This is a genomic window from Amycolatopsis sp. WAC 04197 (assembly GCF_003947475.1).
Lineage (GTDB): Bacteria > Actinomycetota > Actinomycetes > Mycobacteriales > Pseudonocardiaceae > Amycolatopsis > Amycolatopsis japonica.
Map to the genome: position 1 here is coordinate 1 of NZ_QHJK01000008.1, position 112,492 is coordinate 112,492.

Consider the following 112,492-nt stretch of genomic DNA (forward strand, 5'->3'; position numbering starts at 1 on the left):
CCATCGTCGCATGATCACCACGAACACCCTGGTCACCACACTGACAGGCCGATCAGTGTCCGTGAGGTCCTGAAACATCAACTGTCCGACATGTCCTGAACTCAGACAGGTCGTTCTAACCCTCTTTACCACTCACGACTCCCTGCAAAACCGGACTTACCAGCACAAAGCAGACGTACGCTGCCCGAAACCCGAAACGCCACTCACGACCACCCCGGGCTCAGCTGGAAGCGCGACGGGTGAGCGAGACCGGCAAGATCCGCTGGCGGGGCTTGAGATCCCGGTCGTCCATCACCGCGAGCAAGGTCTCCACCATCGCGTGGACCTGTTCCCGAGGGTCCTGGTGGACCGACGTCAGCGGCGGATCCATCTCCGGAGCGAGGGTGGCGTTGTCGTCGAAGCTGACGACGGCGACGTCCGAGGGAATCCGCCGTCCGGCCGAATGCAGCGTGCGGAGCGCGCCGAGCGCCATCATGTCGCTGGCCACGAAGACGGCGTCGACGTCGGGGCGCCGCGCGAGCAGGTTCGACATCGCCTTCGCCCCGCCGGTCAGGGTGAAGTCACCCTCCTCCATCAGATCCGCGGGGTCGAGCCCTGCGTCGAGAAGGGTCTTGCGCCAACCGGAAAGCCGGTCGATCGCCGCGCTCTGGTCCTGCGGGCCCGCGATCGTGGCGATCCGCCGGTGGCCGGCCTCGACCAGATGCGCGACGGCGAGCTTCGCGCCGCCCTCGTTGTCGAAGTCGACGACGTGGACACCGCGTTTGAGCCCGGCGGCCTGCCCGCCGTACACCACCGGGATCCTCAACTGCCGCAACGCCTTGGGCAACGGATCCGTGCGATGCGGCGCGAACACCAGCACGCCGTCGACGTGCCCGCCATCGAGGAACCGGACCGTGCGGTCGAGGTCTTCGCGGGTGTCACTGAAGATCAAGACCATCTGGCAGCCGATGTCGGCGAGCTCGCGATAGCCCGCGCGCATGACCGCGGTGCGGTACGGGTCGTCGAGCAGCCGCGCCTCCGGCTCCGACAGCACGACCGCGACCGCGCCGGTCCGCTTGGTGACCAGGGATCTCGCCGCCTGGTTCGGGGAGTACCCGAGTTCGCGGGCCGCGGTCTGGACCTTCTCGCGGGAGCGCGCGCTGACGTAGCCGTCGTCGTTCAGCGCACGGGACGCCGTCGACCGGCTGACCCCGGCGGACGCGGCGACGTCTTCCAGCGTCGGCCTGCCGTCTTCCCCTGGTCGAGGCCCCACCAGCGCCACCTTCACTCTTCAGCTCCATCCGGACACCGACAGCTTAGTGTCCGGCGGGCCATCGCACTGAGAGCGCTCCCCTGCCGGAAACACTCTCATTACAAGCTATTGACACGGCCATACCTTGACGACAGACTCGGCGCATCCTGGGAGCGCTCCCATTTTCTTCCCACCCACCTGCAAGGGGCATTGACGTGAGAAGCATCCGGAACGGCCTGGTGCTGGCACTGGGTATCACGATGACGACGTTCGGACTGGCGGCGTGCGGCGGTGACGACGGCGGGGCGCCCGCCGCGTCCGACCCGAACGCCAAGGTCGAGCTGTCACTGGCGACGTTCACCGAGTTCGGCTACGAGGAGCTCATCCCCGAGTACGAGCGGCTGCACCCGAACGTCAAGATCACCCACCGCAAGACCGGCCAGGGCGGCCCGTACCACCAAGACCTGATCACGAAACTGGCCGCCGGGTCCGGACTCGCCGACGTCACCGCCGTCGAGGAAGGGCATCTGTCGAACGTCCTCGACAAGGGCTCGAAGTTCAACGACCTGACCAAGATCGGCCCGGCGGAGGTGTCCCCCGACCGCTGGCTCGGCTGGAAGTACGACGCGGCGAAGACCAAGGACGGCAAGGTCATCGGCTACGGGACGGATATCGGCCCGCTGGCCATGTGCTACCGCAAGGACATGCTCGAAGCGGCGGGGATGCCGTCCGACCCCGAAGCGGTCAAACCGCTGTTCGCGACCTGGGACAGCTACTTCGCGGCGGGCGAGCAGTACGTCGCCAAGTCCGGCGGGAAGGCGTGGTTCGACTCCGCCGCGCAGAACTTCAACGCCATGGTCAACCAGCTCCCGACCGGCTACATCGGCAGTGACGACAAGCTCGCGCTGGAATCCAACCAGGGCATCAAAGACGCCTGGACCAAGGTCACCGGCGCCGTCGCGAAAGGACAGTCGGCGAAACTGACCGCGTTCAGCAACGAGTGGAACTCCGGCTTCAAGCAGGGCGCCTTCGCCACGAAGGTGTGCCCCGCCTGGATGCTCGGCGTGATCGAGGAGCACTCCGGCCCGGAGAACGCCGGCAAGTGGGCCGTCACCGCGGCCTTCCCCGGTGGCGGCGGGAACTGGGGCGGTTCGTACCTCACCGTGCCCACGCAGTCGAAGCACCCGAAGGAGGCGGCCGAACTCGCCGCCTGGCTGACCGCGCCCGAGCAGCAGATCAAGGCGTTCAAGGCGAAGGGCACCTTCCCCAGCCAGGTCAAGGCTTTGGAGGACCCGGCTCTGCTGAGCGAGACCGACGCCTACTTCGGTGGCGCAAAGATCGGGCAACTGTTCGCCGAGCAGGCCAAGAAGGTCGCGAAGCCGCAGTACAAGGGCCCCGGCGACGGCCAGATCCAGGAGAACGCGTCGAGCCCGGCGCTGCAGGCCGTCGAGCAGGGTAAGTCCGCGGCCGAGGGCTGGACGCAACTGCTCGACGCCGCGAAGAAGATCACGCGCTGACCGATGACCGTCGTCGACAAGATCGCGCCGGACGAGGCGAAGGCCGGGGCGCGCACGCCGCCCCGGCCCACCCTCCGCCATCGGCTGAGCCGGTGGGACGTCAAGGTCTCGCCGTACCTCTACATCGCCCCGTTCTTCGTGGTGTTCGGGATCGTCGGGCTGTTCCCGCTGCTCTACACGGCGTACGTGTCCCTGTTCAGCTGGGAGGCGGGCGATGACGATCCCACCTTCATCGGGCTGGACAACTTCAAGGAACTCTTCGCCGACACGCAGTTCTGGAACGCACTCGAGAACACCGTCAGCATCTTCCTGCTCTCCAGCGTTCCGCAGCTGATCATCGCGGTGCTCCTGGCCGCGCTGCTCAGCGCCAGGATCCGCGGGGCGACCGGCTGGCGCGTCGGCGTCCTGCTCCCGTACGCCGCCAGCCTGGTGGCACTCGGCATCATCTTCGCGAACCTGTTCGGGCCGAAATACGGGCTGGTCAACGGTCTGCTTCAGACGATCGGGCTCGACCCGGTCGACTGGCAGGCCGGCCGGTTCAGCAGCCATGTCGCGATCGCGATCATGGTGAACTGGCGCTGGACCGGGTACAACGCGCTCATCGTCCTGGCGGCGATGCAGGCCATCCCGAAGGAACTGCACGAGGCCGCCCTCATCGACGGTGCGGGGACCGCGCGCCGGTTCTTCAGCATCACGCTGCCCTTGCTGAAGCCGACGCTGATCTTCGTCACGATCACTTCGACGATCGGCGGCCTGCAGATCTTCACCGAGCCCAAGCTGTTCGACGCCATGCCGGGCTCGAACAACGGCGGCTCGTCCAACCAGTTCCAGACCGTGACGTTGTACCTGTACCAAACGGCCTTCGAGAACTACGAACTCGGCTATGCCTCGGCGATCGCGTGGGTGCTGTTCGTGATCATCGTGCTGATCGCGCTGGTGAACTTCTTCCTCACCGGCAGACTCACGGCGGTGAAGAAGAAGTGACCACGATCCACAATGGACTCAAGCGTGGCGTCTCGGCGCTGGGCAAACCGCGCCGGGCGACCTACGTCGTGCTCACGATCTTCGTGCTGGGCTCACTTTTCCCGTTCTACTGGTCGTTCCTGGTGGCCAGCCGGGACAGCGGGATGCTCACCGAACGGGTGCCGCCCTTCCTGCCGGGCGGGAACTTCTTCGCCAACGCGGCGAGGGTGTTCGACACGGTGCCGTTCTGGAAGGCGCTCGGAAACAGCCTGATCGTGTCCGGCACGGTCACCCTCACCACGGTGCTGTTCTCGGCGCTCGCCGGGTTCGCGTTCGCCAAACTGCGGTTCCGCGGCCGGAACGGGCTGTTCGTGTTCATCGTCATCACCCTCGCCGTGCCGACCCAGCTCGGCATCATCCCGCTGTTCATGGCCATGTCGGAGTTCGGCTGGGCGGGCGGTTTGCAGTCGGTGATCGTGCCGAACCTGGTGACCGCGTTCGGGGTCTTCTGGATGCGGCAGTACACGCTGGACGCGGTGCCGTACGAACTGATCGAGGCGGCGCGGGTCGACGGCTGCAGCATGATCCGGATCTTCTGGAACGTCTGCCTGCCCGCGGTCCGCCCGGCGGCGGCCATCCTGGCGATGTTCACGTTCATGACGTCGTGGAACGACTTCCTGTGGCCGCTCGTGGTGCTGGACGCCGGAAATCCCACCGTCCAGCTGGCGCTGGAGAAGCTGCAGAGCGGCTATTACGTCGATTATTCGCTGGTGCTGGCCGGAACCACCCTGGCCACCATCCCGATCCTCATCGTCTTCCTCCTCCTCGGCCGCCAGATCGTGGCCGGGATCATGCAAGGTGCCGTGAAAGGGTGACCATGTCCGCTCATCCCGACAGTGTCCGGGCGAAGACCGCGCTGCTGTTCCCGCCCGGATTCGTGTGGGGCGCCGCCACCGCGGCCTTCCAGGTCGAAGGGGCGACGACCGCCGACGGCCGGACGGACTCGATCTGGGACGTCTTCGCCCGACGCCCCGGGGCCGTCGTCGGCGGCGACACCGGGGAACCGGGCGCCGATCATTACCGGCGCTACGCCGAAGACGTCGACCTGATGCGGCGGCTCGAGCTCGGCGCGTACCGGTTTTCCCTGTCGTGGCCGCGGATCCGCCCCGACGGCGGCGCGCCGAATCCTCGGGGGCTGGCGTTCTACGACCGGCTCGTGGACAAGCTGCTCGAAGCCGGAGTGGAGCCCTGGGCGACGCTGTATCACTGGGATCTCCCCCAGTCCTTGGAGGACCAGGGCGGCTGGGCGGCACGCGAGACCGCCTTCCGGTTCGCCGAATACGCCGAAACGGTCGTCGCGCATCTGGGCGACCGTGTGCCGCGCTGGTCCACGCTGAACGAGCCGTGGTGCGCCGCGATGCTGGGTTACGCGCGCGGGATCCACGCGCCCGGCAGACAGGAACCCCGCGCCGCCGTCGCGGCCGCGCACCATCTGCTGCTCGGGCACGGGCTCGCGATGGACGTCCTGCGGCGGCATGCCCCGGCCGCGTCGTCGGGGGTGACGCTGAACCTGTATCCGGTGTCCGCGGTCGACCCTTCGTCCACTGTGGACGTCGAGGCCGCACGCCGGATCGACGGTTTGCAGAACCGGCTTTTCCTTGATCCGGTGCTTCGTGGCTCCTATCCGGCGGATCTGCGGGCCGACCTGGCGCCGCTCGGCATCGAGGAACTCGTGCGGGATGGTGATCTCGCGACCATCGCCGCTCCGATCGATTGGCTGGGCATCAACTACTACCGCGGTTACCAGGTCGCGGGCACTCCCCTGCCCGGCAGCGAACCGGCGGGCGCCGACTGGCTCGGCTCCCCCGACGTCCATTTCGTCCCCGACGAGGCGGCGCCACGCACCGACTCGGGCTGGGAAGTCCAGCCGTCGCGGCTCACCGAATGCCTGCTTCAGGTTCACCGCGACTATCGGCCGATCCCGTTGTACATCACCGAAAACGGCGCATCGTATCCCGACGTGCTCATCGGCGGGGACATCGCGGACACCGACCGGATCGCCTTCCTCGACTCGCATCTGCGTGCCGCGTATGACGCGATCGAGGCGGGCGTCGACCTGCGCGGCTACTTCTACTGGTCGCTGCTCGACAACTTCGAGTGGGCCGAGGGGTACGCCAAGCGGTTCGGCCTCGTGCACGTCGACTACGAGACCCAGCGGCGGACGCCGAAGCGGAGTGCGCTCTGGTACGCCAAAACGATCAGTCTGAACGGGCTGAGCTGAGTCACCCCGCCGGGATTGCGGTGGCCGCGTCCCGGCGGGTCTTGTTATCGTGGAGCGGACCTGATCGAGAAAGAGGGAGACCAGACGTGGCAGGTGAAGACGACATCTCCGGGTGAGCCGGAGTTGGCAGGCCACCGGCGTTGACGCCGACGTGGCCACTTTGTCGTCCCTTCACAGCCACGTCCATCGCGGTGCCGCCTTGCGGCGCCCGCTGTCTTTCACGAGGTCATTTCCATGTCAGACGCCTTCGTCGTCGTGTCCGCTCTGTCGTTCGCCTGGCCGGACGACACCCCGGTCTTCGACGACCTGTCCTTCACCGTGCCCGGAGGGCGGACCGGTCTGGTCGCGCCGAACGGGGCGGGCAAGAGCACGCTGCTCAAACTGATCGCCGGCGAACTGCGGCCGGTGTCCGGGTCCGTCTCCGCGCAGGGAGTCCTCGGCTACCTGCCGCAGTCGCTGCCGCTCACCGCCGACCTCAACGTGGCCGAGGTACTGGGCATCGCACCGCAGCTCGCGGCGCTGAGCGCCATCGAGTCCGGTGATGCGAGCGAAGAGCACTTCACCACCATCGGGAACGACTGGGACATCGAGGAGCGCACCCGCGCCCAGCTCGACCGGCTCGGCCTCGACGGCATCTCGCTGGACCGGAGCCTGCGGACGTTGAGCGGCGGGCAGATCATCTCCCTCGGCCTGGCCGCACAGTTGCTGAAACGGCCGGACATCCTGCTGCTGGACGAACCGACCAACAACCTCGACCTCGACGCGCGCCGCAAGCTCTACGGCGTGCTCGAGGACTGGTCCGGCTGCCTGCTGCTGGTGAGTCACGACCGCGAACTACTCGACCGGATGGACCGGATCGCCGAACTCGACCGCGGCGATCTCCGGTACCACGGCGGGAATTTCACCCAGTACGAAGCGGCGGTCAAGGCCGAACAGGAGGTCGCCGAACGCAACGTCCGCAGCGCCGAGCAAGAGGTCAAACGCGAGAAGCGGGAGATGCAGCAGGCACGCGAACGGGCGGCGCGGCGCGCGGGCAACGCGGCCCGCAACCTCGGCAACGCCGGTCTGCCGAAGATCTTCGCCGGCACCATGAAACGCAACGCCCAGGAGTCCGCCGGCAAGGCGAACGAGACGCACGCGGCCCGCGTCAGCGACGCGAAGAACCGCCTCGACGAGGCCGAACGCTCTCTCCGCGACGATCAGAAGATCGCGTTGATCCTGCCGGGCACCAACGTCCCCGCCGGCCGCACGATGTTCCACGGCGAGCACATCCAGGTCCGCTACGGCGACCGGAACGTCTTCGCGGGCGACGGCGTCGACCTGACGATCCGCGGCCCCGAACGGATCGCGCTGACCGGCGGGAACGGTACGGGGAAGTCGACGCTTCTGCGGGTGCTCAACGGCGACCTCACGCCGGACAGCGGCGTGCTGAAGCGAGCGGAGGGCCGGATCGCGTACCTGTCGCAACGGCTCGATCTCCTGGACCTCGACCGGACCATCGCCGAGAACTTCGCGACGTTCGCCCCGAGCCTGCCCGAGTCTCAGCGAATGACCCTCCTCGCCCGCTTCCTCTTCCGAGGCGCGCGAAGCCAGCTTCCCGTCGGCGTGCTCTCCGGTGGCGAGCGCCTTCGAGCCACCCTGGCCTGCGTCCTGTTCGCCGAGCCCGCGCCGCAACTGCTTCTGCTGGACGAGCCGACGAACAATCTGGACCTGGTCAGCGTCGGACAGCTGGAAAGTGCGCTTGGGGCTTATCAGGGGGCTTTCGTGGTGGTGAGTCACGATGAGCGGTTCCTGAAGGAGATCAAGGTGGATCGGCGGGTCCGATTGGCCGATGGAGCTCTCGTGGAGTCCTGATCCGGTGCTTCTGGGCGCCTGTTTCGCATTTAGAGGACTAAATGCGAAAGAAAAGGTCCCGCTTCCGCTCAGCGAAGGCTGGGGGTTCCTGCGAGCAGGAAGCGGGAGTTTGTGGCCGGTACGGGGGCCGCCTCTCGGCGAGTGGCTCGACGCGGCTCCGGCCGAACCGGTATTCCGCGAAGGCGAAGGGTGAGGCCCGGGGGCACCATCCGTACCGACACTCTCTACAACGCACCACCACCGGAAATGTTCCCCGGTGGCGAGCCCGAATCGATGTGACCCGCGTCTACACGAACAAAAAAGTGATCCATGTCAACGGACGGAATAAGAAGACCCGCTCCCGCTCAGCGAAGGCCTGGGGGTTACCTGCGAGCGGAAGCGGGAGCAAAGGCCGATACGGTGGGCCGCCTCTCGGCGAAAGGCACGACATGGCTCCGGCCGAACCGGTATTCCATGAAGGCGAAGGGTGAGGCCCGGGGGCACCATCCGTACCGACACCCTTTACAACGCCACGCCCCCGAAAACGTTCCCCAAGAAAAGAGTGACGCGCGTCAACACACGAATGCGCCAACGCTCAGCACGGCGGCGGAACCTGGGCGACGAGTTCCTCGGGAGCGGAAAGCCGCCACGCCTCGTAGACCAATTCGGTGAGCTCGTCGGCTTCGATCCCGTCGAGGTAGACCACCACCCAGCCGAATCCCCCGGCGGTGAACTGCACCTCGAAGACATCGGGTCGTTCGGCCACGAGGGCTTCCTGTTCCGAGAGGGTCTGCTTCAGTCCGACGGTCTGGGTCCGCGGCCAGTAGTAGCCGAACCGCTTCCCGCGCACGCTGAACGACTCCCACTCCTTCGCGTCGGAGCGCTCGACGTCGGCGAGCGCCTTCAGCATCCGGTGGAACTCGTCACTCGACACGCTCATCTGTACCCCAAACCCCAGGAACTCCGTCCGCCCCAGTCTAAACAGCCACTTCCGTCGAGAACGCGAGACGGCGGAACGGTAGATTCGCCTGAGGGAGATCCACTCGATCCGGGGAGCTGCGCAATGGACCGACCCGTCACCGCGGCGGAACTGTTCGACGCCATCGGGTCCGACTACGAAGACGTCTTCGGGCGTGCTCCGGTGGTCGACAAGGCGGTGCGACATCTGCTGGACACCCTGCCGCCGTCGTCGAGGGTGCTCGACATCGGCAGCGGTACCGGCAAGCCGGTCGCCGAGGAGCTGTCCGCCGCGGGCCATCGGGTGACCGGGCTCGACGTGTCGTCGGTGATGATCGACATCGCGCGCGAGCAGGTTCCGGCCGCCACCTTCGTCCACGCCGACGTGCGCGAATGGGCCTCGCCGCCCGAGACCTGGGAAGCGGTCTGCGCCTTCTTCCCGTTCCTCCAGATGCCACGCAAGGACACCGAAGCCGTGCTCGCCGACATCGCGCGCTGGCTGGTGCCGGGTGGCCTTTTCGCGCTGGTCACCGTGCCGCGGGACGCCGAAGACGTGCCGGCGGAGTTCTTCGGCCGCACCTTTCTCGAGACCAGTTTCGCGCCGGACGACCTCGTCCGGCGGGTCGAGGCGGCCGGGCTGGAGGTCACCGGCACCCACTCGGAGGTCTTCACCGCGGACGAGCCGGGGACCCCGCCGGAGGAGCATCTCCTGATCACCGCTCGGCGCCCGGGCTGATCATGCCGACCATCAGCGTGATCACGCCGGTCCACCCGCCGAGCCTGCCGTACTTGACCGAGGCCTACGAATCCCTCGTCGCGCAGGAACTCCCGCCCGGCTGGAGCTGGGAATGGCTGGTGCAGGAAGACGGCGAGACCGGCCTGCTCGACGGCGCCCTCCCCGCGGACGCGCGAGTGCTGCCCGGCTCAGGCCGCCGGGGTGGTCCCGGGGTGGCGCGGATGATGGCCCTGTCTCGCGCCTCCGGAGAGCTGATCAAAGCCCTCGACGCGGACGACCTCCTCACCCCCGGCGCGCTCTCGCGGGACATCGCCGCGCTCGCGGATCCGGCGATCGGCTGGACCACTTGCCGGGTCCTCGACCTCCTCCCGGACGGGACCACGGCAGGCTTCGACAGCGACCCCGACGAAGGGCCGATCGAACGCGGCGCGATCCTGCGGCACTGGCAGCGCAACGGCTACGTGTCTTCGGTGGTGGCCGGGACCTTGTGCATCCGCCGCGAACTGCTGCTGGATCTGGGCGGCTGGATGGCGCTGCCCGCGTCGGAGGACACCGGGCTGATCCTCGCCGCCAACGCCTGCTCGGACGGCTACTTCATCGCCACGTGCGGCATGTTCTACCGGAAGTGGCCCGGACAGGTCACCAAATCCGCGGCGCACAACGACGACGGCGAGCGGCTCGCGCGGATGAAGCTGATCGAGGAACGCGCCGAGGTCATGTTGGCAGGTCGACGATATCGAGCAACGCCTTCGCGCACAGATCCCGGATCTCCACCCGGGTCAGCCTCCGGTACTTGAGCCAGTCGAGGCAGACCGCCACGACGAAGGCCAGCCAGCCGCGCACGAGCACCCGCAAAGCCTCCGGCGGCTCGCTGTCCGGGCACAGCACTTCGAGGATCCGGCGGCCCTGTTCGGCGAAGTTGTTGTCCAGGACCTCGCGGACGCCGTCGACGGCGATGGACGTGCCCGAATGCAGTGCCCGGTACCCGTCCTCGTTGGCTTCGACATAACGGAGGTACGCGTCGAGGCCGGCTGTCAGCTGCTCCTCGACCGGCAGCGTGGGATCGGACTTGGTCATCTCGAGCAGCCGCTCGCCCTGTGCCCTGATGACCTCGGTGACGAAGTCCCGTTTCGTCGGGAAGTAGTGGTACAGCAACCCTCGGGACACCTCGGCGATGTCGGCGACCTGCTCGATCCACACGTCGTCGTACGGCCGCTCCGCGAACAGGCGGGCACCGATCCGCAGCAGCTGTTCCCGCCGCTCGGCGGTGGACAGCCTGCTGCGGGGCTTCCCGGAAGTACTCGGCGCCATCCGGGCATCGTACTTACTTGACACGGGTTCAGTAACAGGCCACGCTCGCTATTGGATGCCGGTTCAACAGCGCTCACCCTGGAGGGGCTCGATGGCCACCGCTCTCCCCCATCCCCCGCGACGGATCCCGCTGATCGGCGACGTGCTCGGCGTCTCGCCGAAGACGCCGGTCCAGGACTCGATGCGGCACGCGGCCGAGCTGGGCCCGGTCTTCGAGCGCAAGGTGTTCGGCCGGAGCATCGTGTTCGTCCACGGCGCCGGGATGGTCGCCGATCTCTCCGACGAGAAGCGGTTCGCGAAGCACGTCACCCCCGCGATCTCGAACCTCCGTCCGCTCGGCGGCGACGGGCTGTTCACCGCGCACAACGAGGAGCCGAACTGGCGGCGTGCGCACGAGATCCTCGCGCCCGCGTTCAGCCGCAACGCCATGCAGCGCTACCACCCCACGATGCTGGCGATCACCCGCGAACTGCTGGACACGTGGGACAGGGGCGGCGAAGTCGACGTCGCGGACGACATGACCAAGCTGACGCTGGAGACCATCGGCCGGACGGGTTTCGGCTACAGCTTCTCGTCGTTCGAACGCGCCGAACCGCATCCGTTCGTCGCCGCGATGGTCCGCACGCTGCGGCACGCGCAGCGGACGGCCATCCAGCCGCCGGTCATCGGCCCGCTCCTGAGCCGGAAAGCGAACCAGCGCAACGAAGCCGACCTCGCGTTCCTGCACTCCGTCGTCGCCGACGTGATCGAGGCACGCCGGAACGATCCGAGCACCGAAGACCTGCTCGGGCTCATGCTGAACACCACGCAACCGAGCACCGGCGCGGCACTGGACGAGGACAACATCCGGCACCAGATCATCACCTTCCTGGTGGCAGGCCACGAAACCACGTCGGGCGCGCTGTCGTTCGCCCTGTACTACCTCGCCCGCAACCCGGACGTCCTTGCCCGCGCGCGGTCCGAAGTGGACAAGGTCTGGGGTGAGAACCCGGATCCGTCCTACGAGGAAGTCGCCAAACTCCGCTACGTCCGGCGAGTGCTCGACGAAGCGCTCCGGCTCTGGCCGACGGCGCCCGCGTTCGCACGCCAAGCCCTGGTGGACACCGTCGTCGGCGGCGAGTACCCGATGCGGAAGGGGCAGTGGGCGCTGGTCCTCATCCCGGCGCTGCACCGCGATCCCGTCTGGGGCGACGATCCCGAGTCGTTCGATCCGGACCGCTTCTCCCCGGAACGCAACCGTGCCCGGCCGGCGCATGTCTACAAGCCCTTCGGCACCGGCGAGCGCGCCTGCATCGGGCGGCAGTTCGCCCTGCACGAGGCGACGCTGGTGCTCGGCATGCTGCTGAGCCGGTACGACCTGCGGAGCGACCCGTCCTATCGGCTGAAGGTGCAGGAATTGCTGACCCTCAAGCCGGAGGGCTTCAAGCTGGAGGTCTCGCTCCGCGATCGCGCGCCGGTGATCGTGCCCTGACAGGTCACATCTCCGCTTCGGGATCCGTCAGACCGGTATGGAAACCCGCATCCCGAATCCCGCCCTGTCGAACCCCGCCACCCTGAAAGCCTTGATCGCGTTGTCGGAATCGGCCGGCGACACCGGCGTCCCGAAGACCACGCACTACCTCATGCACGTCCGCGCGAGCCAGATCAACGGCTGCAGCGGCTGCCTGGAGATGCACACCAAGGAAATGCGCAAGGCCGGCGAGTCCGACGAGCGGATCTTCACCGTGGCGGCGTGGCGCGACACCGCCTACTACACCGACGCCGAACGCGCGGCACTCGCGCTGGCCGAGGCCCTCACCCGGATCGCGGACCGGGCCGACCCGGTCGACGACGCGGTCTGGAACGAGGCCGCTCGACACTACGACGAGAAGCAGCTCTCCAGCCTGGTCCTCTCGATCGCCGCCATCAACACCTGGAACCGGCTCAACGTCGCCACACGGCAGATCGCCGGCGCCGCCTGACCGGGCTATTCGGCCTGCCGTAGCTCCACACAGCATTCGGCCGCGCCGGGAACGAGGGCCGCTTCCACGTTCCCGGCGCGCACGCCGTCCAGGAACCCGGCCAAGAACGCCTGGTTGATCCCGCAGACCAGGTCCGGCGCCTTCGCGGCCAGCGGGTGGAACGGGCAGTTCCGCAACCGGACGCAGGTCCTGCTGTCCCGGCTCGGTTCGAAGCCATAGCGGCGAAGCATCCCTTCGGCCACAGTGAGCGCGCGTTCGGCGCCGAGCCTGCCTGGCCGCGTCCGCGCGCGTTCCTCCTCACCCGCCGCGAAGCCCCGCTCCCCCGCGACACGGCGGACGGCCTCCCTCGCCGTCTCTCCGCTCTCTTCGGCGAGCACGGCCTCGGCGAGGATCCCCGCGAGCACCTCGTGCCGCCGGGCGGGAAGCTGCACCTGGATGGTGTCGTCGACGGGTTCGTAGACCTTCGGCCTGCGTCCCACCTTCACCACCGGGCCCGCCGCGAAACCGAATCTGAGCAGCCCGGCGTCCACGAGTTTGTCGAGATGGAAGGCGGCGAGCTTGCGGGAGATCCCCACCGCGGCCGCCGCCTCGTCCCGCGTGACCGGGCGCCGCGCGCGCCGCGCGTAGGCGTACATACCCCGGCGAAGGTCGTCGTCGAGAGCCGCCACCGCGGCGATGGCGGGGACGTCGAGGCCGTCCGGATCGGGCACTGTCACGTACACCACGATATCGCCTATCTCAACCGACGGAACACTCTGGAGCAGGGATCTACCATGTACGATGAGCCCGCGGGTGGCAAAACACCCAAAAGTCTTGGTTAAATAACCACTGGGGACCGTGTCCAGCCTAGGAGGCCCAATGTCCACTCCCGCCTTGCGCGTCGTGCACGAAACCGGGCCGGGACCGGACCTGGCGGCCGCCGAGGCCGCGGCCGCCGATCTCCTCACCGCACTGGGCATCTCACTGGACTCCGAGAGCCTCCGCGGCACGCCGGGCCGGATGGCGCGCGCGTACGCCGAGCTCTTCACCCCGCGTCCGTTCGACCTCACGACCTTCCCCAACGACGAGGGCTACGACGAACTCGTCCTCGCCAGGGGAATCCCGGTACGGTCCGTCTGCGAGCACCACCTGCTGCCGTTCGTCGGTGTCGCGCACGTGGGTTACCTGCCCGGCGACCGGATCCTCGGCCTGTCCAAACTGGCGAGGATCGTCGAGCATTTCGCCTGCCGTCCGCAGGTTCAGGAGCGCCTGACGAAGCAGGTCGCCGACTGGCTTGAGGAGCAGCTCGAACCCCGTGGCGTCGGCGTGGTGATCGAGGCGGAGCACTCCTGCATGACGTTGCGCGGCGTCCAGGCCGTCGGGTCGAGCACCGTCACCTCCACCCTGCTCGGCACGCTCCGCGAAGACGCCCGCTCGCGGCAGGAATTCTTCGCTCTCACCGGTATCAACGGCTGACCGCGGGCTCTTCCGCGTAGGCCGCGGAGACGACCGCGCGGTCGAACACCCGCCAGGTGAGCGCGGAAACGAGCACCGCCACCACGAAACCGGCCCAGTACGGCGTCGTCAGCCCGAATTTCGACGCCACCGCACCGCCGAGCAACGCGCCGACGCAATTGCCGCCCGCGATGACGAACAGGCTGGTGCTGCCGACCCGGCCGAGCATGTCCGGCGGGGTGAGCCGCTGACGCAGGGAGCTGGCGACGATGCCCCACAACGCGCCGTGCACCCCGAACAGGAACAAGGTCACCCCGACGACCGGCGCGTTCGTGCTCGTCGCCAGCACCAGATGGGTCGCGGCTTCGATCAGCAGCCCGAGCCGCAACGTCCAGGTCGGCGTGCACCACGCGATCAGCCGGTCGCCGGTGACCGAGCCGAGCAGCCCGCCCACCGCCATACAGGTGAACAGCAGACCGTAGCCGACGGAACCCAGCTGGAGCCGCTCCTTCGCCAGCAACACCAGCACGGACGTGGCAGCGACGAGCGTCAGGTTCAGCATGCCGATCAGCCCGACCATGGTCCGCAGCAGACGCTGACCGGCCAGCCACCGGAATCCCTCGGCCACCTCCGCCCGCATCGAGCGACGGACGACGGGCTCGCCGGGTTCGTCGCCGGGCCGTGATCGGTAGGCACCGGCGATGAGCCCGAGCAGCAGGGCGCTGACCGCGTACGTGCCGGCGTTGACATAGAACGGGATGCTCGCCGCGACGCCGAACAAGAATCCGCTCAGCGGGCCGGAAAGCATGCCGTGGGCCAGTGTCGTCCCGGCGTACAGCCGCCCGTTCGCCCGTTCCAGCAACGACTTCGGGACGATCGCGGGCAGCATCGCCCCGCTCGCCGTCCGGAACACGACCTCGCTCGCGTTGATCACGAAGAGGACGGAGTACAGCAGGGCGATGCCGACGTTTCCCGCCGTGATCGCGACGGCCAGCAGCGCGACGGCGGGTACGCGGATCCAGTCCAGGGTGATCATCAGCTTCCGCCGGTCCACCCTGTCGGCCAGCACCCCGCCCGGCAGCGAGAAGAGCAGCCAAGGCAACCACGCCACCGCGAATCCGCCCGAGACCACGAGCGGTTCGTCGGTGCGGGAAGCGATCAGCAGCGGCGCCGCCACCGTCGCGAGACCACTGCCCAGCGCGGACGTCGTACTCGCCGCCCAGAGCTTCGCGTACCTGCCGTCGAGCCGCTCCCCCGTCATGAGAGCCAACGTAGCGAGTGGTGACCGAACGGATGCGGAGTTTCACCCACAGCTGAGTATCCGCCCTCTAGACTGCCCTTCCGTTCGGCCTTGGGAGGGGACCTCGAATGGTGCTGGTACGCAACGTCGATCCGGCGATCCTGCTGAAGAACTCGCCCATCGGCGGGGAGCTCCGCCCGTATCTGCCGCGGGATGTCGACCAGGACATCCGGGCCGCGCTGTCGGCCGCCCCGTTCACGCTGATCGTCTACGAGCACAACTCGGGGGTCCGGCGGACCGCGTACGAGGCTTTGCTGGCGTCGTACCCCGACTACGAACTGATCATCAAGCCGCAGAGCACCGACCTCGCTCTCCAGCGGGGTGCGGCGGCCGCCGTCGTCTGGCTGGACGGCGAGCTGGATGTGAAGACCGGTCTCTCGCTCACTCTGGCTACCTGGCTTCGGCACAGCACCGCCCGCCGGGCGCTCGGGGTCATCCGGGAGGACCGGTATGAGAACCCGGAGCTGCGAGAGGCCCTCGACCCTCTTCGCCCCACCATCGTGAGGCTCGCCGCAGGTCTCTCCGGCGGCGAGCGCCTCGTCGCCGACCAGATGTTCCCCGAATCCGCACCGGTCCGTCGAGCCGGGCAGCTCGCCGGCCTGCCCGCCGAAACGCAGCCGCCCAAGCCGATCGTGTCCCCCGACCCGTTCGCCGCCCACGTCGCCGACTACCGGCCCGACACCGAAGACGGCGTCGACCGCCTCGGCATCGGCACCGACGTGCGCATGCTCGCCGACCTGGTGGTCTCCCGGATGATCACCCCTCCCCTGTCGATCGGCCTGTTCGGCAGCTGGGGTTCGGGCAAGAGCTTCTTCATGCGGCAGATGCAGCTGCGCGTCCGCGAGCTCGCCGATTCCGCGCGGATGGCCGAAACCGAGGCGGGCGCGCACGGGAAGTCCGTGTCCTCCTACTGTTCGAGTGTCCGCCAGATCAGCTTCAACGCCTGGCACTACAGCGAAGCGAACCTCCTCGCCAGCCTCGCCACGCATATCTTCGACAACCTCGCCGCGAGCGGCGCCGAGAACGACCTTCAGCGCCAGGCCGATCTGCTCGCCGAACGGCGCAAGACCGAGAAGACCCTGCTCGGCAGGCTCAGCGCGGTCCGGCTCGAACGCAGAACCCTGACGGCCCAGCAGAAACAAGCGAAGCGAAGGCGACGGAAGCCGCGCGAATACGTCCTCGCGGTGTTCGACAGCCTCACCGAGGCGGACAAGGCGTGGATCGCGTCCAGGATCGGCGTCGACCAGCCGACCGCCGAGGATCTCGAACGCCTCGCGCAGGAGACCGGCGGGCTGCGTTCCGACGTCGCCGAATTCTGGCGACGCCTGCGCCAGGATCCGGTTCCGCTACTGGTCCTGATCGGCGGACTGGTGGCGGTCCTGGTGGTCACCTTGCTCGTCGGCCGGTCACAGGTCTCCGGAGTGCTCGGCGGGCTCACGCTGGTGAGTTCCGCGTTGACCGTCGTCCTGCGGATGCGCGCCAGCGCGGACCGGATCCACAAAGCGCTCGACAAACTCGGCGGTCCGTCCGAAGAGGACGAAGAAACCGAGCGGCGCCTGGCCGAACTGGACGCGGAATCCGACCGGCTCGAAAAGGCGGTCACCGAACTCGCGCCAGGGCTGGACCTCGTGTCCTTCGCCGAATCCCGGGTCTCGGACTACGTCGAGCATCTGGGCGTGGTCTCCTTGCTGCGCAAGGATCTCGAAACGTTCGCGACGATGCTCTCCGAAGTCCCGCACGGTTCCGGCAAGATCGAACGGACCGTTCTCTACATCGACGACCTCGACCGTTGCCCGCCCAAGGTCGTCGTCCAGGTCCTCGAAGCCATCCATCTCCTGCTGGCCCTGCCCGTGTTCGTCGTCGTGGTGGGCGTCGACTCCCGCTGGCTCAAGAAGGCCGTCGAGCAGCACTACGAGGAGATGCTCGGCGACGACCCGGAAACCTTCGCCGAGAGCTACCTCGAAAAGATCTTCCAGGTACCGTTCACGTTGTCCCCCATGGACGATCCAGGGTTCGCGGGGCTCGTGCGCGGGCTCGCCGACACCGAGGTCCAGGACTCCACCCCGGCGCCCGCACCCGCCGAAACGGATCCGGCCACCGGTGATCGCTCTCCGGTCGCGATCGATTCCCGTCCTCGCGCGGAAGCACCGCGACCGTCGTCCGAACAGTCCACAATAGACCTACGACCTCCTCGGCTGGTGATCTCGGCGCAGGAGCTGGACTTCCTGCCGACACTGGCCCCGCTCGTCCGGTCCCCTCGGGCCGCGAAACGGCTCTTGAACCTGTACCGCCTGCTGCGCGCACGGTTCGCCGGAGAAGACCTCGCGGACTTCCTCTCCGACGGCGACCGTGAGGCACCGTTCCGCGCGGTGCTGGTGCTGCTCGCGGTCCACGTCGGACATCCGGACGCCGTCCGGTGGTTCGCCTCCATCGAGGGGACCGACCCCGGCGACAAGGCCGTCGAGATCGTGTCCTCGATGAACGACCACGAACTGCGGCCGAAACTCGAACGTGGCCTCTCCGGCGAAGCGTGGCCAGTGCTGGCCGGGTCCTATCAGCGCTGGCTGCCGTTGGTGAACCGGTTCTCGTTCACTCGCGACCGCTCGATGTCGGGCCCGCGGTAGAGCCGCTCCGGGATCTTCGCCAACGTCGACGGATGGACCTGCGAGCCGAGGCCGTAGAGCTTCTGGAAGCTCATGATCAGCGGCCGCCACCGGTCGGGGTCGATCCGATCCTCCGTGCCCGCCATCCGGACGTCGTCGTGGACGTGGACGCGCTGGACGCGCACCTCGAACACGAGCACGCCACCGCGTTGTTTCGGATCGTCCTCAGCGAGGGGATGCACGGCCTCGACGACGGCCTCCATCGTCACCGGGCATTCCGCGACACGCGGCGGCCGGACTGTCTCCGAAGCGACCGGGGTGAGCCCGGCGCGGGCGAACTTGTCCGGTTCGTGCCGGTAGCCGCGCTCGTACTTGCGGGCCGGGACCGGATCCGATCCGGTGGTCAGCGCCAGCCGGTCGACGGCGGCCGCCAGCGCGTCGGAAGGGAGATTCAGAACACATTCACGGTTGCGCATGAGATTCTGCGCGGTCTTGGATTTCGCGCCCAGCCCGAGCATGCCCCGCCAGCCGAGCCAGAACGCCGACGACATCGGGGCCAGGTTCACGGTGCCGGCCTGGTCGACCGTCGAGAGGAGCACCACCGGGGTGCCGAAGTAGAGGATTCCGGGCTCGATACGGGTGTGCGCGGCCTCGGCCGCCGTCGTGGAAACTGTCACGTTCGTCAGCTTCGCCGCCTCACGCGCCGGAGGCTGGCGAGAATCGGACGTCGCGATCAACACCGTCGGCGGAGGGCGTCGCGCCGTCCGAACACTTACCCTCGTCCGGGACGGTTCCCTTGGGCGGACGCGAACCCGCGGTCGTTCGGAGTATTGCGTTCGGCCGATTGCTGGTAGGTTCGCCGAACTTGAACGACGAAGGAGGCGCCGGCAGCGGCCCGGTCAACACCCGAACGCGCGTGGTGAGGCGAATCGCATGCGAGACGATGTGGTCCAGGCGAGCTCGATTCTCGGGCATTCCCCCGGCCAGGTTTGGGAAGTGATCGGCGATCCCGAGTCCTACTCGAGGTTCGTCGCGGAGATCAGCTGGTGCGAGCTCCAGCGCCCCGCCGAACGCGGGCGCGGCCCGAAATGCCTTGTCCGGCTGGAACCGCGGCCGGGAACGCTCGTCGTCGGCGAGATCGAGGCGCGGGTCTGGCGGCCGGGCGAGCACGTCGTGTGGTGCGGCGTCGAGAACGACGGCATCTGGGTCTCGGTCGAGCTGCGGCAGGCCCCCGACGGTGGCACCGAACTCCTCGCGCAGTTGATGCTTCCGGCGCCGCACTCGCCTCTCGTGTCCGCCGCGTCCTTCAAACGCACTGTCCGCGCGGCGGCCCGGCGGATCGATCTGCACCTTTCGGGCCGGGCGGCGTCACCTCAGGACGAACCGGCGCACACCAAGGCGACCACGCTGCACACGGCGAGCACGTTGATCAAGGCCGGGGTGCTCGCGGCCGCGCGCCCCGACAAGATCGCGCGGCAGCTCACCTCGCTCTCGCAATGGGGCGCCACCGTCGCCGGCGGCTACTCGGCCAACGCCGCGCGCGTCCCCGATGAAGTCGCGCTGCACGACGAACGCAACGTCCGGACGTTCAAGCAGACGGCCGATCGCAGCAATCAGCTCGCGAACGCGCTGGCGGCCCGCGGCGTCCGCGCCCGTGACCGGATCGCCTTGCTGTGCCGCAATCACGCGACGATGGTCGAGTCGCTGATCGCGTGCAGCAAACTCGGCGTGGACGCGATCCTGCTCAACACCGGCCTTTCCGCCGGCGCCGTCGCGGACGTGATCGGGCTGCACAAACCGGTCGCGGTGCTCGCCGACGACGAGTTCTCACGGATCATCGCCGACATCCCCGGCGATTTCCTCCGGCTGTCCACCTGGCCGGAGACCGAGAACGGCTACCCGACGATCGACCAGTTCATCGCCGGGGTGCCCGCCACCAAACTCAAACCGGTGGACCGGATCGGCAGGCTCGTCGTCCTCACCTCGGGCACCACGGGCACCCCGAAAGGCGCACGACGGCCGACGCCGAAGGGACTGTCGACGTCGGCCGCCATGCTCGACCGGATTCCGCTCCACTCCGGAGACCGCTTCGTCGTGGCCGCACCGCTGTTCCACAGCTGGGGGCTCGCCGGAATGCAGATCGGCATGGCCGTACGGGCTTCGCTGTCGCTGATCCGCCGGTTCGACGCCGAAGAGATCCTGCGGACCATCGCCGAACATCGGTGCGGTGTGCTGTTCGCCGTCCCCATCATGTTGCAGCGCATCCTCGACCTGCCCGAACGGATCCGCAGCCGCTACGACCTGTCTTCGCTGCGGATCGTCGCCAGCAGCGGATCCGCGCTGCCGGGCACGATCGTAACCGAGTTCATGGACACCTTCGGCGACGTCCTCTACAACTTCTACGGCTCCACAGAGGTTTCGTGGGCCAGCATCGCCACCCCCGAGGACTTGCGCGCCGCGCCGACCACCGCCGGCCGCTGCCCGCCCGGCACCCGCGTCGCCATCCTCGACGACGACCACAAGCGGGTCCCGCCGGGCTGGGAGGGACAGATCTTCGTCGGCAACGACATGCTGTTCGAGGGCTACACCGACGGCGCCAGCGTGCCCCGCGCGGAGAACCTGATGGCGACCGGCGACGTCGGCTATCAGGACGCCGCCGGACGGCTCTTCGTCACCGGCCGGGCGGACGAGATGATCGTGTCCGGTGGGGAGAACGTGTCCCCGCGTCCGGTCGAGGAGGCCATCGTCGCCCTGCCCGGCGTCCACGAGGCCGCCGTGATCGGTGTGCCGGATCGCGAGTTCGGGCAACGATTCGCGGCGTACATCGTCCCGAAACGCGGCGCGCGGATGAGCGCGGACGACGTCCGCGCCTACATCCACCACCGGCTGGCCCGTTTCGCGGTCCCGCGGGACGTGTACTTCGTCGAGGAGCTGCCCCGGAACGCGACCGGGAAGGTACTCAAACGGTTGCTACGGGACGAAACCTGGCCGATCGATCAGTAACTCGAATGCTTCTGCCGCAGGAGGAATCGCTGGATCTTCCCGCTGGGCGTCTTGGGCAGCTCCGGCACGAAGCGCACCTCACGCGGATAGGCGTGCGCGGCGAACCGGGTCTTCACCAACTGCTGCAGTTCGGAAACCAGGGCGGCATCGGTGGAAACGCCGTCTCGCGCCACCACGTACGCCACGACCACCTCGCCCCGCAGTTCGTCCGGGACACCGATCACGGCGCATTCGGCCACCGCGGAGTGTTGCTGCAGAACGCTTTCCACGTCGAACGGGCCGATGCGGTAACCCGCCATCAGGATGACGTCGTCGTCCCGTGACGCGAAGGTCAGGTAACCGGAGGCGTCCTTGGCGGCCACGTCGCCGGTGTAGTACCAACGTCCGTCGGGGCTGAACCGCGCGGCGGTGCGCTCGGGCGCGTCGCGGTAGCCCCGGAACCACACCAGCGGACTCGCCGAGAGGTCCAGGGCGACGCGTCCGCGTTCTCCCGGCTCGGCGATCACGTCGGCGTCTTCTCGGAGGACCTCGACCGCAAAGCCCGGCAGGACGCGCCCCATCGAACCGGGTTTGACCTCCGAGCGGAGGTCCGGATGCCACGCGTTGCCGACCACCATGCCGAGTTCCGTCTGTCCATAGTGGTCGTAAACGCCGACGCCGAGCTTCGACGACGCCCACTCCAGGACGTCCGGCGTCAGCGGTTCACCCGCCGACGAACAGTGCTGCAGCCGGAGGCCGTCCGGCACCGGGACGGCCGAGTTCCGGAGCGCGCGGTACACCGTCGGCGCGGCGGCGAAATTGGTGACGCCGAACTTCTCCAGCACCGCCCAGGTCAGTTCGGCCGAGAAACCCGCGTGCAGCAACAGACTCCGCCTGCCGGTCGCCATCGGCGTCATGATCGCGTAGTACAGACCGTAGGCCCAGCCCGGGTCGGCGGCGTTCCAGAAGACGTCGTCGGCGCGGACGTCGAGCGCGAAGTCTTGGTACGCCTGGAAACCCGCGAGCGCGCGGAGCGGAATCGGGACAGCTTTGGGTGTACCCGTGGTCCCGGAAGTGAACAGCTCGACCAAAACCCCGGCCCCACCGGTCTCCGCGGATCCCGGCAGCGGCGCGGCGTCGGCCAGCATCTCGCGGAACGACAGGTCGCCGTCCTCGCCCTCTCCGACCACCACGATCCGCCGCGCCGGATCGACGGGCAGATCGGCGGACGGCGTCAGCTTCGAGCGCTGACCGGCGTCGGCGATGACGACCTTCGTACCGTTGCCGGTGATACGCAACGCGATGGCGGGCGGTGCGAACGCGGTGAACAACGGGACGTGCACCGCACCCAGCCGCCAGATCGCGAGCAGCGCCACCACGAGCTCCGCCGACTTGCCCATCAGCGTCGCCACCCGGTCCCCCGGTCCGACCCCGAGACCGAGCAGCGCCCCGGCGAAGCGTTCGGACTGCTCACGCAGCTCGCCGTAGGTGAGGTCCACACTGGTCAGATCCGCCTCGACCACGGTGAACGCGACCGCCTCCGCCGGATGCCGGTCGCACAACAGCGTCGCCGCACTGGCCCGCTCGTCGTCGTAGACCTCGAGCAACCGCCGGACGTGAGCTTCGGTCATCGTTTCTCCCGGGACGTGGCGAAGGCGTACAGTTCCGGAAATCGTGCGGGCGGGCCCGACCCGCCCACCACCCCCGATCGAGGGGGATCACCGAGGAGGGTGAGCCGATGCCGGTCGACGACGCCCAGCTGCTCGGCGCGGTCTCGGACCTGCGCCGGGACACCGGCCTGCCGGTCGGTTTCGCCGGGATCGCCGGCACCTCACCGCGGATGCGGCTGACCGCGTTCCTCGGCAACCGGGGCACCGCGCTGAACGGCCTGTCCGTCCGCGCGGGCTGCGGTCTCGGCGGCAAGGCGCTCGCGCTGACGAGGCCGGTGGTCGCCAACGACTACCACCGCGCCACCACGATCAGTCACGATTACGACGAGCCGGTCCGGGACGAGGGGATCCACTCGGTGGTCGCCATCCCGGTCGTCGTGCGCCGTCGCGTCCGCGCAGTGCTCTACGGCGGCCTGCGCGACGAGGCGACCCTTTCCGACCGGACGATCACCGCCGCCCTCCACGCCGCGCGCGATCTCGAACAGACGTTGGCCGTCGAGGACGAGATCGAGCAGCGGCTGGCCGAGGCACGACCGCTGGCCGAACACCACGAGGAAGCCGCCCCGCGCGAACGCCTTCGCGAGGTCTACGCGGAGTTACGGGCGCTCTCCGGCCAGCTCGACGACAGCGTTCTCCGCGACCGCCTCGACGCGGTGTGCGAGAACCTCACGGGCGCCGTTTCCCCTGCGCTACACCTGGCGCCGCGGGAGCTCGACACGGTCTCGCTCGTCGCGCTCGGGCTGACGAACGCCGAGATCGCACACCGGCTGGGCCTGACCGCGGAAACGGTCAAGAGCTACCTGCGGGACGCGATGCGCAAACTCGACGCGACCTCGCGGCTGCAGGCCGTCACGCATGCGCGCCGGGCGGGTCTGCTCCCCTGACTCAACCCGCGGGAACCGGCGAAACCGAGGAGATGCAGTACTTGTCGCCCGCCTCTCGCCGGACCTCCATCGTCCCGTTGTAGGGCTCGCTGTGATCCAGGGTGCCGGTCGTCGTCACCAGGATCAGGTCCGGGCTCACCGCACGCGGGTCTTTCGCGCGGAGCGAGGCATTGCGGTCGCCGTACTCCTTCGCCGCCTGGCGGACCTTGTCCTTGGCGTCCGCGCAGGCGGACTCGGCGGCCTTGTCGGGCTCGTCACCGAACACCGCGAGCATGAACTTGCCCGCCAGCACCGGGCCCCAGTCGAGCTGCAGCGGGGTCTGCGTCGCGGAGCTCGAAGACTTGCTGTCGCTCAGCAGGAACCCGGGCGCGACGAACGCGAGGATCACGAAGACGACCACGACGAGCGCGCCACCGCCGGCGATCAAGCCGATCAGCAGCCCGTTGCCCTTCTTCGGCGGCGGGTATCCCTGCTGCGGGTACTGCTGTTGCGGATATTGCTGCTGGGGGTACTGCTGCGGATGCCACTGCGGTCCTTGCGGTCCCTGCGGATACGACATCGACGGTTCCTTCCCCCGGTCAACCTGGTGCGCGAGGAATCTACCGTCCCCTTCGGACAGTCGAAAACCGGCTCCACCGCGGGTCCGGTCTCCCTAGAATCGCCCCATGAGACGGCTGGCCGTGGTGGTCTTCAACGGGGCGTCGCTCGGCGCGATGTCCTTCGCGTTCGGGGTGTTCGAGATGGCTTCGGCCTTCGGGGAGCTGCCCGACCTCGACCTCAGGGTCGTCGGCGGTGAACCCGGCACCGCCTTGCGAGGCGGCGGCCTGACCGTCCCGGTCCCCGAAGACCTCGACGCGGTCCGGGACGCGGACTTGGTGCTGGTCCCCAACTGGCGGTCGCCGATGGAGGATCCGCCGGAAGCGGCGCTGGCGGCTCTCCGCTCGGCGCACGACCGTGGTGCCCGGGTCGCCGGACTGTGCAGCGGAGCCTTCGTGCTGGCCGCCGCCGGGCTGCTCGACGGCCGCCCCGCGACCACGCACTGGGCGATGGCGCCGCTGCTCGCGGCCCGGTTCCCCGCCGTCCGCCTCGACGAGTCGGTGCTCTACATCGACGACGGCGACATCCTCACCGCGGGCGGTGGCGCGGCGGGGATGGACCTCGGCCTGCACCTGATCCGCTCCTGGTGCGGCGCGGAGGTGGCGAACCGGCTGGCGAAGGGCATGGTCGTCCCGCCGCATCGGCCGGGTGGGCAGGCGCAGTACATCGAATCGCCGATGCCGGAACTCGACGAGGGCGACCCGGTGTCGGAGACGATGGCCTGGGCGCTGACCAGGCTGGACACCGCGCTCCCGGTCGACGAACTCGCCAGGCGGGCGCATATGAGCAGACGCAACTACGACCGCCGGTTCCGCGAGATCACCGGCGCCGCACCCGGCACTTGGCTCACGCATCAGCGCGTCATCCGGGCACAGCAGTTGCTCGAATCCACCGATCTCCCGGTCGACGAGATCGCCAGGTACTGCGGGTTCTCCTCGTCGGCCGCGCTCCGGCCGCATTTCCGCCGCCAGGTCGGGGTCACGCCGGTGTCGTATCGGGAGACGTTCGGGACCAGGCTGGGCGTGCCGGAACCCATCCTGTCCTGAAACTGATCCTGGTTGGCGAAAACACCACTCACGGCGGGCGCCGCGACCGGGCCACGATCAGGACATGACCGAAAACAGCCGTTCCTTCCTCAACCGCCGGTCCATGCTCACCCTCGGCGCGGGGGCCGCGGCCGCGCTGGTGGCCTCGGGTGGCGTCGCCGAGGCGAGCCGGCCCACCGCGACCGACGCCGAACTCGCGCGGTCGCTGCCCGGCGGCTTCCGCAGCGAGTACGCCCAGGTCAACGGGGTCCGGCTGCATTACGTCGCCGGCGGCCGGGGCGAACCGCTGATCCTGCTGCCGGGCTGGCCGGAGACCTGGTGGCAGTACCGCAAGGTCATGCCGGAGCTGGCGAAGCGGTATCGCGTGATCGCCGTCGACCTGCGGGGAATGGGCGGCTCGGACAAGCCACAAGGCGGGTACGACAAGAAGACGATGGCCCGCGACATCTTCGAGCTCGTCCGCGCGCTGGGCCACCGGCAGGCCCATATCGCCGGACACGACATCGGCGCCATGGTCGCGTTCGCCTTCGCCGCCAACCACGCCGACGCCACGAAGACCGTCACCCTCATGGACGTCTCGCACCCCGACGAGAGCCTGTACCAGCTCCCGATGCTGGCCCCGCCCGGGCAGCCGGTGAACGTCTGGTGGTTCGCCTTCAACCAGGTCGCGACGCTGCCCGAGCAGCTGCTGGCCGGCCGGTCGCGGTTCCTCGTGGACTGGATGCTCGACCACCTGGCGGCCGACCCGGCCTCGATCGGGAGCCGGGACCGGGCGATCTACGCCGCCGCGTACGACCGCCCGGATGCCATCCGCGCCGGGAACGGCTGGTATCAGGCGTTCGGCCAGGACATCGAGGATCAGAAGGCGTACGGGAAGATCACCGCGCCGATGCTCGGGCTGGGCTCGGAGTTCAACTACGACTACCTCGCCGCGGTCCTGCCGTCGAAGGCGGCCGACGTCCGGGTGCGGAAGGTCTCCGGTTCCGGGCATTTCGTCGCCGAGGAGCAGCCGCGGACCGTCATCGACGAATTGCGGACCTTCCTCGGGTGAGGCGTATACCCCGAATGGGTCAACGCCGCGCGCCGAACGACCCGATTCACTCGGTCAGGTGAAAGACGCGGCGAGGCGTCATTCTCGCGGCGAGGGCCCCTCTTCTCTGGTGTGTCGGTACCGGCCGGGCAGCCCCCCGAACGGCCGGTACCGACATGGAAGTTCAGCTCAACCGATCCACCAGCGGGCCTTGTAGATCCACGCGCCGTGCAGCGCCAGCTCGGCGCGTGGAAAGGCCAGCCGGACGGTGTCCGTGCACCAGGTGCACAGGTGACCTTCCTGGACCGAGGCCGTCAGGATCCGGCCGGTCCGCGGGTTCGTCGAAACGCTCTTCACATGCGGCCGGTCGATCTCACGAGCGCCCGCGTAGCGCTGGGTGAACCCGCTACTCGTCTTCGAGAATTGGTACACCCCCGCTTCCGTCGTCACCCACAGCAGATCCGGCCGGTTCGGGACCGGCTGGAGGTCGTGCCCGCCCTTGGTCGGTACCGGGACGGACCGCTGCTCGGTGAGCACCGGAGCGGCGGGCGTCCCGCCGACGCTCAACGCGACGAGCGCGTCGGTGCCCAGGGCCCACAACACGTTCCGTCCGGCGTCCCACACCACGCCGTGCGCCCCCACCAGACGGTATTCGGCGTAGGTCGTCGAACGCTGCCCCTGCGAGGCGGTGTAGACCCGCACCCAGCCGCCGGTGCTGGCCGCCACCGCGACGTTCCCGTCCGGCAGCAGTTCGATGCTGTGCGGATTGGCGGGGCCGCCCACGTTCGCGGCCCAGTACGCCCGGTCGCCCGCCGGATACGGCACGACCGCGGCGAAACCACCCGACGCCGACGTCAGCAGGTACTTCTCGCCGTCTCGTTCGGCGAGCTTCGCGTCGCTCGGATTGCTCCAAGAGCCGGCCAGATCCGCCAGCCCGTTGGCGGCGTTCGGCGCCCACGCCCAGCTCACCTTCCGCTCCCGCCAGGAGGCCCGGTCGGCGGGCAGGACCAGGATGCGCTTGGACGCCTGCTCGGTGATGACGATCGAGCCGCTCTCGCGCCCGGCGGCGTCCGCGTCCGCCACGGCCGGCGCGGACGCCGCGACCGAAAGGCCGGCGATGGCCAGCGCCACCAAGGATTTCCGCATGATCTTCATATCCAGAACCGAACCCGTCCGGGATGACGGGTGGGTGGCGGCGATCGGAAACGTGGATGTCGGCGAGGTGACCCCGGGATCAGAGGCTCGCCTCGGACCGCCGGAACAGCACTTCACCGATCGGACGGCGGGCCGTCATCGCAGCCGGGCGGCCGTACCCGAAGCGCAACACCGCGTGCGGACGGCCGAGGTCGGCGAAGACCCGGTCCATCGCCGCCCGGGTCTCCGGGGTTTCGAACGGCCTGCCGACGAACGACGTCGCGAGACCGGCGGCCGTCGCGGTCAGCAGTACCCGCTGCAGCACCATTCCCGCCCGCAGATCCGCGGCGGGCCCGCCGGCGGCGGTGAGGACCGCGCCGAGCACCGGCTCACCGCCTTCGGGTTCGGCGGCGATGAAGGACTCCTGCGCGGGAATGCCGTGCGGTGACGGCGGTCTGGTCGGTGCCTGGACGCCGTCCGGCGCGTGGGCCGTCCGCCGCGTCCACAGCGCGACCTCCGCCTGGAACGCGCCGTTGCGGGCCTGCGCGGCCTCTGCCCGGTGCAGTACGCGCGCGACCGCGTTCGCCCGGTCGCCGCGGCCGAACAGTTCCAGCAGCCCGCCTTCCACCAGTGCGGCAGCGCGCAACGTCGTCCGCGCCCAGACCGGCACCGGCCGATCCGCGAACGGACGGCGGTTCGTGTGACGGCGGAAGACGACCTCGGCCAACTTCCGTTCCTCCGGCGACGAGAACCGGTCGCCGCCGATCACGAGTTCGGCGAGCAGGTCCGGCTCCTCCGGCTTCGGGACCAGCCGCAGCGAGACGGTCTTGCCGTTGGACCGCAACGAAATGATCAGGTTGAACAACGCGGCGCCGCACGAAAGCCGCGCCTCGCGGGCGTCCGGGTCGGCGATCCGGAGCACCCTGGCGCGATCGAGCCACACTTCGATCCGCCCTCGGTCGACGACGAACCGCCACGGCTGGGTGTTGAGCGGGGACGGCGCACGGACGGCCGCCGCCACCGCCTGGTCGACATGGGTCGGTAACGGGATCTTCATCGTGTGCTCCCGAGGAAAGGGGTTGATCCACCATCGGCCGGGGTACCCGGCGACCGCAGCGGCCGCCGGTCACGAGTTCCGAGGACTTTCGCCCCCGATTAGCGGAGAGCGAGGACCAAGGACCCTGTGCCACGGACGGCCCCGATGAGAGTCTCTATGACCGGAACGGAGCCCACGATGACGGACAAATGGACCATCGACGTGTCCCTGCAGCACGAGCCGTACCGGGTACGCGCGGAAGCATTGCTCCGTCTCGAGGACGGCGGCGAGTTCGTCGGCGTCGGAATCGCGGAGGCCGGGTTGAGAAACGGTGCGACCTCCCAGATCGGTTCCTATCTCGCCGTGACGCGGGCGCTTTCGGACCTCACCGCGGAACTGCTGGAGACCGTCGCCTCCGACGTCGCCCGCTCGGTCGAAGTCGACGGGCTCCTCGCCACGCAGTCGACGAACTGAACCCCGGTCAGCGCAAGGGGGCGGACCAGTCGATCCTGGTTCCGCCCCCTTCGCGCGTCTCGGCCCGGAACGTCCCACCTGCCTTCTCGGCGCGATCACGAAGATTCCGCAACCCGCCGAAACCGCCGGACTCGCCGATCCCGGTGCCGTCGTCGGTGACCACGATCCGCAAGACGTCGTCCTTCACCGCGACGCTCACCGAAACGCCGCTCGCCCGCGCGTGCCGGACCACGTTGCCGACCGTCTCCCGTACCACCGCCTCGGCGTGTTCGGCGAACGAGAGCGGGATCGAGTCGAGCGGCCCGGACAGGCTGACCGTCGGATGCAGTGGGGTGTCGTCGGTCAGTTCGGTGATCGAGTCGTAGAGGCGATGCCGCAGCCGCACCCCCTGCTGGCCCGCCTCGCCGCCGTGGAGGTCGAAGATCGCCGTGCGGATCTCGTGCACGATCTCGTGCATCTGGTCGATGCTCTCGCCGATCCGCCGCCGCAGTTCCGGCGAATCCGCGCGGCGGTGGGTGCTCTGCATGGCGAGACCGACCGCGAACAGCCGCTGGATGACGTGGTCGTGCAGATCCCTGGCGATCCGGTCCCGATCGGCGAGCACGTCGAGCTCCCTGGCGGTGCGCTGCCGCGCGGCCAGCTGGAGCGCGAGCGCCGCCTGGTCGGCGAACGAGGCCACCACGGGCAGCTGGGCGAGCTCGAACGGGACCGCGCCCGGATTCCGCACCGCCATCAGCACCCCGGACGTCCGTTCCCGCGCGCGAAGCGGCACGACGAGCGTCGGGCCGAGGCCGATCTCCCCGTCGGGACCTAGTACCAGTTCCGGCACGCTGCGCGGGGTCCGGTCTCGGTAGACCGCCCCCGGCAACGACGTGGCGACACTGATCCGCACCCCCGTCAGCTCCGCCGCCCGCGCGCCCGCGCACACGGCGATGGTGAGCTCGTCGGCCTCGTCCTCGCCGTCCGGGCTGACGTCGAGCCTGCCGGAACCGGGCAGTGCCAGCAAAGTGAGATCGGAGCCGGTGAGTTCGAGCGCCCGGCCGGCGATCAGGTTGAGCGCGTCGACGGGGTCGGTGCCGCCCAGCAGTTCCGTGGTCACCTCGCTGGTGGCCGCCTGCCACCGCTGGCGGATCCGCGTCTGCTCGTACAGGTGGGCGTTCTCGATGGCTATCCCGGCCGCGGCGGCGAGCGCCTGGACGACCACCTCGTCGTCGTCGGTGAAACTTTCCCCGCGTTTCTCGGTCAGGTAGAGATTTCCGAACACCTCGTCGCGAACCCGGATCGGCACGCCGAGGAACGAACGCATCGGCGGATGGCACGGCGGGAACCCGACCGACGCGGGATGCCGGGAGATGTCGGCCAGGCGCACCGGTTTCGCCTCGTCGATGACGAAACCCAGCAGTCCGTGACCTTTCGGGAGATGCCCGATCTGTTCCTTCGTTTCGCCGTCGATGCCGTGATAGACGAATTCGGCGAGCGAACCGTCGTCCGCGATCACCCCGAGCGCGCCATAAGTCGCTTCGCCGAGATCGATCGCCGCCTGCACGATCCGGTGCAGCGTCGTGTCCAGCTCCAGCCCCGACGCGACCGCGAGCACCGCTTCGAGCAGGCCGTCCATCTTGTCGCGGGTGCCGATGAGCCGTTCGATGCGGTCCTGGAGATCCCGCAGCACCTCACGAACCTTCAGCTGGGACAGCGCGCCGGTGATCCGGTCGTCGCTTCCGCCCAGCCGGTCATGAGCCGACATCCTGCTCCGCCTCCGAAGATCGGGACGACTCCCGGCCGTGGTGACTTTCTCCTCTTTCGGCCCCGCACCGCGGGCGGGACCGTCTCATCAGACAACCGTATTGCCCGTGGCGCAGCGGCGGGGGAAACCATGACCATACAAGTCACCAGGGTCGGACGTTTGAACTCCGAACAGGTGAATTCCGTGCTCCGGTCGGCCATGCTGGCCCCGTCGACGCACAACACCCAACCGTGGCTTTTCCGGTGCACCGGCACCGGGATCGAGGTGCACGCCGATCCGCGCCGTATTTTACCCGTCACGGATCCGGACGGACGCGAACTCGTGCTCTCGTGCGGCGCCGCCCTGTTCACCCTCCGGACGGCGATTCACGCACTGGGCTTCCATCCGGCGACGACCCTGATGCCCAGCCGCGCCGATCCCGATCTGCTGGCCGTCGTCCGCCCGCTCGCCGAACGCATGCCCGATCAGAAGGTCGTGCGGCTTGCCCGGGCGATCCCCCGTCGTCGGACCAACCGGCGGCCGTTCCTTTCCAGCGTCGTCCCGAAACCGACGCTCACCGCGCTCCGCCACGCCACCGAACTCGAACACGCGTGGATGCCGAACCTCGACGCCGAACAGTGCCGTCTCCTGCACGACCTCACCGCCCGCGCCCGCCGGGAGCAACTCGCCGACCCCGCCTTCCTCGCCGAACTCGGCCGCTGGACCGGACTGGGCGCGAACACCCGCGACGGTGTGCCGTCCTATGCGATGGAAGGCAGCCCCGCCGACGAAAGCTGGCTCCTCGACGAATTCGGCGACGCGACCGGTGATCCGCGGCCCGCCCCGCTCGTGGTGGCGATCGGATCGCTGACCGACGACCGGCTCGACCGGCTGCAGGCAGGCCAGGCCCTGCAACGGGTGCTGCTCACCGCGACCGCCACGGGTCTCGACGCCTCGTTCATCTCGCCGCCGATCATGGTCCGCGAGGCCCGTGCCGAACTGCGGCGGATCCTCGGCTGCGGGGTGTGGCCGCAGGTGCTGTTGCGGGTCGGCTACGGCTCGCCGCTGCCGTGGACGCCGCGCCGGCCGCTGGACGACGTGCTGCTCGATACGCTCATTTCCGCTTGAGCCGCGCGGCCCCGCCCTGTGTCATGAACGACCCTTTCAGGACATCCCGCACCTCGCGCATGTCAGGAAAGGATCGTTCATGACGTTTTTCGTCCTGAACGCCCCTTTCCTGACATGCGGTGCCGAGCGAGGATCGCGACTCGAAAGCGTCACTGCCGCCGCAGTTCCGTCGCCAGCACCGCCGCCTGGGTCCGCCGCTGCATCCCGAGTTTCGTCAGCAACCGCGACACGTAGTTCTTCACGGTCTTCTCGGCGAGGAACATCCGTTCGGCGATCTGCCGGTTCGTCAGCCCCTCGCCGATCAATTCCAGCAACGTGCGTTCCTGATCGGAGAGGCCCGCCAGCGGGCCCTTCTTGGCGGCGTCGTCGCGGAACTTCGCCATCAGCGTCGCGGCGGCCCTCGCGTCCAGCAGCGACCTGCCGAGGCCGACCTCCTTGACCGCCGCCACCAGGTCCATCCCGCGGATGTCCTTGATGACGTACCCGCTCGCGCCCGCCATGATCGCGTCCAGCATCGCCTGCTCGTCGGTGTACGACGTCAGCATCAGGCATTTCAGTTCCGGCATCCGGGATCTCAGTTCCCGCGCGAGTTCGACGCCGTTGCCGTCCGGCAGCCGTACGTCGAGCACCGCGACGTCCGGCCGCAGCGCCGGGATCCTCGCCAGCGCTTGGGAAAAGGTCGCGGCCTGCCCGACGACGCACAGGTCGGCCTCCTCCTCGAGCATGTCGGCGACCCCTCGACGGACCACCTCGTGGTCGTCGACCAGAAACACCCGGAGCATCACGACCTCCACGGTTTCCCCTCCTCGGCTGAGCGTACGGTGCACGGCCGGTCACTGCGACAGGCCAAAGGGCCCTGTTCGGCGCCCGTTCGAGTGGCTGCCACCGTCCGGACCAGGTTCATTTGCATCAGCCGGGTCAGGACGTTTTGTTCTTCCCGGAGCAGTCACGCCGCTGCGACGATCGCTTCATGTCCGAGACCACGCTTTCGCCTACCCCGTCGCCCGGCTCTCCCGACCCGGCCGACGACCTCGTGGCGATGCGCAACCGCATCCGCTTCTACCGTGCCCGCGCCGAGCAACTCCAGTACGCCCTGGATCACCGGCTTCCGATCGAGCAGGCGAAAGGGATCCTCGCCGAGCGCTACCAGATCGACATCGACGCCGCGTTCGAACTGCTGCGTTCGTTCTGCCGCAACAACAACATGAAGATCCACGACGTCGCGAGGACGCTCATCGAGCAGCCGAGCGAGGGCGACCGCCGGATCTCTTGCTGAGTCACGCCATGTTCGGCGGGGGGCCCGCGACCACCACCGGCGCCGCAGACCGCGCGGGCACGGACTGGGTGATGAACCGAACGCCGCCCCCCAGACTTCGGGTGCTCGTCGCGGACGACAACCCGGTCATCGGCGACGCCCTGCGTGCCCTGCTGGATTCCGAGCCGGACATCGAAGTCGTCGCGGTCGCGATGGACGCCGGCGAGGCGGTCGCACTCGCCGAGCTGCTGTCCCCCGAGGTCGCCGTGCTGGACGTCCGGATCCCCGGTGGCGGCGGCGCGTGGATGGCGCGGGAGATCCGGCGCCGGGTGCCCCATACACGGTTGATGGCGTTCTCCGCGCACAGCGACACCCGATCCATCGCCCAGATGGCGTCCGCGGGCGTCACCGAGTACCTCGTGAAGGGCAGTCCCAACACCGAGATCGTCGCGGCTATCCGCCGCATCTGCGCGAACAGCGCCAACGGGACCGAGTAGCCAGGACTTCAATCCGTGAGCCAGCGTTCCATACAAGCCAGGAGTTCCTCCGCGTTCACGGGCTTGGTCACGTAGTCGCTCGCCCCGGCGGCGAGGCTCTTCTCGCGGTCCCCCTCCATCGCCTTCGCGGTGACGGTGATGATCGGCAGGCCGGCGAACTTCGGCATCTCGCGGATCGCCGCCGTCGTCGCGTGACCGTCCATCTCCGGCATCATCACGTCCATCAGGATCAGGTCGATCCCGTCGTCGGCCAGCAGTTCCTCGATACCCTTGCGGCCGTTGGGCGCGTGCACGACCGAAAGTCCGTGCAGTTCGAGCATTCCCGAGATGGCGTAGACGTTGCGGGCGTCGTCGTCGACGAGCAGCACCTTGCGCCCCTGGAGCCTCGCCGGTCCGGCGGGCGGATCGGACGGCTGGTCCGAGGCGGGCACGGTCTCCACCAGGCTCACCTCGGGCTGGCGCATCAGCGGCAGGATGCCTTCGAGTTCGCTGGCCGAGATGTGCAGCATGATCCGCTCCCGCAGCATGTCCAGCGACGGCAGGAGTTCGACGGGATGCACCCGCGCGTGTCCGTGCAGCAAGCGGTCCTGTGCGGCGCTGAGCTTGCGGGTCGCGTACGCCAGCACCGGGACTTCGACCGGATCCGGACCGTCGACGAGCCGTTTGAGGAACGTCAAGGCGCTCGTCCCGGGGATGCTGGTGTCGAGCACGACGCAGCGGTAGCTGTCGCGTTTCAGTTCCTCGAACGCCTCCGCCGGATCCGACACGGCACGGACCTGGACCGAGCCGTGGCTGTCCGCGATGTCGGCCGCGACCCCGCGGGCGAGCAGGGTCAGCAGACTGTTCTGCTCGCTCTCCACCACCAGTACCCGTCGTTCCGCGGCGGAGTTGTCCACAGTGGACTCTTCGAGGCTCACGGGCGCGGTGAACCTGGCGACCGGCAGGTAGAGGGTGAACGTGCTGCCGGTTCCCAGGACACTGTCCGCCCGGATCTCACCGCCGAGCAGATAGGCGACCTCGCGGCTGATCGACAGGCCGAGCCCGGTGCCGCCGTACTTGCGGCTGGTGGTGCCGTCGGCCTGCTGGAAGGCGCCGAAGATCGAATCGAGGTTCTCCTCGGCGATCCCGATCCCGGTGTCGGTGACGCTGAAGGCCACCAGGGACTCGTGCGTGGGCCCTCCGGCCGGCGAAACGATGGTGTCGACCAGTTTGACCCGGAGCTCGACGCTGCCGTCTTCGGTGAACTTGACCGCGTTCGACAGCAGGTTCCGCAGCACCTGCCGCAGCCGCTGCTCGTCGGTGAACAGCAACTCCGGCACGTTGGGTTCGACGGTGACCTGGAAGTCGAGCCCCTTCTCGGCGGTCAGCGGCCGGAACGTCGTGCCGACGTAGTCGAGCAGCTGGCGCAGCGGGAACGGCTCGTGGTGGATGTCCATCTTGCCCGCCTCGACCTTCGACAGGTCGAGGATGTCGTTGATCAGCTGCAGCAGGTCGGTGCCCGCGGACTGGATGACCTTCGCGAACTCGACCTGTTTGGGCGTCAGGTTCTGGGTGGAGTTCTGCGAGAGCACCCCGGCGAGGATCAGCAGGCTGGTCAACGGCGTCCGGAGTTCGTGCGACATGTTGGCCAGGAACTCCGACTTGTACTTCGACGCCAGCGCGAGCTGCTGCGCGCGTTCCTCGATCTCCTGGCGCGCCTGCTCGATTTCGAAGTTCTTCACCTCGATGTCGCGGTTCTGCCGGGCGAGCAGTTCGGCCTTCTCCTCCAGTTCCGCGTTGGACACCTGCAGCTTCGCCTGCTGCGCTTGCAGCTCCTCGGAGCGGGCCTGCAGTTCCTCGGCGAGCCGCTGGGATTCCTCCAGCAGGGAGTCGGTCCGCGCGTTGGCGATGATCGTGTTGACGTTGACCCCGATGGTCTCCATCAGCTGTTCGAGGAAGTCCTTGCGGACGGCGGTGAACTCACCGAACGACGCCAGTTCGATGACGCCGAGCACCTGGTCCTCGAAGACGATCGGCAGCACGATCAGGGTGACCGGCGGGGCCGAGCCGAGACTCGACGAGATCTTCACGAAGCCCGGTGGCGTCCGGTCGACCACGATCGGTTTCTTGGTCTGCGCGGCCTGCCCGATCAGCGACTGCCCCATCGCGAAATCCGAGGGCGCGTCCGGGGCCTCGCTGTGCCCGTAGCTGGTGATCAGCCGCAGCCGGGTGCCGCTCTCCCCCGGTTCGGTGAGGAACAACGTGCCGTGCTGGGCGCCGACCAGCGGGGTCAGCTCGTTCATGATCAGCGTGGCCACCACCCGCAGGTCCCGGTGCCCCTGCATCAGGCCCGATATCCGGGCCAGGTTGGTGTTGAGCCAGTCCTGTTCCTCGTTCGCCCGCGTGGTCTCGCGCAGCGACTGGACCATCGCGTTGATGTTGTCCTTCAGCTCCGCGACCTCGCCCTGCGCCTCGACGGAGATCGACCGCGTCAGGTCGCCGGTCGCCACCGCGCTGGTCACCTCGGCGATCGCCCGGACCTGCCGGGTCAGGTTCCCGGCGAGCTCGTTGACGTTCTCCGTCAGCCGCTTCCAGGTACCCGAAACGCCTTCGACCTCGGCCTGACCGCCGAGCCGTCCTTCGCTGCCGACCTCACGGGCGACGCGCGTGACCTCCGCGGCGAACGCGGAAAGCTGGTCGACCATCGTGTTGATGGTGGTCTTGAGCTCCAGGATCTCGCCGCGCGCGTCGACGTCGATCTTGCGGGACAGGTCTCCCTGCGCGACCGCGGTGGTCACCTGGGCGATGTTGCGGACCTGGCCGGTGAGGTTGTTCGCCATCGAGTTGACGTTGTCGGTGAGGTCCTTCCACGTCCCGGCGACGTTCGGCACCCTGGCCTGCCCGCCGAGGATGCCCTCGGTGCCGACCTCCCGCGCCACGCGGGTGACCTCGTCCGCGAAGGCGGACAGCGTGTCGACCATCGTGTTGATCGTCTGCGCGAGCGCGGCGACCTCGCCCTTGGCCTCGACGGTGATCTTCTGGGACAGGTCACCCCTCGCGACCGCGGTCGCCACCTGGGCGATGGAGCGCACCTGATCCGTCAGGTTGTCGGCCATGACGTTGACCGACTCGGTCAGGCCCTTCCACGTGCCCGACACGCCCTTGACGTCCGCCTGACCACCCAGCCGCCCCTCCGTACCCACCTCGCGGGCGACCCGCGTGACCTCGTCGGCGAACGACGACAACTGGCCGACCATCGTGTTGATGGTGTCCTTGAGCTCCAGGATCTCGCCCCGCGCGTCGACGCGGATCTTCTGCGAGAGGTCGCCCTTCGCGACCGCGGTGGTGACCTCGGCGATGGACCGCACCTGATCCGTCAGGTTGTCGGCCATGACGTTCACGGACTCGGTCAGGCCCTTCCAGGTACCCGACACACCCTTGACGTCCGCCTGGCCACCGAGCCGCCCTTCGGTGCCGACCTCGCGGGCCACGCGGGTGACCTCGTCGGCGAACGACGACAACTGATCCACCATCGTGTTGATCGTGTTCTTCAACTCCAGGATCTCGCCCCGCGCGTCCACGGTGATCTTCTGCGAAAGATCACCCTTCGCCACCGCCGTGGCCACCTGGGCGATGGAGCGCACCTGCGCGGTGAGGTTGCCGGCCATGAAGTTCACCGACGTCGTCAGATCCCGCCACGTCCCCGCCACCCCGGGCACCTGGGCCTGCCCGCCGAGCGCGCCCTCGGTGCCGACCTCGCGCGCGACACGGGTGACCTCGTCGGCGAACGACGACAACTGATCCACCATCGTGTTGATCGTGTTCTTCAACTCCAGGATCTCGCCCCGCGCGTCGACCGTGATCTTCTGCGAAAGATCACCCTTCGCCACCGCCGTGGTGACCTCGGCGATGGACCGCACCTGATCGGTCAGGTTGCCAGCCATGAAGTTCACCGACGTCGTCAGATCCCGCCACGTGCCGGCGACCCCGGGGACTTCCGCCTGACCGCCCAGCCGTCCCTCGCTGCCGACCTCGCGAGCGACTCGCGTGACCTCGTCGGCGAACGACGACAACTGATCCACCATCGTGTTGATCGTGTTCTTCAGTTCGAGCATCTCGCCTTTGACGTCGACGGTGATCTTCTGCGAGAGATCGCCCTTCGCCACCGCGGTCGCGACCTCGGCGATGTCACGGACCTGGCCCGTGAGGTTGCCCGCCATCGCGTTCACCGAATCGGTGAGGTCCTTCCACGTTCCCGAAACCGAGGGCACCGCCGCCTGGCCGCCGAGCTTCCCGTCGGTCCCCACCTCGCGCGCGACCCGGGTGACCTCTGAGGTGAACAGCGCCAGCTGATCGACCATCCCGTTGAAGACGACCGCCATCTCGTCCATCAGGACGTCGTCCACCTGGGGCAGGCGGGTGCTGAAATCGCCGTCGCGAACGGCTTTCAGCCCCTCCAGCAGCCGCTGCAGGCCTTGGTCGTCGATCGTCCCGCCCACCCGGACCACTTCTCTCGTCCCGCGTTTGCTTCCCGGTTCCGGCATCGAAGTGCCTCCTTCGTTCATGTCCGCGAGGGTCCGGGAGGGCCCAGCGGAATCCAGAAGGTCACCGAAGTACCTTCGCCCGGCCTGCTGGAGATCCGGAACCAGCCTTGCGCCGCTTCCGCACGTTCACGCATCGACGCCATTCCGATGTGCTCGCCCGACAAGGTCCCGTGCGCGTTCTCGCCGTCCGGTTTCAGCCCGTCGCCGTCGTCGGCGATCTTCACCAGCAGACCGCCGTCCTGTTCGGTCAGCGAGACCACGACGGTGCGGGCGTTCGCGTGTTTGCGCACGTTCACCAGCGCCTCCTGAAGAATCCGGAAGGCGGTGACGACGAGGTCGGGCGGCGGTGTGACAGCGAGATCGTGCCGCAGGGTGCAGTCGAGACCCCAGCCGGCGACGACCTCGTCGAGATAGTCGCGGACGGAAGCGATCAGATCTTCGTCGTTCAGCGCGGGCGGGCGCAATTGGGCGACGAGGATCCGTAATCGTCGGATGGCCCCCTGAATCGCTTCGTCGAGTTGCATCAAAGCCGGATCACGCCGTTGTGCGGCGAGCATCTGCAACCGCATGCTCACCGCGATCATCGACTGAATGGAATCGTCGTGAACATCCCACGCGATACGGCGACGTTCGGTTTCCTGTGCGCGGACCAAATGCGCGAACGCCTGTCGCCGTTCGGTCCTTTCCTCCAGTGTTTTCCGGCGTTCGGTGAGATCACGGGTGACCTTTCCGAAACCGACGAGGCCGCCCTGTTCGTCGCGCAACGCGGTGATCACGGTGTTGGCCCAGAACCGCGACCCGTCACGGCGGACACGCCAGCCCTCGTCCTCGTGGCTCCCCATCTCCGCGGCGACCAGCAGTTCCGCCGCGGGTTTGCCGTCGGCGACGTCGCCCTCGGTGTAGAAAACGGAGAAATGGCGGCCGAGGATCTCCTCCTGGGAGTACCCCTTGATCCGTTCCGCCCCCGGGTTCCAGCTGATCACCCGCCCGTCGGCGTCCAGCAGGTAAATGGCGTAGTCGGCCACGCTGTGCATGAACAACTCGAAGAGCACAGCGCTGCGGTGATCAGGCGTCTGTTCCGATGGCAGCATGGCCATAGTGCAGCTTGGCACTCGGATACGTCTCCCCGCTACGGCCGTTCGAGGAGGCCATTCTTACGTGCGTGCACCACCGCTTCGAGTTTCGAATGGGTCCCGGTCTTCACCAGGATCCGCTGCACGTGATTCCGCACGGTATTCCGCGCCAGCCGCAGTTCTTCGGCGATCCGGTCGGTCCCGGCGCCTTCGGCGATCAATCCCAGCACCTGCCGTTCCCGCAGGGTCAGCACCGGGCCGATCCGGCCCGAACCGCCGCCCAGCATGGCCAGCGCACCACTGAGCAATTCCGGGTCGATGACCATGTCGCCCGCCGCGATGGTCCTGATCGCGGTGATCAGCTCGTCGAGGAGACCGGATTTCAACAGCAGCCCGGCCCCGCCGACCTCGAGGATCCTGGCGACGATGGCGCTGTTGGCGTCGCCGGTCAGCACCAGCACCCGGCTCGACGGCGAGACCGCGCGGAACCCGGCGATCGCCTCGATCCCGTCGCCGTCCGGGAGCCGCCGATCGAGGAGCACGATGTCGGGCCGGTGTTCCTCCGCCGCGATCATCCCGTGGGCCAGGGACTCCACGGACGCCACCAGGTCGATCTCCGGGAACTCCTCGAAGGCCGCGCCGAGTGCTTCGGCCACCATTTTGTGGTCCTCGACGAGCAGCACCCGGATCGGGGCCGCGGCCGGGGGCATGGGCTGCGGGGAGTTCGGGTTCGGCATGCACCTTCTCCGTCGATCGTGGTCTCGCCGGACCATTGTCCGGCAGATTCCCGGAAATCAATCCTGCCCACGGCCGTATTCACCCGCGTGCGGATTCGCGATCGGCGCGCCGGCGCATTGTCCCACCGCCGCCGCCCCGGCCGTCCTTTCGACGCCAACCCGTGACCCGCCGTACCCGTCCGGCGACCGAGTGGGGTCTTTGTGCCCTCGATGGCACAACCTTCGGCGCTGACCGGAACGGCCTTCGGTACCGCATCGTCGTAAGGGACGAATTCGACGGCCGTGACCACGGGAAGAGGGTGACCGGGACGTGACCACGAGAATCTGCGAGACCCGCCGCCGTCCCGGCACGCACGCCTCCGGCCGCCGGGTGCCGCTCGCCGCCGAACTCGAGCGGTTGCCGAGGGTCGTGGCGAAACCGGAGACACACGCTTCCCTGCTCGACGACGTCCTGACCGCCATCCGGCATCTCGACGGCGCGGCACTCGCCACCCGGTCGCGGCGCCGCTTCCCGCGATGGAGCCCGCGGGACCGGCGCGTCCAGCGCCTGCGCGGCTGGCTCAGCGGGGTCCCCGGCTGACCCGTCATTCGCGTGATCGAGGACGGAACTCGCGTGATTGGAGCCGGAACTCGAGAGTTCCGGCTCCAATCACGCGTGTGACGGCTCCAAGCACGCGAGTTCCGCCGGTCATACCGGGCGCCACCGGCCGATGTCGGACTCCATCGGCACGATCCGGGTCAGCGACGAGCGGATCTTCAGCTCCATCGCCCTGTCCCGGCCCCGGGTCCCACGCGGCGCGTACGGGTAGAAGGTGCCGCGTTCGCGGCGGTAGACCATCGTCAGCCTCGGGTGACGCATGTCCCGCAACTCGGCGAAGTCGACCGTCGTGTGCAGCAGCCACGCCGCGAACCCGGCCTGCGCCAGCCTCTCGTTGACGTCGACGAGGTCGTCGAGCAGCCAGCCGAGGTCCCCGTTCTCCCGCCAGCAGCGGACGATCGTCCTGCCGTGCGCGTCGTGGGTGACCACGTTGCGGCGGGCGGAATCCCCGGCGAGACCGGCGATGATCTCCGCCTCCGTCCCCGCGCCGGGACGTCCCTCCGCGACGAAGCAGACCGTCCCCGAACCGGTCGGCGCGAGCGCGTGCCCGGATCGCAGCGCCAGCACCCCCGACCTCAATTCCAGCAACGGAAGCAGGCTCGGCCGTACCGACCGGCTCTTCCCGAGAAGGCTTCCCAACAACGCCATGACTCCACCGCACCTTTCGTCTGGGTGAAGCCTTTCCGATTACGTCCTCGCGCCCTAGGGCCGCACGGTCGCGCATCGACGGGGACAAGTCATCGGTTCCGGTGACCAACGGCCCTACCAGCGATCGACCGGCATTTTCCGTCGGATTTCACCGGTTTCGCGGCCGGAGGAGTTTCCGGGTGTCCAGTGTTCCTTCGACGACGCCGCGTGCGACGTCCGCCAGCTTCTTGTTCGAACTACGGGCGAAGGAACGCATGCGATGGAAAGCGGTGCCGAGATCGATACCGGCGCGTTCGGCGAGCATACCCTTCGCCTGCTCGATGACGACCCTGCTGTCGAGCGCCTTCTGCAACTGCTCCGACAGCGTCCGGTAGTGCCGCAATTCCCGCTGCTGCAGGAGACACAGCGTCGCGACGTCGGCGAGCGCGCGGCCGAGCCGGTGGTCTTCGGCGCTCAGCACGACGGTTTCGGCACTGAGGAAGGCGATCGAACCGACGGTTTCGTCCATCGCGCGCAACGGAAGCGCGGAAACCGCGGCGAAGCCTTGCCCTGCCATCCTGGCGACGTAACCCGGCCAGCGCGAGACCTCGGCGGAAAGGTCGTGCACGGCGATGTCCTTCCCGGTTTCGAAGGATTCGAGCGCGGGCCCGTCCTCCGCGACCGCGGAATGGCGTTCGAGTTCCACGCCGGGCAGGAAGACCTCGGTGGAGTCGATCGGCAGCAGCCGTGCGCATTCGCTGGACAAGGTGTCCACGACCCGATCCGGTCCGAGGTCTTCCGTGACACTCGCGGTCAAACTCGTGAAGGCGGCACAGACCGCGGGCTCCCTGTCCGCCCTGGCGGCGATTTCCGCGTCCCAGCTACCCACTAGAGGGATTCTGGCCCGCACCGCGGCACCCGGCAACGACCAGATGGAGGATCCTGTGACCGAGGGCCACGCACAGCGACGACCGGTGATCTCGGCGGGACACCGGTCGCCGGGCTCTCAGTGGCTCCGCAGGGAAAACGGCGGCACCGTGTTCGCCCTCAGCGCGGCTTCGTCCATAGTGGACTCCCCGATCCCCGCCTTGCCGATCTTTTCCGCGACGACGGCGCCGGGGTCGGCGATCGTGTCGGCCCTGCCGGTCAGGAAGGCCCACTCGTGCTCGTCCGAACCGTAGTAGAGCACGGTCCCGAACGACTCGGTGAACCGGCGCCAGGATGTGATCAGTGTCCGGTTGCGCCACAGCGTCGGGCAGCCCGCCTGACAGCCGACCACTCCCCCGTCGGTGAGCAGCGCCGTGCACCGGGCCAGGAAGTCGGTTCCGTACAACCGGTTGTGCTGCGCCGCCGGGTCGTCGTTCTCGTCCGGCAGGTCGATCACGACCACGTCGTAGGAGTCGCCGCGTTCCCGGGCTTCGGCGAGAAACTCCCAGCCGTCGCGGTAGTGGACACGGATCTTCCCCTCCCCGCGTTCGGCGCGGGCGAGCTCGTCGAGGGTGTAGCCGTACGGAAGATGCTCGGCGCAGACACGCACCGCTTCGGCGTCGATGTCGACGTGGTCGACCACCTCCGCCCCGGCCGCGACGGCGAGCTGGGAGGCGACCCCTTCGCTGGACCCGGTGATCAGGACCCGCTCGACGCGTTCGGCGAGCAGCAGCGTCGGCACCATCAGCGCCTCGTGGTAGACGAGCTGGCTCAGCTCGGTGCTCTGCCGTTCGTCGTCGCAGAAGAGCGAGATCCCCTGCGCGGTCCGTCCGATGAGGACGTTCTGGAACGCGGTGCGGCCCTCGAACAGGACCTCCTCGACGTCCCAGTTCCGGGTGAGCCCCGCGCCCATCGGCTCGACGATCACTCGCTGCGCCATCAGTTCTCTCCTCGTTCCACAGTGGACATCCGGACGGTGCCGGCGCCCAGCATCTTCGCCAGCAACGCGACCGCGCGTTCCGGATCGGCCCGGTCCCCGCAGGTGAACACGTCGACGAACACCGAGCCGATCTCCGGATAGGTGTGCACCGACGCGTGGGATTCGGCCAGCAGCGCGAGCACCGTGACCCCTTGCGGGGCGAAGGAATGCGACACGACCTCGCACACCGTCGCCCCCGCCTCGGTCACCGCTTCGGCGAGGGTCTTCTTGAGGAGTACGGCGTCGTCGAGCAACGACGGCTCGATCCCCTCGAACTCCGCGAGTACGTGGCGGCCGGCGAACCGGCCGACGAGTGGTTCTTCACCCGGCATCGGCGAACCTCCCCACACAATAGGTGCGCAACGGCTCGATTCCGTTGAAAGCGACGGAAGAATAGCTGGCGGTGTACGCCCCGGTGCCCGGGATGTCCAGCCGGTCGCCCGCCTTCAACGACCTCGGCAGCGCGCACGGCGTCCGCTGGTACAACACGTCGTCACCATCGCAGGTCGGCCCCGCGAGGACCACCGGTCCTTGCGGTCCCTTGACGCCGACGGGCTCCAGCCGATACGCGACGGCTTCGTTCTCGCACTCGGCCATTCCGTTGTACCTGCCGACGTCGAGATAGACCCAGCGGCGTTCGTCGGCGGCGGCGCGAGTGGTCACCAGGACGACTTCGGTCCTGATCAGCCCGGCGTCGGCGACGATCACCCGGCCCGGCTCCAGCAGCAGTTCCGGCTCCGGGAGATGCTCGCGGAGGGCGGCGTGGATCGCCGTCGCGTAGTCCGTCAGCGACGGCACGGGTTCCCGGTGCTCGGTGGCGAAACCGCCCCCGATGTTCAACCGCTCCAGTACGACACCCGCCTCCGCGGCGACCTTGGCCGCGGTCGCGATCCCGATCTCCCAGGCGGCCGGATCCGGCTGCTGCGAGCCGACGTGGAACGCGATTCCCGGGCGCAGCCCGGCTTCCACGGCCTGGCGGAGCAGGTCCGCGGCCACCGCCGGTTCGCAGCCGAACTTGTGGCCGAACGGCGTGACCGAATCCGGGCCGCCGGTGAGCAGGCGGACCGAGACCAGTGAACCGGGCGCGTGCTCGGCCAGATTCGCCAGATCACCGGCGGAGTCCGTGGTGAATTCACGGACTCCGCGCGCGTAGGCGAAGGCGATGTCCGCCGGTTTCTTGATCGTGTTGCCGTACGCCAGTTCCGCCGGCCGCGCGCCCCGGGACAGGCACAGCTCGATCTCCGCCGTACCCGCCACGTCGAATCCCGCGCCGGTCGACGCCACCGCGTCGAGTACCTCGGGAGCCGGGTTCGCCTTGACCGCGTAACGGATCAGCGCACCCGGGAAAGCCGCCGAGACCGCGGCCGCACGCTCCGCGACCAGATCGGTGTCGACGACCAGGCACGGCGTCGGCGGCTCGCGATCCGCCAGGAAGGCGCGGATCCGGTTCAGGCTTTCGGTCACACGCCCCAGGGTGTCAAAGGCCGATCACCGGCCTGGAACCCGGGGTCACGCCCGGCTGTCCCCCGAGGCCTGCTCCGGCAGGTCGACCCCGTGTTCGGCGGCCAGTCGCTCCAGGTTGGCCAGATCGGCGCCGACGGCCGAGGCCCGGTCCTCGTCAGAGGCCTGCTTGGCGATCTGAACGTCCTCCCTCGCCTGCCGTACCCGGTCCCGCAGATTCACCGCGAACTCGCTCATCGTGCACCCCCGATCTCCCGCACCTTGTGTGCTTTCACCCTAGGACCCTCCGAATCGGTCACCCACGTGATCTGCGTCATCACGGGTTCGTTCGCGTCGGAGTGAAGCAGTATGACGGCTGCGCCGGGGTTTCGCAGATCAGCGGAGCCCGGCTTTTTCACCGGCCTCCCGCACGACCGGCCGCCGGGCGAGCACCGCGAGCGGGGCGAGGGCGCACAGACCACCCGCGACGCCGACCAGGACGTAGCCACCCAGGCCGAACAGCTGCCCGGCGAGCAGGCTGGCCCCGGCCGAAGTGCCCCAGACGAAGGCGTCGACCGTGCCCTGCGCCTTCGTCCGCTGAGCGGCCGGGAGATCGCGGCTGAGCATGCTGCTGCCGCCGACGAACACCAGGTTCCAGCCGTAACCCAGCAGGAAGAGTGCGACCGGGATTCCCACGTGATGCGAATCGGGGGCGCCGATCACGGTGACCGCCGCGACGGTGATCGTCCCGATCCCGCCGAAGATGGTCGCGCGGCCGCCCCAGCGGTCGGCGATCCAGCCGGACAACGGCGCCAGCGCGAACATCCCGATCAGATGGGCGCTCAGCACCCAGCCGACGACGTCGAGACCTTGGCCGTGCTCGTGCAACTGGACGGGGGTCATCGTCATCACCGCCACCATCGCCAGTTGAGCGCCGACCATCGCCACGAGCGGTCCGAGTACCACCGGGTTCCGCACGGACATCCGCTGCTGTTTCGGCACTCCTTCCTCCGGGGCGGCGAGGCCCCGCGGCAGGGTGGCGACGGCGACCACGGCGATGGCCACCACGATCGCCCCCGCCGCGATCGGACCGGACAAAGCGGGAAGATCGGCTGCTTCCGCCCTCGCCGCGGCGGGCGCGATCAGGGCGGGCCCCGCGACCGCGCCGACCGTCCCCGCCCAGACCATTGTGGACAGTGCGAAACCCTTGCGGTGCTCGGGTGACAGGTCGGCCGCGGTGTACCGGGAGAGCTGCGCCCCGCTGTTGCCGAAGCCGATCAGGGGCATCCCCGCCACCAGCGCGAGCACGGATCCGCCGAGCACACCGGCGAACGAGATCAACGCGCCCGTCACCGCCGCGCCGTACAGCAGAACCAGGACGAAACGCCTGCCGAACCGCGCGGCCAGTGTGCCGGAAGACAGCGAACCCACGGCGGAACCGAGTACCAGTACGGCGCTCGGCAATCCGCTCCACGCCGCGCCGGCGTGCTCGACCATGATCAGCGCGGCCGTGGTGGACAGGCCGACGACCGCGGTGCTGAGACAGGCGACGCCCATGAAGAGCGCGAACATCGGTTTCATGATTCAAACCTAGGGATTCCCGACGCCGCGGCGAATAGGCTGACGAAGGCCTCGCGGGGGTGCGAGGCGCATCATGGAAGGAATCCGGGCGCGATGACCTTACGATCGGAAAGGGCGCTGGACGACCTCGACTGGCGGCTCCTCGAAACCCTCCAGGCCGACGGACGGCTCTCGTTCAAGGAGCTGGGCCGCCGCGTGAACCTCTCGGCACCCGCCGTCGCCGAACGGGTCCGGCGGCTGGAGGAGGCGGGCGTCATCACCGGGTATCGCGCCCAGGTCGACGCGCACCGCGCCGGGTACGGCCTGCAGGCGTTCGTCGAGATGCGCTGCTCGCTGGGCAGCTGCCTGCTGCGCACCAGCAAGTCGGAGGACTACCCCGAGGTGGTCGAACTGCACCGGCTCAGCGGCGACCGCTGCACCATGCTGAAGGTGCGGGCCGTTTCGCTCGAACACCTCGAAGGCCTCTTCGAACGGCTGGGCAAACACGGCGAGATCAGGTCGTCGGTGGTGCTGTCGACGCAGTACGAGGGCAGGCCGGTCGGGCCACCGGTCGAGGACTACCTGAAGGCGACCAAGAGCGAGGGCTGGAGCGTCTGAATACTGGGCCCATGACTGGATCACCCGGCTGGACGAGGCGCTCGCGGAAGCGACCGATCCTCCGGTGCTGGTGGCGCACAGTCTCGGCTGCCTGACCGTGCTGCACTGGCTCGCGGCCGGGGGCGAGCGGCTCGTCGCTCCCCTGCTCCGGGAAGACGGATCAGGAATCGAGAAGCGGAAGTCCCCCGAACTCACCTAGCGTGATCGTCGTCGAGGAAGAACGGCTCGAAGCTGGTTAGATCGAGCACGGTGAGGCTGACGGAACGTCACGCGGCCCCCATCAGGATGGAGAAACGATGCGCAAGACCTCCCGGCCGCAGGCGCCCGAGGAACACCCCGCCGACAGCCACGACCTGATCCGCGTCGTGGGTGCGAACGAGAACAACCTCAAGAACGTCGCCGTCGAGCTGCCGAAGCGACGGCTGACGGTGTTCACCGGCGTCTCCGGATCGGGCAAGAGCTCCCTGGTCTTCGACACGATCGCGGCCGAGTCGCAGCGGCTGATCAACGAGACGTACAGCACCTTCGTGCAGGGCTTCATGCCGACGCTGGCCCGGCCCGAGGTCGACGTGCTCGACGGCCTGACCACCGCGATCATCGTCGACCAGCAGCGGATGGGCTCCGACCCCCGTTCCACGGTCGGCACCGCCACCGACGCGTACGCGATGCTCCGCATCCTCTTCAGCCGGATCGGGAAACCGCACATCGGTTCGCCGCAGGCGTTCTCGTTCAACGTCGCCTCGATCTCCGGCGCGGGCGCCGTGACCGTCGAGAAGAGCGGCCGGACCACCAAGGAACGCCGCGAGTTCAGCATCACCGGCGGGATGTGCGCCCGGTGCGAAGGCCGGGGCAAGGTCAACGACATCGACCTCACCGCGCTGTACGACGACACCAAATCGCTCAACGAGGGCGCGCTGACGATCCCCGGTTTCTCCATGGAGGGCTGGTACGGCCGCATCCTGCGCGGCTGCGGTTTCTTCGACCCGGACAAGCCGATCAAGAAGTACACCAAGCGGCAGCTGGACGATCTGCTCTACAAGGAGCCGGTCAAACTCAAGATCGACGGCATCAACCTCACCTATTCGGGGCTGATCCCCACGATCCAGAAGTCGTTCCTGTCCAAGGACCGCGAGGCGATGCAGCCGCATATCCGCACGTTCGTGGACCGGGCGGTCACCTTCGCGGTCTGCCCGGAATGCGACGGGAGCAGGCTGAGCGAGCTAGCGCGGTCGTCGAAGATCAAGCGGATCAACATCGCCGACGCCTGCCGGATGCAGATCAGCGACCTGGCCGACTGGGTCCGCAAGCTCAAGGAGCCGTCGGTGGCGCCGCTGCTGGAGAAGCTCCAGCACACGCTCGACTCCTTCGTCGACATCGGACTCGGCTACCTCTCCCTCGACCGGCCCTCCGGCACGCTTTCGGGTGGCGAGGCGCAGCGCACGAAGATGATCCGGCACCTCGGGTCTTCGCTCACCGACGTCACCTACGTGTTCGACGAGCCCACCATCGGGCTGCACCCGCACGACATCCAGCGGATGAACAACCTGCTCCAGCAGTTGCGGGACAAGGGCAACACGGTACTGGTCGTCGAGCACAAGCCGGAGACCATCGCCATCGCCGACCACGTCGTCGACCTCGGGCCCGGCGCGGGCACCGCGGGCGGGACGATCTGCTTCGAGGGCACCGTCGACGGCCTGCGCGCCAGCGACACCAGCACCGGCAGGCACCTCGACGACCGGGCGTCGCTCAAGGACAGCGTCCGCAAGCCCACCGGCAAACTGGAGATCCGCGGCGCGAACCGGCACAACCTCCGGAACGTGGACGTCGACGTCCCGCTCGGCGTTCTGTGCGTCGTCACCGGCGTCGCGGGCTCGGGCAAGAGCTCCCTGCTCCACGGATCGATCCCGGCCGACGAGGGCGTGGTCTCGGTCGACCAGACCCCCATCCGCGGCTCACGGCGGAGCAACCCGGCCACCTACACCGGGCTGCTCGAACCGATCCGCAAGGCGTTCGCCAAGGCCAACGGCGTGAAGCCGGCGCTGTTCAGCGCCAACTCGGAGGGCGCCTGCCCGACCTGCAACGGCGCGGGGGTCATCTACACCGACCTCGGCATCATGGCGGGCACCGCGACCACCTGCGAGGAATGCGAAGGCAAGCGGTTCCAGGCTTCGGTACTGGAGTACACCTTCGGTGGCAAGAACATCAGCGAGGCACTGGAAATGCCGGTGTCCGAGGCCGTGAAGTTCTTCGGTGAGGGCGAAGGGCGCATCCCCGCCGCGCACGCGATCCTCAGCAGGCTCGACGACGTCGGGCTCGGCTACCTCAGCCTCGGCCAGCCGCTCACCACGCTTTCCGGCGGCGAGCGGCAGCGGTTGAAGCTCGCGACGCACATGGGTGACAAGGGCGGCGTCTACATCCTCGACGAGCCGACCACCGGTCTCCACCTCGCCGACGTCGAGAACCTGCTCGGCCTGCTGGACCGGCTCGTCGACGCGGGCAAGTCGGTGATCGTGATCGAGCACCACCAGGCGGTCATGGCGCACGCCGACTGGATCATCGACCTCGGCCCCGGTGCCGGGCACGACGGCGGCAAGATCGTCTTCGAGGGCACGCCGTCCGACCTCGTCGCGAGCGCTTCGACGCTCACCGGCGAACACCTGGCGGCCTACGTCGGCAAATGACGCTCTCCCCTTTCCCGCATTTAGTCCTCTAAATGCGGGAAGGCACGGGATCGCACGCGTCGCGAAAGCCACTTTCGGGACACTAGATGTCTCGAAAGTGGCTTTCGCGACACTCCGAGTCGGCGCCGAGGTGATGGTCGCGGGTTTCGCGGAGACGGCAGCAGCTGGCGTTGCGAAAGCCACTTTCGCAACCTTCAACGTTGCGAAAGCGGCTTTCGCAACGCCACCGGGCAAGGCCCACCCCTTCCCGTATTTAGTCCTCTAAATGCGGGAAGGGGGGTCACTCGCCGTCGGTATCGAGGCCGTCGCGATCGGCCCATTCGAGCAGGGTGTCGAGCGAGTACGCCGTGTCATCGATGCCCGCGTGCAGGTCGCCGAATTCGGCGAAACGCGCGGGCACGGTGGCGATCGTGAAGTCGCGGGGTTCGACGTCGTCCACCTCGTCCCAGCGGATCGGGGTCGAGACGACGGCTTCGGGCACGCCGCGGACCGAGTACGCGCTCGCGATGGTGTGGTCGCGGGCGTTCTGGTTGTAGTCCACGAACAGCTTCGACGGATCGCGGTCCTTGCGCCACCAGGTCGTGGTGACCTCATCGGGCATCCGCCGCTCGACCTCGTGCGCGAAGGCGAGCGCCGCCCGGCGCACCTCCTGGAAACCCCACCGCGGTTCGATCCGGACGTAGACGTGCATGCCGTGTCCGCCGGAGGTCTTCGGGAAGCCGGTGATGCCGAGTTCGTCCAGGATCTCGCGGACGGTGCCGGCGACCTTCCGCACGGTGGAGAACGGGCAGTCGGGCATGGGGTCGAGGTCGATCCGCCACTCGTCGGGGCGTTCGGTGTCGGCGCGGCGGGAGTTCCACGGATGGAACTCCACGGTCGACATCTGCACCGCCCAGATCACGTCGGCGGGATGGGTGACGCACAGTTCATAGGCGTGCCTGCCGGACGGGAAGTCGACGCGGACGGTCTGCAGCCAGTCGGGGGCACCGTTCGGGACCCGTTTCTGGTGGACCTTGTCGCCCGAGACCCCGGACGGGAACCGGTGCAGCATGCACGGCCGTTCCCGCAGCGCCCGCACGATCCCGTCGCCGACCGCGAGGTAGTACTCGACGAGGTCGAGCTTCGTCTCGCCCCGTGCCGGGAAATAGACACGATCCGGGTTCGAGACGCGCACCGTCCGGTCGCCGACCTCGATCTCCACCGCCGAGCTTTTCGCCATACGGGGAAACTAGCCCGAAAGTCACCGATCCGCGCTCTGCCAGGATGAACGGCATGGCACCACGGACCCGCGCGGAGGCTTTGTCCCGCGAGCGCATCGTCGAGGCGGCCGTCGAACTGCTCGACGCGGACGGCGAACGCGGGCTCACCTTCCGGACGTTGACCGAGCGCCTCGCCACCGGCCCCGGGGCGATCTACTGGCACGTGCCGAACAAAGGCGCCCTGCTCGACGCCGCGACCGCGTCCGTCGTCGCCACCGCCCTGACCGTCGACGCCGGACCCTCGCCCCAGGACGAGATCCGGGCCATCAGCCTGAGTCTGTTCGAAGCGATCGAGCGCCATCCTTGGCTTTCCCCGCAACTCGCCCTCCAGCTTTCCCGCAGCCCTCGGGGCTCGGTGACGCCACGGATCTTCGAAGCCATCGGACAGCGGGTCAGCGCGCTGGGCATTCCCGAAGACACCTGGTTCACCGCGACGTCGGCGCTGGTGCACTACGTCTTCGGCGCCGCGGGCCAGAACGCGGCGAACTCCCGGGTGCTCGGGCCCGGGGTGGACCGCGCCGAATTCCTTCGCGCCGCGTCGAACGCGTGGGAAGACCTCGACCCCGCCGAGTTCCCCTTCCTCCGGTCCATCGCCGACGAGGTCCGCGAGCACGACGACCGGGAGCAGTTCCTCACCGGGATCGAGCTGATCCTCGCCGGGATGACCGGTGGATCGCGGCGACCATGACCGCGAACACCGCGCCGAGGAAGGTGACGTCCACCGAAGGCACCCAGCGCACGTCACCGCCCTTGACCACGTAGGCGCCGACGGGACGCGCGGCGAGGATGAACCCGCCGCCCTCCCCTTCCTTGCCCTGCTCGCTGCCGTGCCCGCCGCCGCCACCGCCGATGACACTCGCGGCCGGGATGATCACGACGCCGTCCTTCTCCACCGGTTCGCCGTAGACACGCCGGACGGTGAGGTTGTCACGCATGACACCGACGATCTTCTCGAGTCCCATCAGGTCCCCGCCCTGTCCAGTTCCAGCGCGATCGCGCCCCGCAGGAGCTCCCGCGCCCGGTCCAGCTCCATCGAACCAGAAAGCCACCGCTCGCTGAGCCCTTCGACCAGGCCGGTGAGCCGTTCGGCGGCGTCTTCGGCCCGGACACCGGCGCCGTCGACACTCCGGATCACTTCGGCGACCTCGTCCACCCAGATCCGGGTCGACTCGGCCAGCGGTTCGCGCAGCTCCGGGGTGAACACGGCACTGGCCCGCAGCTCGCCCCAGGCGGTGCTGTTCTCCCGCACCGCCTGCGTGTCCTGAAGTTCCCCGAACAGCAGGAGTTCGAGCTCGGCCCGGGGATCCGCCGCCTCGGCCGCGGCCTCTTCGGTGTACGCCGCGGCGCGGTCGCTGACGAATTCCAGCGTCTTGCGCAACAGCCCGGCGCGGTTGGTGAAGTGGTAGTAGATCAGCGACGTCGAGATCCCGGCCTCGGCTGCGATCTTCTCGACCCGCAGGCCCCGCACACCGCTGCGCGCGATCACCCGCACGGCCGCTTCCAAGATCTTCTGCTGACGTTCGACCACGGGTGATCACCCTAGCGTTTTCATCCTGACTGAATTTTCAGTCAGGATGCTATCGTATCCACACCGGTCCGACCAAGGAGTGCAGAGTGTTCGCTTCGTCCCTTCCCCGCCGCACGGTCCTGCGCGCGCTGACAGCGGTCGGCGCGGTCGCCGCCGGGAGCGCGGGATGTTCGGAGAACCCGGCCGCGCCCGCTCCGGCGGCAGGCTCGCCCGAGCCCGCCGCGGCGGCGGCTCGCAGGCTGGGCGCCGAATGGGAAAGTCACGCGCGCACCTACCTGTCGTGGCCCGCGTCGAAGTCCATCTGGGCGGAGGATCTGCCCGCCGTCCGCGAGGAGATCGCCGGTCTGGCCAAGGCGATCGCCGGCTACGAACCGGTGGTGCTCCTCGCCCGGCCCGAGCACGCCGACGCCGCTCAGCAGGCTTGCGGGGACACCGTCGAGGTCGTCCCGATCCCGGTCGACGACCTGTGGGCACGCGACACCGTCCCGGTGTTCGTCGAGGAGGGCGGCAAGGTCGCCGGGGTCGATTTCAACTTCAACGGCTGGGGCGGCAAACAGAAGCCGCACGACAAGGACAACGCCGTCGCGAGGTCCGTGCTGGGCAAATACGGGCTGGCCCGCACGGAAACCTGGATCACCGCCGAGGGCGGCTCGTTCGAGACCGACGGGGCCGGCACGTTGATGGTCACCGAAAGCTCACTCGTCAACGACAACCGCAACAAGGGAAGGACCCGCCAGGAGATCGAAGACGAACTCAAGAAACTGCTCGGCGCCCGGAAGGTCATCTGGTTCGCCGGTGTACGCGGCGAGGACATCACCGACGCGCACGTCGATTGCCTGGCCCGGTTCACCGCGCCCGGCGTCGTCCTCCTGGACAAGGCGGCGCCCGGCACCCCGCCCGATTCGTGGTCCCGCGCGGCCGATCAGGCGAGGTCGGTACTCGCGAGCGCCACCGACGCCGACGGCAGACCCTTCAAGGTGGTCGACCTCGTCCAGCCGGATCCAGCCAAGGTCGAGGACTACGGCGAAGACAGCGTGATCTCGTACGCCAACTTCTACGTCGCGAACAAGTCGGTCTTCGTGCCGAAGTTCGGCGACGCCGAGGCGGACGAGCGTGCCCAGCAGGTCTTGCGCGAGCACTTCCCCGGCCGCGAGATCGTGCCGGTGAAGATCCCGACCATCGCCTCGGGCGGCGGCGGGATCCACTGCTCGACGCACGACCAGCCGGGTCAGCCTTCCTGAGGCAGCACCGACATCACTTCGGACACCGGGCGCAGATGCTCTTCCAGCAACCGCGACGCCTCCTTGGCATCGTGGTCGTTCAGGGCGGCGACGAGCGCCCGGTGTTCCTCGTTGATCACGGTCAGCCGTTCCGGCCGGGCCTCCAGCGCGCGGACCGTGACGCGTTGTTGCCGCGAACGCAGGGTGTCGTACAGCTCGGTCAGGACGGTGTTGCCCGCGGCGTTCACGATGGCGCGGTGGAAGCGGCGGTCGAAGCCCGAGACGGCGAACCAGTCGCGTTCGGCGCCGGAGTTCGCCATCGCCTCGATGAGTTCCGGCAGTTCGGCCGGCGCCCCCGCGCGGTTCGCGCAGAGCGTCGCGATGGCGTGCCCTTCGATCAGGCGCCTGCTCTGGTAGACCTCTTCGAGCTCCCTGGCGGTGACGGTGCGCACCTGCGCGCCCTTGCGCGGCAACAGGCTGATGAACCGCTCCGCGGCCAGCCGGTGGAACGCCTCGCGCACCGGTGTCCTCGACACGCCGACGACACCGGAAACCCACATCTCGTCGAGGAAGCGGCCGCCTTCCAGCTCACCCGAGATGATTCCGTCGCGTAGCCACGTGTAGACCCGCTCACGCGCCGGGCCGCCCCCTTCGGCGGTCACAGTCATCTCGTTCCCCCTCTATGCCGTCACTTTCCGCGACTGAGCCTACACCTGGACCAGTCAAGTATCCATCATGTATACAAGAGTTCCACCTATCGGAAGGGGTCCCATGGTGCACGTCGCGGTGGCGCAGTTCGCGCCCGGCAACGACAAAGAGGCCAACCTCGCCCGCGTCGCCGCCCTCGTCGGCGAAGCGGCCGATCGCGGGGCGCGAGTGGTCGTGCTGCCCGAGTACTCGTTGTTCACCGTACCGACGATGAGCCGGGAATTCGTGACCTCGGCCGAGGAACTCGACGGCCCGTTCGTCACCGAACTGCGCGGGCTGGCGAAGGACCGGCAGATCACCGTCGTCGCGGGTATCAACGAAGCGCTCCCCGGCGGCGAGCGGATCTCGAACACCCTCGTCGCGGCCGGTCCCGACGGGGCCATCGCCGCGCTCTACCGCAAGCTGCACCTGTACGACGCCTTCGGTTTCCGCGAATCGGAGCTGGTCCGGCCCGGCGACATCGAAGCGCCGGAGACGTTCGAGGTCGACGGGATCAGCTTCGGTCTCCAGACCTGCTACGACCTCAGGTTCCCGGAAGTCACCCGCCGCCTGGTCGACGCCGGCGCGGACGCGGTGCTCCTGCCCGCCGAGTGGATGCCCGGACCGCTCAAGGAGGACCACTGGACCACGCTGGTCCGGGCCAGGGCGATCGAGAACACGATCTACCTCGTCGCGTCCGGGCAGGCCGCGCCCGCCGGTTCGGGGCACAGCATGATCGTCGACCCGATGGGCGTGGTCGTCGCCTCGCTCGGCGAACGCACGGGGACGGCGACCGGCGAGGTCTCGGCCGAGCGGATCTCCGAGGTACGCGCCAAGAACCCGGCACTGGAGCTGCGCCGGTTCGCCGTCACCCCGAAGTCCTGAGTATCTTCTGACCCGGAGGTCCGTTCGTGAAGACACGCCCTCGGGCGTGGTGACGCGGCTTCCGTACGCCTGGGTGCCGGGTGGCCGCCCGGCACCCAGGCTCATTTCACGGCACCAACAGTCCCCAGTGGACGGCCCACGGGACGAACAACGCCGCGCCCGCCAGCAGCAGGCCGACCCGGACTCCCCCGCGTTCCTTGCCGCGCCACCACGAAACCGCGGTCACCGCACCGGCGGCGACGACACCGACCGCGATCAGCTGCAACGCGAGCCAGGGCAACGTCCGTCCGAAAAGGACCGGACCCGGCGCCATCGCCGCCCCCGTCGACAGGGCGATGTAATAGGCGAGGAACCCCGCCGTGGCGAGCGTCCCGGTCGACGCGAGCCAGCGTGCGGGCCCGGCGAGCGGAACGCTTTGCGTGCGGCGGAACAACGCCGTGACCGGATAGGCCGCGAACGCGAGCAAAGCCAGCGCCCAGACCCCGATCTGCACCCACGGCGCCTCGTACCAGGCGAGCGGTGCGAGGGCGACGCTCTGGCTCGCCTGGACCGGAGGCGGGTCGGCCGACGGCCCGTCCTTCGTCCCGTTCACCCAGTTCGCCACGAGTTCGAGGTAACCGGGCGCGAAGCCGTCGAGCTTGTCGAAACCGTCGGTGGTCCGCCGGAGCCCGTGCTGGGCCTGGGGGAACACCTTCAGCGTGTACTGCCGGTTCCCCGACCGGTCCAGCGTTTCCCGGAAGATCCGGACGGCCTCGCCGGGCGGGGTGAGCCGGTCCAGTTCACCCCACAGGCCGAGCACCGGCTGCCGCACCTTCTCCAGCACCGGCACCGGGTCGTACCCGGCCTCCGGAAACGCGCCCGCACCCGCGAGGGTCCGCATGTTCGTCGAAGCCACCATGTCCACCATCGAGCCGGTGACCCCGCCCCGCCGTAGATAGGTCTCGAGCGCCCACGCCTGCTGACGATCGGGCGAGACCCCGTTGGCGCCGACGGTGACCGCGAACGCGACATCCTTCGACTTCGACGCGGCCAAGGGCGCGACCCAGCCCCCTTCGCTCAAGCCCCACACCCCGACGCGGGACGGATCCACGCCGGGACGCGAGCGCAGCGCCTGCACGGCGGCGAGCGCGTCGTCGGCCAAGACCGAGTAGTCCCGCTCGAACAGCGAATAGCCCTCGGTCCGCTTGTCGTAGATCAGGGTCGCGATCCCCGCCTTGGCGAAGGCTTCCGCCTCGGCACGGTAATCGTCCCGGTCGTGTTCGCCCGACCCGTGCACCATGACGATGCCCGGCGCCGGCCCGCCGCCCTCCGGCGCGACCACCGTTCCCCTCAGGGTGACCCCGTGGCTGGTGAACGAGACTTCACCGTCCGGAGCCGCCGCGGGCAGCGGTGACGAGACCGCCACGACGGCCGCGAGCATGGCCGCGATCATCGCCTGCTCACCCGGATCACCTCGAGCGACGGCGACGCGAGGATGTCCTTCTCGCAGTACCGTTCGGTGACCCACTGCATGCGCGAGTACAGCTCCGTCTGGTCGCTGTGATGCGCCGACTTCGGGTTCGCGGACTGCGAGTAGGTCATCAGCGTCGTCGTGTCCGGGCATCCGGTCCCGTTGAACGCCACGACGTGCAGATACGTCCCGCCGTGCGTGAACTCGGTGTACCCACGGGCCGGATCCCAAGGCCCGCCGACGGTGTTGTAGACCCCGCGCCCCGCGGTTCCGCCGCCCAGCGGGATCTTCCGGCCGTCGCGGACGACGTAGTGGTTGTCACCGTACGGCGCGTCGAGCGGGATCTTCGCCGCCCGCAGTTCCGAAACGGCGTCGGAGAGCGCCTTGCGGATCGCCGCGTTCCCCGTGTCGAGCGTGTTCGGCGTGTGGACCGGATCCTTGACGTCGAACGGGTTCTTCCAGATCTCCGGCCCCATCCGGTCCACCGCGGCCCAGAACCGGTCGAAGAGCAACGCGCCCCGGCTGCCGGCGTCCGAACGACCGTCCCAGCCCGCCAGCGCCGCGCAGGCGTCGTCCAGTCCCGGCATCGTGCGGCACATCGCGACGACGTCGGCGCGCACGAGTTCGGCGGCGTGGTCCCGGTTCGAGAACATCAGATCCCGCATCGCTTGCCCTGTGAAGCCGCCCTTCTTCAGCTGGTCGGCGATCTCGACGAGACCGGCGCGCGTCCGCATGTTCTGCTCGTAACGGACCGGGCCCACGATCCTGGGGTAACCGGTCTTCGGCTCGGCGGGGTTGACCAGCCAAGAGCTGTCGTTCGAGTTCGCCAGGTAGTCCGACCGGCTCAAGCTCGGCAGGCTGGACGGCCCGAAAGTACCCGGCCGCAGCGCGTCCCGGTCCCGGCCCCAGGCGCACGCCGTCTTGGAACCGTCGAGCACCGCGACCCCGTTGGCGTCGAACAGTTCCTTGCCCAGCGGTGTGTTGCAGCGCGCGGCCTTCTCGTCGGTGACGTGCGGAACCCCGTGGATCTGGCTGAACTCCACCCGGCCCCGGTCGTCGGTGGCGAGGATGTTCATCCACGGCAGCCCTTGGGTCTCGCGGACCGCGCCGATCATCTCCCCCGCCGTCCTGGCGCGGGCGATCGAGAACATCGCGTTCGTCATGCCGAGGTTCGTGGCGTTGGCGTCCGCGATGGCGAACGCGCTCGACGCCGTCCACGGCAGTTCGCGCTGCCCGAGTCGGGTCGTCACCGGGCCGTACCTCGTCGTCCACTGTGGACGCACGACCCTTTCCAGGCTGCCGTCCGCCTTACGCGACAGCACACTCACGTCGGAACGGCGCATCCGCTCGGGCTTCCCGTCGACCAGGTACGTCGTCGGCGAGCCGGGCACGAGCTTCAGCTCGAACAGCGTGTACGTGCGCGTGGTGTCAGTGGCGGTGCCGCTCCAGGCCGCGGTTTCGTTGTGCCCCAGCCACATCAGCGGGATGCCAGGGATGCCGGCGCCGCTGACGTCGAGCTTGCCCGGCAACGTCACCTGCGACTGCCAAAGCCTGGTCCCGCTCAGCTGCCACGGCAGATGCGGGTTGGCCAGCGAGACACCGCGTCCGTTCGCCGACGCGGAGGAGCCGATCGAGATCGCGTTGCTGCCGATTCCGGTCTCCCCGAGCATCTGTTCGGTACCGCGTCCCGCGGGCGGGGCCCCCGGCAGCGACGCGGTGATCGAGTCGGCGACGCCGCCCTGGCCGAAGATCATGCCGATCGCGTGGGCGTGCCGGTGGACGTCGAGTTCGGTGATCGGCTTCAGCCAGCCCGCGCCCCGGCAGGCCGGATCGGTGATCTCGCCGGTGCGCAGGTACTTGTTGACCCCCTCGACGTAACCGCGGATCAGTTCGCGGACCTCGCGGTACGGCCCGCGCGGCGCGGGCGCCGACAGGAGCCGCTCGACGGCGCCGCTCTCGTTGAGACCTTGGAAGTACAGGTCGCTCGCGAGGTTCGTGCTCGCCTGGCTCACCCCGCTCGTCGGCGGCGCGTCCGGCCCCAGCCAGCGGGAACGCTCGGCCCGCGTCGTGACCGCGACGTCCGCGATCGCGCAGATGTTGTCCTTGGCCGCGGCGAATCCCTGCCCGAAGCCCAGGCTCGCCCAGTCGTTCGCGACGATATGCGGGATGCCGTATTCGGTGTAGCGGATGGTGGCGTCCGACCGGGATCGCCCGTCCGGCGGTTGCGCGGCCGCCGCGGTCCCCGCCGCGAGCAGGCTCGCCGCGGCGCAGACGACCGCGATTCTCTTCCAGAGCAGCATGCTGCTCCCCCTTTGTGTGTGGAGTTGTTCGTGAAGACACGCCGTCCGGCGTGGTGACGCGATGCCGGTGGTCGAGTGGCCGCTCTCCCACCGGTTTTTCAGTTCCCTTCCTGCACCTCCCCGTCCGCGTCCGGGAACGCCGTCCAGCGCACGAGCACCTTCCGCGCGTCCGGGCCCGGCTCCGGCCGCCAATAGCGGCGTAAGAGCTCCAGGTATTCGTCGAAGAACTCCTTGAGCTCTTCGAGGTTCACGTAGACCGAGCCGCGCGAGAACACCAGCGCGTCACCCCATTCGCCCAGCTCACCGCGACGCTCGAGGAAGGTCGCCAGCTGTTCGAGGTCTTCGGTGAACGCCGCCCGCTGCGCCTCGTCGAACACGGCGCGCATCTCGTCGTTCTGCTCGCTGTGCCGCGGCCAGCGGATGTCGCGCTGGCGGGCGCGCCACCAGCGCTCCTTGCCGTGCGCGAGCTCCGGCGCCTCGTCGACGAAGTCGTATTTCGCCAGTTCCCGCAGGTGATAGCTGGTCGCGCCCGAACTCTCCCCCAGCTCCTTGGCCAGCTTCGTCGCCGTCGCGGGGCCGCGGCCCAACGCCTCCATGATGCGGCGGCGCAACGGGTGCATCACCGCCTTCAGCACGGCGGCGTCGGCGATCTCTTCGGGTGGCGGCGGACCGGTCATGACACCAAGGTAGCCGTGCAAAGGAGATTGTGCAAAGGTCTTTTTGCACGCGGTTCAGACCACTCCACGCGGCGGCCGCGGATTCTGCTGACGATTCGGTGAACTCAGCGTGAAATTGACAACTTCACTACGAAGGTCTTGTGCCGCCAGGACGAAAACTCGACAGGATCGCGGGTTTTTCGTTGCGTCGTCCCCGAAAACCGGCTCTATCGGATAGTTTTGCGCGGAGTCGACCTTGCGGGAGAGAACATGCCGAAGCACCGCCCTCGACAGACGGACAAGTTGTCCGCCCGGCACCGGACGGCCTTCGCGCTCGCCGGCGGCGCGCTCGCCGTGCTGCCCGCGGTCACCGCGTCCGCGGGCCCCGACGCCCCGATCGCCGCACCGAAGCCGCCCGTGCCACAGAACCAGGCCGCGGCCTGGCAGCCGCCGGCGGGCACGGTCCCGGAGATCGCCGTCGACGGCAGCCTCCCCGAGCCGCCCACCCCGGATCCGCTGACCGTCCCCGGGCATTCCGGCAACATCGGCGGCGCGTTCGCGCCGTCGGGCGCGCTCGGCATCCCCGCCAGCATGATGAAGGCGTACAAGAACGCCGCCGACATCCTCGCGAAGGAACTGCCCGGCTGCCACATCGACTGGGCGCTGATCGCCAGCATCGGCCGGATCGAATCGAACCACGCGCGCGGTGGTTACGTGGACGCCAAGGGCAACACGCTGGAGCCGATCCTCGGCCCGCAGCTCAACGGCGCCGGGCCGTTCGCGGCCATCCCGGACACCGACGGCGGCAAGTACGACGGTGACACGGTCTGGGACCGCGCCGTCGGCCCGACTCAGTTCATCCCGTCCACGTGGAAGGGCTACGCCTCCGACGGCAACGGCGACGGCGAGTCGAACCCGAACAACATCTACGACGCAACGCTGGGCTCTGGCCGCTACCTCTGCTCCGGCGGGGTCGACCTGACGTCCGAGCAGACCCAGCGCGTGGCCGTGTACCGCTACAACCACTCGCTGTCCTATGTGGACACCGTGATCCGCTGGGCGGTCGCCTACCGCGGTGGTGTCGCGACGATGCCGGACAGCCAGGTCCCCGTCGGCGCGCCGGACTCCCAGGACGTCGCCGCCGGTACGCCCGACGGCCAGGTCCCGGTGCCGACCCTGCCCGGCACTCCCCCGCCCGGCACGACCACACCGGGGCCGACCCCGTTGCCCGGCACGTCCGTCCCGCCGAGCAGCAGCACACCGCCGAGCAGCTCTTCGCCGTCGAAGCCCACCAGCACGCCGCCTTCGTCGACGCCTCCCTCGTCGACTCCGCCTTCCTCCACACCGCCTTCGAGCACCCCTCCGTCCTCGACGACGCCTCCGCCGTCCAGCACGTCCTCCGCGGCGCCGTCCTCGACCCCGGCGGGGAACACCGGCGAGACGTCCCCGACCAGCAGCACTTCCCCGACCCCGTGACGCGGCTTCCGACTGCGGCTTGATGCCAGGCCCGGTCCGTGAAGGCCTCCTTGAGGGACCCAGAGTCCCTCAAGGAGGCCTTCACGGACTCGGCGATCGCCCGGCTCCGTAGCCCGGAATGCCCTGAAGTCGGACCGCGTTGTCGCTTCTCGTAGCCCACCTACGAGAGAAGCGAGACACGGATGTCGTCTTTCGTTATGACCGCCGAGGAACGCGAAGCCTTTCTGAGCGAGGTCCACATCGGGGTCCTGGCCGTGGAGCGGGAAGGACGGGCCCCGCTGGCCGTGCCGGTCTGGTACGACTACGAGCCCGGCGGCGAACTGCTGATCTGGATGGACGGCGGTTCGGTCAAGGACAAGGCGATCAAGAAGGCGGGCAGGCTGAGCCTGGTCGCGCAGTCGGAGACGCTGCCGTACAAGTACGTGACGGCCGAGGGTCCGGTCATCGCGAACGACGCGCCGCCGACCAGGGAGCAGGCGCTGAAGATCGCGCAGCGCTACCTGCCGGAGGACGAGGGCACGAAGTACGTCGACGGCGCGCTCAGCGACAACTCCGTACTGGTCCGTGTCCGGCCGGAGAAGTGGCTGAGCAACGACCAGGGCAAGGCCTGACCGCACGACGGTGTCCCGGCGGACGCGCCACCGGGACACCGTCGTTCAGCCCGCGATCGGCTCGAACTCGACGACGCTGTCGAGCGCCTTGCCCATCGCGGCGTTCCCTTCGCGTTCGATCATGATCTCCACCAGCACCGGCCGCGACGTCCGCTCGGCCTCCTTGCGCGCCCACTCCAGCGAAGCCCGGATCTCGCCCGGCTCGGTGACGCGGGTGCTGGAGCAGCCGTAGGCCTCCATGACCTTCACGTTGTCCGTGCCGATCTTGTCGTAGTGGATGTCGACCTCGAAGTTCATCTCGTAGCCGGTTTCGGCCTGCCGGATGAGCCCGAGGTACTCGTTGTTCAGCATGATCAGCACGAACCCGACGTCGTACTGCGCGGCCACCGCCAGCTCCTCGACCAGGAACTGGAACGAGTAGTCCCCGACGACGCCGACGACCTCGGCCTCCGGTTTCGCCTTCTTGACACCGATCGCCGCCGGGATCTCCCAGCCGAGCGGGCCCGCCTGGCCGCACACCTGGTAGTGCCGCGGCTTGTGCGCGCGCTGGAACTGCCCTGACCAGATCTGGTAGAGCCCGATCGCGGTGACGAAGTAGGCGTCCTCGCCGTAGAACTCGTTGATCTCCTTGAACACCCGGGGCGCCTTGATCGGCGTGTCCTCGAAGTCCTCGCGCCGCGGCAGGCTCTGCCTGAGTTCGCCGATGCGCCGCGGCCACGCGCGATCCCGCGCCGGGGAACGCTTCGACGCCGCCTCGATCAGCGCGTCCAGGAAGGCACCCGTATCCGACACGATGCCGAGGTCCGGTCCGAACACCTTGCCCAGCTGGGTCGGCTCGATGTCGACGTGGATGAACTTCCGGTTCCCCCGGTAGACGTCGAGGTCACCGGTGTGCCGGTCACCGAACCGCGCACCGAGCGCCAGCACCAGATCCGCCTCGAGGAAGGCCGCGTTCGCCCAGCGCTGCGAGGTCTGGATACCCGCCATGCCGGCGAACAGTTCGTGGTCCTCGGGGAAACTCCCCTTGCCCATCAACGTCACGCCGACCGGGACGCCGAGTAGTTCCGCCGCGGTCCGCAGCCGGTCGCTCGCGTCGCCGAGCACGACGCCGCCGCCCGCGAGGATCAGCGGCCGCTCGGCGGCCAGGAGCAGGTCCAGCGCCCGCTCGACCCTGGCCGGGGACGGCGTCGCCCTGATGACAGGGAGCGGCGAGTCGATACTGGAGTCCCATTCGATCTCCTGCCGCTGGACGTCGATCGGCAGGTCGATCAGCACCGGGCCGGGACGGCCGGACCGCGCGATGCGGAACGCCTCCCGGAACACCCACGGCAGCTGGGCGGCCTCCTTGACCTGCACCGCCCATTTGGTCACCGGCTTGGCGATCTCGACGATGTCGACGGCCTGGAACGCCTCGGTGTGCAGCTTCCGCGAGTCGGCCTGCCCGGTGATGCACAGGATCGGGATCGAGTCGGCCTGCGCGGTGTAGAGGCCGGTGATCATGTTCGTCCCGGCGGGCCCGGAGGTGCCGATCGCGACGCCGACGTTGCCGGTGGTCCTCGCCCAGCCGTCGGCCATATGGGTCGCGCCCTCCTCGTGGCGCACGATCAGATGCTCGATGCCGCTGTCCTGCATCGCGTGGTACAGCGGGAGGATCGCGGCGCCCGGGCACCCGAAAGCGGTGTCGACGCCCTCACTGACCAGGACGTCGACGACGGCCTGCATGGCGGGGATTCTGCGCATTCCTCACTCCTTGTTTTCCGCGCCGGACAGCGATTCGACGACCTTCAGCAGGGCGGAGTGATCGAGCGAGCCGTGGCCCATCGCCCGTCCGGCGGCGACGAGCTGGGCGACCAGCCCGGTGAGCGGCAGCGCGACGTCGGCCTGCCTGGCGGCGGCGAGCGCGATGCCCATGTCCTTGTGGTGCAGATCGATCCGGAAGCCCGGCGCGAATTCCCGCGCCACCATGGACTTCCGCTTCAGTTCGAGGATCCGACTGCCCGCCAGGCCCCCCGCGAGGACGTCCAGGCCGACACCGGCGTCCACACCCGAGGCTTCGAGCAGCACGATGGCTTCGGCGATCAGCGCGTACGTACCGCCGACGACCAGCTGGTTCGCGGCTTTGACGACCTGGCCGGCGCCGTGCGGCCCGACGTGCACGATCGTCTTGCCGACCGCCTCCAGGATCGTGAGCCCGGCGGCGAAGTCGTCGGCCTCACCACCGACCATAATGGACAGTGACGCCTGCTCGGCCCCGGCCTGGCCGCCGGAAACGGGCGCGTCGAGCACCCGGATCTCGCGTTCCCCGGCCCGCCCGGCCACCTCGATGGAGGTCTCCGGGCGAATGGTGCTCATGTCGATCAGCAGCGTGCCCGGTTTCGCCGCTTCCAGCACCCCGCCCGCCGCCAGCACGACCGCCTCGACCTGCGGGTGGTTCGGCAGCATGGTGATGACGACTTCCGCGTCCGCCACGGCGTCGGTCACCCCGTTCGCGGCCCGGCCGCCCGCGGCCTCCAGCCTCGCGAGCGCGTCGGCGTTCGTGTCGAATCCGCTCACCTCGTGGCCGGCGGCGACGAGATGTCCCGCCATCGGCCCGCCCATGATCCCCAGGCCGATGAATCCCAGCTTGGTCATGCCAGTCCCCTTCGTTCGAAAGGCAGCCACGACAGCGAATCCGCACTCGGGCCGTCGGGTTTGTACTCCACGCCGACCTGCCCGCGGTAGCCCGCCGTCTGCAGCTTTTCCAGGTATCCCTCGATGTCCAGCGTTCCGGTCCCCGGCTGGTGGCGCCCTGGGGCATCGGCGATCTGCACATGGCCGATCCGTCCGGTGTGGACGGTCGTGACCGTGTCGAGGTCGTCACCGTTGACCGCCAGGTGGTAGAGGTCGGCCAGCAGCTTCACGTTGTCCCGCCCGAGTTCGTCGAGCACCTTCAGTACGTCGTCCGCGGTCTTGAGCGGGTACTTCTCCGCCCCCGACAACGGCTCGAGGACGATCTCCGCGCCGATCCGCGCGGCCGCGTCCGACGCGAGCGCCAGATTCGACAAGCCGAGCTTGTCCTGCGCGGCCGGATCCGCGCCGTCGATCCGGTTGCCGTAGAGCGCGTTGAACCGGCGGCAGCCGAGCCGCTCGCCGAGGTCGATCGCGGAGGCGATGCCGCGGGCGAACTCGTCCTCGCGACCGGGCCAGGTGACCAGGCCACGATCACCACCCGCCATGTCGCCGGGAAAGAAGTTCAGCCCGGTCACCGCGACACCCGCCCGCTCGACCGACGCCACGAACGCGTCGACCTCGGCGGCGTCCGGCACCGGCGTCTCGAACGGCCACCAGTACTCGACCGCGGTGAAGCCCGCCGCGCGCGCCGCCTCCGCACGGTCGAGCAGCGGCAACTCGGTGAAGACGAGCGACAGGTTCAGCACGTAGGGCAGCGCGTGACGCGAACCGGCAAGATCAGCCATCGAAACCTCTGCAATTTCGCTCTGCGGAAACTTTCTTTCGTATATCGAGAATAGCCCGCTGGCCTGTCCAGGTCAACGGGCGGTATACCGGCAGCGGGCAGGTGGTCGTCCGGGGTTACTCGTCCCGCCGGAAGTCCACGAACTGTCGGACCCCCTCGTTAGCGTCGGCCGTCATGGACACCACGCCCTTCCGAGCCCGGATCCCGGAGGCCGATCTCGAAGACCTCCGCGACCGGCTCCGTCGCGCCCGCTGGCCCGAGGACGAGACCGTCGACGACTGGTCTCAAGGCGTTCCCGCCGCGTACCTGCGCGAGCTGTGCTCGTACTGGGCCGATACGTACGACTGGCGGGCCGCGGAGGCCAGGCTCAACGCGTTCCCCCAGTTCCGAGCCGAGATCGACGGACTCGGCATCCACTGTCTGCACGTCCGCTCCCCGCATCCCGGCGCGCTGCCGCTGATCCTCACCCATGGCTGGCCGGGTTCGGTCTTCGAGTTCCTCGACGTGCTCGGTCCGCTCACCGATCCGGTCGCCTACGGCGGGGATGCGGCGGACGCCTTCCACGTCGTCGTCCCGTCGCTGCCCGGGTACGGCTTCAGCGACAAACCCGCCCGCGCCGGCTGGTCGATCCAGCGCATCGCCGACGCGTGGATCCACCTCATGGACGGCCTGGGCTACGATCGCTTCGGCGCCCAGGGCGGCGATTGGGGCACCAGCATCACCACGCTCATGGGGCGGAAGGCGCCGGAGCGGCTGACCGGAATCCACCTCACCCCGCCGCTGGCCGCGCCGGATCCGGCGACGTTCGACGACCTGACGGAGTCGGAACGGAAATCGCTCGACGACCTCGAGGGCGCCAAGGCGGACGGTTCGGGTTACGCGATCCAGCAGGCGACGAGGCCGCAGACGATCGGTTACGCCCTGGCCGACTCGCCAGTGGCGTTGTGCGCGTGGATCGTCGAGAAGTTCCAGGCGTGGACCGATTGCGACGGCCATCCGGAGAACGCGCTGAGCCGGGACGCGATGCTCGACGACATCACGCTGTACTGGCTGACCGGCACCGGCGCGTCGTCCGCCCGCCTGTACTGGGAGAGTTTCGCCGAGGTGTCGGGCTGGTTCTCCGAATCCACTGTGGACACGATCGCCGTGCCGACGGGCTGTTCGGTCTTCCCGCGCGAGATCCCGCGTCCGTCCCGCCGGTGGGCCGAACGCCGGTTCACCGACATCCGGTACTGGAACGAACTGGACCGGGGCGGCCACTTCGGGGCGTTCGAGCAGCCGGGCGTGTTCACCGAGGAGGTGCGTTCGTTCTTCCGGCTCGTGCGGTGACCGTTGACTGTGACACCGTGTCAGGCAGTCTGGTGGGAGGACCATGTTCAGTATCGGAGACTTCGCCAAGCACGGCCGGGTGTCGGTCCGGATGCTGCGTCACTACGACGCCATCGGGCTGCTGAGGCCCGCCCACGTCGACCCGTTCAGCGGCTACCGGTCCTACACCGGCGACCAGCTGGCCCGGCTCAACCGGGTGATCGCGCTCAAGGACCTCGGCTTCACGCTCAGCCAGGTGCAGGAGATCCTCGACGCGGAGATCGGCGTGGACGAGTTGCGCGGGATGCTGCGGCTGCGGCGTGCCGACCTCGAAGCGGCCATCGCGGCCGACGAGGCGCGGCTCAAGGCCGTCGAAGCGAGGCTCCGGTCGATCGAAAGCGAGGGAACCATGCCTTCCGAAGACGTCGTCGTCAAAAGCCTCCCCGCGGTGCGCGTCGCCGAGCTCACCGGGACGGCGGGCGGATACGTGAACGACGAGATCGGGCCTGTCGTGCAAGGGCTCTACAAGGACCTGTTCGGCGCGCTCGGCCCGATCACGCCGTCCGGACCGCTCATCGCCTACTACGAAGACGACGCCGACGGCGAGCGGGTGCTGATCCACGCCGCCGTCCCGATCTCGGCCGAAACCGACGGCACCGAAGGATTCTCGACCGTCCGCCTCGCCGCAGTCGAAACCGCGGCGACGATCCTGCACCGCGGCTCGATGGAGACCGTGCTTTCCAGCTACCAGGCACTGGCGAAATGGGTCGACGCGCACGGCTACCGCGCGAACGGCCCGGCGCGGGAGTTCTACCTCGAGTGCCCGGACGACGGGGACCAGTGGGTCACCGAACTGCAGCAGCCGATCACCAAGGCCTGACCAGGACGGGAATTGCCCGCGTCTCGTGAGTGGTAAGGACGGTTCTAACCGCCCTTACCACTCACGAGGCCTGCAAGGAAATCGGTCACGGCGGCCCGGAACTCGCCAGGCGCCTCAAGCCAAGGAACGTGCCCGACCCCGTCGAACCGCACCCGGGTCACCGAAGGCAGCGCCTGCTCCAGCGAGTCGACGGCCCACCGGGGCCGGTTGTCCGCCATCCCGTCCACGATCAGCGTCGGCACCCGCAGCGACCGGCAGGCCGCGACGAGTTCCGCCTCCGGCACCGTCCGCATCTCCTCGGTCAGCGCCGCGTTCGCCTCGTAGTTGACCGGGAACCATGGCGTCGCCATCGCTTCGGCGTGGCGCTCGCCGTCGGTGACGAAATCGGCGGCCCATTGCCGTACCGCGCGTTCACGGCCTTCCCCACGGAGCTCCTCCCCCAGCACCCGCTCGAAATTCCGCTGGAACTCCGCGTGCCATTCGTGCCCGAGGCCGACCCCCGAGACGTAAACGAGCGCGCTCACTCGTTCCGGGTGCGCGAGCGCGTACAGGAGAGCGAGGTGGGCGCCCCACGAATGCCCGAGCACCGGAACACGGTCGAGGCCATGCCCTTCGCGGACGGCGTCGACGTCGGCGACCATCCGTTCGAGTGTGTACGGGCCGCGTGCTTCCGAACGCCCGGCACCGCGCTGATCCCATCGGATCAACCGGAATCGCGGACCGAGGTCGAGGGTGCCGAACATGTCCCACAGGCCTGGACCGCCGTGACAGCACAGGATCGGTTCGCCCCGGCCGGTCGCCGAGGTCCACAGCTCACGTCCGTCGTCGGTGATCATCACGGGATTATCCGATAGGCGACGACGCCTTCGTTGGCTATCTTCCGCGGGATGACGACGTACACGCCACCGCAGCGGGCGGCCACCCTCGCCGACGCGCCCGCCATCTCGGCGCTGATGCGGGCCTCGGTGCTGGAGTTGTTCCCCCGGTTCTACGACGAGCGGCAGACCTTGAGCGCGGCCGAACATATCGCGAGCCTCGATGTGCGGTTGATCGAAGACGGCACCTACTTCGTCCACGAGGCCGACGGCGAGATCGTCGCCTGCGGGGGTTGGAGCAGGCGCAACCGAACGCACGCCGGCGCGGGTGACGCGGCGGACGACGACCGTCCCCTCGATCCGGCCACCGAACCGGCGCGGGTGCGCGCCATGTTCGTCCGCGCCGACTGGACCCGGCGCGGGCTCGGGCGCGCGATCCTCGAGTCCTGCCGTCTCGCGGCGAAGGCCGAGGGCTTCAGCTCGCTCACCCTCACGGCGACGCTGCCCGGTGTCCCGCTGTACCTCGCGTTCGGCTTCACCGAGGTCGAACGGGTGACGGTGACGACGCCCGACGGCGTGGACGTGCCGGGCGCCGTGATGGCCAGGGACATCGACGAGCCGGATAGCATCGAGCCATGATCTCCGGGGCCACCGCACTCTCGTTCGTCCTGATCTGCCTGCTCGGCGCGATGGCACCGGGCCCGGATTTCCTGGTGGTGACCCGCAGCGCGATCCTCGGCGGGCGCAAGGCCGGCATCTCCGCCGGACTCGGCATCGCGCTCGGCGTCTTCGTCTGGGTGGTCGCGATCGCGCTCGGGGTCGCGGCGATCCTCACCGCTTCGGCGATCGCGTTCACCGTGGTGAAGCTGATCGGCGCCGCGTACCTGATCTTCCTCGGCGTCAAGGCTTGGCTGGCGGTACGCCGTGGCGACTACAGCGAACTCAAGGACAAGGTCGCGCCGGTCATCGCGCCCAAGGAGGCGTTCCGGCAGGGGCTGCTCACCAACCTGCTCAACCCGAAGGTCGCGATGTTCTTCCTCGCGCTCATCCCCCAGTTCCTCCCGCATTCGGCCTCGACCGCGCAGACCCTGCAGCTCGCCGTCCTCGCCACCACGGTGGCCGTCGTCTGGACGTTCGTCCTCGCGACGCTGGTCGGTTCACTGCGGCGGTTCTTCAGCTCCGGCCGCGTCCGGCGCATGATGGACGCGGTGATGGGCACCTTCCTGGTCGGACTCGGCATCCGGGTCGCGGTCCAGAACTGACGAAGGCACCCATCACGCGGCGTCAGAGCGCTTCGGCGGCGAGGCGCGTCCCTTCGACGCGGGCGGCGATCTTGGCGAACGCGATGTCCCGCGACGTCGAGGTGTCGTCGGCGAACGGGGAGAACCCGCAGTCGTCACAGGTGCCCAGCCGCTCCGGCGGGAGGTATCGCGCCGCCTGCAGAACCCGGTCCCGGACCTCCTCGGCGGTTTCGACCCTCGGGTCGATCGGGTCGGTCACGCCGACGAAGACCCGCTGGTCCGGCCCCGCGTGCTCGGCGATCACGCGCAACGCCCGTTCGGGATCCGCCTCACTGGCGAGCTGGACGTAGACGTTGCCGACCTTCAGCTGGAACAGCGTCGGCAGCAATCCGGCGTAATCGACGTCGAGGCTGTGCACGGAGTCCTGGTCCCCACCGGGGCAGGTGTGCACGCCGATCTTCTTCCGCTCCTCGTCCGAGAACCGGTCCAACACCGCGTTGTTCAGGTCCACAAAGGACTGGAGCAGGCCGCCCGACGGATCGAGCTTCAGCGACAACCTGCCCTCGGTGAAGTCGATCTGCACGCTGTCCGCGCCCGCGTCGAGACTGCGGCGGATATCGGCCTCCGCTTCGTTCACCAGGTCGGCGATGAACTGTTCTTTGTCATATCCCGACAATTCCTCACCGGGATAGACGAGACTGATCGCCGAAGCCGCGATCACCGCCTGCTTCACCGGTTTGGTCGCATACTTTTTCGCCTCACGCAGATACGTGTCGGCGTAGGCCTGATAACGGAACGGCCCGGCGGTGAGCCTCGGAAGCTGCCGGGTGTGCCCGTCGGCGAACGGGATCACGACGCCGTCCGGCGCCAGCGAAGTGAGGCCCGCCAAGGGATACGTGGCGAAGCTCGGCTTGCCCTGTTCCCCGTCGGTGATGACCGGGGAACCGGTCTCCTCCAGGCGCTTGATGGTGTCCACGAGGGCTTTTTCGCGCAATTCGCCGAGTCCGTCGGCGTCGAGCCGCCCCGCCGCGTGCTCACCGAGCGCCTCGATGAGATAGCCGGGCCGGGGAATGCTGCCGATCGGTTCGGTGGGCATGGTCATCGCTCGGGTCCTCCCAGATGGCGCAACCGCGGCCACCCTGGCCACAGGCGCAGAAGCTACCGAGTTCTCCCTTCCGTGACGATCTTTTCCCGTGCCGAAACCCCTAATGGCGCAACCATTCGATCGAAATCGATCTTCCCAAGCCTTCGCGTATAGGTCGTTATACGAACGGGAGCGAAATTCGATGCTTATCCAGCTCCGCTCCTGGGTATTCCGTGGTTGTCGACGGCCGGGGCGCGCCGAAGGAGAAACCGATGCTGAGCCATCATGATCGGCAAGAGCTGGAGAAGATCGAGCGCTGGTTCGAGCTCACCGAACCGGCGCTGGCCGCCCGGCTCCGCGCCGGCAGGCCCGCCCGGCCCCCGCTCCTGCGGCTCGCCGTCCTCCTGAGCCTCGACATCACGGCGGGCCTGTTGATGCTGCTGGGCTTGATGCTGAACAGCCCGGCCCTGCTGCTGACCGGGATGATCACCGTGACCGCGGCGGTGATCGCGCACCTGTCCCGGTTCGGGCGCGACTGACCGTCTTCCCCGCCGCCGGTAGAGTCCGGGCGAAACGTCCGGTTCACTGGGAGGAAGACGCATGCGGTTCATGATCATCATCAAGGCGGACGAAGACTCCGAAGCCGGGAAGATGCCGCCGATGGAGGCTTTGACCGCCATGGCGAAGTTCAACCAGGAGATGCTCGACGCCGGGGTGCTGGTGGGCGGCGAGGGCCTGCAGGAGAGCTCGAAGGGCGCGCGGGTCACGCTCAGCGCCACCGGGGCCACCGTCACCGACGGCCCGTTCACCGAGGCCAAGGAACTCGTCGGCGGCTTCTGGATTGTCGATGTCCCGTCGCGCGCCGAAGCGATCGAGTGGGCGAAGCGCTGCCCCACTCCCCCGACCGGTGACACCGTGCTCGAAGTCCGCAAGATCCTCGAAGCCGAGGATTTCGGTGAGAACTTCACGCCCGAACTGCAGGAGAACGAGCAGCGGATGCGCGACGAGATCGCGGAACGGGCCTAAGGTCGGCTCATGGCCGGCCGGGAGTGGGTCCTTCACGTCGACCTCGACCAGTTCATCGCGGCGGTCGAGGTCTCCCGGCGGCCTGAGCTGCGCGGCAAGCCCGTGGTCGTCGGCGGCACGGGCGATCCGACCGAACGGGCCGTGGTGGCGACGGCGTCGTACGAGGCGCGGGAATTCGGCATCCGGTCCGGGATGCCGTTGCGAACCGCCGCGAAACGCTGTCCTGACGCGATCTTCCTCGCCACGGACGCGCCCGCGTACCAAGAAGTCTCCGATCGGGTGATGGCGACACTGCGGGAATTCCCTGTGGTCGTCGAGGTGCTTGGCTGGGACGAAGCGTTCCTCGGCGTCACCACCGCCGATCCCGAAGCACTCGCCGCCGACATCCGCCGGGAAGTGGCCGACGAGACCGGGCTCTCCTGCTCGGTCGGCATCGGGGACAACAAGCTGCGCGCCAAACTCGCCACCGGCTTCGCCAAACCGGCGGGGATCTTCCGTCTCGTCCAGGACAACTGGTGGGAGGTCATGGCCGAAAAGCCGACGGACGCGCTCTGGGGCATCGGCGGCAAGACCACGAAGAAGCTCGCCGAGGCCGGCTATCACACCGTGCTGGAACTGGCGGGCGCCGATCCGGCGGACCTCGCGGCCCGGTTCGGCCCGAAGCTCGGCCCGTGGTACCGGATCCTCGCCGGCGGGCTCGGCGACGCCGAAGTCACCGCGACGCCCTATGTCGCACGGTCCCGTAGCCGCGAGACGACTTTTCAGCAGAATCTCACCGATCCCGAGGTCATGGCCGCCGAGGTCGCCGCACTCTCGAAACGGGTCTCACAGGACGTCGCCGAGGAGGGCAGGCCCGCCGCACGGATCGCGGTCAAGGTCCGGTTCGCCCCGTTCCAGACCCATACGCACAGCGTGACCCTGCCCGCACCGACCTCCGACCCCGGCGAAATCGAGAAGGCGGCGCTGGCCGTGCTCGGCATGTTCGACCTCGGCAGACCGGTCCGGCTGCTCGGCGTCCGCGCCGAATTCGGCACGCCCGCGTCACCTTGACAGCGCTCGCGGCGCTTTGCCATTCTGGTTCCGGGTCGAGAGGCGCTGCGACGGAATTCTTCCGCCACGCTCGGCCCGTCGCGACAGACGTAAGGGCGCCTCCCACTGTGGAGGTGCCTTTCTTGCGTCAGAACCCTTTTCCGGCCTTCGTCGTCGAGGCCGTGCGCTGAACCCCCGTACTGACACCGTCTTTCCCGCCACCGGCGAGAAGGACCGCTCCGCCCTGCCTTCCTCGATGAATGGAGAACCAGTGAGCCCCACCCTGTCCAAGGTCAACGGGATCGAATTCGCCGTCGCCGACCTTTCCCTCGCCGAGGCCGGCCGCAAGCAGCTGCGCCTCGCCGAGGTCGAGATGCCCGGCTTGATGGCGCTGCGCCGCGAATACGCCGACTCGCAGCCGCTGAAGGGCGCCCGGGTCGCGGGTTCGCTGCACATGACCGTCCAGACCGCCGTGCTGATCGAGACGCTCGTCGCGCTGGGCGCCGAGGTGCGCTGGGTGTCCTGCAACATCTTCTCCACGCAGGACGAGGCCGCCGCGGCCGTCGTCGTCGGCCCGAACGGCACCGTCGAGAACCCCTCGGGCTCCTCGGTGTTCGCGTGGAAGGGCGAGACGCTCGCCGAATACTGGTGGTGCACCGACCAGCTCTTCGACTTCGGTGACGGCCGCGTCCCGAACATGGTCCTGGACGACGGCGGCGACGCGACCCTGCTGATCCACAAGGGCGTCGAGTTCGAGGCGGCGGGCGCCGTCCCGCAGGCGACCGAGGAGGACGGCGAGGAGTACGGCCTCGTCCTGGAGACCCTGCGCGAAAGCCTCAGCCGCGACACCGGCCGGTTCACCCGGATCGCCAAGGAGGTCCGCGGCGTCACCGAGGAGACCACCAACGGCGTCAAGCGGCTCTACAAGCTCGCCAAGGAAGGCGAACTGCTCTTCCCGGCGATGAACGTGAACGACTCGGTGACGAAGTCGAAGTTCGACAACAAGTACGGCATCCGCCACTCGCTCATCGACGGTCTCAACCGCGGCACCGACGTGATGATCGCGGGCAAGGTCGCGGTCGTCTGCGGCTACGGCGACGTCGGCAAGGGCGCGGTGGAATCGCTGCGCGGCCAGGGCGCTCGCGTGGTCGTCACCGAGATCGACCCGATCTGCGCACTGCAGGCGGCGATGGAGGGCCTCGACGTCGTGGAACTCGACGACGTCGTCGAGCGCGGCGACATCTTCATCACCACCACCGGCAACTTCGACATCATCATGGCCGACCAGATGGCCAAGATGAAGCACAACGCGATCGTCGCGAACGTCGGCCACTTCGACAACGAGATCGACATGGCGGGCCTCGCGAAGATCCCGGGCATCCAGAAGATCGAGGTCAAGCCGCAGGTGCACGAGTGGGTCTTCCCCGCGACGGCGGACCGCGAGGCGCACTCGATCATCGTGCTCTCCGAGGGCAGGCTGATGAACCTCGGCAACGCGACCGGCCACCCGAGCTTCGTGATGTCGAACTCCTTCACCAACCAGACGATCGCGCAGATCGAGCTGTTCACGAAGCCCGGCGAGTACGCCACCGACGTCCACGTGCTGCCGAAGCACCTCGACGAGAAGGTGGCCCGCCTGCACCTGGACGCGCTGGGTGTCCGGCTGACCAAGCTGACCAAGCGCCAGGCCGAGTACATCGGCGTGGACGTCGAAGGTCCGTACAAGCTGGACCACTACCGGTACTGAGCCCTTCACGCCTCGTGAGTGGCAGTACGTGAAGGCCCCCTTCCTTGCGCTAGACGCAGTGAAGGGGGCCTTCACGTACTTGGGGCGCGTGCCCGACGCGCACCGCCCGGCGTTAGGCCGAATGCGTGAAAACTTCGGCCGGATGGACCTGTTTCCCGCGATTTCGGGGCGGGAATCCCTTGCGTAGCCACACCCCGGCAGCACTCAGGCCGGGCGACTACGAAGGAGAAGGTGTTCCCGTGATCATTCTCGGCGTCATCCTGATTGTCGTCGGTGTCATCGCCAGCATTCCCGTCCTGTACTCGATCGGGATCGCGCTGGCGGTCATCGGCATCATCCTGGCCGTTCTCGGGAACACCGGGAAGGCCATCGGCGGTCGCGCCCACTGGTACTGAGCACCGGACCGAAACCGGTACCGAGCCCCCCGGTGCCGGTTCTGAAACAGCCCGGGCACCCGGCGTTCCCCTCACGCCGGGTGCCCGGGCTGTTTCCGTTCCCCGCCCGCCGGGTATCCGCCCCGGACGAGGAGAAGGAGGGAGAGCCGATGGCAGGAACAGACCCGCGCCCGTACTTGACGGAGGCGCGTTATCCGTGCGGACGCGACGAACTCCTGCGGGCCGCCGCGGCGGCCGGAGCGGGCGACGAGGTGCTCGGGCCGCTGGGCGCCCTTCCCGCGCGTGACTACGCGGACGGAGACGGGGTCTGGGACGCGGTGTGCGCCTGCGACGGCGCTTCGATCCACGACACCGCGAAGGAAGCGCCGTGACAGGAAACCCGTGACATGAAGGGGTCCCCCGGCTCCGAGGGGGAGGGAGAGCCGGAGGACCCCGTCATAGTTAACACATTCCCGGCCGCGATGTACACGAACGCCTACACCTTCGAGTGGCAATCGGTCGCGATCACCCGGATCGGGCCGGATTGGTGTATTGGCCGCCGGTCAAGAAGCCCGCAGCAGCATCTGGGCCGAAACCTCCGCGCACGAGCAGCCGCCGTCGACGTCGAAGCAGTCGATCGTCAGCGTGTGCCGCGCGAAGTCGAAGTCGACGCAGCCGTCTTCGCTGCATTCGGTGAAGCCACCGTCGAGGTGGACCACCAGGGTGCCGTGGCAGTGGTCGAGTCCGACGGCGCAGAACGCGCACTCCATGCTCATACCGCCTCCCGCGTTCAGGAAAGTTCTCCTCGATTGCCTTACTACCACCGAGGGACGACAGATCCTGGCATACGCGCGGCGTGTCGCGGCACCCGGCGGGGTGACGCCGGGCACAACAGTCCACAAAGGATGGTCAGGCGCTCTTCGGGGTTCGCTTGCCGGACGCGGGTTTCTTCGCCGCGGTGGCCTTCTTGGCCGTCGACGGCTTCCTGCTCTTCTTCGCCTCGCTCACGCTGGCCTGCAAGGCCTCCATGAGGTCGACGACGTCGGCCTTCGCGCCGACGGCCTTCGGCTTGGTCGTCTCGTTCCCGGCGGCCTTGGCCTCGATCATGGCCTCCAGCGCCTCACGGTAGGAGTCCGTGTACTTGTCCTGCTCGAACACCGGCTCCGACAGCGAGTCGATCAGCGAGCCGGCCATCGTCAGTTCCTGCGGCCGCACCTGCGGCGGATCGTCGTGCAGGAAACCGAAATCCGGGACGCGGACCTCGTCGGGCCACAGCATCGTCGTCATCGTCAGGACGTCGCTGTGCACCCGCAGGATCGCGAGCGTCTCCCGCTGCCGGATGGCGACCTTCGCGACCGCCACGTGGCTCGCCTTCTGCAGCGCGTCACGCAGGACCACGTAAGGTTTGACGGCGTTCTTCTGCGGTTCGAGGTAGTAGGTCTTGTCGAACTGGATCGGGTCGATGGACTCCAGCGGCACGAACTCGAGCACGTCGATCGCCCGTGACGACGCCAGCGGCAGTTCGGACATGTCCTCGTCGGTGAGTACGACCATCTCGCCGTCGGGCAGTTCGTATCCCTTGGCGATCTCGGCGTAGGGCACTTCCTCGCCGTCGATCGTGCAGAACCGCTTGTACTGGATGCGACCGCCGTCGGCCTCGTGCACCTGGCGCAGCGAGACGTTCTTGTTCTCGGTGGCCGCGTAGAGCTGGATCGGGATGCTCACCAGCCCGAAGGACACCGAGCCCTTCCACATCGAACGCATCGAGCCGCACCTCCGCTGCCGTCACCGACCGTACTCACGCACGGTGACAACGGTAGCCCGAAACGGCGCACCGCGACAGTCCCGCACACTCGGACGCGGGACTGTCGCACTACCGGAATCAGGCCTCGGCCAGGTACTTCTCCGCCTTCGCCGGATCGAGGAACCAGTGCTGGAAATCGGTCGGATCGGAGAACCCGTTCGCGAACCGCTTGGCCACGGCCGGGTTCTCCCCCGCCGCGCCGATGATCTGGAGCACGTGCGGGGGCGGCGGCTGCAGCATCGCGTTCGTCCAGGTCGTGACGTGCTGGGCGTACTCCCAGTACTTCTCGAACGACGCGGTCATCCACTCCTCGTCGAACGGCTTGTCCCCGCGTTCGAGGATCGAGTCCAGATAGGACGCCGCGCAGTGACTCGCGTTGTTCGAGCCCTGGCCGGTGATCGGGTCGTTGGCCACCACGACGTCGGCCATGCCGAGCACCGCGGTCCCCGAGCCCAGTTTGCCGACCGCGTTCCGCACGACCGGGGTGTACCCGCCGGCCAGCGTCGCCTTGTCGTCGGTCAGCACTGCGTTCCGTGAGCGTTCGTACTCCCACGGGAGGAACTGCTTCATCAGCGACAGGATCCGGTCGAGATGCTGCTGCGGCGTGGGCCTGTCGTCCCAGCAGTCGAGCGGGCCACCGGGAATCCCCTCGAAGAACAGGATGTCGCAGTTCCCGCTCAGCGTGTACGCGGGGATCATGAACAGTTCACCCACGCCGGGGATGATGTTGAACCGCACCGCCGCCTTGTCCGGATGCTCGGGCCGGCGCTCCAGCCCGTGCACGTACGCCAGCGAAAGCGCGCGCTGGGGTTCGGTGTACGGCGAACGCTCCGGGATCCGGTCGAACAGCTGGACCAGTTCGCCCTTGCCCGCCGCGATGACCACCAGGTCGTACAGCTTCGCCAGCGGGGCCAGATCCGAGGTGGTGACGCCGTGGATGACGACCTTGCCGCCGCGGTCCTCCACCAGCTCCAGCCAGGCCGCCATCTTCACCCGCTGGTCGACCGACTGCGCGTAGTGCTCCAGCGGCCCGAACCAGTCCAGCACCCGGCTGGAATCGGGGCCGGCGATGGAAACGCCGAGTCCCTCGACCTTGACGGTCTCGTCCTCCCACAGGTTCAGCTTGTGGTCCCGCTCGTGCTGCAAAGCCGAATGGAACATGCACTGGGTCGACATCACCTTGCCGGAGCGGATCTCGTCCGGCGTCCGCGCCGACATCACCGTGACGTCGTAGTCGTGGGACAGCAGGCTCAAGGCCAGCTGCAACCCCGACTGCCCGGCACCGACGATCAGAACCTTGCGCATCCTCTGCGTTCCTCCCAGAACCCGTTCAGCTGAGTGCGGCGAACTCGCGGCCTGGCCCGGAGACCACCGCGAGGGACAACGTGTGCGACACCAGTTCCTGCAGCGTCGCGACCGCCGACTTCGGGTCGCGGGCGTCGCAGGTGACCAGCGGGATGTCCGGGGAGAGCGCCAGCGCGTCGCGGACCTCTTCGAGGTCGTGCACCGGCATCCCCTCGAACTGGTTGACCGCGACGATGAACGGCAGCTCCGAGTCGTTCTCGAAGTAGTTGATCGCGGCGAACGACTGGTCGATCCGGCTGGTGTCGACCAGGACGACGGCACCGAGCGCGCCGCGCGAAAGGTCGTCCCAGAGGAACCAGAACCGGGCCTGGCCGGGTGTGCCGAACAGGTACAGGAGCAGGTCTTCACGCAGGGTGATCCGGCCGAAGTCCATCGCGACCGTGGTGGTGGATTTGGTTCCGGGCGGTACCAGCTCGTCGACCCCGGCCCCGGCCTCGGTCATCCAGGCTTCGTTGCTCAGGGGCGGGACCTCGGAGACGGAGCCGACGAACGTCGTCTTGCCAACGCCGAATCCACCGGCGACCACGATCTTGGCGGAGATCGCCAGCAGATCGGCGTCAGACCGGGAGGCGCTTGAGTCCATCGAGGATCCTCTCGAGCACGTTCGTATCGTGGTTGTAGGCGTGGGCCGTCGGGTGCACGAAGACGGCGCCCTGGGTGGCGAGGTCGCCGATGAGCACCCGGACCACGCCCAGTGGCAGATCCAGTCCCACCGAAAGCTCGGCGATCGACGAGCGTTCGCGGGCGCGCTCGTACAGCGAGCGCGATTCGGGCATCAGCGCCTCGGCCAGCGACGGGTCGTAACGCGGGACCGAGATCAGGGTCTCCACCAGCAGCAGCTGGCTGCTCTTGGTCCGGCCGCCGGTCAGCGCGTACGGCCGGATTCTGCGGCTGCGCATCTTGACGGGCCGGTCCGGAGATTGGTCGCTGGACACGGTCATCCCTTCCTTCTCCGGATTCTCAGGCCTGCGGCCGTCGGGCGGTCAGGACCTGCCGGAGCCCCGCTCGCACCTCGGGGGTGAGCGCGTGACCGGCGTTGGTGATGAACTGGGTCATCTCGTAGGCGACGACCTTCATGTCGCAGTCCGGTTCGGTGAGCACCGCGAGCCCCGCTTCGGCACCGATCCCCATGAAGAGGAAGTACCCGCGGGTCAGCCGGATGATGATCTGCTCGCAGTTGCCCTTGCCGAACAGCGCGGCGCTGTTGCCCGCGAGGCTGAGCAGGCCGCTCGCGATCGCGGCGAGCTGCTCGGCGTCGTCACTGGACACCGATTCCGACGCGGTCAAAGGGAAACCGTCGACGGACATGATCAGCGCGTGGCTGGCACCGTGCACCTTGCGCACGAAGTCGTCGAGCAGCCACGTGAAATCCGTGGTCGCGTCCTGGGCGGTCACTGGGTGTTTCCTCCGGTCTCACGCTCGTGCCGGTCGTCGAGAGCGGCACGCTCGCCGTCGGTGAAGGCATCGAGGTCGGCCAGCAGCGCCTCGTGCCCGTCCGCCGCGTCGGCGGGCGGGGTGGTCGGCGGGGCCGGTTCGTCGGGCAAAGTCCTGATACTGCGGGAAACCCGGCGCGGTAGACCGCTGGCCGTCGTGCCGCCGTCGGCGGGCGGCTGGAAGGCCGAGCGCGGACGCGGGCTGGGCTTCCGTTCGGGTTCCGGTGCCACCGACGGGGCCGGGCGGCGCCTCGGCAGCCCGGACGGCGTCGCGACCGGCCCGCCAACGGGCGCGCCGTTGGTGATCCTTGCCTGCGGCAGCACGACCGTCTGCGAACCGGACCACTGCTTCTCGGCCAGTTCCGAGACCACCGGGACCGGCAGCAGCACGGTGGCGACCGTGCCGTGCGGGGTGCGGCGGTCGAGTTTGACGGTGATCTCGTGGCGGTCGGCGAGCCTGCCGACGACCGCGAGTCCCATGTGCCGCACGGAATCGTCGTCGAGCACCGGGCCGGCCGCCAGCCGTTCGTTCAGCACCGCGAGCCGTTCGGGCGGCATGCCGATGCCCTCGTCCTCGATCCGGATCAGCACGCTCCCCTGTTCGGTGAGGTGCGCGCTGACGCTGACCGGAGAACTCGGTGACGACTGGTTCGCCGCGTTGTCGAACAGTTCCGCGAGGATCCGGCTGACGTCCTCGGCGGCGAAGCCGACGACGCCGAGCGAAACGACGCGGCCGATCGTGATCCGCGAGTAGTGGTCGATCGACGACATCGCCGCCCGCATCACGTCGAGCACGGAAGAGATCCCGGCCGTCGTGTCGTCGGCGTCCCGGCCGGCGAGCACGCGCAGGTTCTCCGCGTTGCGCCGCAACCGGGTGGCGAGGTGGTCGAGCCGGTAGAGCTCGGCGAGGCGGTCGGAGTTCTCCTCCCCCGCCTCCATCGTCTCCAGCTGCGCGAGCAGCTGGTCGAGCAGATTGAGGTCGCGCAACGCGACGTTGGAGCAGACACCCGCGAGCGCGCCGGCGTCCGGCGCTTCCACGGCAGGCCGCTGCTCCACTTCCGGTTCGACCGGTGGAGCCGACGGAGCGTGCCGGGGCGGTGCGGCGAGGAACTGCGCCGCGGCGACCCTGGAACGGTCCAGAAGAACCCGTGAGCGGTCAAGCAAGCCTCGAGCCCGCGTCACCATGTGCTTCCACTTCTTTCTCTTCGCATACCCGGACCCGTGTCGCACTCCCCAGCACAACGACGGCCATGCAAGCAGAAGTCACTATCCGTGTCCACAGTCGGTTTCCGTTCAACCGCTGGCAGTGACCTGGTCACGAACGCGTTACGGCTGGTGAGCGCGGCGCGCTAGGCCATTCGGCTGCATCTTGCGTGTTGCACGCCACGGGGGATGTCCGAAAAGTGCGGACTGCGCAGGAATTTGCGTGCCCCGCAACTTTTGCCTACCCTGGCGGCATGGCCCTGGACCCGAACGCGCCCTTGGGACTGCGCGAACGCAAGAAACGCGCCGCCCGGCGCGCCATGAGCGAGGCAGCGCTCAGGCTGGCCGCGGAGAAGGGCGTCGAGCAGGTCCGCGTCGAGGACATCGCCAGTGCCGTGGGCGTCTCGTCGCGCACGTTCAACAACTACTTCTCCAGCAAGGAGGAGGCGATCTGCTCGTTCATCGTCGAACGGCAGGAACGGGTCCTGGAGGCCTTGCGCGAAAGGCCTCCAGAGGAGCCCTTGTGGGAAGCGGTCAGCGCCGCGACTCTGGAGACGTACGGCCGCGAGGGCGAGCCGAACCGCGACTCGGTGAAGCTCGCGCGGTCGATGATCCTCCACCCGTCGGTGCACGGCGAGTTCCTCAAGGCCCACGCCACCGTCGAACGGGTGCTGGCGGAGGGCATCCTCGAACGGGCGGGGGCGGGCCCGGAAAACGCGTTGAACGCCAGGCTGATGGCGGCCATCGTGGAGTCCGCGGTGAAGACGGCGTTCTTCCACTGGCTGATGAACGAGGGCACCGAGCCGTTCCTGGAGACGGTCTCCGCCCTCCTGCACGAGGCCGCCGCGGGCGTCCCGTCCCTCACCGGACCCGAACCGGTGAAGAAACCGAACAAGCAGTAACACCCTACCCACCACTGGGGAGAAACCGTTGTGCTGACGAAGTTGTTGCGCATTCACCTGCGCCCGTACCGGCGAGACCTGTGGCTGATCGTGCTGCTGCAGTTCGTCCAGACCCTCGCCGGGCTCTACCTCCCCACCCTGAACGCCGACATCATCGACTCCGGCGTCGTCAAGGGCGACATCGACTACATCCTCGGTGTCGGCGGCGTCATGCTGCTGGTGTCGCTGGTGCAGATCGCCTGTTCGATCGGCGCCGTCTACTACGGCGCCCGCACCGCGATGGCGGTCGGCCGGGACGTCCGCGGCGCGATCTTCCACCGGGTCCAGGACTTCTCCGCCCGCGAGGTCGGCCAGTTCGGGACGCCGTCCCTGATCACCCGCACGACCAACGACGTCCAGCAGGTGCAGATGCTGACGTTGATGGCGTTCACCCTGATGGTGTCCGCGCCCATCATGTGCTTCGGCGGCATCATCATGGCGCTGAACCAGGACGTCACGCTCTCGTGGCTGCTGGTGCTCGCGGTGCCGATCCTCGGTGTCTCGGTCGGGATCATCATCGCGAAGATGCGGCCGGCGTTCCGGCTGATGCAGGAGCGCATCGACAAGATCAACCAGATCCTGCGCGAGCAGATCATGGGCATCCGCGTGATCCGCGCGTTCGTCAAGGACACCCACGAGCGGCGGCGGTTCACGAAGGCCGACACCGAACTGCTGGACGTCTCGCTGGTCGTCGGCAGGCTGATGGCCCTCATGTTCCCCATCGTGATGCTCGTGATGAACGCGTCCAGCGTCGCCGTGCTGTGGTTCGGCGGGCTGCGCATCGACGACGGCAGCATGCAGATCGGCGCGCTCACCGCGTTCCTGTCGTACCTGATGCAGATCCTGATGGCGGTCATGATGGCCACCTTCATGTTCATGATGGTGCCCCGTGCCGAGGTCAGCGCCGAGCGCATCACCGAGGTGCTGGACACGCACACCAGCGTCGTCCTCCCGGCGAACCCGGTGAGCCCCGGCGAGGTGCACGGGCGGCTCGAACTGTCCGATGTGGAATTCCGCTACCCCGGCGCGGAGAAGCCGGTGCTGCAGGACATCTCGCTGCTGGCCCTGCCCGGTGAGACCACCGCGATCATCGGCAGCACGGGCAGCGGGAAGACCACATTGCTCAACCTGATCCCCCGGCTGATGGACGCCACCGACGGCTCGGTGCGCGTCGACGGCGTCGACGTCCGTGAACTGGACGCGACCGTGCTTTCCGACGCCGTCGGGCTGGTGCCGCAGAAGCCGTACCTCTTCGCCGGGACGGTCGCGAGCAACCTGCGCTACGGCAAGGCCGACGCCACCGACGAGGAACTCTGGCACGCGCTGGAGGTGGCGCAGGGCAAGGACTTCGTCGAACGGATGCCCGAGGGGCTCGACTCCCCCATCGCACAGGGCGGGACCAACGTCTCGGGCGGGCAGCGCCAGCGGCTCGCGATCGCCAGGATGCTGGTGCGGCGTCCCGAGATCTATCTGTTCGACGACTCGTTCTCCGCGCTCGACTACGCGACCGACGCCGCGCTACGGCGGGCGCTCGTGGCCGAGACCGCCGAAGCGACCGTGGTCATCGTCGCGCAGCGGGTCAGCACGATCCGCCACGCGGACCGCATCGTCGTGCTCGACGAAGGCCGCGTCGTCGGCACCGGCACGCATACCGAACTCATGGACGGCAACGAAACCTATCGCGAGATCGTGCTGTCCCAGCTGACCGAGCAGGAGGCCGCCTGATGAGCGCGCCCGAATCCACGACGAAGGCCAAACCCCTGGGCGAGCGCGCGAGCGCGGCACGGGGACCCGGCCCCGGCGGAGGCGGTCTCGGCCGCGGCCCCGCCGCCTTCATGGGCGGCCAGTCCGCCGAGAAGGCCTTGGACTTCAAGGGATCCTTGAAACGGCTGCTGCGGCTGCTCCAACCGCAACGCGCCATGCTGTACGGCATCCTGCTGTTCGGCGTCGCCAGTGTCGCGCTGAGCGTCATCGGGCCGAAGATCCTCGGCATGGCGACGGACCTCATCTTCGCGGGCGTCGTCGCGAAGGACATGCCCGCGGGGGTGAGCAAGGAGCAGGTGATCGCCGGCCTGCGGGCTGAAGGCAACAACACCCTCGCCGACCTCTTCTCGGGGATCGACTTCGTACCGGGCCAGCGCATCGACCTCGACGCCGTCGGCCAGGTCCTGCTGTGGGTGCTGCTGCTCTACATCGTGGCGTCGTTCTTCTCGCTGCTGCAGGCGCGGCTGACCACGAATCTGGTCCAGCGGGCGGTGTTCGACCTGCGGGAACGGATCGAGGAGAAGTTCGCCAAGCTCCCGCTGAGCTACTTCGACCGCCAGCCCCGCGGCGAGGTGCTGAGCCGGGCGACCAACGACATCGACAATCTCGCGCTGTCCCTGCAACAGACCCTCGCGCAGATCGTGTCGTCGCTGCTGATGGTCGTCGGCGTGCTCGTGATGATGTTCGTCATCTCGCCGGTGCTCGCGCTGGTCGCGCTGCTGTCGGTGCCCGCGTCGGTGATCGTCGCGGCCAAGATCGGCAAGAAGGCGCAGCCGCAGTTCATCAAGCAGTGGTCCACCACCGGACGGCTCAACGCGCATATCGAGGAGATGTACACCGGGCACTCGCTGGTCAAGGTGTTCGGCCGCCGTCAGGAGGCCGAGGAGGTCTTCCGGGAGCACAATGACACGCTCTACGGCGCGAGCTTCAAGGCGCAGTTCATCTCGGGCACCATCCAGCCCGCGATGATGTTCATCGGCAACCTGAGCTACGTGCTGGTGGCCGTGATCGGCGCGCTGCGGGTGGCGTCCGGGACGCTGTCACTCGGTGATGTCCAGGCGTTCATCCAGTATTCACGGCAGTTCAGCCAGCCGGTCACCCAGATCGCCAGCATGGCGAACCTGCTGCAGTCCGGTATCGCGTCCGCGGAGCGGGTCTTCGCGCTTCTCGACGCGGATGAGCAGGAGCCGGAACCCGCCGAACCCGCGCGGGTCGAGCAGGTGCGGGGCCGGGTCGAGTTCGAGCACGTGTCCTTCCGGTACGCCGAAGACACGCCGCTGATCGAGGACCTGTCGCTCACCGTCGAACCGGGGCACACCGTCGCCATCGTCGGCCCGACCGGCGCGGGGAAGACCACGCTGGTCAACCTGCTCATGCGGTTCTACGAACTCGACGGCGGCAGGATCACCCTCGACGGCGTGGACATCGCCGGGATGGACCGCGAAGACCTGCGCGCCAAGACCGGCATGGTGCTGCAGGACGCGTGGTTGTTCGGCGGCACGATCGCGGAGAACATCGCCTACGGTTCCGCGGGCGCCACGCAGGACGAGATCGTGGCGGCGGCCAAGGCGACCCACGTCGACCGGTTCGTCCGCACGCTTCCGGACGGCTACGACACGGTGATCGACGACGAGGGCGGCACGGTCAGCGCGGGCGAGAAACAGCTGATCACCGTCGCGCGGGCGTTCCTGGCGAAGCCCGCGATCCTCATCCTCGACGAGGCCACCAGTTCGGTCGACACCCGGACCGAGGTGCTGATCCAGCGGGCGATGAATTCGCTGCGCGAGGGACGGACGAGTTTCGTCATCGCGCACCGGCTCTCCACCATCCGCGACGCGGACGTCATCCTGGTGATGGAGAACGGGTCGATCGTCGAACAGGGCGACCACGAAACGCTGCTGCTCACCGGTGGTGCGTACTCCCGGCTCTACGCCGCCCAGTTCGCGGAGGCGCTGGCCGAGACCGACTGAACCACATCGGTGCCGAAGGTCCCTTTTCCTCCTTTTACCGTGGGAAAAGGGACCTTCGGCGCACGGAAGGACGGTGAACGGCGCTAGGCTTGCGTGACCCGATCCGGAAAGGGGTGCGCCGGCCGACCATGGCGGAGAAACTCGGCGAATACCGCCGTAAGCGCAGACCTGGGCGAACTCCCGAACCCCTGCCGGATCGCGACGGGAAGACCGGGGCCGACGATCTCTTCGTCATCCAGGAACATCACGCGAGCAGCCTGCACTGGGACATCCGCCTCGAACGGGACGGGGTCCTCGTCTCCTGGGCGGTGCCGAAGGGCCTGCCGATGGCGCCGGACCAAGAGCGTCTGGCCGTGCACACCGAAGACCACCCGATGGAATACCTCACCTTCGAAGGCGAGATCCCGGCGGGCGAATACGGCGGCGGCACGATGACCATCTGGGACACCGGCCGGTACGAAACGCTGCACTTCAACGACCACAAGGTCGAAGTCGTCTTCCACGGCGCACGGGCACGCGGGAAATACCTGTTCCTCAACGTGAAGAAGGACGGACGCGACAACGGCTGGCTGCTCAAACGGCTCGACCCCGCCGACCCCGGCCGGAAGGAACTCCCCTCCTTCCTCGCCCCGATGCTGACCAAACCGGGCCGTCTCCCCTCGACCGGCGAAGACCCGGAATGGGCTTACGAATTCGACTGGTCCGGGCGCCGCACGCTGATCCGCGTATCCGGGGGCCGGATCACCGCCTACGACGATTCAGGCGACGACGTCACCGGCCTGTATCCCGAATTCCGCGGCCTCGGCGAACAACTCGGGGCCACGGAAGTCTTCCTCGACGGGGAAATCGTCGTCTTCGACGGCGGGAAGCCGAGCGCGGAAGGGCTCGGGCACCGCGCGCGGGCGACGAAGAACTCCGCCAAGCGGCTCACCTCACGGTATCCGGCGTTCTACCTGGTGAACGATCTCGTGCATCTCGACGGCCGCTCGTGTGTCGGGACGCCCTATGTCGAACGACGGGAACTGCTCGACGAACTCGGGCTCGCCGGACCGCACTGGCAGGTTCCCCGGTACTACCTCGGTGACGGTGGCGCGGTCGCGAGGGCGGCTCGCGAACACGGACTCGCCGGCGTCGTCGCCAAACGGGCCGACTCCGCGTACCACCCCGGAAAGCGCACCGGGGAATGGCTTTCCATCACGGGAACCCTGGTGCAGCAAGTGGTACTGGGCGGCTGGCGGCCGGGTGGCGGCAGCCGGGCGGGCACGTTCAGCTCGCTGTTGCTCGGCGTGCCACACGAAGACGGCTTGCGGTACATCGGAAACTGCGGTGTCGGCTTCGCGGGTGACGAGCTGGAGGAACTGTCCAAACAGCTGTTCCGCTTGGAGCGCAAGACATCCCCGTTCCATTCCGTTCCGGACAAACAGGCTCGGGACGCGCGCTGGTCGCGGCCGACCATCGTCGGCGAGGTCGTCTTCGGCGGCTGGACCGACGCGGGCTGCCTGCGCAATCCGCGGTGGCGTGGCCTGCTGCCGGACGTCTCCGCCGACGAGGTCGAACTCGACTAGTGTCGCGTGGCCCTGTTGCCTTGCGCCGCTGTGGATCCACGTGGTTCCTGGCAAGACGGAGAAAAGTCGCTCGTACTGGATGTACTCGGGCTTTTCTCCGACGCCGCCAGGGGCCGCGTGGGCCGCAGCGGCGCAAGGCAAACAGGGTCACGCGACACTAGATCCGCACGTCCTCGACGTCCCACCGGACGTCGAGGTCCGCTCCGACCCCGCTGACATCGAGAATCCGTGACACCAAAGCGGTCTTCACGATCACCGAGAACCGGGGCGACGCCGCGTTGGCCTCCTCGAGTGCCTGCAACCCGGCACAGCTGAGGAAACCGACGCCGGAGAGGTCGAGAATCACGTGCCTCCCTTTGACGCAGGCGCCGCTGAGCTCGGTGCGGAAGCGCCCGACGGTCGCCGCGTCGATTTCCCCCACCGCGGTGAGGATGAGAACGCCGTCCTTGCGGCGGCAGGTGGTCACGGCCAGGTCCGGCTGTTCGCCGGGTACGCGCTGGCCAGGCAACATTGGGGGCGCCTCTCTCCAGACCACCAAGTTCCCTCGACGTTACTCAACGACGGCGGCAGGTCAACCCGGGCTACCTCATTTGAGCCATTTCGGACGAGAACCTTTACCCGCCTTTTGCCATTTCCCGGCGAAGCGCCGGTGCGCGGCGTCGGCTTCGGCGACCGAACGCCCGTGCAGGAGCCCGTAGGTGAAAGCGTTTTCGTTCTCGGCGTAGGCGCGGAGGCCGAGGAGGCGCAGGACCTCCCGGCTGACCACGATGTCGTGATGCTCGCCGAGCGTGCTCTGCACCGCCTTGACGTTCTTTCGCCATTTTCGAAGCTTCTTGCCGGTCACCGGCCGGACCGCGTCCGCCGCGTAGCGGGCTCGCTTGGCCTTCTTGCGCACCTCGTGCAAGGCGGCGTCCTGCTCCGCGCCGGGCTCGAGCTTGCTCGCCGCGGCCACCGCCTTGCTCAGCTTCCGGCCCGACCGTGCGACGGCCTTGCGTAGTTCTTTCTTGCCATCCTTGATCTTCCGCGGTTTGCCGACGATCTTTTCCAGCGCTCGCAACAGCTTCGTGTACCGCTTGCTGTCGAGCGCCCGGATGGCGCGCGCCTTGGCCTCTTCGCCCTCGCGCGCGAAGTGGCGCGTCATCAGCTGCTCGACGTTCCCCAGCACGAGCTCGGCCGGGAGCGCCTTGACCTCGTCGTGCAGGCGCGCGGCCATGACCTCGCTGTCCCTCGCCGGCCCGAGTTCGCCGCCGAGCCAGCGGAGTTCCTCGGCGAGCTCGGCCGCGACGTCGGCGTCCAGCGAGCGGCGGAAGGTTTTCAAGGCGCTCCGCAGCCGCCTGGTCGCCACGCGCATCTGGTGTACCGCGTCCTCGACGTCCCGGCGGACCCCGATGTCGTTGCGTCGCAGCGCGTCCAGCTGCTCGGCGAGGTAGTCCGCCAGTACCGAGCCGCAAGCTCCCCTGGCCGGGGGCACGAGGTCGTCGGTCAGCCGCCGGAGCTTCGACGGCCACCTCGACCGCTCGGCGCCTCCTTCCAAGACCGCCTGCTCCAGGCTTTGGAGCAGTTCGGGGTCGGCGCCGGGCGAGAGTTCGATCTCGATCTCCCGCCAGCGGTCGAGGTGCGCCTTGTCCCCGCCTGCCTCGCCGGTGACGACGTCGTCGGTCAGCGTCGCGAGCTCGCGCCCGTCGGCGTCGAGCAAGGCGTACGAAGTGCGCTCGGTACGCAGATGCGCGGCCTGGACGAGTTTGGCGCCGAGCGTATGCGCCCGGACCAGTTTCGCCAGCGCGCCGGGCACCTTGTCCGGCTTCCCCGCCAGCGGGAGGCGGAGTTCCTCTCGCCTGTCCTCGCCGACCGGGAGTTTGAGATGCCAGCCCTCGTCGCTACCGCCGAGCCTCCGCCGCAGCGTGATGCCCGCCTGCGCGAGCCGGAAGTCGGCGGTGTCGAAGTACGTGGCGTCGAGGACGTCGACCCTCGGATCGGCCTGGTTCGTCACCGGGCCGGCCGGGACCAGCGGCGGGATGGGCCGGTCGGCCGCCAGGTCGTACTTCCGCTCGATCTCCGCCTCGGCGACCGGGGCACCACCCTGCGTCTTCGTCACCACGAACTCCTTCTCCTTGGCTACCCGGAAGGATTACCCCCTGCGGAGGCGGCGGGAAACCCCGGACGGATCATTCCTCCATCCGGTCGTACCGGTCCGCCCATTCGGCGAGCATTTGCCGTGATCTCTCCTCGGTCAGGGTATCGCTTTCCAACCTCGCGACGAGCGAATAATAGGCCTCGACCGCCACCCGGTCGTCGATGAACACCCCGGCCGCGTAGGAATCCGTGTACACCACCGCCGGATGTTCCGTGAATTCCATGATGGTGAAGGAATTCTCGAGCACCCTGCCCACTTCGCCGCTTTCGGGGACGATGCGAATGGAGCAATAAGGCAGATTCGCCGACAGGACGAGGTGGAGCAGTTGCTCGTGCATGATCCGGGGACCGCCGACGACCGACCGCAACGCGCGCTCGTGCACGAAGAACCGGCAGCGCGGCGGACGATCCCGCTGAAGCAACCGCTGCCGTTCCATCCGGGCGCTCACGATCTTGTCCAGCTGGGCCTGGTCGCGGTTGCCGATCAGTTCGAAGGCGGTGCGGGCGTACGGTTCGGTCTGCAGCAGTCCGGGAAGCGTCAACGACTCGTAGCGCACCAGCGTATGCGCGAGGTTTTCTTGGATCTCCAGGGATTTCATCGGGTCGACGAGCTCGTCGAAGTACGGCCGGACCCAGTACAGGTCACCGCCGGGCTGGGTCAGTTCCAGCAGCAGATCGCGTTCGGGCTCCGCCTCGCCGCAGGTCGCGAGATACAGCGCCGCGTCCACCACGGACAGCTCGCGCAGCCCTTGTTCCCACCTCGTGACCTTGCTCTGCAACCAGCCGTTACGGCGGCTGACGTCGGCTCCGCTGAAATGCCTGCGCTGCCGGAACGCCTTCATGCGGTGGCCCAGTTCCCGGGTCCGCGCCGTCGAATCCTTCTCAACCATGCGGGACAAACTAGGGCCGAACTCCGGCCGCGCGGCGATTGCCACGCGGCAATTCACCTCAAGTGCTGATCACTTGCGCTCCCGCACGTATCTTAAACGCTGCTTCGCAGGCGAAGCACCTTCGCGCGCGAAGGGTTCTTAAAGCTTTATAGCGGAATTGCGGAAAGGGATCCAGTTATTCGTCCGTGGATTTCTTGCGGTGCCGCAGTCTTCGGCGCCGGTCCGTGAAGGCCTCCTTGCCTACCCTGAAGGTAGTGAAGGAGGCCTTCACGGACTATGCGACCGCCACCGCAGCCTCAGTGACACCAGCAGTCGCAGCGGCGGCGCGTGAAGGCCTCCTTCACTCGGCTCAGCCGAGGAAACTCGACCTTCACACCTTCCCCAAGTACGTGAAGGCCCCCTTCACTGCGTCTAGCGCAAGGAAGGAGGCCTTCACGTACTTGGGAGGAAGCGAGCCAAGCTCACCACCTGACGTGCGGTTTGAAGCTTTCGCGCGCATCCTGCAGTTCAAGACAACCCAAGTTTCAACCGGAACATCAACGATATGCTTGAATCTCATGAGTCAAGACATCCGAGACTTCGTCACCCCCTCCTGCGACCTGCTGGCCCTGGGCGAACCGACGCACGCGACCCCGGTCTTCGCGGAGATCCGCAACGAACTGTTCGCCCAGCTCGTCGAGCGCGGCTTCCGCTCGATCGCCCTCGAAACCGATCGCGTGGCCGCCCTCGTCGCGAACGACTACGTCCAAGACGGCACCGGAACCCTCGACCTCGCGATGAGCGAGGGCTTCTCACACGTCTTCGGTGGCGTCGAGGCGAACAGGCGACTGATCGCGTGGATGCGCGAGTACAACGAAAACCGGCCTCCCGAGGAGCGCCTTTCGTTCCACGGCTTCGACACCCAGACCGAGAACACGTCCGCGCCCAGCCCACGGCGCTACCTCGAGTACGCCCGCGACTTCCTCGGACTCGACGTGGACATCGCCGGTCCGGCGGGCGACGACGAGCGTTGGAGCCGCACGGAAGCCGTCATGGACGCGGCTTCCTCGCCCGGCGCCACGGCCGATGCCTACCGCCTCCGCGCGATCGCGGCCGATCTGCTCACCGCGCTTCGCTCCCGGAAGCCGGGATCGGACGCGTGGTCGCGCGCGGAGATCCATCTCATGGCGGGGATCGACCTGCTGCGTTACCACCGGCAATGCGCCGAGCCTCTCGAACCGCACGAGCGCTACGCGCCCCTCGTCGCGGCCAGGGACGCCTTCATGGCGCGGAACCTGCTGGACATCCGCGCCGCCGAAGCGGGTCGCGGCCGGACGCTGGTCTTCGCCCACAATCTCCATCTGCGGCGCCAGGCGAGCACGATGCGGGTCGCCGACACCGAGACCAGCTGGTTCCCCGCCGGCGCACTGGTGGCGCCGCTGCTCGGCGATCGCTACACGTTCGTCGCGACCAGCCTCGGCGCAAGCGAGGACATCGCGCTCGCGGAGCCGGAGCCCGACACCTACGAGGGGTTCCTGCAGAAGCACGTCACCACGGCGTGGGGGCTGCTCCCCGCCTCCGACGTCCCGCCCGCGAGTGTCCGGACCGATCCCACCCCTCGGCAGGGTTACTTCCCGCTCGACCAAGGGATGCTGAACGACGCGGACGCGATCCTGCACGTCCGCGGTTAACTTGCGAACCGGGTGACGCCTCCTGCCCTCTGAAGGCGTCACCCGGCCACGAGCACGCGCCGCCACCCCCAGTTCCGCGAATTCGGGGCGGCGCGAAGTCCGCTCACATGAGCAGCAGTCAACACACCGGCGCCATAACTTCGCCAAACGCCGTGGCCGTGGACCCTCCGCCGGGCTAGGCCGGAGTCACCCCGAAGCGGATCTTCGTCAAGGCTTCACGAGCCCGATCCCGCTGGCGTCCGCTCTCGTCGACGGCGGAAAGGCCCTGGAGGGCACGTAGTTCCCACACGGGGAATCCCAGTTCCCGGAACAGGCCAGCCGCGGTTCGGAGCCCTTCGGCGGCTTCGGTCGCGATCCCTTCGTCGGCCCGTAGACGTCCGAAGCTGAGCAGGGCATATCCGCCGCCTCGGCGGTCTCCGAGCTCGCGGAAAGTACTCATCGCCAGGCTCAGGTGCTCGGCGGCACGGCCGTGTTCACCCGCCAGGCGCAAGGACTCGCCGAAGCTTCGATGCGTGTAGGCGGCGGCGTGCCGATGCCCGACGTCCTCGAACAGCTCCAGCGACCGCGAAAGGCATCGTTCGCTCTCCCCCGCGTCGCCGGTTTTGGCGTGGAGGTCACCGAGGCTCCGGAGGACGTGCGCCTCCCAGTGACGTTCACGCGAACTGCGGGTGCCGATCAGGGCGCTCGTCAGCAGCGCGCCGGCCTCGTCCAGGCGGCCGTTCCGTCGCAGGACGTCGGCGTACCGCTTGGCGGACCTGTCGTGCTGGTGCCCGTCTTCGCAATGGAGCGAAAGCAGCAGGCTCGCGTCGAAGCATTCCTTCGCCCGGCGGAAGTCGCCGAGGTCGTCCCACAGCGAGCCGAACTGCGCCGACGCCATCGCCTGTCCGGCGAGGTCACCGCAGTCCCGCAACAGGTCCAGCGCCTCCCGCAGCGCGTGGACCGCCGCGCCTGCCCGGCCGGAATCCGCGTCGACGTCGGCGAGCGCGATGAGCGCCGCCCCGGTGCCCGGCTGATCACCCACGGAGCGGAATCTGTTCTCCGCCAACGAGAAACAGGTCCTCGCCCGGGCCAGATCCCCCGCGTCGGCGTGGGCGTGCCCAAGCTTGAGCAGCTTCTCCGCCTCCGCGGGGACATCGAGCCGATCACGGACGATGCCGAAGCCGAGCCAGGCGGAGGAACCGCCTTTCCGGGGGCCGACGAGATCGCTGTAGGCGTCGGCCAACCGCATGGCCAGCTCGGTCCAGCCATGGTTCTTCGCGGTGCGGACGGCGAGCGCGAGGTTCGCGGTTTCCGCGACCCGCCAGCCGATCGGGTCGGCCGCGACGCGGTCCGCGACCGCGGCCGGGACGTCCGCGCGCCGTGCGGGCGGGTACTCGGCGCCGAGCGCGGCGGAAGCGTGTTCGGCCACCGCCGCCATCACCGTCAGCCCGCGTTTGAGGGCTCCGGGATCCGGCGGTTCCCGGAGCGCGAGCCGGGTCAGCCCCGGCAGCCGGTACCGGAGGAACCCCGCCTGATCCGGTTCGGCATGGAGCAGGTGGTCGTCCACGAGTCCGTCGAGCAGTTCCGCCGCCTCGCGCGACGGACGGCCCAGCATGGCCGTCGCGAACCAGTCGGCGATCTCGGTCGCACCCGGAAAACCGAGCAGGCGCAGGCAATTCCGTTGGCGCGCCGACAGCTCGGCGAGCGCTTCGGCGAGCACCGGGCGGACGGCCAGGTCACCGGCGGCGAGTTCGTCGAGACGCAGCCGCTCGTTCTCCAGGCGGGTCGCGAACTCGGCGATACTCAGCCGAGGCCGCTGCAGCAGTTTCGTCCCCGCCGCCCGCACCGCCAGTGGAAGACCGTCACAACAGGCCAGCACCCGGCGGACGGCGTCGGGTTCGGCGGCCGTCCGGGCCTCACCGGCGATCTCGCCGAGCAGCATCCGCGCGTCCTCGTAGGACATCGCCCCGACCTCGACCGGCCTGGCGCCGGCGAGACCGGCCAGCCGCCGCCGTGTCGTGACGATCGTCGCGCAGCCGGGACCACTCGGCAGCAACGGCCGCACCTCGGCTTCGGACCGGGCGTTCTCGAGGATCACCAACAGCCGCCGGTCGGCGGAATGGCTCTGCCACAACGAGAGCAGCCCGGCCCGGTCCGCGGGGAGTTCCGTTTCCGCAAGCCCGAGCGCGCGAAGGAACCCGGCGAGCACGTCACCGGGTTCCCGCAGATCGGCGACGAGCTGGCCGTCCGGGAACCGCTTGCGCACCCGCCACGCGGCTTGGACGGCCAGCGCGCTCTTCCCCGCTCCCGCCGCCCCGTGCAGCACGATCGGCGCCGAAGACCGCACCGCACGTGCGACTTCCGTCAGCTCTGCCGCCCTGCCGGTGAAATCCGGCGTCGCGGCAGGCAGACGGCACGGCGCGCCGCCCGCCGACCAGCCGGTTCCGGAAATCCGGCGGTGGACCGCGAGCAGGTCGTCCCCCGGTGAGACTCCGGCGTGTTCCCACAGCGCCTGGCGGCAGCGGTCGAGGACGGCCAGCGCCGCGTCCCGCCGCCCGAGACCGTGCAGCGCCTCGGCCAGCCACCCGGCGAGCCGCTCGTCGCCGGGCCGGGCGGCCAGCTCCGGTCCGAGCCGGTCCGCGACCGACTTGTGGTCACCGGCGGCCAGTTCCAGCTCCACGAGCTTGCCCAGCACCGAACAACGCCGGTCTTCGAGCCACAACCGGTGCGCCTCCACCAGCAGACCGACCGGCACGTCGGCGAAAGCACGGCCACGCCACAACCCCAGCGCCCGTTCGAGCAGCGCCTTGCGTTCGTCACCGGTCGCGCTCGCGGCCGCGGCCGTCAGCTCCGAGAAACCGGCGACGTCCAGTTCGCCGTCCGCCACCGTCAGCCGGTAGCCGCTCCGGCCGGATCGCAGCCGTTGCCGTTCATCATCCACCGGTATCCCAGGTGACAACGCCTTGCGCAGCTTGGAAACCGCCATCTGCACGACCGCCGCCGCACTCGACGGCGGTCCCTGCGGCCAGAGTTCGTCCACCAGGGTGTCCCGGTGGACGAACTCGTTCGGCCGGGTCAGGAGCACCGCGAGTACCCGACGGGGCTGAGCCGCCGACGGCAGCGGGACCGAGGCCGCGAGCGGGCCGAGCACCTTGAACTCCACGAACCACCTATCACCTGGACGGATGACCCGAATGTAACCCGGTGCTGTCCCCCAGATGTTGCTTTCTCACCCGGATGGCCGTCCCCCTTACTTCCCGGTGTGCGCGAGGAGCCTGTCCCGCAACGCGGGTTCGTCCGCGAGCGCCTCGTTCAGCGTGTGCTCCAGCAAGGGCTTGAGGTCCCCATACGGACGCTTCGACCAGTCCAGCGGCCCCTGCGGCGGCTCCGGGTCGTACTCGATGACGAACTGGATCGTCCTGGCGATCTCGGCGCCGACGAGCCGCTCGACCAGGTGCAGCGCGAGGTCGATCCCCGCCGACACCCCGGCGGCGGTGATCACGTTCCCGTCCTCGACCCAGCGCTCCGCGACCGGTTCCGCGCCGAACGCGCCCAGCAGTTCCCGGAACATCCAGTGCGTCGCGGCCTTTCGCCCCTTCAACAGCCCGGCCTGCCCCAGCAGCAGCGATCCCGTGCACACCGAGGTCACGAGCTCGGCGTTCGCCGCGGCGCCACGCAGATATCCCACCAGTTTCTCGTCGGCGAGCGCCTTCAGCGTCGGCGCGGCGCCACCGGGCACGAGCAGCGCGTACGGCGACGGGACCTCGTCGTAGGTGTGGGTCGCCACGAGTTTCAACGGGTTGTCGGTGGTGACCGGGTCCTTCGTCTCGCCGACCACGACCGTCCGGTATTCCTGCGCCGTGCTCGCCATCCCCTCCAGCACGGTCAGCGGCCCGACCATGTCGAGCGGGGTCATCCCCGGGTACACCACGAACGCGATGGTCTTCTTGTCGTCTGTCATGGGGACAACGGTGTCGAAGCGGCGGGCCCGCGGTGGCCCGGATGTCCGGATTCCTGCGAACAACGTCCGACGGCCGGGCACTACTGGTAGCGTTCGATCATGCCGGGTTCACCCAGACGAGTGTTGATCGTCGGCTACAGCAACGCCGAGTTGCTCGACATCGCCGGTCCGTCGGACGTACTGGACGCCGCGACCAAACTCGGCGGCAAGCCGGGGTACGAGATCATGCTCGCCAGCGTCGACGGACGCGGCATCCGCTGCGAGTCCGGGCTGACCCTGCAGGCACAGCATCGGCTCGACCAGATCACCGGCGGGCTGGACACGCTGATCGTCGCGGGCGGCACCGGACACGAGGCCGCAGCCGCGGACGCGCGGTTCGTCACCCACGTCCGCAGGCTCGCGCAGCAGAGCCGCCGTGTCGCCTCGGTGTGCACCGGCGCCACCGTGCTCGCCGCGTGCGGACTGCTCAACGGCCGCCGCGCCACCACCCACTGGCGGTTCGCGAACCGGCTCGCGACGAACTATCCGCAGGTGAACGTCGACCCGGTGCCGCTGTACGTGCGCGACGGCAACGTCTACACGGCGGCGGGGGTCACCAGCGGGATCGACCTGACCCTCGCGTTCGTCGAGGAGGATCACGGCCCGAGTGTCGCCAGGGAGGTCGCCCGCATGCTCGTGACCTATCTGCAACGGCCGGGCAACCAGGCGCAGGTGAGCATGTTCCTGTCCGGTCCGCCGCCGGAGAACCGGCTGGTCCGCGACATCACGGCGTACGTCGCCGAACACCTCGCCGGTGATCTCGGCACCGCCGTCCTCGCCGAGCGGGCCGGGATCAGCACCCGGCAGCTCACCAGGTTGTTCGACGCGCACCTGAGCACCACGCCCAGCAGGTACGTGCGCGCCGCGAGAACCGAGAACGCGGCGAAACTGTTGTGCGGCACCGAACTTCCGCTGTCCTCGATCGCGAGGCGATGCGGTTTCGGCTCGACCGAGACGCTTCGCCAAGCCTTCCTCGACCACTTCGACACCCCGCCTTCGGCGTATCGCCGTGTCCACCTTCGGCAGGCATTCGGCTAGGCCGAGTGCGGCACCTGGCGCGCACTGTGGAGGATGTGCGGGTGAACCGCCGCGACATCTCCGACGACGACACCGGCCCGATTCGCCGGGTAACGGACACCCCGTCCGATCGTTCGCCCGGAACGTCCCGTTCGCCGCGCCGGACGCCGCCGCCCGAGGGCACGCGGCGCCCACGCCCACCGGCCCAGCGGCCGCGACCGGCGGAACCGGGCAGACGTCGCGCCGCCGAACCGAAGCCCGAACCCGAGCCGGTCGGCCACGGGCACTCGCACGGTCACGGACCGGCGGCGCCCGCGTCGCGCCGGGTCCGGCTGCTGCTGATGTGGCTGCTGATCCCACTCGCCGTCGCGACCGTCGCCGGGATGGTCTTCCTCTATCCGTGGGGCAAGGATCCGGCGAAAAGCGTCTTCCCGCAGGGGACTCCGGTGAACGCGACGGTCACCGGGACGATCACCGGACCGTGCCTCGCCGAAGGACAGGTGCAGGTCGGCGAACCGCCACCGGACGCGAAGCCGTGCCTCACCAGCGAGCTCACGATGACCGACGGTCCCGCGTCCGGAAAGCCGTTGAAGCTCACGCTGCCCATCGAGCCGAGCACGCCGCGGTTCGCCGCGGGCGACGAGGTGGTGCTGTCCTACAACGGCGGCGACGTCGCGAACCCCGCGTCCTTCCAGATCGTCGACTTCCAGCGTGGTACGCCGCTGCTGCTGCTCGCCGGGTTGTTCGCGCTCGCGGTGATCGTCCTCGGGCGGTGGCAAGGGGTCGCCGCGCTGATCGCGCTCGGGCTGAGCTTCCTGGTGCTGGCGCTCTTCGTGCTGCCTTCGATCCTCGCCGGCGAAAGTCCGCTGCTGGTGGCGATCGCGGGTGCGGGCGCGATCATGTTCGTCGCGCTGTACCTGACGCACGGGCTGTCCGCGAGAACCTCGGTGGCGGTGCTGGGCACCCTGGTGAGCCTGGTCCTGATCGGCGTCCTGTCGGCGATCTTCTCGGCCGCGGCGTCGCTGACCGGACTCGACGACAGCACGTCCCAGCTGATCGGTTCGCTCGGGCACGGGATCGACGCGCGGGGGCTGCTGCTGGCGGGTGTCGTGATCGGCGCGCTCGGTGTGCTCGACGACGTCACGGTGACGCAGACGAGCGCGGTGTGGGAACTCCGGCGGGCGAACCCGGCGCTCGGGTGGCGTGAGCTGTACGGCGCCGGCCTGCGAATCGGGCGCGATCACGTCGGCTCGGCGGTCAACACGCTCGTGATGGCGTACGCGGGCGCCGCGCTGCCGGTGCTGCTGTACACGTCGCTCTCCGGGGTCGGGCTCGGCTCGATCCTCGGCGCGGAGAACATCGCCCAGGAGATCGTGCGGACGCTGGCCGGAAGCGTCGGCATCGTCGCGGCGGTCCCGGTCACCACCGTCCTGGCCGCGCTGATCGCCTCGCGGGAGCCCCAAGAGTCCCTGTAGCAACAAGCGCCCCAAAGCGCGCGCCCACCACGCGATCACGGGCCGGAGTCGGGTACGAAGAGGCCGCACCCGAGGTTCGGAGGGGCCATGTTCGCCGTGTTCGCCGTCCCGAGACAACTGACCGCGGTCGCGCGGCGTGTGCTCGTCTCGACGCTCGAAGCCGTCGAGGCGGTCCCCAAGATCGCCGCCGCGCTCGACGACGTCCGGGCGACGCTCAAGCACTCGGAGCGGCTGGCGACGTTCGCCGCGGGCGAGTTGCCGGAGATCGTCTACCAGCTGGAGGAGATCAAGGCCCGGCTGGAGAAACTGGAGACCTCGGGCACCCGGCCGGATCGTGTGTCATGAAAGGGCCGTTCAGGACGGAAAATGTCCTGAACGGCCCTTTCATGACACACGGCGCGCTCTCGCCCGGCTCAGTCCAGGGTCGCCACGAAACGGCTGACCGCCTCCATCGTGAACCGCTGGATGTACTTCCCCGCGGGCGCCGCCGAGGCCAGCCGGTAGAGCGGCCGCTCCGCCGCCGCGTCGCCGCGCGCCTCCGATTTCAGTTGCGCCACCAGCAGTTCCGAGAACACGAGACCGTTCGCGTCGGTGTTGTTCAGCAGGGCGTTCGCCAGTTTGCGCAGCTGCAGGATGCCCAGTTCCCTGCCACCCGCGCCCGAGTAGACGGCCAGATCGACCTTCGCGACCTTGCGGCGCTTGCCCGCGTTCACCAGCAGGCTGACCGTCCGGGTCCCGCGCACGTCGCTGATCACGAGGTCGATGCGCTCGGCCGCGGTCAGCTCGATCCGCCGCACGCCCCACGTCCGCACGATGAGCGTGTCGCCTTCGAGCCACACCCGGCGGCGCAGGTTGTAGAACATGACGTACAGCAGCGGCAGCGCGATCACCCCGGCGACCACGAGCCCGGCGATCTCACCGCCGATCAGCCCGGCGATCCCGCCGAACGCGGCCGCGAAGATCACGACACCGGCGACGCTGGAGCAGCCGCGCTTGCGGCGGAGCTTGGGGTCGTCGTGGAACAGCGGGAGACGTTCGGGGGTCTCCGGGGTCCCGGTGGGCTCGGTCATCACGCGCCCGCCCCGGCCAGGAACGGGTTCCCGGCCCGCTCGCGGCCGATCGTGGTGGCCGGACCGTGGCCCGGAAGGACGACGGTGTCGTCGGGCAGCGTCATCACCTTGGCGCCGAGGGAACGCACGAGCTCACCGCCGTCACCGGAAGACCGGCCGATCGAACCGGCGAACAGGCTGTCCCCGGTGAGCACGATCCGCCCGCCTTCGGCCGCGGTCAGCCCGAAGACCACCGAACCGGCGGTGTGACCCGGTGTGCCGGACACCGTGATCTCCAGCCCGGCCAGCCGCAGCGGGCCATCGACGAGTGGCACGATGCCGTCCTTCCGTTGACCGGCGTCCTGGCCGAGCAGTGGCCGGTCCGCCTCGTGCAGATAGAGAGGTATCCCGTGGCGCGCGCCGACCTCGCCCGCCGAAGCGACGTGATCGGGGTGGCCGTGGGTGGCGAGCATCGCGACCGGCGTCAGACCGTGCTCGGTGAGCGCGGCCTCCAGCGGCTCGGCGGCTTCCTCGCCGGGATCGACGATCACGCACTCGCCCCCGCCGTCCGGGGCGAGCAGGTAGCAGTTGGCTTCGAGGGGGCCTGCCGGAAAACCGACAACCAGCACGAAACGCCTCCTCAGATCTTCCGCCGAACAGGTGACAGGATGGCCCTGATCACGATCAAGTAAGCCTAGCGGCCCCTGTACGGGGGCCTCACAGGCTGTGCCAATAGACTCCCGCTACCTCAGACGTGTGACATCGAGTGGAAACCGGGAGGGCGGGTGCCGACCAACCAGCAGCGCCGCGAAGCCGCGAAGCGCAAGCTCGAGCGACAGATCGTGCGACGGGCCGAGAAGGCCAAGCGGCGCAGGATCGTCGGCTCGGTGGCGGTCGTCGGCGTCGTCGCCATCGTGGCGGGCGCGGTGTGGTGGATCGTCAGCAGTAACAGTGGTGACGATGCCGCCTCCGACGCTTCCCCGAGCTCGGCTCCTCCGACCCCCGAGGTCACCATTCCCACGGAGCGCGCTCCGATGCCGAAGCGGCCGACGCCGCTGGCGAACCCGGTGGCTTGCGACTACAAGGACGACGCCAGCAAGCAGGCCTCGAAGAAGGTGAACAAGCCGGAAGGCAAGGACGTTTCTTCGAACGGCACGGTGAACGTCGTGCTGAAGAGCACCGCGGGCGACATCCCGCTGACGCTGGACCGGGCGCTCGCCCCGTGCGCGGTGCAGAGCTTCATCAGCCTTTCCCAGCAGGGCTACTTCAACGACACCAAGTGCCACCGGCTCGGCACCAGCGGCCTGCAGATGCTGCAGTGCGGTGACCCCGAGGCCACCGGCATGGGCGGCCCGGGCTACACGATGCCGGACGAGGCGTTCAAGGAGATCAAGTACGGCCGCGGCATCCTCGCGATGGCGAAGACGCAGCAGCCGAACTCCGGCGGAAGCCAGTTCTTCATGGTCTACGGCGAGGCCGAACTGCCCGCGGACTACTCGGTCTTCGGCAGCATCTCCGACGAGGGCCTGAAGGTGCTCGACAAGGTCGCCAAGGCGGGCGCGAACGCGCAGGCGGGCAACGGCGACGGCACCGGCCCGCCCAACACCGAGGTCAAGTTCACCGGCGTCACGGTCAACGCCTGACGTGAAGCTGGAGATCAACGGCGCGCCCGCCCGGTCGGAAGACCTGGCGGGCGCGTTCGGTTACGGCCATTTCACCGCGATGCAGGTCCGCGACGGCAAGGTCCGCGGCCTGGACGTCCATCTTCGCCGCCTCGTGACGAGCACGCGGCGCATGTTCGGCAGCGACCTCGACACCGACGCGGTACGCGCGTATGTGCGGCAGGCGATCCAGGGTGAGGACGCGCTGTCGGTGCGGGTGCTGATCTTCTCCCGCGCGATGGACTGGTCCGATCCCGGCACGCCCGCGGCACCGGACGTCCTCGTCCGGACCGGGCCGCCTCAGGAGCACGAGATGAAGCCGCTCCGCCTGCGGTCGGTGCGGTACGAACGGGTGCTTCCGGAGGTCAAGCACGTCGGCACGTTCGGACTCCTCCACCACATGCGTGAAGCGAAGCTGGCGGGCTACGACGACGCGTTGTTCATCGACTACGACGGCCGGGTCAGCGAAGCGTCGATCTGGAACGTCGGGTTCCTCGACGGCGGCACGGTGGTCTGGCCGCAGGCCCCGGTGCTCGAAGGCATCACCCAGCAGCTCGTGCGACGCGGCTTGGAGCGGAACGGGATCCCGCAGGAGATCCGCGACGTCCGCCCCGCAGACCTTCCGGGGTTCGACGCCATGTTCCTGACCAATTCGGAGTCGGTCGGCTGGCCGGTGGCGTCGGTGGACGACGTCGAGCTGTCGTACGCTCCGGAAACGAGCCGGATCCTCGCCGAAGCGTACGACAGCAATCCCTGGGACGAGATCTAGCTCGGCGCCTGGAAGCCGCCGAGCGTCTGCTCGAGCAGTTCGGCCAGCCGCAGCGGGGTGCGGTCCTCGAACGCCGGACCGATGAGCTGCACTCCCACCGGAAGCCCCTCGGCGGACCGGCCGGTCGGCACCGCGGTGGCGGGCAGACCGGGCATGGTCGCCACGCCCGCCCAGACGAGCTGGTCGAAGTACGGATACCCCACACCGTCGATGTCCAGCTTGCGTCCCAGCAGATCGGGATCGTGATCATGCGGGAACGCGGGGGTCGGCGTGATCGGGCAGACCACCGCGTCGAACTCGGCGAACAGCTGCCGCCAGCCGTGACGGTGCCGTTCGCGGTGGTCGTACACCGCCAGCCAGTCGCGGTGGGTGAACACCATGGCGCGTAGCCGCGCCGCGTCGAGACTCCGGTCGTCCGCGCTCAGCCCGGCCGCGTTGGCCTGCAGTTGCTCGTACGCCTCGACGGGGAAACGCGCGACCGTGCTCGAGAACAGCAGTTGCGTGTAGAGCGTCGCGGACTCGGTCAGATCGGGGAACAACGGGCTGTGCCGTTCGACGCGGGCGCCGCCGTCGACCAGCGCGTCCGCGACCCGGTTCACGCCGGCCCGCACAGCGGCCCCGGTCGGGATGAGCGGATGGTCCTCGATCACCAAGACCCGGAAGTCTGCGAGCCGCTCATGGCGCGCGGGCGGCAGCTTCACCTCGTACGCCATCCCGTGTGTCAACGGGTCCGGTCCGGCCATGACGTCGAGTAGGAGCGTGAGGTCGCGGGCGGTACGCGCCATCGGTCCGGCGACGGCCAGGTCGAGGTCGACCGGCAAGGCGGGCGCCGGCGGCGGGACCATGCCGCGGGTCGCCGCGAGCCCGACCGTCGGCTTGTGCGCGTAGATCCCGCAGAAATGCGCGGGGGTGCGCAACGAGCCGGCGAGGTCGGAGCCGATGGACAGCGCACCGAAGCCGGACGCCAGCGCCGCCGCCGACCCGCCGGACGACCCGCCCGAGGTGCGATCGTGATCCCACGGGTTGTTCGTGGTGCCGTAGAACTCGTTGAACGTCTGGATGTCCTGCAGCCCCAACGGCACGTTGGTCTTCCCGAGCACCACCGCCCCGGCGGCCTTGAGCCTCGACACCTGCACCGCGTCCTCGGCGGGCATGAAGTCCTGGTGTTGCGGCATTCCCCAGGTCGTGGGCAGGCCGGTCATGTTGAAGGACTCTTTGACCGTCACCGGGATCCCGAGCAGCGGCCGGTCCTCGCCGCGGGCGCGCGCCTGGTCGGCATCACGCGCGGCGGCCCGCGCCCGGTCGAAGTCCGGCACGCAGATCGCGTTGATCGCCTTGTCGTCCTGTTCGATCCGGGCGATCGCCTCGTCGGTCAGCTCCGCCGACGTCACCTCACCGGCACGCAAAGCGGTCGTGAGCTCTTCGGCCGATTGAAATTTCCACTCCATGAAACGACCATAAACACCTCTGGCTCAAGCCATAAAAAACTTTTTCGCGCAACAACGCGAACGACCTGCGGAGGCACAGAAGGTGTCATACCACAAGGGTTTCCGGGGCGGGAATCGAGGCAGGAATGGTGCCACCGCGACTGTCCACACGGAACACCGCGATGCAGCGCGAGCCTCAGCGATAAGTGAACTTCGGCGGCCGCCGCGCCAGAAACGCCGCCACCCCTTCGGCATAGTCCTCGCCATGCAGCGCACCGAGCCGGATCTCGTCCACTTCGGCGTCGGATTCCTGTTGCCCCGCCACGATCTTCTCGATGATCCGGTTCATCCCGCGCACCGAGGCCTGCGAACGCGAAGCCAGCGTCTCGACGAACTTCGCCGTCGAGGCTTCCAGTTCGTCCGCCGGGAAGACGTCGTTGAGCAGCCCGATCTCCCGTGCCCGCCGCGCGTCGACGAGCTCGCCCGAGAGCAGGAAGTACTTCGCGTTCGCGGCGCCGACCAGTGAAACGAGCTGCCGTGTCGAGTCGAAGTGGTAGACGATCCCGAGCTTCGCCGGCGTGATACCGAAGCGCGAGCCCTCCGCCGCGAACCGGAAGTCGCAGGCGACCGAGATCTGGCATCCGCCGCCGATGCAGTTGCCCTGGATCATCGCGACCGTCGGCTTCCGCGACGCCGTCAGCGCAGCCACGGCACCGTCGACGGCCTTGTCGTAGGTCTCGGCCGCGTCGGCGGTCGACCGCAGGTCCCGGAACTCGCTGATGTCCGCGCCCGCCGAGAAATGCGCGCCCGCGCCGGTCAGCACGAGAACCTTGATCGCCGGGTCCGCCTCCACCCGCGCCACCACGTCCGGGATCGCCGACCACATCCCGTAGGTGATCGCGTTCATCTTCTCCGGCCTGGTGAACGTCAGCCGTGCGACCTCGCCGTCGCGAGTGAATTCGAACCCGTCAGTCATCCTCGGACTCTAGCCGGGCCCCACCGGCGGTCACGAAGCCGAAGTGACCCGATACACGTCGTAAACGCCTTCGACACCCCGGACCACCTTCAGCACATGTCCGAGGTGCTTCGGGTCGCCCATCTCGAACGAGAACCGGCTGACCGCGACCCGGTCGCGCGACGTGGTCACCGACGCGGACAGGATGTTGACCTTCTCGTCCGCGAGCACCTTGGTGACATCGGAGAGCAGGCGGTGCCGGTCCAGCGCCTCGACCTGGATCGCGACGAGGAACACCGAAGACGCCGACGGCGCCCATTCGACCTCGACCAGCCTCTCGGGCTGGGCCCGCAGATCGTCGGCGTTGGTGCAGTCGGTCCGGTGGACGCTGACACCACCGCCGCGCGTGACGAAACCGAGGATCTCGTCACCCGGCACCGGCGTGCAGCAGCGGGCGAGTTTGGCCCAGATGTCGCTGGCGCCCTTCACCACGACGCCGACGTCGTTCGAGCCGCGGCGGCGGGTGACGGTGGACGGGGTCGCGCGCTCGGCGAGCTCCTCCTCCGCCTCGTCGACGCCGCCGATGAGCGCGACCAGCCGCTGCACGACGTGCTTCGCGCTGGTGTGCCCCTCGCCGACGGCCGCGTACAGCGAGCTGATGTCCGGGTGCCGCAGTTCGGTGGCGACCGCGCCCATCGACTCGGCGGAGACCAGCCGCTGGATCGGAAGGCCGACCTTGCGGACCTCCTTGGTGATGGCCTCCTTGCCACCCTCGATCGCCTCGTCACGGCGTTCCTTGGCGAACCACTGCCGGATCTTCGCGCGCGCCTTGGGCGAACCGGCGAACTGCAGCCAGTCGCGGCTCGGGCCCGCCGTCTCGGCCTTCGAGGTGAAGATCTCGATGACCTCGCCGTTCTCCAGCTTGCGCTCGAGCGCGACGAGCCTGCCGTTGACACGGGCCCCGATGCACCGGTGGCCGACCTCGGTGTGCACGGCGTAGGCGAAGTCCACCGGCGTCGAATCGACCGGCAGCGTGATCACGTCGCCCTTGGGCGTGAACACGAAGATCTCGCGCGACGCGAGTTCGTAGCGCAGCGACTCCAGGAAGTCGCCCGGGTCCGCCGCTTCCCGCTGCCAGTCGAGGAGCTGGCGCATCCACGCCATCTCGTCGACGTCCATGGCGTTCCCGTTGTGGGTGCCCTTGGTCTCCTTGTACCGCCAGTGCGCGGCGATGCCGTACTCGGCGGTGCGGTGCATCTCGTAGGTACGGATCTGGACTTCGAGCGGTTTGCCGTCCGGACCGATCACGGTGGTGTGCAGCGACTGGTACACACCGAAACGAGGCTGCGCGATGTAGTCCTTGAACCGGCCGGGGACCGGCTGCCACAGTGCGTGGACGACACCCATCGCGGCGTAGCAGTCACGGACGTCCTCGACCAGGATCCGCACGCCCACCAGGTCGTGGATGTCGTCGAGGTCGCGGCCACGGACGATCATCTTCTGGTGGATCGAGTAGTAGTGCTTCGGGCGGCCCTCGACCTTGGCGGTGATCCGCGAGCCTTCGAGGTGACTGGTCAGATCCGTGATCACCGACCGCAGGTACGTGTCGCGCGAAGGCGCGCGATCGGCGACCAGGCGGACGATCTCGTCGTACTTCTTCGGCTGCAGGATGGCGAAGGCCAGGTCCTCCAGCTCCCATTTGACCGTCGCCATGCCGAGCCGGTGCGCCAGCGGGGCGAGGACCTCCAGGGTCTCGCGCGCCTTGCGGGCCTGCTTCTCCGGCGGCAGGAAGCGCATCGTGCGCATGTTGTGCAGCCGGTCGGCCAGCTTGATGACCAGCACCCGCGGGTCGCGCGCCATCGCGATGACCATCTTGCGGATGGTCTCGGCCTCGGCGGCCGTGCCGAGTTTGACCTTGTCCAGTTTGGTGACGCCGTCGACGAGCTCGCCGACCTTCTCACCGAAGTCGGCCTTCAGGCTCTCCAGCGAATAGCCGGTGTCTTCGACGGTGTCGTGCAGCAGCGCCGCGACCAGCGTCGTGGTGTCCATGCCGAGTTCGGCGAGGATGGTCGCGACGGCGAGCGGATGCGTGATGTACGGGTCGCCGGATTTGCGCCGCTGCTCGCGGTGCAGCTCTTCGGCGACGTCGTACGCGCGCTGGAGCTGCGCGAGGTCCGCGTTGGGATGCAGCTCGCGGTGGATGACGGCGAGCGGTTCGAGAACCTGCTTGACCGGCGCGGCGCGCTGCGCGGTGATGCGGCGGGCGAGACGGGCGCGCACGCGGCGCGTCGCGGACGGTGTCGGCGCCGCCCCCTGTCGCGCCGCACCGTTCTGCTCGGTGCCGTCCTTCGAGGACACCGCGGCATCGAGCTCTTGGCTCACCCGCACCTCCTGCGCTTCGTGCGGCCTTCGGACATCAAGGGTAACCGCTCCCCCTCGCGGCTCACTTGGTGCGCCCGGTCAACACACCCGGAGGGCCTCCACACGACGCCCCTCGAGCACGGAACGACCGCCGAGCGCGCCGAGTTCCATGACCACCGAAACGCCCGTGACCTGCGCCTTCGCGTCTTCCAGCAGTTTGCAGGTCGCCGCGACCGTGCCACCGGTGGCGAGCACGTCGTCGAGGATCGCGACACGCTGGCCGGGCTCGACGACGCCTTCGGGCAGTTCGACGGTCGCGGTGCCGTACTCCAGCGTGTAACCGACCCTGCCCGCGACGCGGGGCAGCTTGCCCGGCTTGCGGATCAGCGCGACACCGAGGCCGCGGGCGTAGCCGACGGCGGCGGCCAGCAGGAATCCGCGCGCCTCCACCCCGGCCAGCAGATCGACCTCGGGGTCGACGGTGGCGGCCAGTCCGTCGGTGACGGCCTTGAAACCCGCCGCGTCGGCGAACAGCGGACTCAGGTCCCGGAACAGCACGCCGGGTTCCGGGAAGTCCGGTACGTCGGCGATGAGGTCGAGTGCCTTGGCCAGCTCCATGTACTTCCTGCTCTCCAGTCGTGCTTCCGGGTCCCTGAACGCTAGGAAAGGTCCTTTCATTGCAAATTTTGCAATGAAAGGACCTTTCCTAGCGTTCGACGGCCGGGATTACCTCTTGCGCTTACCCGACGGACGGCCCTTGTGGGCCTTCTGGTTCCGCGCGGGAACACTCGCCGCCGCGGCGTACGCCTTCTCCTTGCGGAGCTCGGCGGCCAGCGCGTCCTCGTCGTTCGGGTCGAAGTCGTCGTCGCGCTCGGCGGCCGTGCGAGCCTGGTTCGCGCGCCGCGCGGCGACCCGGTCGGCCTGCTGACGGAACTTCGGGTCACGCATCTTCAGGTCCACCAGCAGCGGGGTGGCCAGCGCGACCGAGGACAGCACGCCGACCAGGGTGCCGGTGAGCTGCACCAGCGCGAGGTCCTGCAGCGTGCCCGAACCGAGCAGGATGTACCCGACGACGAGCAGACCGAGAATCGGCAGCATCGCGATCAGCGCCGTGTTGAACGACCGCATCAGCGTCTGGTTCAGCGCCAGGTTGGCGGCCTCGCCGAAGGTGCGGCGGGTGAGCCCGAGCAGGCCACGCGTGTTCTCGCGGACCTTGTCGAACACCACCACCGTGTCGTACAGCGAGAACCCGAGGATCGTCAGCAGACCGATCACCGTCGCCGGCGTGACCTCGAAGCCGATCAGCGAGTACACACCCGCCGTCACCACGATGTCGTGCAGGAGTGAGATCAGCGCCGCGGCGGCCATCCTGGTGTCGAAGTACAACGCCAGGAACAGCGTGACCGCCAGGAGGAACACCCCGAGCGCGATCAACGCCTGCCGCGAGATCTCCCCGCCCCAGGACGCGCTGACCGCGCTGTCACTGATGGCCTGGACACTCGGCTGCCCGTTGGACCCGATGGGGCCGAGGTCGCGGAACAGCGCTTCCTTGATCTTGGCGACCTCGGCGGCGTCCAGGGTGTCCGAACGGAGCTGGATGGTCGACGAAGCGCCGCTGCCGACCTTCTGCGCCTCGTCGGCGGGACGGCCGAGCGCCTCGGAGAAGACGTCCTTGGCCTGCTGCTCGCTGATCTGCCCGTTCTTGCCGTTGGCGGGCAGCTGGATCTGGGTGCCGCCTTCGAAGTCGATCCCGAAGTTGAAGCCCTTGATCCCCATCGACGCGATGCAGACCAGCACCAGCGCGCCGAAGAAGATGTACCAGCGCTTGCGCTTGCCGACCACGTCGAACGCGCCCGTGCCCACGTAGAGGCGGCGGAAGATGCTGTCGCGCTTGCCCGCGGTGGTGGTGTTTTCGTCGACCACGGTCACGCCTCCTTGACGTTCGGGCGGCCGGCGGCCGGACGGGCCGCCTTGCGCTCCGAGCCCACCTGCTGGACGGCACCGAGGCCGAGGTTCTTGGGGTTGGACAGGAACTTCGACTTCGAGCGCGAGACCATCGCGACCAGCGGGTGGGTCACGAGATAGACCACGACGAGGTCGAGGACCGTCGACATGCCGAGCGTGAACGCGAAGCCCTTGACCTCACCGACGGCCAGCCAGTACAGGATGGCCGCGGCGAGGAAGCTGACCGCGTCCGACGCCAGAATCGTGCGCTGGGCACGAGACCAGCCTCGCGGCACCGCGGAGCGGAACGTCCTGCCTTCCCGGATCTCGTCCTTCAACCGTTCGAAGTAGATGACGAACGAGTCGGCGGTGATACCGATCGCGATGATCAGGCCCGCCACGCCGGCGAGGTCGAGGGTGTACCCGATCCACCGCCCCAGCAGCACCAGTACCGCGTAGACCAGTGAGAACGACAAGGCGAGCGACAAGATCGTCAGCACGCCGAGCAACCGGTAATAGAACAAGCAGTAGATGAACACGATCAGGAGGCCGAGACCACCGGCGATCAGGCCCGCCTGCAGCGACGCGAGACCCAGCGTCGCGGACACCGTCGTCGCGTCCGAGGACTCGAACGACAGCGGCAGCGAGCCGTACTTCAGCACGTCCGCCAGGTCCTTCGCCTCGGACTGGCTGAACCGGCCGGTGATCTGGGTCTGACCGCCCAGGATCGCGGACTGGATGGTCGGCGCGGAGACGACCTGCGTGTCGAGAACGAACGCCGCCTGCTTCTGGACGTTCTTAGAGGTGAAGTCGCCCCAGATCCGGGAACCCTCACCCTTGAAGTTCAGGTTGACGACCCACTGCGAGTTCTGCGTGTCGTAACCCGAGGAGGCGTCGGAGATCTCCGTCCCGGGGAGGAACTCCGGCTCCAGCAGGTACTTCATGGTGTTCTTGTCACCGCAGGCGACCAGCGGCTTGTCGGTGAGGTCGTTGCCGACCAGCGGGTCCGACACCTTGGGGTCGCAGTTGAGGGCCGCGAAGGCCTTCTCGGCGGCCGCGGCCTGCTTCGCCTGGTCCGTCGAAAGAAGATCGGGGTTCTGCCGGAGGTTCCGGGCGTTCTCGATCTCCTTCTTCGTCTGCTCGTCGGAGTCCGCGCCCGGCTGCTGCTGCGGCGCGCCGGCGGCGCCACCGCCACCGTTGGCCGGGCTGGTCGGCGGGGCGCTCACACCCGGCGAGGACGGCGGCGCCGAAGACGGCGTGCCGGAGGCGGGCGGGGCCGTCGGCTGCTGGACCGGGGTCACCGGCTGCGACGTCACGACCTTCCGGAAGCCCAGCTTCGCGGTCTTGCCCAGGGTCTTGGCCTGGTCTCCCTGTTCACCGGGGACGGTGATGACGACGTTGCTGCCGTCGAGGACGACCTCGGTACCGCTGACGCCGATACCGTTGACCCGGCGCTCGATGATCGAGCGGGCCTGTTCGAGGGACTCTCGCGGAGGGTCGCCGCCGTCGGGGTTTCGGGCGGACAGGGTGACCCTCGTGCCGCCTTGCAGATCGATGCCGAGTTTCGGCGTCGGCTTGCCGCTACCGGTGAAGAACACCAGGGCGTACAGCGCGACCACGATCAGGGCGAAGAAGGCGAGATAGCGTCCCGGGCGGAGATGCCCGGCCGGTGCGGCCACTGTGCTTCGGTCTCCTCGGACGGACTGGGTTTTTCCCCAATGGACTTGGCTGTTCACTCATCCGGACGGGAGCCCGGCGGTACCGCGAACGAGCACGACTATGACGACGGACACGCACGCAGCACCGAGACACTACTCGGTGCTGCGTGAGCCCGGCGTTGGCCCCGCACCTACGAAAGTCTGGTGTCGGGGATGGCCTTACAACCGCTACTTCTTGCCGTGCTCCAGCGGAGGAGCGATCTGCGCGCCCGACTTCTCCTCGACGCGCTCGTCGTCCTTCGACTCGACGACCGGCGCCTCGACGACCTCGTCGGTGTCAGTGGCGTCTTCGTCCGTCTCGACGACCGGCTCGACCTTCTCGCGGACGGCCTGGCGCAGCCAGGTGGTCACGACGCCCTCGGCGATCTCGAGGTCGATCGTGGTGTCGGCGGAAGCGTCGGCGACAGTCGCGTAGAGACCGGAGGTGGTCATCACCCGGTCACCGGGAGCCAGGCTCGAGAGCAGCTCCTGCTGCGCTGCCGCCGCCTTCTTCTGCTTACGGGTGCCCATGACGAGCGGAATCGCCACAACGAGCATCAGGAGCAGCGGCAGCAATAACTGGTTCATGATTCTCCATTTCGAGCGGACGCCGCGCGGTGCGCTGTTTTGTCCGGTTTGGCGGGGTGTGCTCTCCCCGAGTGTGCCAGGTGCCAGCGGAAACTCCACCACCACCCGTCGTCACCACGGGCCTCGAACCGCGTGAACGGTCCGTTCAGTCCTGGTCGAACAGGTTCGGGCCGCCCTGATCGCCGCGCGTGGCACCGGCCGGGGCCGGCAGGCCGAGGTGTTCCCACGCGGCCGCTGTGGCGACCCGGCCGCGAGGAGTGCGGGCGAGCATACCGGCGCGGACCAGGTAAGGCTCACACACCTCTTCGACGGTGGTCGGTTCTTCCCCCACCGCGACGGCCAGCGTCGACACGCCGACCGGGCCGCCGCCGAAGGAGCGGACCAGCGCGGTCAGCACCGCGCGGTCGAGCCGGTCGAGGCCGAGTTCGTCGACGTCGTAGACCTCCAGCGCGGCACGCGCGATCTTGCGCGTGACCTTGCCGTCCGCCCGGACCTCGGCGTAGTCGCGCACCCGGCGCAGCAGCCGGTTCGCGATCCGGGGTGTGCCGCGGGACCGGCGGGCGATCTCCGCGCAGCCGTCCCGGTCGATCTCGATGTCGAGGATCGTGGCGGCGCGGCGGGCGACGAGTTCCAGTTCGGCGTCGCTGTAGAACTCCATCTGGCCGGTGAAGCCGAACCGGTCGCGCAGCGGACCGGTCAGCGAACCGGACCGCGTCGTGGCCCCGACCAGCGTGAACGGCGCGATCTCCAGCGGGATGCTGGTGGCGCCGGGACCCTTGCCGACGACGACGTCGACGCGGAAGTCCTCCATCGCGAGGTACAGCATCTCCTCGGCGGGGCGGGCGATGCGGTGGATCTCGTCGATGAACAGGACGTCGCCGGGCGCCAGGTTGGACAGCATCGCGGCCAGATCGCCCGCGCGTTCCAGCGCGGGCCCGGAGGTGATGCGGATGGCGGCGTTGAGTTCGGCGGCGACGATCATCGCCATACTCGTCTTGCCCAGTCCCGGCGGGCCCGAGAGCAGGACGTGGTCCGGCGGGACACCCCGGCGCCGCGCGCTTTCCAGGACGAGTTCGAGCTGTTCACGCACCCGCGGCTGGCCGACGAACTCGTCGAGCTTGCGCGGGCGCAGCGTGGTCTCGACCTCGCGTTCGCCCGTCTGCGGCAGCGCCGAGAGCGTCTCGTCGGTTTCGAACTCCGTCACGGCCTCATAGTCCATGTGGCCGGTTACCGCTTACGCCCGAGGGTGGCCAACGCGGCGCGCAGCACGGACGACGTCGTGTGGCCGTCGCCCTCGCCGAGCACCTTGTCGACGGCCTGTTCGGCCTGTTTGGCCGGGAAGCCGAGGCCCGCGAGCGCCTCGACGACCTCACCCCGCAGCGCGCCGGGCGCGACGACCGACGGCGAACCGTCGGTCGGGCCCGCGAGCGCGGTGACCTTGTCGCGCAGTTCGAGCGTGAGCCGCTCGGCGCCCTTGCGGCCGATGCCGGGCACCTGGGTGAGCACGGTGATGTTGCCTTCGACCAGCGCGGAGCGCAGCTTGTCGGGATCGAGGACGGCGAGGGTCGCCAGCGCGAGCCGCGGTCCGATCCCGGAGACCGTCTGCAGCAGACCGAACAGTTCGCGGGCGTCCGCGTCGGCGAAACCGAACAGCGTCAAGGAATCCTCACGGACCACGAGCGCGGTGTGCAGCATCGCCTGCTCTCCGCGGCGAAGCGTCGCGAGGGTGGCGGGGGTGGCCTGCACGGCGAAGCCCACTCCCCCGACCTCGATCACGACGTGGTCGAGACCGATGGAGAGGATTTCACCGCGTACCGAGGAGATCATCGAGCCGCTCCTTGCGCTTTCGCTTCTTTGGCCGCGGCGGCGAGCCTGGCCTTGTGGTTCTTGGCGATCTCGGCCGCCCTGGCCTCGGCTTCGGCGAGCCGGACCCGCATCGGCTCGCGCCACAGGTGGCAGATGGCGAGGGCGAGCGCGTCCGCGGCGTCCGCCGGATGCGGTTTGACCTCGAGGCCGAGCAGCCGCATGACCATACCGGTGACCTGTGCCTTGTCCGCCCGGCCGGAGCCGGTGACGGCGGCCTTGACCTCGCTCGGGGTGTGGAACACGACCGGCAGCCCGCGCCGGGCCGCGGCGAGCGCGACGACGCCGCCCGCCTGCGCGGTGCCCATCGCGGTGCGCACGTTGTGCTGCGCGAAAACCCGCTCCACGGCGACGGCCTCGGGTTTGTAGCGATCCATCCAGCGCTCGACCGCGTCGGAGATCCCCAGCAGGCGCACGGCGAGATCGGCGTCCGCCGGGGTCCGCACGACGTCGACGGCCACCGGGCGGACGGTGCGGCCCGTGCCGCCGTCGACCACCCCGAGCCCGCACCTGGTCAGACCGGGGTCGACCCCGAGTACCCGCACGCGTTTTCCTCCGCTCCGGCGAACATCAGTTCGAGATCCGAGGCT

Annotated in this window: 106 protein-coding genes; 48 read left to right on the plus strand and 58 right to left on the minus strand. The window is 68.6% G+C overall.

Going from position 1 to position 112,492, the window contains the following annotated elements:
• Positions 1-220: 220 nt before the first annotated feature.
• Positions 221-1,267, minus strand: coding sequence for a LacI family DNA-binding transcriptional regulator (locus DMC64_RS27075; protein WP_199755110.1), 1,047 nt, complete (start codon positions 1,265-1,267; stop codon positions 221-223).
• Between the two features lie 179 nt (positions 1,268-1,446).
• Between DMC64_RS27075 and DMC64_RS27080 the strand changes: the two genes are divergently transcribed.
• The 5 genes from DMC64_RS27080 to abc-f all read left to right on the plus strand — a co-directional run bounded on the left by DMC64_RS27080 (position 1,447) and on the right by abc-f (position 7,846).
• Positions 1,447-2,748, plus strand: coding sequence for an extracellular solute-binding protein (locus tag DMC64_RS27080; RefSeq protein ID WP_125735820.1), 1,302 nt, complete (start codon positions 1,447-1,449; stop codon positions 2,746-2,748).
• 3 nt (positions 2,749-2,751) lie between these two features.
• Positions 2,752-3,732: a carbohydrate ABC transporter permease gene (locus tag DMC64_RS27085; protein WP_038512778.1), complete on the plus strand. Its 981-nt coding sequence runs from the start codon at positions 2,752-2,754 to the stop codon at positions 3,730-3,732.
• Positions 3,729-4,586, plus strand: a complete 858-nt coding sequence (locus tag DMC64_RS27090; protein WP_125735821.1) for a carbohydrate ABC transporter permease — start codon at positions 3,729-3,731, stop codon at positions 4,584-4,586. Before DMC64_RS27085 ends, DMC64_RS27090 begins: the two co-directional genes overlap by 4 nt.
• Complete coding sequence (locus DMC64_RS27095) at positions 4,583-5,992, plus strand: GH1 family beta-glucosidase (RefSeq protein WP_370324864.1); 1,410 nt, start codon at positions 4,583-4,585, stop codon at positions 5,990-5,992. Before DMC64_RS27090 ends, DMC64_RS27095 begins: the two co-directional genes overlap by 4 nt.
• A gap of 234 nt (positions 5,993-6,226) precedes the next feature.
• Positions 6,227-7,846 (plus strand): ribosomal protection-like ABC-F family protein, encoded by a 1,620-nt coding sequence (abc-f, locus tag DMC64_RS27100; protein WP_125735822.1) that lies wholly within the window; start codon positions 6,227-6,229, stop codon positions 7,844-7,846.
• Between the two features lie 574 nt (positions 7,847-8,420).
• Here the strand turns inward: abc-f and DMC64_RS27105 are convergent.
• Complete coding sequence (locus DMC64_RS27105) at positions 8,421-8,765, minus strand: MmcQ/YjbR family DNA-binding protein (RefSeq protein ID WP_125735823.1); 345 nt, start codon at positions 8,763-8,765, stop codon at positions 8,421-8,423.
• A 123-nt stretch (positions 8,766-8,888) separates the two neighbouring features.
• Here DMC64_RS27105 and DMC64_RS27110 point away from each other — a divergent pair, with 123 nt between their 5' ends.
• Entirely contained in the window at positions 8,889-9,518 is a 630-nt protein-coding gene (locus DMC64_RS27110; protein ID WP_125735824.1) for a class I SAM-dependent methyltransferase, read from the plus strand.
• A gap of 2 nt (positions 9,519-9,520) precedes the next feature.
• The gene (locus tag DMC64_RS27115) at positions 9,521-10,315 is read left to right on the plus strand and encodes a glycosyltransferase (protein WP_125735825.1); all 795 of its coding nucleotides are present in this window, start codon (positions 9,521-9,523) and stop codon (positions 10,313-10,315) included.
• Here DMC64_RS27115 and DMC64_RS27120 read toward each other — a convergent pair.
• Positions 10,233-10,829: a TetR/AcrR family transcriptional regulator gene (locus DMC64_RS27120; RefSeq protein ID WP_125735826.1), complete on the minus strand. Its 597-nt coding sequence runs from the start codon at positions 10,827-10,829 to the stop codon at positions 10,233-10,235. The genes DMC64_RS27115 and DMC64_RS27120 overlap by 83 nt on opposite strands.
• Positions 10,830-10,920: 91 nt before the next feature.
• Between DMC64_RS27120 and DMC64_RS27125 the strand changes: the two genes are divergently transcribed.
• Both DMC64_RS27125 and DMC64_RS27130 read left to right on the plus strand, forming a co-directional pair.
• Entirely contained in the window at positions 10,921-12,300 is a 1,380-nt protein-coding gene (locus DMC64_RS27125) for a cytochrome P450 (RefSeq protein WP_125735827.1), read from the plus strand.
• 37 nt (positions 12,301-12,337) lie between these two features.
• Positions 12,338-12,790 (plus strand): carboxymuconolactone decarboxylase family protein, encoded by a 453-nt coding sequence (locus tag DMC64_RS27130; RefSeq protein WP_125735828.1) that lies wholly within the window; start codon positions 12,338-12,340, stop codon positions 12,788-12,790.
• Positions 12,791-12,795: 5 nt separating this feature from the next.
• On the opposite strand, the gene DMC64_RS27135 is transcribed toward DMC64_RS27130, so the two are convergent.
• Positions 12,796-13,512 carry a metalloregulator ArsR/SmtB family transcription factor gene (locus tag DMC64_RS27135; protein WP_125736234.1) on the minus strand — a complete coding sequence of 239 codons (717 nt, stop codon included), beginning with the start codon at positions 13,510-13,512 and terminating at the stop codon, positions 12,796-12,798.
• A gap of 136 nt (positions 13,513-13,648) precedes the next feature.
• Here DMC64_RS27135 and folE point away from each other — a divergent pair, with 136 nt between their 5' ends.
• Positions 13,649-14,245, plus strand: coding sequence for a GTP cyclohydrolase I FolE (folE, locus tag DMC64_RS27140; protein WP_038512743.1), 597 nt, complete (start codon positions 13,649-13,651; stop codon positions 14,243-14,245).
• On the opposite strand, the gene DMC64_RS27145 is transcribed toward folE, so the two are convergent.
• Positions 14,235-15,485, minus strand: a complete 1,251-nt coding sequence (locus DMC64_RS27145; protein ID WP_125735829.1) for an MFS transporter — start codon at positions 15,483-15,485, stop codon at positions 14,235-14,237. The genes folE and DMC64_RS27145 overlap by 11 nt on opposite strands.
• A gap of 107 nt (positions 15,486-15,592) precedes the next feature.
• Here DMC64_RS27145 and DMC64_RS27150 point away from each other — a divergent pair, with 107 nt between their 5' ends.
• Entirely contained in the window at positions 15,593-18,148 is a 2,556-nt protein-coding gene (locus DMC64_RS27150; RefSeq protein ID WP_125735830.1) for a P-loop NTPase fold protein, read from the plus strand.
• Here DMC64_RS27150 and DMC64_RS27155 read toward each other — a convergent pair.
• Entirely contained in the window at positions 18,079-18,804 is a 726-nt protein-coding gene (locus DMC64_RS27155; RefSeq protein ID WP_199755111.1) for a flavin reductase family protein, read from the minus strand. The genes DMC64_RS27150 and DMC64_RS27155 overlap by 70 nt on opposite strands.
• A gap of 256 nt (positions 18,805-19,060) precedes the next feature.
• Between DMC64_RS27155 and DMC64_RS27160 the strand changes: the two genes are divergently transcribed.
• A complete protein-coding gene (locus tag DMC64_RS27160) occupies positions 19,061-21,130 on the plus strand; it encodes an AMP-binding protein (protein ID WP_125735832.1) in 2,070 nt (689 codons plus the stop codon).
• Here the strand turns inward: DMC64_RS27160 and DMC64_RS27165 are convergent.
• A complete protein-coding gene (locus DMC64_RS27165) occupies positions 21,124-22,740 on the minus strand; it encodes an AMP-binding protein (RefSeq protein WP_125735833.1) in 1,617 nt (538 codons plus the stop codon). The genes DMC64_RS27160 and DMC64_RS27165 overlap by 7 nt on opposite strands.
• A 107-nt stretch (positions 22,741-22,847) precedes the next feature.
• On the opposite strand from DMC64_RS27165, the gene DMC64_RS27170 reads away from it, so the two are divergent.
• Positions 22,848-23,663 carry a helix-turn-helix transcriptional regulator gene (locus DMC64_RS27170; RefSeq protein ID WP_125735834.1) on the plus strand — a complete coding sequence of 272 codons (816 nt, stop codon included), beginning with the start codon at positions 22,848-22,850 and terminating at the stop codon, positions 23,661-23,663.
• 1 nt (position 23,664) lies between these two features.
• Here the strand turns inward: DMC64_RS27170 and DMC64_RS27175 are convergent, their stop codons facing one another.
• A complete protein-coding gene (locus tag DMC64_RS27175; protein ID WP_125735835.1) occupies positions 23,665-24,222 on the minus strand; it encodes a hypothetical protein in 558 nt (185 codons plus the stop codon).
• A gap of 106 nt (positions 24,223-24,328) precedes the next feature.
• Here DMC64_RS27175 and DMC64_RS27180 point away from each other — a divergent pair, with 106 nt between their 5' ends.
• Both DMC64_RS27180 and DMC64_RS27185 read left to right on the plus strand, forming a co-directional pair.
• Positions 24,329-25,306, plus strand: coding sequence for a GlxA family transcriptional regulator (locus DMC64_RS27180; protein ID WP_125735836.1), 978 nt, complete (start codon positions 24,329-24,331; stop codon positions 25,304-25,306).
• Positions 25,307-25,370: 64 nt separating this feature from the next.
• Positions 25,371-26,357: an alpha/beta fold hydrolase gene (locus DMC64_RS27185; RefSeq protein WP_125735837.1), complete on the plus strand. Its 987-nt coding sequence runs from the start codon at positions 25,371-25,373 to the stop codon at positions 26,355-26,357.
• A 168-nt stretch (positions 26,358-26,525) separates the two neighbouring features.
• Here DMC64_RS27185 and DMC64_RS27190 read toward each other — a convergent pair whose 3' ends face one another.
• Together DMC64_RS27190 and DMC64_RS27195 are read right to left on the minus strand one after the other, a co-directional pair.
• On the minus strand, positions 26,526-27,491 hold the full coding sequence (locus DMC64_RS27190; RefSeq protein ID WP_125735838.1) for a DUF6528 family protein: 966 nt from the start codon (positions 27,489-27,491) through the stop codon (positions 26,526-26,528).
• Between the two features lie 79 nt (positions 27,492-27,570).
• Positions 27,571-28,527, minus strand: a complete 957-nt coding sequence (locus DMC64_RS27195) for a hypothetical protein (RefSeq protein ID WP_125735839.1) — start codon at positions 28,525-28,527, stop codon at positions 27,571-27,573.
• A 177-nt stretch (positions 28,528-28,704) separates the two neighbouring features.
• Here DMC64_RS27195 and DMC64_RS27200 point away from each other — a divergent pair, with 177 nt between their 5' ends.
• On the plus strand, positions 28,705-28,980 hold the full coding sequence (locus DMC64_RS27200; RefSeq protein ID WP_233629829.1) for a dsRBD fold-containing protein: 276 nt from the start codon (positions 28,705-28,707) through the stop codon (positions 28,978-28,980).
• 7 nt (positions 28,981-28,987) lie between these two features.
• On the opposite strand, the gene DMC64_RS27205 is transcribed toward DMC64_RS27200, so the two are convergent.
• Positions 28,988-30,727 (minus strand): GAF domain-containing sensor histidine kinase, encoded by a 1,740-nt coding sequence (locus tag DMC64_RS27205; protein WP_125735841.1) that lies wholly within the window; start codon positions 30,725-30,727, stop codon positions 28,988-28,990.
• Between the two features lie 129 nt (positions 30,728-30,856).
• Here DMC64_RS27205 and DMC64_RS27210 point away from each other — a divergent pair, with 129 nt between their 5' ends.
• Positions 30,857-31,834: a nitroreductase family protein gene (locus DMC64_RS27210; protein ID WP_125735842.1), complete on the plus strand. Its 978-nt coding sequence runs from the start codon at positions 30,857-30,859 to the stop codon at positions 31,832-31,834.
• 149 nt (positions 31,835-31,983) lie between these two features.
• On the opposite strand, the gene DMC64_RS27215 is transcribed toward DMC64_RS27210, so the two are convergent.
• Positions 31,984-32,616, minus strand: coding sequence for a response regulator transcription factor (locus tag DMC64_RS27215; protein WP_037340132.1), 633 nt, complete (start codon positions 32,614-32,616; stop codon positions 31,984-31,986).
• Positions 32,617-32,804: 188 nt separating this feature from the next.
• Between DMC64_RS27215 and DMC64_RS27220 the strand changes: the two genes are divergently transcribed.
• Positions 32,805-33,110, plus strand: a complete 306-nt coding sequence (locus tag DMC64_RS27220) for an ANTAR domain-containing protein (protein ID WP_037338780.1) — start codon at positions 32,805-32,807, stop codon at positions 33,108-33,110.
• A 101-nt stretch (positions 33,111-33,211) separates the two neighbouring features.
• The gene (locus tag DMC64_RS27225) at positions 33,212-33,586 is read left to right on the plus strand and encodes a response regulator transcription factor (RefSeq protein ID WP_125736235.1); all 375 of its coding nucleotides are present in this window, start codon (positions 33,212-33,214) and stop codon (positions 33,584-33,586) included.
• A gap of 8 nt (positions 33,587-33,594) precedes the next feature.
• Here DMC64_RS27225 and DMC64_RS27230 read toward each other — a convergent pair whose 3' ends face one another.
• The 3 genes from DMC64_RS27230 to DMC64_RS27240 are packed head-to-tail and all read right to left on the minus strand — an operon-like array spanning position 33,595 to position 39,919.
• Positions 33,595-38,109, minus strand: coding sequence for a HAMP domain-containing protein (locus DMC64_RS27230; protein ID WP_125735844.1), 4,515 nt, complete (start codon positions 38,107-38,109; stop codon positions 33,595-33,597).
• A gap of 17 nt (positions 38,110-38,126) precedes the next feature.
• Entirely contained in the window at positions 38,127-39,206 is a 1,080-nt protein-coding gene (locus DMC64_RS27235) for a PAS domain S-box protein (protein WP_370324874.1), read from the minus strand.
• 32 nt (positions 39,207-39,238) lie between these two features.
• On the minus strand, positions 39,239-39,919 hold the full coding sequence (locus tag DMC64_RS27240) for a response regulator transcription factor (RefSeq protein ID WP_125735845.1): 681 nt from the start codon (positions 39,917-39,919) through the stop codon (positions 39,239-39,241).
• 310 nt (positions 39,920-40,229) lie between these two features.
• Between DMC64_RS27240 and DMC64_RS27245 the strand changes: the two genes are divergently transcribed.
• Entirely contained in the window at positions 40,230-40,499 is a 270-nt protein-coding gene (locus tag DMC64_RS27245) for a hypothetical protein (RefSeq protein ID WP_125735846.1), read from the plus strand.
• 108 nt (positions 40,500-40,607) lie between these two features.
• Here the strand turns inward: DMC64_RS27245 and DMC64_RS27250 are convergent, their stop codons facing one another.
• The 7 genes from DMC64_RS27250 to DMC64_RS27280 form a co-directional block, all read right to left on the minus strand.
• Positions 40,608-41,165, minus strand: coding sequence for a hypothetical protein (locus tag DMC64_RS27250; RefSeq protein ID WP_125735847.1), 558 nt, complete (start codon positions 41,163-41,165; stop codon positions 40,608-40,610).
• A gap of 148 nt (positions 41,166-41,313) precedes the next feature.
• Positions 41,314-42,033, minus strand: coding sequence for a GAF and ANTAR domain-containing protein (locus tag DMC64_RS27255; protein ID WP_233629831.1), 720 nt, complete (start codon positions 42,031-42,033; stop codon positions 41,314-41,316).
• Between the two features lie 117 nt (positions 42,034-42,150).
• Positions 42,151-43,011: a spermidine synthase gene (locus DMC64_RS27260; protein ID WP_125735848.1), complete on the minus strand. Its 861-nt coding sequence runs from the start codon at positions 43,009-43,011 to the stop codon at positions 42,151-42,153.
• On the minus strand, positions 43,011-43,382 hold the full coding sequence (gene speD / locus DMC64_RS27265) for an adenosylmethionine decarboxylase (protein ID WP_016334696.1): 372 nt from the start codon (positions 43,380-43,382) through the stop codon (positions 43,011-43,013). Before speD ends, DMC64_RS27260 begins: the two co-directional genes overlap by 1 nt.
• Positions 43,372-44,514, minus strand: a complete 1,143-nt coding sequence (locus DMC64_RS27270) for a type III PLP-dependent enzyme (RefSeq protein WP_125735849.1) — start codon at positions 44,512-44,514, stop codon at positions 43,372-43,374. Before DMC64_RS27270 ends, speD begins: the two co-directional genes overlap by 11 nt.
• A gap of 45 nt (positions 44,515-44,559) precedes the next feature.
• The gene (locus DMC64_RS27275; RefSeq protein WP_125735850.1) at positions 44,560-44,748 is read right to left on the minus strand and encodes a hypothetical protein; all 189 of its coding nucleotides are present in this window, start codon (positions 44,746-44,748) and stop codon (positions 44,560-44,562) included.
• Between the two features lie 138 nt (positions 44,749-44,886).
• A complete protein-coding gene (locus DMC64_RS27280; RefSeq protein ID WP_125735851.1) occupies positions 44,887-46,071 on the minus strand; it encodes an MFS transporter in 1,185 nt (394 codons plus the stop codon).
• Between the two features lie 93 nt (positions 46,072-46,164).
• On the opposite strand from DMC64_RS27280, the gene DMC64_RS27285 reads away from it, so the two are divergent.
• From DMC64_RS27285 to DMC64_RS27295, 3 genes are all read left to right on the plus strand, one after another.
• Complete coding sequence (locus tag DMC64_RS27285; RefSeq protein WP_037338807.1) at positions 46,165-46,668, plus strand: Lrp/AsnC family transcriptional regulator; 504 nt, start codon at positions 46,165-46,167, stop codon at positions 46,666-46,668.
• A gap of 19 nt (positions 46,669-46,687) precedes the next feature.
• Positions 46,688-46,867, plus strand: coding sequence for an alpha/beta hydrolase (locus DMC64_RS27290; protein WP_125735852.1), 180 nt, complete (start codon positions 46,688-46,690; stop codon positions 46,865-46,867).
• Positions 46,868-46,964: 97 nt separating this feature from the next.
• Positions 46,965-49,349 carry an excinuclease ABC subunit UvrA gene (locus tag DMC64_RS27295; RefSeq protein WP_125735853.1) on the plus strand — a complete coding sequence of 795 codons (2,385 nt, stop codon included), beginning with the start codon at positions 46,965-46,967 and terminating at the stop codon, positions 49,347-49,349.
• Positions 49,350-49,629: 280 nt separating this feature from the next.
• Here the strand turns inward: DMC64_RS27295 and ligD are convergent, their stop codons facing one another.
• Positions 49,630-50,568, minus strand: coding sequence for a non-homologous end-joining DNA ligase (gene ligD, locus DMC64_RS27300; protein ID WP_199755112.1), 939 nt, complete (start codon positions 50,566-50,568; stop codon positions 49,630-49,632).
• Between the two features lie 53 nt (positions 50,569-50,621).
• Between ligD and DMC64_RS27305 the strand changes: the two genes are divergently transcribed.
• Entirely contained in the window at positions 50,622-51,296 is a 675-nt protein-coding gene (locus tag DMC64_RS27305; RefSeq protein ID WP_125735854.1) for a TetR/AcrR family transcriptional regulator, read from the plus strand.
• Here the strand turns inward: DMC64_RS27305 and DMC64_RS27310 are convergent.
• Both DMC64_RS27310 and DMC64_RS27315 read right to left on the minus strand, forming a co-directional pair.
• Positions 51,241-51,570: a sporulation protein gene (locus DMC64_RS27310; protein WP_037338814.1), complete on the minus strand. Its 330-nt coding sequence runs from the start codon at positions 51,568-51,570 to the stop codon at positions 51,241-51,243. The two genes, DMC64_RS27305 and DMC64_RS27310, sit on opposite strands and share 56 nt — an antisense overlap.
• The gene (locus DMC64_RS27315) at positions 51,570-52,136 is read right to left on the minus strand and encodes a TetR/AcrR family transcriptional regulator (protein ID WP_125735855.1); all 567 of its coding nucleotides are present in this window, start codon (positions 52,134-52,136) and stop codon (positions 51,570-51,572) included. The genes DMC64_RS27310 and DMC64_RS27315 overlap by 1 nt, the downstream gene beginning before the upstream one ends.
• Before the next feature lie 86 nt (positions 52,137-52,222).
• Here DMC64_RS27315 and DMC64_RS27320 point away from each other — a divergent pair, with 86 nt between their 5' ends.
• On the plus strand, positions 52,223-53,377 hold the full coding sequence (locus DMC64_RS27320) for an agmatine/peptidylarginine deiminase (RefSeq protein ID WP_125735856.1): 1,155 nt from the start codon (positions 52,223-52,225) through the stop codon (positions 53,375-53,377).
• Here the strand turns inward: DMC64_RS27320 and DMC64_RS27325 are convergent.
• Positions 53,365-54,024, minus strand: a complete 660-nt coding sequence (locus DMC64_RS27325) for a GntR family transcriptional regulator (RefSeq protein WP_198941635.1) — start codon at positions 54,022-54,024, stop codon at positions 53,365-53,367. The two genes, DMC64_RS27320 and DMC64_RS27325, sit on opposite strands and share 13 nt — an antisense overlap.
• Before the next feature lie 103 nt (positions 54,025-54,127).
• On the opposite strand from DMC64_RS27325, the gene DMC64_RS27330 reads away from it, so the two are divergent.
• Positions 54,128-54,928, plus strand: coding sequence for a carbon-nitrogen hydrolase family protein (locus DMC64_RS27330; protein WP_125735857.1), 801 nt, complete (start codon positions 54,128-54,130; stop codon positions 54,926-54,928).
• 106 nt (positions 54,929-55,034) lie between these two features.
• Here DMC64_RS27330 and DMC64_RS27335 read toward each other — a convergent pair whose 3' ends face one another.
• From DMC64_RS27335 to DMC64_RS27345, 3 genes are all read right to left on the minus strand, one after another.
• Positions 55,035-56,360 carry a S9 family peptidase gene (locus DMC64_RS27335; RefSeq protein ID WP_125735858.1) on the minus strand — a complete coding sequence of 442 codons (1,326 nt, stop codon included), beginning with the start codon at positions 56,358-56,360 and terminating at the stop codon, positions 55,035-55,037.
• Entirely contained in the window at positions 56,357-58,678 is a 2,322-nt protein-coding gene (locus DMC64_RS27340; RefSeq protein WP_125735859.1) for a penicillin acylase family protein, read from the minus strand. Before DMC64_RS27340 ends, DMC64_RS27335 begins: the two co-directional genes overlap by 4 nt.
• A 98-nt stretch (positions 58,679-58,776) precedes the next feature.
• Positions 58,777-59,355, minus strand: coding sequence for a helix-turn-helix transcriptional regulator (locus DMC64_RS27345; RefSeq protein ID WP_073843646.1), 579 nt, complete (start codon positions 59,353-59,355; stop codon positions 58,777-58,779).
• A gap of 249 nt (positions 59,356-59,604) precedes the next feature.
• Between DMC64_RS27345 and DMC64_RS27350 the strand changes: the two genes are divergently transcribed.
• On the plus strand, positions 59,605-60,810 hold the full coding sequence (locus DMC64_RS27350; protein WP_125735860.1) for a lytic transglycosylase domain-containing protein: 1,206 nt from the start codon (positions 59,605-59,607) through the stop codon (positions 60,808-60,810).
• A 182-nt stretch (positions 60,811-60,992) separates the two neighbouring features.
• On the plus strand, positions 60,993-61,421 hold the full coding sequence (locus DMC64_RS27355; protein WP_125735861.1) for a pyridoxamine 5'-phosphate oxidase family protein: 429 nt from the start codon (positions 60,993-60,995) through the stop codon (positions 61,419-61,421).
• Between the two features lie 45 nt (positions 61,422-61,466).
• Here DMC64_RS27355 and gcl read toward each other — a convergent pair whose 3' ends face one another.
• Genes gcl through DMC64_RS27370 form a run of 3 tightly spaced genes read right to left on the minus strand, consistent with a single transcriptional unit; the run spans position 61,467 to position 64,876 of the window.
• The gene (gcl, locus tag DMC64_RS27360) at positions 61,467-63,161 is read right to left on the minus strand and encodes a glyoxylate carboligase (protein ID WP_125735862.1); all 1,695 of its coding nucleotides are present in this window, start codon (positions 63,159-63,161) and stop codon (positions 61,467-61,469) included.
• A 3-nt stretch (positions 63,162-63,164) separates the two neighbouring features.
• The gene (locus DMC64_RS27365) at positions 63,165-64,052 is read right to left on the minus strand and encodes an NAD(P)-dependent oxidoreductase (RefSeq protein WP_125735863.1); all 888 of its coding nucleotides are present in this window, start codon (positions 64,050-64,052) and stop codon (positions 63,165-63,167) included.
• Positions 64,049-64,876 (minus strand): hydroxypyruvate isomerase family protein, encoded by an 828-nt coding sequence (locus DMC64_RS27370; RefSeq protein WP_125735864.1) that lies wholly within the window; start codon positions 64,874-64,876, stop codon positions 64,049-64,051. Before DMC64_RS27370 ends, DMC64_RS27365 begins: the two co-directional genes overlap by 4 nt.
• 173 nt (positions 64,877-65,049) lie before the next feature.
• Here DMC64_RS27370 and DMC64_RS27375 point away from each other — a divergent pair, with 173 nt between their 5' ends.
• On the plus strand, positions 65,050-66,204 hold the full coding sequence (locus tag DMC64_RS27375; RefSeq protein WP_125735865.1) for an epoxide hydrolase family protein: 1,155 nt from the start codon (positions 65,050-65,052) through the stop codon (positions 66,202-66,204).
• Between the two features lie 43 nt (positions 66,205-66,247).
• Positions 66,248-67,063, plus strand: coding sequence for a MerR family transcriptional regulator (locus tag DMC64_RS27380; protein WP_125735866.1), 816 nt, complete (start codon positions 66,248-66,250; stop codon positions 67,061-67,063).
• A gap of 44 nt (positions 67,064-67,107) precedes the next feature.
• Here the strand turns inward: DMC64_RS27380 and DMC64_RS27385 are convergent, their stop codons facing one another.
• Positions 67,108-67,899, minus strand: a complete 792-nt coding sequence (locus DMC64_RS27385; protein WP_125735867.1) for an alpha/beta fold hydrolase — start codon at positions 67,897-67,899, stop codon at positions 67,108-67,110.
• A 51-nt stretch (positions 67,900-67,950) separates the two neighbouring features.
• Here DMC64_RS27385 and DMC64_RS27390 point away from each other — a divergent pair, with 51 nt between their 5' ends.
• Both DMC64_RS27390 and DMC64_RS27395 read left to right on the plus strand, forming a co-directional pair.
• On the plus strand, positions 67,951-68,517 hold the full coding sequence (locus DMC64_RS27390; RefSeq protein WP_125735868.1) for a GNAT family N-acetyltransferase: 567 nt from the start codon (positions 67,951-67,953) through the stop codon (positions 68,515-68,517).
• Entirely contained in the window at positions 68,514-69,140 is a 627-nt protein-coding gene (locus DMC64_RS27395) for a LysE family translocator (RefSeq protein WP_037338861.1), read from the plus strand. The genes DMC64_RS27390 and DMC64_RS27395 overlap by 4 nt, the downstream gene beginning before the upstream one ends.
• Before the next feature lie 22 nt (positions 69,141-69,162).
• Here the strand turns inward: DMC64_RS27395 and DMC64_RS27400 are convergent, their stop codons facing one another.
• Entirely contained in the window at positions 69,163-70,221 is a 1,059-nt protein-coding gene (locus DMC64_RS27400; protein ID WP_125735869.1) for a cobalamin-independent methionine synthase II family protein, read from the minus strand.
• Between the two features lie 254 nt (positions 70,222-70,475).
• On the opposite strand from DMC64_RS27400, the gene DMC64_RS27405 reads away from it, so the two are divergent.
• The 6 genes from DMC64_RS27405 to DMC64_RS27425 all read left to right on the plus strand — a co-directional run bounded on the left by DMC64_RS27405 (position 70,476) and on the right by DMC64_RS27425 (position 74,771).
• A complete protein-coding gene (locus DMC64_RS27405; protein WP_125735870.1) occupies positions 70,476-70,742 on the plus strand; it encodes a DUF3040 domain-containing protein in 267 nt (88 codons plus the stop codon).
• A gap of 61 nt (positions 70,743-70,803) precedes the next feature.
• The gene (locus DMC64_RS27410; RefSeq protein ID WP_037338865.1) at positions 70,804-71,229 is read left to right on the plus strand and encodes a YciI family protein; all 426 of its coding nucleotides are present in this window, start codon (positions 70,804-70,806) and stop codon (positions 71,227-71,229) included.
• 9 nt (positions 71,230-71,238) lie between these two features.
• A complete protein-coding gene (locus tag DMC64_RS27415; RefSeq protein ID WP_125735871.1) occupies positions 71,239-72,279 on the plus strand; it encodes a DNA polymerase IV in 1,041 nt (346 codons plus the stop codon).
• A gap of 250 nt (positions 72,280-72,529) precedes the next feature.
• Complete coding sequence (ahcY, locus tag DMC64_RS27420; protein WP_199755113.1) at positions 72,530-74,005, plus strand: adenosylhomocysteinase; 1,476 nt, start codon at positions 72,530-72,532, stop codon at positions 74,003-74,005.
• A gap of 239 nt (positions 74,006-74,244) precedes the next feature.
• Positions 74,245-74,400: a DUF6131 family protein gene (locus tag DMC64_RS43015; RefSeq protein ID WP_007034891.1), complete on the plus strand. Its 156-nt coding sequence runs from the start codon at positions 74,245-74,247 to the stop codon at positions 74,398-74,400.
• A 149-nt stretch (positions 74,401-74,549) separates the two neighbouring features.
• Positions 74,550-74,771 (plus strand): DUF2795 domain-containing protein, encoded by a 222-nt coding sequence (locus DMC64_RS27425; RefSeq protein ID WP_037340145.1) that lies wholly within the window; start codon positions 74,550-74,552, stop codon positions 74,769-74,771.
• 171 nt (positions 74,772-74,942) lie between these two features.
• Here the strand turns inward: DMC64_RS27425 and DMC64_RS27430 are convergent, their stop codons facing one another.
• The 7 genes from DMC64_RS27430 to DMC64_RS27460 form a co-directional block, all read right to left on the minus strand.
• On the minus strand, positions 74,943-75,155 hold the full coding sequence (locus DMC64_RS27430; protein ID WP_125735873.1) for a hypothetical protein: 213 nt from the start codon (positions 75,153-75,155) through the stop codon (positions 74,943-74,945).
• A 133-nt stretch (positions 75,156-75,288) separates the two neighbouring features.
• Positions 75,289-76,143, minus strand: coding sequence for a Ku protein (locus DMC64_RS27435; protein WP_016334728.1), 855 nt, complete (start codon positions 76,141-76,143; stop codon positions 75,289-75,291).
• Between the two features lie 118 nt (positions 76,144-76,261).
• A complete protein-coding gene (locus tag DMC64_RS27440) occupies positions 76,262-77,488 on the minus strand; it encodes a styrene monooxygenase/indole monooxygenase family protein (protein ID WP_016334729.1) in 1,227 nt (408 codons plus the stop codon).
• Between the two features lie 25 nt (positions 77,489-77,513).
• Positions 77,514-78,131: an ATP/GTP-binding protein gene (locus DMC64_RS27445; protein ID WP_016334730.1), complete on the minus strand. Its 618-nt coding sequence runs from the start codon at positions 78,129-78,131 to the stop codon at positions 77,514-77,516.
• The gene (locus tag DMC64_RS27450) at positions 78,106-78,489 is read right to left on the minus strand and encodes a DUF742 domain-containing protein (RefSeq protein WP_016334731.1); all 384 of its coding nucleotides are present in this window, start codon (positions 78,487-78,489) and stop codon (positions 78,106-78,108) included. The genes DMC64_RS27445 and DMC64_RS27450 overlap by 26 nt, the downstream gene beginning before the upstream one ends.
• Positions 78,490-78,508: 19 nt before the next feature.
• Positions 78,509-78,943, minus strand: coding sequence for a roadblock/LC7 domain-containing protein (locus tag DMC64_RS27455; RefSeq protein WP_005159022.1), 435 nt, complete (start codon positions 78,941-78,943; stop codon positions 78,509-78,511).
• On the minus strand, positions 78,940-80,166 hold the full coding sequence (locus tag DMC64_RS27460) for a sensor histidine kinase KdpD (RefSeq protein ID WP_125735874.1): 1,227 nt from the start codon (positions 80,164-80,166) through the stop codon (positions 78,940-78,942). Before DMC64_RS27460 ends, DMC64_RS27455 begins: the two co-directional genes overlap by 4 nt.
• A 272-nt stretch (positions 80,167-80,438) precedes the next feature.
• On the opposite strand from DMC64_RS27460, the gene DMC64_RS27465 reads away from it, so the two are divergent.
• The 4 genes from DMC64_RS27465 to DMC64_RS27480 all read left to right on the plus strand — a co-directional run bounded on the left by DMC64_RS27465 (position 80,439) and on the right by DMC64_RS27480 (position 86,424).
• Positions 80,439-81,086, plus strand: a complete 648-nt coding sequence (locus DMC64_RS27465) for a TetR/AcrR family transcriptional regulator (protein WP_125735875.1) — start codon at positions 80,439-80,441, stop codon at positions 81,084-81,086.
• Positions 81,087-81,116: 30 nt separating this feature from the next.
• Complete coding sequence (locus DMC64_RS27470) at positions 81,117-82,850, plus strand: ABC transporter ATP-binding protein (protein WP_125735876.1); 1,734 nt, start codon at positions 81,117-81,119, stop codon at positions 82,848-82,850.
• Positions 82,850-84,859, plus strand: coding sequence for an ABC transporter ATP-binding protein (locus DMC64_RS27475; RefSeq protein ID WP_125735877.1), 2,010 nt, complete (start codon positions 82,850-82,852; stop codon positions 84,857-84,859). Before DMC64_RS27470 ends, DMC64_RS27475 begins: the two co-directional genes overlap by 1 nt.
• Before the next feature lie 128 nt (positions 84,860-84,987).
• Entirely contained in the window at positions 84,988-86,424 is a 1,437-nt protein-coding gene (locus DMC64_RS27480) for a DNA polymerase ligase N-terminal domain-containing protein (RefSeq protein WP_233629833.1), read from the plus strand.
• A gap of 157 nt (positions 86,425-86,581) precedes the next feature.
• On the opposite strand, the gene DMC64_RS27485 is transcribed toward DMC64_RS27480, so the two are convergent.
• From DMC64_RS27485 to DMC64_RS27495, 3 genes are all read right to left on the minus strand, one after another.
• Positions 86,582-86,935 carry an STAS domain-containing protein gene (locus DMC64_RS27485; RefSeq protein ID WP_037338886.1) on the minus strand — a complete coding sequence of 118 codons (354 nt, stop codon included), beginning with the start codon at positions 86,933-86,935 and terminating at the stop codon, positions 86,582-86,584.
• Positions 86,936-87,010: 75 nt separating this feature from the next.
• Positions 87,011-88,522, minus strand: coding sequence for a CYTH and CHAD domain-containing protein (locus DMC64_RS27490; RefSeq protein ID WP_125735879.1), 1,512 nt, complete (start codon positions 88,520-88,522; stop codon positions 87,011-87,013).
• A gap of 67 nt (positions 88,523-88,589) precedes the next feature.
• Positions 88,590-89,447: a helix-turn-helix transcriptional regulator gene (locus tag DMC64_RS27495; RefSeq protein WP_037338891.1), complete on the minus strand. Its 858-nt coding sequence runs from the start codon at positions 89,445-89,447 to the stop codon at positions 88,590-88,592.
• A gap of 557 nt (positions 89,448-90,004) precedes the next feature.
• On the opposite strand from DMC64_RS27495, the gene DMC64_RS27500 reads away from it, so the two are divergent.
• Positions 90,005-91,117: an erythromycin esterase family protein gene (locus DMC64_RS27500; RefSeq protein ID WP_125735880.1), complete on the plus strand. Its 1,113-nt coding sequence runs from the start codon at positions 90,005-90,007 to the stop codon at positions 91,115-91,117.
• Between the two features lie 175 nt (positions 91,118-91,292).
• Here the strand turns inward: DMC64_RS27500 and DMC64_RS27505 are convergent, their stop codons facing one another.
• Positions 91,293-94,259: a BTAD domain-containing putative transcriptional regulator gene (locus DMC64_RS27505; protein WP_125735881.1), complete on the minus strand. Its 2,967-nt coding sequence runs from the start codon at positions 94,257-94,259 to the stop codon at positions 91,293-91,295.
• An 87-nt stretch (positions 94,260-94,346) separates the two neighbouring features.
• On the minus strand, positions 94,347-95,057 hold the full coding sequence (locus tag DMC64_RS27510; protein WP_073843713.1) for a DJ-1/PfpI family protein: 711 nt from the start codon (positions 95,055-95,057) through the stop codon (positions 94,347-94,349).
• A gap of 99 nt (positions 95,058-95,156) precedes the next feature.
• On the opposite strand from DMC64_RS27510, the gene DMC64_RS27515 reads away from it, so the two are divergent.
• The 3 genes from DMC64_RS27515 (at position 95,157) to DMC64_RS27525 (ending at position 97,933) form a co-directional block, all read left to right on the plus strand.
• Positions 95,157-96,134 carry a GlxA family transcriptional regulator gene (locus DMC64_RS27515; protein WP_037338900.1) on the plus strand — a complete coding sequence of 326 codons (978 nt, stop codon included), beginning with the start codon at positions 95,157-95,159 and terminating at the stop codon, positions 96,132-96,134.
• Between the two features lie 41 nt (positions 96,135-96,175).
• Complete coding sequence (locus DMC64_RS27520; protein ID WP_125735882.1) at positions 96,176-97,588, plus strand: YibE/F family protein; 1,413 nt, start codon at positions 96,176-96,178, stop codon at positions 97,586-97,588.
• 87 nt (positions 97,589-97,675) lie between these two features.
• Entirely contained in the window at positions 97,676-97,933 is a 258-nt protein-coding gene (locus DMC64_RS27525) for a hypothetical protein (RefSeq protein WP_125735883.1), read from the plus strand.
• A 68-nt stretch (positions 97,934-98,001) separates the two neighbouring features.
• On the opposite strand, the gene DMC64_RS27530 is transcribed toward DMC64_RS27525, so the two are convergent.
• Both DMC64_RS27530 and DMC64_RS27535 read right to left on the minus strand, forming a co-directional pair.
• Positions 98,002-98,658: a hypothetical protein gene (locus tag DMC64_RS27530; RefSeq protein ID WP_043848156.1), complete on the minus strand. Its 657-nt coding sequence runs from the start codon at positions 98,656-98,658 to the stop codon at positions 98,002-98,004.
• Entirely contained in the window at positions 98,658-99,266 is a 609-nt protein-coding gene (locus DMC64_RS27535; protein WP_125735884.1) for an MBL fold metallo-hydrolase, read from the minus strand. The genes DMC64_RS27530 and DMC64_RS27535 overlap by 1 nt, the downstream gene beginning before the upstream one ends.
• 156 nt (positions 99,267-99,422) lie before the next feature.
• On the opposite strand from DMC64_RS27535, the gene DMC64_RS27540 reads away from it, so the two are divergent.
• Together DMC64_RS27540 and DMC64_RS27545 are read left to right on the plus strand one after the other, a co-directional pair.
• Positions 99,423-100,280 carry a peptidylprolyl isomerase gene (locus DMC64_RS27540; RefSeq protein ID WP_125735885.1) on the plus strand — a complete coding sequence of 286 codons (858 nt, stop codon included), beginning with the start codon at positions 99,423-99,425 and terminating at the stop codon, positions 100,278-100,280.
• Position 100,281: 1 nt separating this feature from the next.
• Positions 100,282-101,067, plus strand: a complete 786-nt coding sequence (locus DMC64_RS27545; protein WP_125735886.1) for an aminotransferase class IV family protein — start codon at positions 100,282-100,284, stop codon at positions 101,065-101,067.
• Here the strand turns inward: DMC64_RS27545 and DMC64_RS27550 are convergent.
• The 10 genes from DMC64_RS27550 to ruvC form a co-directional block, all read right to left on the minus strand.
• On the minus strand, positions 101,064-102,515 hold the full coding sequence (locus DMC64_RS27550; RefSeq protein ID WP_125735887.1) for an amidase: 1,452 nt from the start codon (positions 102,513-102,515) through the stop codon (positions 101,064-101,066). The genes DMC64_RS27545 and DMC64_RS27550 overlap by 4 nt on opposite strands.
• 175 nt (positions 102,516-102,690) lie before the next feature.
• Positions 102,691-103,470 (minus strand): enoyl-CoA hydratase/isomerase family protein, encoded by a 780-nt coding sequence (locus tag DMC64_RS27555; RefSeq protein ID WP_037338920.1) that lies wholly within the window; start codon positions 103,468-103,470, stop codon positions 102,691-102,693.
• A gap of 30 nt (positions 103,471-103,500) precedes the next feature.
• On the minus strand, positions 103,501-105,831 hold the full coding sequence (locus tag DMC64_RS27560; protein WP_037338923.1) for a bifunctional (p)ppGpp synthetase/guanosine-3',5'-bis(diphosphate) 3'-pyrophosphohydrolase: 2,331 nt from the start codon (positions 105,829-105,831) through the stop codon (positions 103,501-103,503).
• Between the two features lie 78 nt (positions 105,832-105,909).
• The gene (locus tag DMC64_RS27565) at positions 105,910-106,428 is read right to left on the minus strand and encodes an adenine phosphoribosyltransferase (protein WP_125735888.1); all 519 of its coding nucleotides are present in this window, start codon (positions 106,426-106,428) and stop codon (positions 105,910-105,912) included.
• Positions 106,429-106,536: 108 nt separating this feature from the next.
• The gene (secF, locus tag DMC64_RS27570) at positions 106,537-107,739 is read right to left on the minus strand and encodes a protein translocase subunit SecF (RefSeq protein WP_125735889.1); all 1,203 of its coding nucleotides are present in this window, start codon (positions 107,737-107,739) and stop codon (positions 106,537-106,539) included.
• On the minus strand, positions 107,736-109,433 hold the full coding sequence (gene secD / locus DMC64_RS27575; RefSeq protein WP_199755114.1) for a protein translocase subunit SecD: 1,698 nt from the start codon (positions 109,431-109,433) through the stop codon (positions 107,736-107,738). Before secD ends, secF begins: the two co-directional genes overlap by 4 nt.
• A 207-nt stretch (positions 109,434-109,640) precedes the next feature.
• Complete coding sequence (gene yajC, locus DMC64_RS27580; RefSeq protein WP_125735890.1) at positions 109,641-110,039, minus strand: preprotein translocase subunit YajC; 399 nt, start codon at positions 110,037-110,039, stop codon at positions 109,641-109,643.
• Positions 110,040-110,184: 145 nt separating this feature from the next.
• Positions 110,185-111,258 carry a Holliday junction branch migration DNA helicase RuvB gene (gene ruvB / locus DMC64_RS27585; protein WP_037338937.1) on the minus strand — a complete coding sequence of 358 codons (1,074 nt, stop codon included), beginning with the start codon at positions 111,256-111,258 and terminating at the stop codon, positions 110,185-110,187.
• 8 nt (positions 111,259-111,266) lie between these two features.
• Entirely contained in the window at positions 111,267-111,866 is a 600-nt protein-coding gene (gene ruvA / locus DMC64_RS27590; RefSeq protein ID WP_037338940.1) for a Holliday junction branch migration protein RuvA, read from the minus strand.
• The gene (gene ruvC / locus DMC64_RS27595) at positions 111,863-112,447 is read right to left on the minus strand and encodes a crossover junction endodeoxyribonuclease RuvC (RefSeq protein WP_125735891.1); all 585 of its coding nucleotides are present in this window, start codon (positions 112,445-112,447) and stop codon (positions 111,863-111,865) included. Before ruvC ends, ruvA begins: the two co-directional genes overlap by 4 nt.
• Positions 112,448-112,492 lie beyond the last annotated feature (45 nt).

What these genes read in the sequence shown, in the direction of transcription:
- DMC64_RS27085 (WP_038512778.1), top strand. Translation starts at nt 2,752, where the DNA reads ATGACCGTCGTCGACAAGATCGCGCCGGACGAGGCGAAGGCCGGGGCG.
- abc-f (WP_125735822.1), top strand. Translation starts at nt 6,227, where the DNA reads ATGTCAGACGCCTTCGTCGTCGTGTCCGCTCTGTCGTTCGCCTGGCCG.
- DMC64_RS27105 (WP_125735823.1), bottom strand. Translation starts at nt 8,765, where the DNA reads ATGAGCGTGTCGAGTGACGAGTTCCACCGGATGCTGAAGGCGCTCGCC.
- DMC64_RS27110 (WP_125735824.1), top strand. Translation starts at nt 8,889, where the DNA reads ATGGACCGACCCGTCACCGCGGCGGAACTGTTCGACGCCATCGGGTCC.
- DMC64_RS27115 (WP_125735825.1), top strand. Translation starts at nt 9,521, where the DNA reads ATGCCGACCATCAGCGTGATCACGCCGGTCCACCCGCCGAGCCTGCCG.
- DMC64_RS27120 (WP_125735826.1), bottom strand. Translation starts at nt 10,829, where the DNA reads ATGGCGCCGAGTACTTCCGGGAAGCCCCGCAGCAGGCTGTCCACCGCC.
- DMC64_RS27125 (WP_125735827.1), top strand. Translation starts at nt 10,921, where the DNA reads ATGGCCACCGCTCTCCCCCATCCCCCGCGACGGATCCCGCTGATCGGC.
- DMC64_RS27130 (WP_125735828.1), top strand. Translation starts at nt 12,338, where the DNA reads ATGGAAACCCGCATCCCGAATCCCGCCCTGTCGAACCCCGCCACCCTG.
- folE (WP_038512743.1), top strand. Translation starts at nt 13,649, where the DNA reads ATGTCCACTCCCGCCTTGCGCGTCGTGCACGAAACCGGGCCGGGACCG.
- DMC64_RS27145 (WP_125735829.1), bottom strand. Translation starts at nt 15,485, where the DNA reads ATGACGGGGGAGCGGCTCGACGGCAGGTACGCGAAGCTCTGGGCGGCG.
- DMC64_RS27150 (WP_125735830.1), top strand. Translation starts at nt 15,593, where the DNA reads ATGGTGCTGGTACGCAACGTCGATCCGGCGATCCTGCTGAAGAACTCG.
- DMC64_RS27160 (WP_125735832.1), top strand. Translation starts at nt 19,061, where the DNA reads ATGCGAGACGATGTGGTCCAGGCGAGCTCGATTCTCGGGCATTCCCCC.
- DMC64_RS27165 (WP_125735833.1), bottom strand. Translation starts at nt 22,740, where the DNA reads ATGACCGAAGCTCACGTCCGGCGGTTGCTCGAGGTCTACGACGACGAG.
- DMC64_RS27170 (WP_125735834.1), top strand. Translation starts at nt 22,848, where the DNA reads ATGCCGGTCGACGACGCCCAGCTGCTCGGCGCGGTCTCGGACCTGCGC.
- DMC64_RS27175 (WP_125735835.1), bottom strand. Translation starts at nt 24,222, where the DNA reads ATGTCGTATCCGCAGGGACCGCAAGGACCGCAGTGGCATCCGCAGCAG.
- DMC64_RS27180 (WP_125735836.1), top strand. Translation starts at nt 24,329, where the DNA reads ATGAGACGGCTGGCCGTGGTGGTCTTCAACGGGGCGTCGCTCGGCGCG.
- DMC64_RS27185 (WP_125735837.1), top strand. Translation starts at nt 25,371, where the DNA reads ATGACCGAAAACAGCCGTTCCTTCCTCAACCGCCGGTCCATGCTCACC.
- DMC64_RS27190 (WP_125735838.1), bottom strand. Translation starts at nt 27,491, where the DNA reads ATGAAGATCATGCGGAAATCCTTGGTGGCGCTGGCCATCGCCGGCCTT.
- DMC64_RS27195 (WP_125735839.1), bottom strand. Translation starts at nt 28,527, where the DNA reads ATGAAGATCCCGTTACCGACCCATGTCGACCAGGCGGTGGCGGCGGCC.
- DMC64_RS27200 (WP_233629829.1), top strand. Translation starts at nt 28,705, where the DNA reads ATGACGGACAAATGGACCATCGACGTGTCCCTGCAGCACGAGCCGTAC.
- DMC64_RS27205 (WP_125735841.1), bottom strand. Translation starts at nt 30,727, where the DNA reads ATGTCGGCTCATGACCGGCTGGGCGGAAGCGACGACCGGATCACCGGC.
- DMC64_RS27210 (WP_125735842.1), top strand. Translation starts at nt 30,857, where the DNA reads ATGACCATACAAGTCACCAGGGTCGGACGTTTGAACTCCGAACAGGTG.
- DMC64_RS27215 (WP_037340132.1), bottom strand. Translation starts at nt 32,616, where the DNA reads ATGCTCCGGGTGTTTCTGGTCGACGACCACGAGGTGGTCCGTCGAGGG.
- DMC64_RS27220 (WP_037338780.1), top strand. Translation starts at nt 32,805, where the DNA reads ATGTCCGAGACCACGCTTTCGCCTACCCCGTCGCCCGGCTCTCCCGAC.
- DMC64_RS27230 (WP_125735844.1), bottom strand. Translation starts at nt 38,109, where the DNA reads ATGCCGGAACCGGGAAGCAAACGCGGGACGAGAGAAGTGGTCCGGGTG.
- DMC64_RS27235 (WP_370324874.1), bottom strand. Translation starts at nt 39,206, where the DNA reads ATGGCCATGCTGCCATCGGAACAGACGCCTGATCACCGCAGCGCTGTG.
- DMC64_RS27240 (WP_125735845.1), bottom strand. Translation starts at nt 39,919, where the DNA reads ATGCCGAACCCGAACTCCCCGCAGCCCATGCCCCCGGCCGCGGCCCCG.
- DMC64_RS27250 (WP_125735847.1), bottom strand. Translation starts at nt 41,165, where the DNA reads ATGGCGTTGTTGGGAAGCCTTCTCGGGAAGAGCCGGTCGGTACGGCCG.
- DMC64_RS27260 (WP_125735848.1), bottom strand. Translation starts at nt 43,011, where the DNA reads ATGGCGCAGCGAGTGATCGTCGAGCCGATGGGCGCGGGGCTCACCCGG.
- speD (WP_016334696.1), bottom strand. Translation starts at nt 43,382, where the DNA reads ATGCCGGGTGAAGAACCACTCGTCGGCCGGTTCGCCGGCCGCCACGTA.
- DMC64_RS27275 (WP_125735850.1), bottom strand. Translation starts at nt 44,748, where the DNA reads ATGAGCGAGTTCGCGGTGAATCTGCGGGACCGGGTACGGCAGGCGAGG.
- DMC64_RS27280 (WP_125735851.1), bottom strand. Translation starts at nt 46,071, where the DNA reads ATGAAACCGATGTTCGCGCTCTTCATGGGCGTCGCCTGTCTCAGCACC.
- DMC64_RS27285 (WP_037338807.1), top strand. Translation starts at nt 46,165, where the DNA reads ATGACCTTACGATCGGAAAGGGCGCTGGACGACCTCGACTGGCGGCTC.
- DMC64_RS27295 (WP_125735853.1), top strand. Translation starts at nt 46,965, where the DNA reads ATGCGCAAGACCTCCCGGCCGCAGGCGCCCGAGGAACACCCCGCCGAC.
- ligD (WP_199755112.1), bottom strand. Translation starts at nt 50,568, where the DNA reads ATGGCGAAAAGCTCGGCGGTGGAGATCGAGGTCGGCGACCGGACGGTG.
- DMC64_RS27305 (WP_125735854.1), top strand. Translation starts at nt 50,622, where the DNA reads ATGGCACCACGGACCCGCGCGGAGGCTTTGTCCCGCGAGCGCATCGTC.
- DMC64_RS27310 (WP_037338814.1), bottom strand. Translation starts at nt 51,570, where the DNA reads ATGGGACTCGAGAAGATCGTCGGTGTCATGCGTGACAACCTCACCGTC.
- DMC64_RS27325 (WP_198941635.1), bottom strand. Translation starts at nt 54,024, where the DNA reads ATGACTGTGACCGCCGAAGGGGGCGGCCCGGCGCGTGAGCGGGTCTAC.
- DMC64_RS27330 (WP_125735857.1), top strand. Translation starts at nt 54,128, where the DNA reads ATGGTGCACGTCGCGGTGGCGCAGTTCGCGCCCGGCAACGACAAAGAG.
- DMC64_RS27335 (WP_125735858.1), bottom strand. Translation starts at nt 56,360, where the DNA reads ATGATCGCGGCCATGCTCGCGGCCGTCGTGGCGGTCTCGTCACCGCTG.
- DMC64_RS27340 (WP_125735859.1), bottom strand. Translation starts at nt 58,678, where the DNA reads ATGCTGCTCTGGAAGAGAATCGCGGTCGTCTGCGCCGCGGCGAGCCTG.
- DMC64_RS27345 (WP_073843646.1), bottom strand. Translation starts at nt 59,355, where the DNA reads ATGACCGGTCCGCCGCCACCCGAAGAGATCGCCGACGCCGCCGTGCTG.
- DMC64_RS27350 (WP_125735860.1), top strand. Translation starts at nt 59,605, where the DNA reads ATGCCGAAGCACCGCCCTCGACAGACGGACAAGTTGTCCGCCCGGCAC.
- DMC64_RS27355 (WP_125735861.1), top strand. Translation starts at nt 60,993, where the DNA reads ATGTCGTCTTTCGTTATGACCGCCGAGGAACGCGAAGCCTTTCTGAGC.
- gcl (WP_125735862.1), bottom strand. Translation starts at nt 63,161, where the DNA reads ATGCGCAGAATCCCCGCCATGCAGGCCGTCGTCGACGTCCTGGTCAGT.
- DMC64_RS27365 (WP_125735863.1), bottom strand. Translation starts at nt 64,052, where the DNA reads ATGACCAAGCTGGGATTCATCGGCCTGGGGATCATGGGCGGGCCGATG.
- DMC64_RS27370 (WP_125735864.1), bottom strand. Translation starts at nt 64,876, where the DNA reads ATGGCTGATCTTGCCGGTTCGCGTCACGCGCTGCCCTACGTGCTGAAC.
- DMC64_RS27375 (WP_125735865.1), top strand. Translation starts at nt 65,050, where the DNA reads ATGGACACCACGCCCTTCCGAGCCCGGATCCCGGAGGCCGATCTCGAA.
- DMC64_RS27380 (WP_125735866.1), top strand. Translation starts at nt 66,248, where the DNA reads ATGTTCAGTATCGGAGACTTCGCCAAGCACGGCCGGGTGTCGGTCCGG.
- DMC64_RS27385 (WP_125735867.1), bottom strand. Translation starts at nt 67,899, where the DNA reads ATGATCACCGACGACGGACGTGAGCTGTGGACCTCGGCGACCGGCCGG.
- DMC64_RS27390 (WP_125735868.1), top strand. Translation starts at nt 67,951, where the DNA reads ATGACGACGTACACGCCACCGCAGCGGGCGGCCACCCTCGCCGACGCG.
- DMC64_RS27395 (WP_037338861.1), top strand. Translation starts at nt 68,514, where the DNA reads ATGATCTCCGGGGCCACCGCACTCTCGTTCGTCCTGATCTGCCTGCTC.
- DMC64_RS27400 (WP_125735869.1), bottom strand. Translation starts at nt 70,221, where the DNA reads ATGACCATGCCCACCGAACCGATCGGCAGCATTCCCCGGCCCGGCTAT.
- DMC64_RS27405 (WP_125735870.1), top strand. Translation starts at nt 70,476, where the DNA reads ATGCTGAGCCATCATGATCGGCAAGAGCTGGAGAAGATCGAGCGCTGG.
- DMC64_RS27410 (WP_037338865.1), top strand. Translation starts at nt 70,804, where the DNA reads ATGCGGTTCATGATCATCATCAAGGCGGACGAAGACTCCGAAGCCGGG.
- DMC64_RS27415 (WP_125735871.1), top strand. Translation starts at nt 71,239, where the DNA reads ATGGCCGGCCGGGAGTGGGTCCTTCACGTCGACCTCGACCAGTTCATC.
- DMC64_RS27425 (WP_037340145.1), top strand. Translation starts at nt 74,550, where the DNA reads ATGGCAGGAACAGACCCGCGCCCGTACTTGACGGAGGCGCGTTATCCG.
- DMC64_RS27430 (WP_125735873.1), bottom strand. Translation starts at nt 75,155, where the DNA reads ATGAGCATGGAGTGCGCGTTCTGCGCCGTCGGACTCGACCACTGCCAC.
- DMC64_RS27435 (WP_016334728.1), bottom strand. Translation starts at nt 76,143, where the DNA reads ATGCGTTCGATGTGGAAGGGCTCGGTGTCCTTCGGGCTGGTGAGCATC.
- DMC64_RS27440 (WP_016334729.1), bottom strand. Translation starts at nt 77,488, where the DNA reads ATGCGCAAGGTTCTGATCGTCGGTGCCGGGCAGTCGGGGTTGCAGCTG.
- DMC64_RS27445 (WP_016334730.1), bottom strand. Translation starts at nt 78,131, where the DNA reads ATGGACTCAAGCGCCTCCCGGTCTGACGCCGATCTGCTGGCGATCTCC.
- DMC64_RS27450 (WP_016334731.1), bottom strand. Translation starts at nt 78,489, where the DNA reads ATGACCGTGTCCAGCGACCAATCTCCGGACCGGCCCGTCAAGATGCGC.
- DMC64_RS27460 (WP_125735874.1), bottom strand. Translation starts at nt 80,166, where the DNA reads ATGGTGACGCGGGCTCGAGGCTTGCTTGACCGCTCACGGGTTCTTCTG.
- DMC64_RS27465 (WP_125735875.1), top strand. Translation starts at nt 80,439, where the DNA reads ATGGCCCTGGACCCGAACGCGCCCTTGGGACTGCGCGAACGCAAGAAA.
- DMC64_RS27475 (WP_125735877.1), top strand. Translation starts at nt 82,850, where the DNA reads ATGAGCGCGCCCGAATCCACGACGAAGGCCAAACCCCTGGGCGAGCGC.
- DMC64_RS27480 (WP_233629833.1), top strand. Translation starts at nt 84,988, where the DNA reads ATGGCGGAGAAACTCGGCGAATACCGCCGTAAGCGCAGACCTGGGCGA.
- DMC64_RS27485 (WP_037338886.1), bottom strand. Translation starts at nt 86,935, where the DNA reads ATGTTGCCTGGCCAGCGCGTACCCGGCGAACAGCCGGACCTGGCCGTG.
- DMC64_RS27495 (WP_037338891.1), bottom strand. Translation starts at nt 89,447, where the DNA reads ATGGTTGAGAAGGATTCGACGGCGCGGACCCGGGAACTGGGCCACCGC.
- DMC64_RS27500 (WP_125735880.1), top strand. Translation starts at nt 90,005, where the DNA reads ATGAGTCAAGACATCCGAGACTTCGTCACCCCCTCCTGCGACCTGCTG.
- DMC64_RS27510 (WP_073843713.1), bottom strand. Translation starts at nt 95,057, where the DNA reads ATGACAGACGACAAGAAGACCATCGCGTTCGTGGTGTACCCGGGGATG.
- DMC64_RS27515 (WP_037338900.1), top strand. Translation starts at nt 95,157, where the DNA reads ATGCCGGGTTCACCCAGACGAGTGTTGATCGTCGGCTACAGCAACGCC.
- DMC64_RS27525 (WP_125735883.1), top strand. Translation starts at nt 97,676, where the DNA reads ATGTTCGCCGTGTTCGCCGTCCCGAGACAACTGACCGCGGTCGCGCGG.
- DMC64_RS27530 (WP_043848156.1), bottom strand. Translation starts at nt 98,658, where the DNA reads ATGACCGAGCCCACCGGGACCCCGGAGACCCCCGAACGTCTCCCGCTG.
- DMC64_RS27550 (WP_125735887.1), bottom strand. Translation starts at nt 102,515, where the DNA reads ATGGAGTGGAAATTTCAATCGGCCGAAGAGCTCACGACCGCTTTGCGT.
- DMC64_RS27555 (WP_037338920.1), bottom strand. Translation starts at nt 103,470, where the DNA reads ATGACTGACGGGTTCGAATTCACTCGCGACGGCGAGGTCGCACGGCTG.
- DMC64_RS27565 (WP_125735888.1), bottom strand. Translation starts at nt 106,428, where the DNA reads ATGGAGCTGGCCAAGGCACTCGACCTCATCGCCGACGTACCGGACTTC.
- yajC (WP_125735890.1), bottom strand. Translation starts at nt 110,039, where the DNA reads ATGAACCAGTTATTGCTGCCGCTGCTCCTGATGCTCGTTGTGGCGATT.
- ruvB (WP_037338937.1), bottom strand. Translation starts at nt 111,258, where the DNA reads ATGGACTATGAGGCCGTGACGGAGTTCGAAACCGACGAGACGCTCTCG.
- ruvA (WP_037338940.1), bottom strand. Translation starts at nt 111,866, where the DNA reads ATGATCTCCTCGGTACGCGGTGAAATCCTCTCCATCGGTCTCGACCAC.